The sequence below is a fragment of the Microbacterium sp. 71-23 genome (genome assembly GCF_001897265.1).
Taxonomy (GTDB): Bacteria; Actinomycetota; Actinomycetes; order Actinomycetales; family Microbacteriaceae; genus Microbacterium; species Microbacterium ginsengisoli.
Genome location: NZ_MKSL01000008.1, coordinates 57,672 through 171,122 on the forward strand (window position 1 = coordinate 57,672; position 113,451 = coordinate 171,122).

Genomic DNA, 113,451 nt, shown 5'->3' on the forward strand with positions numbered 1-113,451 from the left:
CGGAGACGCAGCCTCCTCGCGTGCGGCGACGAGCGCGTCGAGCAGACGATGGGTGTCGGCGAGCTGGTCGTTCCAGACGGCGCGCACGATGTCGATGCGGTCGTCGGCCTCCTGCAAGCGGCCGAGGTAGTCGGCGACGGGCGCGAAGCCTTCGGCGGATGCCTCGTGCAGCCCGATGATGCGCAGCACGACCTTCGACTGCACGCCGTAGACCGGAAGCTGCGGCCCCCGCGGAGCGGAGAGCCCGACGTAATACAGCTTCTCGAGCCCCTGCGGCACGATGCCCGCGGCGAAGCGCAGCGGGGTGCCGGACCGGCGGGGCACGAGTGCGTCGTCGAGGAACGGCAGGGAGGCGTGGAAGCCCGTCGCCCACAGGATCGTCTCGTACTCCCGCGAGGTGCCGTCGGTGAACGTCACCGACGTGCCCTCGATGTCCGCGATGCCGGGGACCACGCGCACACGACCGTGGTGGATCCAGTACAGCAGCAGGTCGTTGACGACCGTGCGGCCCTCGGCGAGCGTGCGGTAGGCGGGCTCCGGCAGACCCGGGTAGTCCTTCCACTCGCCGATCGACACCCGTGCGAGCAGGCGTGCGATGAGGTCCTGCTCGTCGGCGGAGAACTGCGCCATCCACGTCACCTCCTGCCGCGGCACCCCGAAATAGCTCTTCGGCTGGAAGTACATGCCCTCGCGCACGACGATGTCGGCGTCGATGCGGTGCTGCGCGGCGTCCACTGCGAGGTCGCAGCCCGAGTTGCCCGCACCGACGACGAGCACGCGGTCGCCGACGATGTCGTCGGTGTTGTGGTAGCGACCCGAGTGCAGCTGCGTGCCGGTGAAGCGTGCGGCGATCGCGGGCACCTTCGGGTCCCAGAGGTGACCGTTCGCGACCACGACCCCGTCATAGTCGCGCTTCTCGCCGCCCGTGAGCGTCACGGTCCAGCCGGCGGACCCGACCGGGCCGTCGGTCGCGACCGGCACGACCGATTCGACCTCGACGCTGAACGTGACGCCGTCCCGCAGCTCGGCCTCGTCGGCGTAGGCGTTGAGGTAGTCGCGGATCTGCGTGCGCCGCGGGAAGTGCGGGTAGTCACTCGGCATCGGGAAGCCCTCGAAGCCGGTCATGTCACGGGACGTGATCAGGTGCAGGGCGTCGTAATCGGTGTTCCAGTGCCCGCCGACGCGGTCGGTCTTCTCGAAGCAGTCGACGTCGTACCCGGCGTCGCGCAGCTGGCGGAGGGCGGACATGCCGGCGGCACCGGCACCGATGACGCAGTAGCGGGTCATGCGTGTGTTCCTTCGATCGTGAGGGTGGAGAGGTCGGGGGATGTCTCGGGGCCCCGCAGGCGGCCGCCGGTCGCGGCGAGCGCCGCGGCCCGGGCGCCGCGCGCGCGCGGGTAGCCGCGACCGGTCGGCGAGATGCCGGCCGCCTCCAGCGCGAGGAGTGCGAACACGTGCTCCACGGCGAGGCGGTTGCAGTCGAGCACGGGCACGTCGGGGTGGCCCGACACGTGCGTGTAGCCGTGCCAGGTGAACAGCGGGGCGAGGTAGCCGCAGCCGACGACGATCGCGTCGGCGCCGTCGGCAACCGCCGCTTTCGCCACCGCGTCGAATCTCGCGATCAACGCCCGCGGATCGTCGATCGCGGCCACGACGTCATCGAGCGTCGACTCGGGGTCGTAGGCACGCACGGGCCGCTCCGGCAGGAATCCCGTGGCACCGAGGCGCACCAGGTCGTCGGCGAAGATCGGCACCAGCGTCGGTGACACGGTGATGAGCACGGCCCGACGGGCGAGGGAGCCGACCGCGCGAACGCTGCCGTCGGGCAGGCTCGACACGGGCCGGGCGACGCCGGAGCGCACGATCTCGGTCGGCGCACCCCAGCATCCGATCACGACCGCGTCGGTCTGCGTGCGGGCATCGATCTCGAGCGCGGTCGCGAGGATCGCGGCATCCGACATCATGCGGTTGGCGGGTGTGCGGATGCCGCCCGCATCGACGCCGACATGGGTCAGGGCGACCTCGGCGCGACCCGCGACGAGGGCACGCACCTGTCGGTCGAGGAACTCCCACAGGGGCCGGTACCGCTCGTCGCCGTGCGTGGCCTCGAGCCAGGTGAGGTGGGTCATCTCTCTCCTCAGGCCTGTCCACGGGCGAGGCGGTGCTCGACGTAGACAGACGCCCACGTCGACGGCACCGCGATGATCACGTAGATCAGACCCGTGATCGCGTAGACCTGCAGGTATTGGAACGTCACCGCGCTGATCTGATACGCCTGGCTCATCAACTCGTTGACCGAGATCGAGTAGGCGAGCGAGGTTCCCTGGAACGACTGGATGGCGAGCCCCATGAGCGGCGGGATCGCCGAGCGCAGCCCCTGCGGCAGCACCACTCGGCCGAACACCGACCGGCGCGAGAGCCCGAGAGCGAGGGCGGCCTCGGTCTGCCCCTTGGGCACCGAGCGGATTCCCGCACGGAACATCTCCGACGAGTACGCCGCGACGGTGAAGGTGAGACCGGCGGCCGCGGCCGGGAACGAGTCGAGCAGGATGCCCACCGACGGCAGGCCGTAGTAGACGATGTACAGCACGACGAGGGCGGGAATGCTGCGGCCCACCTCGACGAGCACGAGAGCCGGCCAGCGCAGCCAGGGATTGCGCGAGGCGACGCCGAGCGCGAACGCGAGGCCTATCGCATACCCCGCGACCACCGAGATCACGGTGAGCTGGAGGCTGACGAGCAGGCCCTGGCCGAGCTGGGGGAGGTAGTCGGCGAGGTTCATGCGTGACTCCTCGACAGGCGGGCGTCGAGGCGCCGGGTCGCGATGGCGAGCGGGACGCTGATCACGACGTAGACCGCCGCGGCCGCGAGGAACGGCGTGAGACCCGCCGTGCCGGGGTTCTGGCGTGAGTAGGCGGTCGCCGCGGCGACCATCTCGATCACGCCGACCGTCGACGCGATCGACGAATCCTTGATGAGGGCCATCAGGTATGTCGCCGCCGACGGCAGCGCGGTGCGCAGGGCCTGCGGTGCGAGCACCCGTACGAACGTCGTGCGCCGGCCGAGCCCGAGCGCCTGCGCCGCTTCGAGCTGCCCCTTCGGAAGGGTCGCGAACCCGCCGCGGTACATCTCGGCCAGGTACGCGCTCGAGATGACGCCGAGCCCGACGATCGCGGCGCCCAGCGAGCTGAAGCGGAACACCCCGATCGCGAACCCGAAGTACAGCAGGAACAGCCAGACGATCGTCGGCACGCCGCGGATCACGTCGACCACCAGGCGCACAGCGAGCCGCACGACGCGGTGACGCGAGCGCAGCCCGAGCATCAGCGGGATGCCGCCGATCGCCCCGAAGGCGAAAGATGCCGCGGTGACGAGAAGCGTCATCGGCAGCCCCAGCAGGACGATTCCGATCACCTCCACGTCAACGCTCCAGCACCGCGTTGAGGAACCGGCGGGTGCGCTCCTCCTGCGGGTCGGCCATGATGCCGGCCGGGTCGCCCTCCTCGACGATGTGGCCGTCGGCCATCACGACGAGGTGGTCGGAGACCTCGCGGGCGAACTGCATCTCGTGGGTGACGACGATCATCGTCATGCCCGCGTCGGCGAGCTCGCGCATCACGGCGAGCACCTCGACGCCCACCTCCGGGTCGAGGGCGCTGGTGGGCTCGTCGAACAGCATCACCCGGGGGGAGAGCGCGAGCGCGCGCACGATGGCGATGCGCTGCTGCTGACCACCCGAGCACTGTGCGGGGTGGTGGTGCGCCTTGTCCTTGAGACCGACGCGCTCGAGCAGGGTCAGCGCCCGCTCTTCGGCCTCGGCCCGGCTGCGCCCGAGGATGCGCTCCTGCGGGAAGGCGACGTTGCGCAGCACGGAGAAGTGCGGGAACAGGTTGAAGGACTGGAACACCATGCCGACCTGGCGGCGCAGCGCGAGAAGCTCCCGCTCGGGGATCCGGCGTCCCGCGGTCACGACCTGGGAGCCGACGGTGACGGTGCCGGCATCCGGGGTCTCGAGCAGGTTGATGCAGCGCAGCAGCGTGCTCTTGCCCGAGCCCGACGGGCCGATGAGGGCGGTCACGCTGCCGGGCTTGACGATGATGGAGATGTCGTCGAGGACGCGGTTCGAGCCGAAGCTCTTCGACAGATGCTCGATCACGACCCCCGCGTGAGCGATCTCGTTCGATTCGGTGATGAGGTTCTGGTTCATGTCGGCTTCTCGCTCGGGAGTGGGGCGCCGGGGTCGCCGGCGCCCCACTCGATGTCAACGCAGGGCGGTCGCGGCCTTGTCGGCCGGCACCACCAGCGAGGCGGACAGGCCATCGGCCTCGACGATCGAGGCGAGCGTGCCGTCGGTGCGGTACTGGTCGATCAGGGCGCTGAAGGCGTTGGACAACGCGGTGTTGTCCTTGTCGATCGGGAAGGCGATGATCGGCATGTTGGTCGTGATGGCGACGCGCGAGTCCGCCTGCGCGGGCTTCACCTCGAAGCCGCTGCCCTTGTAGGCCGCCGCGGCGACCGCGTAGCCGTCGAGCGCCGCCTGGATGCGGCCGGCTTCGAGGTCCTGCTTCATCTCCGCCGTGCCGGGGTAGAGCTTCAGGTTGTCGCCGAGGATCTTGGTGACGTCGTCCTGCCACGAGAAGCCCGTGCCGGTGCCGACCGCGCCGATGGTCTCCAGGCCCGACACCGTGTCGATGCCGGACTTCGAGATGATCGCCATCTGGTCGTAGTACGTCGGGGTGGTGAAGCCGACCTGCGCCGCGCGGGCGGCGGTGACGTACCAGCCGCCGGTGATGATGTCGGTGCGCTTCTGGCTCGTGATCATCGCGATGCCGTTGGCGTAGGTGATCGGCACATAGGCGACCGAGAGGCACTCGGCGGCGGCCAGCTTCTCGATGATCTGGATCTCCTCACCCGACGCGGTCGTGCCGTCGAGCTTCGTGTACGGCGGGTTCTCCGGTACGCCGACGGTCAGGGTGCCGGGAGTGAAGGTGGTGAGACCGGCGTCCTTGGGCGTGCAGTTCGCCGAGGGGGTGTTCGACGAGGCGGTGGTGGCGCATCCGGTGAGCAGGATGGCCGCGGCGACGACCGCGGCGGCCGTGCGCAGGACACGGGCGGAGGGCTGGGGGCGGTTCATGACGTGCTGTTCCTTCGGGGTCGGGTGATGCGGGGTGGGGGTGGTGGGGCTTCCAGGGGGTCAGTGGGCGGTGAGTCCGCCGTCGATGGCGTAGACCGCACCGGTCACGAACGAGGCGTCGTCCGAGAGCAGGTAGTCCACGAGGGGGGAGATCTCCTCCGGGCGCGCGCGACGGCCGAGCGGGGTCGCGTCGCTCGTGCCGCCGGCAGGTTCGTCGTCGTTCATCGCGGTGGCGACGCCGCCGGGGCAGATGACGTTGACGCGCACCTCGGGGGCGAGCTCGATCGCGGTGGCCCGAGTGAGTCCGATGAGCGCGGCCTTCGTGGTCGCGTAGGCGGCGTAGCCCGCCGAGCCGACGAGCGCGGCCGTCGACGACACGTTGACGATCGCGCCGCGGGACTCGCGCAGCAGCGGCGCGAACGCGCGCGTGCCGAGCAGGGGGCCGAGCACGTTGACCCGCTGCTGCAGATCCCAGTCGGCGACGGTGACGTCGGCGAGCGCCGCGTACCGCAGCACGCCCGCGTTGTTGACGAGACCGACGACGGATGCCGCGGCCCCCAGCTCGTCTGCGAGCTGCTGCCAGGACGTCTCGCTGGTGACATCCAGATGGCGGTACTCGGCGTCGAGGCCGTCGGCGCGCAGCTCGGCGGCGGCCGCCTCGCCGGCCTCATCGAGCACGTCGGCGAGGATGACCCGCACCCCGCGCCGCGCAAGGCGGGCCGCGTGGGCGGCGCCCTGGCCGCGCGCGGCGCCGGTGATCACGACCGTCCCGGCGGAGCTCATCGGATCACGTCTCCACCCGAGAGCACCACGGTCTCGCCGGTCATGAACGCGACCGATGCCGGGTCGACGAGGATGCGCACCCACGCGGAGATCTCCTCCGGGCGGGCGACGCGACCCAGCGGGATCGACGCGGCCGCGGCATCCATTCGTCCGGTTGCGGCGTTGCCGGGGGTGGCCACCCAGCCGGGGGCGATGCCGTTGACCCGAATGCCGGCGCCGGCGAGCTCGAGGGCGAGCGACTTGGTGAGCATCGTGACGGCCGCCTTCGAGGCCCCGTACAGCAGCTGGCCGCGGGAGACCTCGTAGGCATCGACCGAGGCGAAGTTCACGATCGCCGAGCCGTCACCGAGGTAGGGCCGAGCGGCGGCGATCACGTTGAGCACACCGAGCACGTTGATGTCGAAGATGCGACGGTAGGTCGCCTCATCGTAGGTGTCGAGGGTCGTGGGCGGGTAGATGCCGGCGATGTTCGCGATCGCGTCGATGCGGGAGCCGGGGGCGAGGGCTGCGGCGAGCGCCGCCTCGAGGGCGTCGCGGTCGCGCACATCGGCGACGAGTGGCACGAGCGCATCGGCGGGTCCGGTTGCAGGCGCGGTGATGTCGACAGCGAGCACGTGCCATCCGTCGGCGAGGAACGCCTCCACGGTGGTCAGCCCCATCCCGCTCGAGGAGCCGGTGATGAGGATGGTGCGGGGCGAGGCGGACATCGGCGGGGGACCTTTCGTCGGGGGTGTGAAGACAGTGCACCAGCAGACGAAAGACAGGGCAAGCCTGACTATCTTTTGATAGATATAGGCAGAGCCTTGAGAAGGAGATCCCATGGGACTGCCCACCGTGCGCCAGCTGGAGTACTTCGTGACCGCCGCGCGCCTCGGCACGTTCGCGGCCGCGGCCGCCGCGCATCACGTCGCACAGCCGAGCCTGTCTGAGCAGATCACCGTGCTCGAAAAGTCGCTTGACCTGGCACTCTTCACCCGAACCTCACGTCGCCTGCTGCTCACCGACGCCGGCAAACAACTGCTGCCTCTCGCCGAACGCGCGGTCGCGAACGTGACCGAGGTCGCCGACATGAGCCGCCGGGTGAAATCGGTCGACCAGGGCACCGTGTCCTTCGGCACCTTCAACAGCGCACATCTCTATCTGCTGACCGACCTCATCAGGGAGTTCCGCACCCGGTTCCCCGGCGTGCGCATCCGGGTGACCGGTCTCAATTCCGCCGAGGTCGCCGACGCCGTTCGCGACGGCCACCTCGAAGCGGGGCTCGTGCAGCTGCCGATCGACGACCGCGAGCTGACCGTCACCCCGAGCGTCTTCGTCGACCAGGCCGTGTACGTCACCGTCGACCCCGACAACGCCCGCGGGCCGATCGACATCACGACGCTCGCCCAGCGCCGCCTCATCCTCTCTGAAGCACGGTGGTCGAACGACGATCCGCTGCGCGTCTCTCTGCTCGAGCGGGCGCAGAGCGCTGGCGTGACGGTCGAGCCGATCGTCGAGGTCGAGTTCCAGACGCACGCGCTCGAGCTCGCCGCCCAGGGCGTCGGCGACTCGCTGGTGTCGTTCCACGTCGGCCGATCGATGATCGCTCGGCGCGGGATGTTCTGGGCGCCACTCGACCCGCCCGTGGTCGAGCACTACGCGTTCGTGACGCGCCGGTCGGGGGCGATCTCCCCCGCGACCCGGGAGTTCATGCGGCTCGCGCAGCGCATCCTCGCCCGCGTCGAGCAGACGGCGCCATCGGTCGACCCACCCGCCTGAGCGGTGCCCCGGCACGGTCATGCCGCCCGAGACGCGGCCGCCTCGCGCGCGGCGACGAGCGCGTCAGGCGACAGGCGCGCCCGCTGCGGCGGCCTCGTCCTCGGCGGTCGCGACAAGCTGCCCGCAGGCGCCGTCGATCTCCTTGCCTCGGGTGTCGCGCAGGGTCGTCGGCACCCCGGCGTCGTTGAGGCGGCGCACGAACTCGTCCTGCACGTCGCGCTCCGACGAGGTCCACACCGAACCGGGGGTGGGATTCAGCGGGATCGGGTTGACGTGCACCCAGCCGCGCCCGCGCTGGTTGAGCTTCTCCGCCAGCAGGTCGGCCCGCCACGCGTGGTCGTTCATGTCCTTGATGAGGGCGTACTCGATCGACACCCGCCGACCGGTCTTCTCGTAGTAGGCGTAGGCGGCGTCGAGCGCCTCGTCGACCTTCCACCGCGAGTTCACCGGGATGAGCTCGTCGCGCAAGTGGTCGTCGGGCGCGTGCAGCGACAGCGCGAACGTGACCGGGATGTTCTCGTCGGCGAGCTTGCGGATCGCGGGGACGAGACCCACCGTCGAGACGGTGATGCCGCGGGCGCTCATACCGAGACCGTGGTCCTTGTCGACCATCACCCGCACCGCCTGCATGAGGCGCGCGTAGTTGGCGAGGGGCTCCCCCATGCCCATGAACACGATGTTCGTCACGCGCTCATCGGGGTGGGCGGCCGTGCCGAAGCCGCCGTCGCGGATGAGCCGGTTCGCCCGCACGACCTGTTCGATGATCTCGGCGGCCGACATGTTGCGGGTGAGGCCCGCCTGCCCGGTCGCGCAGAACGGGCAGTTCATGCCGCATCCGGCCTGACTCGACACGCACAGGGTGATGCGGCCCGGATACCGCATCAGCACCGACTCGACGAGAGCACCGTCGTGCAGCTTCCACAGGAACTTGATCGTGTCGCCGCGGTCGGTCTCGAGGCGTCGCACCTCGGTCAGCAGGGGCGGGAGGAGTCCGGCGACGAGCTCGTCGCGGCCGGTCGCCGGCAGGTCGGTCATCGCCGCGGCATCCGAGGTGTAATGCCCGAAGTAGTGCTTCTCGAGCTGCTTCGCCCGGAACCCCGGAAGACCCAGCTCCACCGCCTTCGCGACGCGCTCGGCCGGGGTGAGGTCGGCGAGGTGCACCGGCGGCTTGCCCCGCTTGGGGCTGGCGAACTGCAGCAGGGGGCGACCGGTGGCATCCTTCTTCTGCTGCCAGCCCTCGGTGCGCGGCCGCACCTGGCGCACGCCCGACGTCGCGGCGGGCTCGTCTGCGGCTGCGGGGGTCATGGTTCCAGGGTAGGGCGTCGGGCGGATGCCGCGGCCATTACGCTGTGCGGGTGGTTCCCGCCGACAGCCTCGTGGCGTTCGTCATCGCGGCGGCCGTCATCATCGTGGTGCCGGGCCCCGGGGTGCTGTTCATCATCGGACGCTCGCTCGCGCTCGGTCGCCTCGGCGGCCTCGTGAGCGTGCTCGGCGGCGCGCTCGGCCAGGTTCCTCTCGTCTTCCTCGTCTCGTTCGGCGTGGGAACGATCGTGGCCTCGTCGCCGCCGCTGTTCCTCGCGGTGCGCATCGCGGGCTCCGCCTACCTCGTCTACCTCGGCGTGCAGGCGATCCGTCATCGGCGGCGGCAGGCGTCGACGGATGCCGCGACCCTCCCGCCCGCGTCGCGGTGGCGGCAGCTCGGCGAGGGCTTCGTCGTCGGCGTCACGAACCCCAAGACCATCGCCTTCTTCGTCGCCGTACTGCCGCAGTTCGTCGCGCCGGCGGCGGGATCGGTGCAGCTGCAGCTGCTCGAGCTCGGTCTCGTGTTCGTCGCGATGGCGGTGCTCTCGGACGCCGTCTGGGCGCTGGTGGCCGCCGGAGCGCGCGCCTGGTTCGGACGCTCGCCCCGCCGCATCCAGACGTTGACGGCGACCGGCGGCGCCATCATCATCGTGCTCGGCGTCGCCCTGCTGTTCGTCGGAGGTCACTGACCGCGCCCGTAGGCTGGGAGCACGACCCCCTGGAGCCCCACCGTGACCGCATCGCGCCTCGTCTTCCTCGACATCGACGGGACCATCCTCGATCACGACCAGCGGTTCTCGCCGCGCGTGGCGGAGGCCGTGCACACGGCCCGCGGAAACGGCCACGTCGTGCTCATCTGCTCGGGCCGTTCGCCGGTCGAGATCTCGCACCGCATCCACGCGATCGGCTTCGACGGGGTCATCTCCGCCGGCGGCGGGTTCACCGAGTTCCAGGGTGAGCTGGTGGCCTCCCACACCCTCCCCGAGGACGCCGTGCAGCAGCTCATCGAGTTCTACTCGCGGCACGAGGTCGAGTTCACGCTGCAGGCGTTCGAGAACGTGTACCCGAGCGCGGGGCTGTTCGACCGCATGCGCCCGATCCTGCACGCGCGGGCGGGCGGCGACACCGAGGCCGAGCGCGCCGACCTCGCCCGTCTTGCCGACCGCTTCTCCCGCAGCGGCGCCGCACCCCTCACCGGCATCGCGAAGTCGACGTTCTTCGGCGTCGAGGCGACGACGTACGCGACCGTGCGCGACGGACTCGGTGACCGCTTCCACGTGATCACCGGCACCGTGCCCTACCTCGGCGAGGCCGGCGGCGAGGTCACCTACCCCGGCATCGACAAGGGCGCGAGCATCGTCGAGCTCGCCGAGCGCCTCGGTGTGCCGCTCGAGCGCACGATCGCGATCGGCGACGGGTCGAACGACATCGAGATGCTGGGTGTCGCCGGCGTCGGCGTCGCGATGGGCAACGCGGATGCCGCGGTCAAGGCCGCCGCCGACGAGATCACCGCGAGCGTCGACGACGGCGGCGTGTACGCCGCGTTCGCCCGCCACGGGCTCGTCTGAGTCCGCCGGTCAGGCGGCATCCCGTCGCCGGCGGCCGCCCCGCGCAGGGACGACCGTCGGCGGCGATCAGTCGAGGAAGATGTCGGGGAACAGGTCGCTGTCGGGGGTTCCGGGCACCGCAGCGTAGGCCGAGAAGTCGGTGATGCCGGCGTCCTCGAGCACGTCCTCGACGATGAGGGTCTGCCCGGTGTACTTGCGCGAGGGCTGCAGCAGCACCTCGTAGGCGGCGTCGGCGTAGATCTCCGGGGTGCGGCTGACCTTCATCATGCGGTCACCGCCGAGCGCGAACTGCACCGCGGCGGTCGCGATCGTCGTGCGGGGCCACAGCGTGTTCGCCGCGATGCCCGACGAGGCGAACTCCGCGGCGAGCCCGAGGGTGACCATCGTCATCCCGTACTTCGCGAGCGTGTACCCGGTGTGCGCGCCGAGCCACTTCGACGAGAGGTTCAGCGGCGGCGACAGCGACAGGATGTGCGGGTTCGGCGCGTCCTTGAGCACGGGAAGCGCGGCCCGCGACAGCAGGAACGTGCCGCGCACGTTCACCCCCTGCATCAGGTCGTACTTCTTGGTCGCGAGGTCGAGCGAGCCCGACAGGTCGATCACGCTCGCATTGTTGACGACGATGTCGATGCCGCCGAACTCACCCTGGGTCTTCAGCACCGCCTCGGTGATGTCGTCCTCGTTGCGCACGTCGCCGACGATCGGCAGGGCGCGTCCGCCCGCCGCCTCGATCGCGGCGGCCGCAGTGTGCACAGTGCCCGCGAGCTTCGGGTGCGGGGTGTCGGTCTTTGCGATCAGCGCGATGTTCGCGCCGTCGCGCGCCGCGCGCAGGGCGATCGCCAGGCCGATGCCGCGGCTTCCGCCGGACATCAGGATGGTCTTGCCGGCAAGGGATGCCTCGGTCATGTCTCTCCTCGTCGAGTGATGGGGCGTCAGCGCCGGGTTGCCGCCGCGGCGAACGCGGCGATGCGCGCCTGCGCCTCGGGGGTGTCGAAGGCGGCGCCGATCGACGCGGCCTCGTCGGCGACGGCATCGGCGAACGGCCGCCGCGTGCCCGCACGCACGAGACGCTTGGCCTGGCCATACGCGCCGGCGGCTCCCGCGATCCACTCGCGAGCCACCTCGACCGCGCGCGCCTGCACGCGGTCGGGCTCGACGACTTCGGCGACGAGCCCCCAGTCGAGGGCTTCCTCGGCGGGCAGCAGCCGCTCCTGCAGCACGAGCTGCAGCGCGCGACGCTCCCCCACAGCGCGGGCGAGCTGCGCCGTGACCGACAGATCGGGGGTGAGGCCCATGCTGGCGTAGCGGCTGCCGATCTTCGAGTTCTGGCCGACGATCGCGTAGTCGCTGGCGAGCAGGATGCCGAGCCCGCCGCCCGCCGTCGTGCCGTGCGCCGCGGCGACCACGGGCACGCTCGACTCGGTGAGCGAGAGGATGCCGCGCGAGATCACGTGCGCGAGTTCATCGAGCGCGCGGGCCGAGCCGATGCCCGAGGCCATGGCGAGCACGTCTCCGCCCGCGCAGAAGGCGGGGCCGGCGGCATCCACCACGATCGCCTTCACATCGGGGCGCGCCGTCGCGTCGGCGGTCGCGTCGGCCCAGGCGTAGGCGAGCGCGTCGTCGAACGCGTTGAGCCGCTCGGGGCGGTTGAGGGTGAGCCGGGCGAGGCCGTCCTCGACGGAGTAGAGCAGCGGGTCGCTCATCGCGGCGCCATCCGGATCGCCCCGTCGAGACGGATCGTCTCGCCGTTGAGGTAGCCGTTGCGCACGATCTCGGCGACGAGCGACGCGTACTCCGCGGGCTTGCCGAGGCGCTGCGGATAGGGCACTTGCTGACCGAGGGAGTCCTGCGCGGGCTGCGGGAGACCCGCGAGCATCGGCGTCTCCATGATGCCGGGAGCGATCGTCGTCACCCGGATGGCGTAGCGGGCGAGCTCGCGCGAGATCGGCAGGGTCATGGCGTGCACGCCGCCCTTCGACGCCGAGTACGCGGGCTGGCCGATCTGGCCGTCGAACGCCGCGACGCTCGCGGTGTTGACGATCACGCCGCGGTCGCCCGAGGCGGTCGGCTCGCTCACCGCGATCGCGGCCGAGGCCTGCGCGATGACGTTGTAGGTGCCGATGAGGTTCACGCGGACGATGCGCTCGAACGCCGCCAGCGGGCTCGGCGTGCCGTCGCGCTCGAGCACCTTCGCGGGCGGGGCGATGCCCGCGCAGTTGACGACGACCCGCAGCGGACCGGCCGCGACGGCGAGCTGCACGGCGGCCGCGACCGCTTCCGGGTCGGTGACGTCGGCGGGGGCGAACAACCCGCCGAGCTCCGCGGCGCGCTCCGCACCGGGAGACGACGGCAGGTCGACGATGGTGACGGTGGCGCCGAGCTCGGTCAGGCGCTGCGCGGTGGCGAAGCCCAGCCCGCTCGCGCCGCCGGTGACGAGCGCGCTCGCTCCGGTGATGTCCATGTGTTCTCCTTCGAACCGCCCGGGCGAGGGCCCGCGGCATCCGTCGTCAGCCTAGTCGCGGAATCGAGTCTCGACCAGCGTGGGACTCAGTATCACGCTGGATGCCGCGGCAACGACGAGGGCGCGGGCGGCCGAAGCCGCCCGCGCCCCGCGGTGACGTGTGCGCTCAGCGCACGTCGGCGTCGACCCAGTCCATCGACTTGGTGACGGCCTTCTTCCACAGACGCAGCTGACGGTCGCGCTCGTCGGCGTCGAGCTTCGGCTCCCAGCGACGGTCCTCCTGCCAATTGGCACGCAGGTCGTCGAGGTTCGACCAGAAGCCGACCGCGAGACCGGCCGCGTAGGCGGCACCGAGCGCGGTGGTCTCGGCCACGACCGGGCGCACCACCGGCACACCGAGGATGTCGGCCTGGAACTGCATGAGCGTGTTGTTCGCGATCATGCCGCCGTCGACCTTCAGCTCGGTCAGGTCCACACCGGAGTCGGCGTTGACCGCGTCGAGCACCTCGCGGGTCTGGAAGGCCGTGGCCTCCAGCGCCGCGCGGGCGATGTGACCCTTGTTGACATAGCGGGTCAGACCCACCAGCGCACCGCGGGCGTCCGGACGCCAGTACGGCGCGAACAGACCCGAGAACGCCGGCACGAAGTAGACGCCGCCGTTGTCCTCGACCGACTTCGCCAGCTCCTCCACCTCGGGAGCGCTGGAGATGAGGCCCAGGTTGTCGCGCAGCCACTGGATGAGCGACCCGGTGACCGCGATCGATCCCTCGAGCGCGTAGTGCGCGGGCTGGTCGCCGAGCTTGTAGCCGAGGGTCGTGAGCAGGCCGTTCTTCGAGTGGACGATCTCCTCGCCCGTCTGGAAGATGAGGAAGTTGCCCGTGCCGTAGGTGTTCTTGCTCTCACCCGGATCGAACGCCGCCTGGCCGAAGGTCGCGGCCTGCTGGTCGCCGAGGATGCCCGAGACCGGAGTCTCGCGCAGCAGCGACGAGTCCTCGACCGTGCCGTACACCTCGGAGGACGAACGGATCTCCGGCAGCATCGACAGCGGCACGCCGAAGTCCGCGAGGATGTCCTCGCGCCACGACAGCGTCTTCAGGTCCATGAACAGCGTGCGGCTGGCGTTGGTGACGTCGGTCGCGTGCACGCCACCCTCCGGGCCGCCGGTGATGTTCCAGAGCACCCAGGTGTCGGTCGTGCCGAAGAGGAGGTCGCCCGCCTCGGCGCGCTCTCGTGCACCCTCGACGTTGTCGAGGATCCACTTGATCTTCGTGCCCGAGAAGTAGGTCGCCAGCGGCAGGCCGACGATCTCCTTGTAGCGCTCGGTGTCGCCCTTCGCCAGCTCGTCGACGATCGACTGCGTGCGAGTGTCCTGCCACACGATCGCGTTGTAGACGGGCTCACCGGTGTTCTTGTCCCACACGACGGCGGTCTCGCGCTGGTTGGTGATGCCGACGGCGGCGATGTCGTGACGGGTCAGGTCGGCCTTCGCGAGCGCGATTCCGATGACCTCCTGCACGTTCTGCCAGATCTCGACGGGGTTGTGCTCGACCCATCCCGCCCTGGGGAAGATCTGCTCGTGCTCCTTCTGACCGGTGGCGATGATACTGCCGGCCTTGTCGAAGATGATCGCGCGCGAGGAGGTGGTCCCCTGGTCGATCGCGATGACGTAGGTGCTCATGTTGTGGTGACTTCCTTGTCTGTTCGAAGGATGGTGTCGGGTCAGTGGCCGAGGTGCAGGAGCACGGGGGCCGCGACGGCGGCGATGGCACCACCGATGAGCGGTCCGACGACCGGGACCCACGAGTAGGCCCAGTCGCTCGAGCCCTTGCCCTTGATCGGCAGCAGCGCGTGCGCGATGCGGGGGCCGAGGTCACGGGCGGGGTTGATGGCGTAACCGGTCGGGCCGCCGAGCGAGGCGCCGATGCCGACCACGAGGAGGGCGACCGGAACGGCCGTCAGCGGGCCGAGGCCACCGGGGACACCGATCTGGATGTCGCCGTAGTCGGCGAAGGCGAAGATCACGAAGACCAGCACGAAGGTAGCGATGATCTCGGTGACCAGGTTCCAGAAGTACGAGCGGATCGCGGGGCCGGTCGAGAAGACTCCGAGCTTCGCCGCCGGGTCGGGCTCGGCATCGAAGTGGTCGCGGTAGGCGAGCCAGGTGAGCACCGCACCGATGAACGCACCGAGGAACTGGCCGCCGACGGCGGTGCCGAACTCTGCACCGTCGATCTTGCCGGCGATGAGCAGACCGAACGAGACGGCCGGGTTCAGCTGCGCACCGGAGTACGCCGAGACGAGCACACCCGCGAACACCGCGAGGCCCCAGCCCCAGTTGATCATGAGCGTGCCGCCACCGAAGCCCTTGTTCTTCGCCAGGATGACGTTGGCGACGACACCGCAACCGAGCAGGATGAGCATCCCCGTGCCCACCACCTCGGAGAGGAAGTACAACCCCAGGTTGACTGATGACATGTCGACGTTGACCTTTCGTTTTCTCCGGTACGACGCCTCTGCCTCGACGGCGCCGGCCCGGCTCTATGAGTGACCTGAGTGATGTGTCCGCCGGTGTCAGGTCGCACCGGAGCTGGTGTCAGGCGGCGTGGAAGGCGACGCCTGATCGGGTGACGTCGATGCGGTGGGCCTCGGAGAGCGTGCGCACGGTCTCGGCGACCTGCGACTGCACCTCCTCGTCGCTCCAGTGCATCGACTCCTGGATGCTGCGGCCGATCTCTTCGAGCGCGGCGAGGGTGAGACCCCCGACGAACGCGATCGAGGTGCGGCGCAGCAGCAGATCGAGAAGGCTGACCACGTCTTCGGATGCCGCGAGGTGCGCGAGCTCGGAAGCGGTGTAGCCGGGAACCTGACCCAGGTCGGCCTCGCCGACCGGAAGTGCCGCGAGCAGCGGCGCGGCCTTGGTGCCGTAGCGCTCGAGCATGCGGTCGACGAAGGCCGCGTCGTGCCCTGCCGCGTGGTCGATGACCCACGAGCGGCGCTCTCCGTCGGATCGGGGATAGCCCTTGCCGCCGCCGATCTGCAGGGTGGCGGTGGAGGCGGTGCGCGTGACGCCGAGGATGGTGGTGACATCCGTGCTCACGTGCTCGGACAGCGCACGGAAGGTCGTCCACTTGCCGCCGACGAGGCTGAGCACCGGGGTGCCGCCCAGGGCGCCCTTCTCGATGCGGTAGTCACGGGAGACGAAGCCGGGGGCGAGGTCGTCGTGACGCGGGAGCGGGCGGATGCCGGAGAACGTGTAGACGATCTGCGAGCGGTCGACCGCGATGCCGGGGAAGACGTGACCGACGAGGTCGAAGAAGTAGTCCACCTCGTCGTCGGTGCACACCACGGGCTTGCTCGGGTCTGCGTTGATGTCGGTGGTGCCGACCATCACGCGGTCCTTGAGCGGGTAGATCAGCACGATGCGACCGTCGGAGTGCTCGAAGAAGATCTCGTTGCCCCGGGTGGCCGCGAGCAGCTCGGGGTTGTCGAGCACGATGTGCGAGCCCTTCGTCCCTCCCATGAAGCGGGTCGGGGTGCCGAGGGCGTCGTTGGTGAGGTCGGTCCAGGGGCCGCTCGTGTTGACGATGACCTTGGCGGTGAAGGAGAAGCGCTCGCCCGAGACGGTGTCGCGCAGCACGACCGACGAGCCGTCGGAGGCGGCGGCTTCGAGATAGTTCGCCGCCCGTGCACGGTCGCCGCCGACCTCACGGCCGTCCTGCAACACGTCGTACGCCAGACGCTCGGGGTCGTGCATCGAGGCGTCGTAGTAGGTCGCGGTGTAGGCGACGTCGGGGTTCATGTCGGGGAACTCGCGCAGCGACGACGCGCGGCGGGCGAAGCGGTGACGTGGCACCGTACCGCCGTCGCGGGAGAAGGTGTCGTAGATCATGAGCCCGACCTTGATCAGCAGGGCGCCGCGCTCGCTGGGCTTGCCGGTGCCGTGCGTGACGAGCAGACGGAAGGGGGCGGAGAGGATGCCCGCGAAGGTGCGGAAGATCGGGATGGTGGTCTGCAGCGGCCGCACGTAGTGGGGCGCCGTCTTCAGCAGGCGGTTGCGCTCGGTGACGGCCTCCTTCACGAGGCGGAACTCGCCGTTCTCGAGGTAGCGCACGCCACCGTGCACCATGTGGCTCGATGCGGACGAGGCACCCGAGACGAAGTCGCCACGCTCGACGAGCGCGACATCCACGCCCTGCAGGGCCAGGTCGCGGAACGTGGCGAGACCGTTGATCCCGCCACCGATGATGAGCACGTCTGCCGTCGGGCGCTCGCGAAGGGCGGCGACGGACGAACGTAGGGGGGTCGGCTCTGACACGCTCACGGTGAAACTCCTCATTGACAGACACCCTCAGAGTGGACCCGTTCGCACGTTCGTGCAACCAAAGTGCAAGAATGTGCATCCCGGGGAATCGACTGCACATTCGTGCGAAGAGGATGGTCGCAATGTCAGAGGATGCGAACGCCACGCGCTCGCGCGACGCCCTGCGGGCCGCACAGCTCTATTACCTGCAGGACCGCAACATGGACGCGATCGCGAACGAGATGAAGATCTCGCGCTCCTCCATCTCGCGCCTGCTCGCGTACGCGCGCGAGAGCGGACTCGTCGAGATCACCGTGCACTCCCCACAGGAGGCTGCGAGCCACCTGACCCAGCGGCTCGGCGAGCGCTATGGCGTCACCGTGCACGTCGTGCCCACCCGGCCACGGGTGACCGAGGCCGAGCGGCTCGAACGCACCGCGATGTCGGCGGCGCGGATCCTCGCGATGATGGCCGACTCGAACATGGTCATCGGCGCCGCCTGGGGCGCCACCCTCTCAGCCATCGCCCGCAACCTGCCGCGCAAGGCGCTGCACAACAGCCACGTCGTGCAGATGAACGGGGCGGCGAACGTCGAGACATCCGGCATCGGCTACGCCGGGGAGATCCTGGACCGCTTCGGGCGCGCGTTCGATGCGCGGGTGCACTACTTCCCCGTTCCCGCCCTCTTCGACGACCCCATGACCAAGCAGGCGATGTGGCGGGAGCGCTCGGTGCGCTCCGTGCTCGACGTGCAGGCGCGGGTCGGGCTGTTCGTGTTCGGCCTCGGCTCCCCCAAGGCCGACGTCCCCTCCCACGTCTACGCCGGCGGCTACTTCACCGCCGACGACATGCACACCCTCGCGCGCTACGACGTGGTGGGCGACTGCGCGACGGTGTTCTACCGCGGCGACGGCACCCCCGACGGCATCCCTCTGAACGGTCGCTCGAGCGGCCCCGACTTCGAAGCCGTCAAGCGCATCCCGCATCGCCTGTGCGTCGTGTCGAGCGAGTCGAAGCTCGATGCACTGCGCGGCGCACTGCGCGCCGGGATCATCACCGATCTCGTCGTGGAGGAGACCGTCGCGCGGCGGCTCTCGGCGACCGTCGACGCCCCCTGACGGCTCAGAGGGTCAGCACGAACCGCCACGATCCGGTGACGAGGGCGATGCCGACGGATGCCGCGGCCACCGCGAGCCCCAGCAGCACCAGCACCGCGTCGCCCGCCGTCAGCCGCGACGTGCGCGCCCACGTGCGGGTGACGGGCGCGTCGAAGCCGCGCGCCTCCATCGCCGTCGCGAGATCGGAACCCCGCCGGATCGCCAGCACGAACACCGCGAACGCCTGACCGAGGAAGCGGCGCACCCGCCCGTTGTCGGCGATCCCTCGCGCGCGACGTGCACGGGCGAGCTCGTTCCAGTCGTCGATGAGCAGGCCCACGAGCCGCATGCCCGCGAGCGCGCCGATGACGAACCGGGCCGGAAGCTTCGCGAGCTGGGCGAGTGCGTCGGCGAGATCGGTGGGGTCGGTGGTCGCGAACAGCACGACACTCGGCACCGCGATCGCGAGCACGCGCAGTGCGATGGCGGCCGCCAGCAGCAGCGACCCGTCGGAGACGTGCACGAGTCCCCACTGCAGGTAGGTCTCGCCGCCGGCGCGACCGTACAGCACCGTGGCGGCCGCGGCCATCAGGGCCGACACCACGATCGGCCACAGCCGCAGCCACAGGCCGCGCGCCGACAGCCGGGCGAACGGCAGCAGCACGAGCACGGCGGCGAGCGCCACCGCGGCCGACACCGGATCGATCGACAGCAGCAGCGGCACCCCGACGACGGTCGCGGCGACGAGCTTCGCGAGGGCGTTGCGACGGCCGAGCACCCCGGTGCGCTCGTCGAGGGTGGCGAGGCTCATCCGACACCTCCGGGGGCGGATGCCGCGGCCCCGAGCGCCACCACATCGTCGGCGAGCTGCGCGACGAGGGCCTCGTCGTGGGTGACGGTGACGATCGCGGTGCCCGCGGCACGCAGGTCGCCGAGCAGCCGCACGAGCTGCTCCCAGGTGCGGGCGTCCTGCCCGAAGGTCGGCTCGTCGAGGACGAGCACGCGGGGGCGGGTCGCGAGGGCGGCGGCGACCGTGAGCCGCCGCTTCTCGCCGCCGGAGAGGGTGAACGGGTTCACGGCGGCGAGACGCGACATCCCCATCTCCTCCAGCAGCGGGTCCACGCGGGCGGCGACCTCTGCCGGGGGCAGCCGCAGGGCGCGCGGGCCGATCTCGAGCTCACCGCGCACGGTGCGGGCGGCGAGCTGGTGGTCGGGGCTCTGGAAGACGGTGCCGATACGGGTGAGCAGCTCCCGCGAGCGCCAACGCAGCGGATCGGGGCCGATCGTCGCCCGGCCCGCGGCGCGCAGCTCGTCGGAGGCCACCACGGCACCGGCCGCGGGGGCGAGCAGCCCCGCGACGGTCAGCGCCAGCGTCGACTTGCCGACGCCGTTCGGGCCCGTCACGGCCAGCACGCGTCCGGCCCGGGCGGCGAGCGCGATGCCCGACGCCGCCACGACCGCCTCGCGCGCCCCGAACGGACGCCGACCCACGGCGAGGCCGTGCGTCGACAGCAGCGCGGGGGACGCGGCATCCGCCGCCGCGGTCAGCGCCGGATGGGGATGCCGCCCCGGAACCCACACCCCTGTCTCGGCGAGCACGTCGCCATGGGTGCGGAACACCGTGTCGGGCGCGCCGTCGGCGAGCACGCCACCGCCGGCCGCCAGCACGACGACCCGGTCGACGTGCGCCGCCCACACGTCGACGCGATGCTCGACGACGACCAGGGTCGCCCCCGTCGCGGCGACCGCGGCGATCACCGCGTCGCGCACCTCGACGACGCCGGCGGGATCGAGGTTCGCGGTCGGCTCATCGAGGAGCAGCAACCCCGGGCGCATCGCGAGCGCCCCCGCCAGCGCGAGACGCTGCTTCTGGCCACCCGAGAGAGCGGATGTCGCGTGCTCGAGCCCCACGCGCAGCCCGACCGCGTCGAGCGCGTCGCCGACGCGCGGCCAGATCTCGTCGGCAGCGACCCCCAGGTTCTCGCAGCCGAACGCGACGTCGTCGCCCACCCGGGCGAGCACGACCTGACTGTCGGGGTCCTGCAGCACGAGACCGGCGACGCCGCGGGCGCGTGATGCCGGCCGGTCGCCGACGGTCAGTTCGCCGCGCTCCTCGCCGTCCTCGTCGCCGCCGAGGACACCCGCGAGGCCGCGCAGCAGCGTGCTCTTGCCGGCGCCGCTCGCGCCCAGCAGCAGCACCCGTTCGCCGGGGGCGATGTCGAGGTCGAGCCCGTCGACGGCGAACCGTCCGCGTCCGGCGTGGCGCCAGCCCCACCCCCGGGCGCGGACGGCCGCAGCGCTCACGCGTCGGAGGCGGTGCCGCGCACCTCGCGTCCGGCGGCGAACCGGTCGAGGGCACCGGTCGCGGCGAGGCCGCGCACGATCAGCCACGACACGAGTCCGGCGAGCACGATGCCCGAGATCACCGCCGAGACGGCGTAGATCGTGCGGGGGCCCAGGTCGTAGGCGGCGACCGACGAGAACGTCGTGTCCATGAACGCGACCGCGACTCCCGCGAGCGCGCCGGAGAAGAGGGCGACCGGCAGGTTCCAGCGGCGGTAGCGCACGATCGCGAACGCGAGCTCCGCTCCGATGCCCTGCACGATGCCCCAGATCAGGACGGTGTAGCCCCACTGGGTGCCGACCGCCATCGAGACGACGGCGGCGACGACCTCGGCATAGAGCGCGGCGCCGGGCTTGCGGATCACGAGACCGCCCAGCACGCCGGCGAACAGCCAGCCGCCGGCGAGAAGTCCCTCGAGACCCGGCAGGAACGCCAGTGCGGTGCTCAGCGGGGTCCACGCCTGTCCCCAGGCCCAGAAGACGACGCCCGCCGCGACGCCGATGACGCTGGCCACGACGATGTCGACGACCCGCCAACGCAGACGCACACCGGTGGTGGATGCAATGGTGGAATGCACGAAATACTCCCTTCCTGCGCTGGCATGACCCAGATCAGGTTCGACGGTCGAAGCGCGATCCGCTTCCTCTCAGCCCGGCACACCGGACTCCCGTGGTTGACATCGCGAGTATAGCCACGCAGACGCGCTATTTTCGTGGGATGACCTCGACTCCGCCGCCCGGTTCTCGGCGCGCTCGACGCCAGCAGGGCTCCACCGGCGAGATCGAGGTCGCGACCGCCGAGACCGGCGACATCCCGATCCTTCTCGACGGGCCGCTCGCCCCCGAGGCCACCGCGCTGCCCACCGTCCCGCGCGACGGGCTCGCCGTTCCCAGCATCGTGCCGGTCATCGTCGAGGAACCGCACATCGAGGCGCTCACCTGGGTCTCGCCGGCGCAGGTGGCTGCACGTACCCGCGGGCGAGAGCTCACCATCGGCTCCGCGCCGGTCACCGAGGCGCCCGTGGGTGACGTCGATCTCATCGCGGCACCCCGCCGACGCCGCCGCCGGCCGAAGGTCGCCGTCATCGCGCCGATCGTGACGGCCGTGGCCGCCGTGGCGGCGTATGTGATCGCCGCGCTCGTCTGGCCTCTCAGCGCGATCCCCCCGACCGTCACTCCGGCGACGCTCACGGGAGCGGCGGCCCCGGCCGCGGCGGTCCCGTGGCCCGCGGTCGGCGCCGGAGCGGTGGGCGTGCAGGGCATCGGCTCCGGGCTCGCGTCGACCTCGACCCCGCAGGAGATCGCGAGCATCTCGAAGGTCGTCACCTCGCTCATGATCCTGGAGAAGAGCCCGGTCTCCAGCTCCGACCAGGGCCCCTCCTACACGTTCACGTCAGCCGACCGCCGCACGTATCAGTCGTACCTCGCGAGCGGCGAGTCGGCGCTCGCGGTGCCGGTGGGGAGCTCCCTCACCCAGTACCAGCTCCTGCAGGGCATCCTCATCGGGTCGGCCGGCAACTACGTCGCCAAGCTCGCCTCGCAGTACTGGCCGTCGAACGACGCGTTCGCGACCGCCGCCACGGCGTTCCTCACCGCGCACAGCATCTCCGGCATCACGCTGAAGGAGCCCACCGGCATCAACCCGGCGAACACGGCGACCCCGAGCGCGCTGATCCAGCTCGGCGAGCTGGCGATGGCCAACCCGACCATCGCGGACATCGTGCGCCAGACGTCGGTCACGCTGCCGGGCGCCGGCGTGGTCGAGAACACGAACGACCTCCTCGCCGACGCCGGGGTGGTGGGTATCAAGACCGGCTCGTTGAGCGCGTACAGCCTGCTGGTCGCGAAGGACGTCACGATCGACGGGGTGACGGTGCGCCTGTACGCCGCGGCCCTCGAGCAGACTTCCCACGCGAATCGGGATGCCGCGGCCCGCGCCCTGCTCACAGAGCTCCAGGCCGACGTGGTCGCCTCCCCCGCGCTGACGTCCGGCACGACCGTCGCAACGGTCACCACCGTGTGGGGCGCCACGACCTCGCTCGTCACGTCCGGCGATCTGTCGGTGCTCGGCTGGAACGGCTCGATCCCGTCGGTCGCGGCGCAGTTCGACCTCGGTGCGGCGCGCGATGCCGGTGACACCGTGGGAACGGTGACGGCGAACGGACCGCTGAACACCTCGACGGCGAAAGTCACGCTCAGCGCGCCCCTCGTCGACCCGTCGCCGTGGTGGCGACTCACGCACCCCCTGCAGCTGCTCGGCGCCCGCTGAGCCGGCGCGTCGTCAGACGAACTCGACGCGCTGCTGCAGGCGCGAGCGCACGTCGAACACCTCGGTGCCGCCGATCGGACGGGCACCGGTCGCCCCACGGCGCAGCACCGTCGCGAGCGCGCTGCGGGTCGTGACCACCACGAGCAGTCCGCGCACCTTGCCGAGCTCGGTGATCGCCTGCGCGACCTGATCGTCGGGGACGACCACGATCGCGCCGGTGAAGCGCACCCCCGCCTGCCGCGCGACCGTGCGGATGCGGCCTATCAGCTCGGTGATGGGAGCACCCGCGATGTGCGCCCCGACGATCTCCCCGCGCCGCAGCCCGATCGGGTCGCCGAAGTCCTCGGAGAGCAGCCCGTACAGCCCGCTCGGACCCAGCACGATGTGGTCGAGCTTCGCGTCGGGGTCGACGCCGCGCTTGTCGGCGGCCACGTCGTGCCACACGGTGTAGCCCATGCCGAGGTCGGCGACGATACGTGCGGTGGCCTCCTCGGCGAGCGCGTCGGCCAGCAGGTGCCGGATGTCGCGGGGCGCCGCCCGCACGAGGTCGGCGGCGTAGGGGTCGGCGATCTCCGCCCCGCGCCCGACCCACTCCCGGATGAGCGTGAGGTACCGCTCCCGTCGCCACCCGCCCGGCTGGCCGAACGCTCGGGCGCGGGGACGCGTGTCGGGGCGCGTCTGCGTGGAACGCGAGGCGGTGGCATCCGTCTCATCGTCGGAGGAGAACGAGCGGCCGCGGTCGAAGACGGCGCGCGCCTCGGGGGTGCCGATCAGCTCCCAGGCGCGCTGCACCCGGATGAACACGGCGGCGTCGCCGCCCGTGTCGGGATGGGTCTCGCGCATCCGGGCGCGGTAGGCGCGCCGCAGCTCGTCGTCGGTGGCGGATGCCGCGACGCCGAGCACCTCGTAGGGGGATGCCCCCAGGGGGCCGGCGAAGGGATCGGTCATCGGCGCTCCGTCCGGCGGGCGTAGGCGGCCGCCGCGCGGGACGACAGGGCGAGCAGGACGAGGATGTCGAGGGCGAGCGTCGTGAGCGAGCCGTCGAGGGTCAGCTGCTGTCCCTGGGCCCACCACGACACGAACGCGGACACGATGGAGATCGTCGAGACGATGAGCACGAGCACCCGCGCCCAGTTGCGCCCGAGATAGATGAACAGGGCGAGCACGAGGTCGACGACGACGAAGAAGCCGCCGCTGACGAGAGCGACCGTCAGAAGCACGCCGCTCTCGGCGGCGAGGCTGCCCGCATCCGACGCGCCTTCGAGGGTGGCGAGCACCTCGGGCCAGTCGAGCACGAGCGACACGAGCACCACAATGCCGCCGATGGCGCGCAGCAGCACGAGCAGGGCGCCGGCGACCGTCGCGCCGGGCCGCGGCATCCCGGGGTCGTACGGCGTCGGTTGCGCGAGGCGGGCGGGGGCCTCGAAGGCGGCGCGCTTGTGGGGCGTCTCGCTCATGCCGCCACCCGCGTGACGTCGATGATCGGCAGGTTCCCGTCGGTGCGGATGGTGTCGCCGCCGCCGTTGCGTGAGTGGTAGCCCGTCGAGAAGTCGGCGAGCACATCGACGCGTATCTCGGGATGCGCCCGGGTGAGGGTGGCGACGATGTGATCGCGTTCGATGTCGGTGTCGGCGTCGATCCGGTGGGTGATCTGCAGCGTGAACAGCGAGAGCCCGACGGAGGTGTCGAAGGTGCCCGCGGCGAGCCAGTCGACCCGCGCACCGCCGGGCAGCAGCCAGCCGTCGGGGCAGCGCCAGAACCGCACGTGGTGGCGCTGGGCGGGGTTGCCGTCGACCTCCTGCTGGTAGGCGAAGTCCTGCTGGCGACCGAAGAGGAACAGGGGACTGACCGGCGCCTCACCGTAGCTGCGTCGCGTGAGGGTCGACGCGACGATGCGCCACGAGGAGCGAAGCGTCACCGGGTCGGCCTTCGTCCATCCGGCCGCGGTCAGCGCTCGTTCGATCGCGTCGCCGTCCCCGCGCAGCGCGAGGTTGACCGGGTCTCCGAGCAGGCCGTCGCTCGTGCGGGTGCGTCCGATGAAGTAGTCGGGCACGTAGATCGTGGTGAGGATGCGGTGCAGCCGCGGCAGCACGAGGTAGGCCAGCAGCGCCCAGAACACGATGCCGCCGGCGATGCCCCACCAGCCGAGTCGCAGCGACTCCTCGGCGCTCAGCACGGCGAGCCACACGGCCGCGACCCCCGCGAAGACGAAGAAGAACCAGTCGAACGCGATGCCGATCGAGTAGGCGCGACGGTGCGGGCGCGTGCTCATGACCAGAGCGGCACGGCCGGTTCGTACGAGAATGCGGCGGCGATCGTGTCGGGCGTGACGCCGTCGTGGGTGGCGGGGTTCCAGTGCGGATCGCGGTCCTTGTCGACCAGCTGGGCACGGATGCCCTCGACCATGTCGGGCTGGGTGTGTGCGAACCAGAGCACGAGGCGGTACTCCTGCTCGAGCACGGCGCGCAGCGTCGGCAGCTCCCGCGCCCGGCGCACCGCCTCGAGCGTGACGGCGAGAGCAGTGGGCGCCGCGTGGGTGAGCCGGTCGGCGAGGGCGGATGCCTCGGGCTCTCCGACGGCGCGCAGCTTCGCGATGATGCCGGGCACCGTGTCGGCGTCGAAGGTCGCGTCGATCCAGGGCTGCTTCGCGGCGAGCTCGGATGCCTCGGGCGTCTCGTCGAATAGCAGCACGAGCTCGGCGGGTCCGGAGGGGTCTGCCCGCGTGACGAGGGCGTCGCGGATCGCGTCGAGGTGCGCGGAGGGGACGAAGTGGTCGGCGAAGCCCGCGTGGATCGCATCGGAGGCGCTCATCGTGTCGCCGGTGAGGGCGAGGTATTCGCCGAGCCGGCCGGGTGCGCGGGACAGCAGGTAGCTGCCGCCGACGTCGGGGGTGAATCCGATGCGGGTCTCGGGCATCGCGAGCCGGGATCGCTCGGTGACGATGCGCACGGCGGCGTGGCCGGCGAGACCGATGCCGCCGCCCATGGTGATGCCGTCGGCGAAGGCGACGATGGGGGCGGGGTATTCGTCGATCGCGGCGTTGAGGGCGTACTCCTCCCGGAAGAACACCCCCACCTCGTCGACCCTGCCCGCGACGATCGAGGCGTAGAGGGCACGAACGTCGCCGCCCGCGCAGAGGCCGCGATCACCGGCGCCGTCGAGCAGCACGGTGTCGATGTCGGCGTCACCCCGCCAGGCGTCGAGTGCCGCCCGGAGGGCACGGATCATGTGCACGTCGAGCGCGTTGATCGCCGCAGGGCGGTCGAGGGTGAGGCGGCCGAGCGAGTGCTCGGTGCGAACCACGACGCCGGCATCGGTGGGGTGCACGTCGGTCACGGGGCAACGTTACCGCCCGATGACGGCGCAAATCCCGGGTCGATCGGCGGTTGTCCGCCAAGATGGAACCACCACGGACCGAGGAGGAGCCGATGCCGGACGGCCAGGTGCTCGAATTCACCGACCTGCGCAAGAGCTTCGGCCGCGTCGATGCGGTCGCGGGCCTGACCGCGCGCGTCGAGCCCGGCGTGGTGACCGGCTTCCTCGGCCCGAACGGGGCGGGCAAGACCACGACGCTGCGCATGCTGCTCGGTCTGGTGCGCCCGACATCGGGCACCGCCCGCATCGGCGGACGCCTCTACGGTGAGCTGACCGATCCGCTGCGCAGCGTCGGCGCGGTGCTCGAGGCATCCTCCTTCCACCCGGGTCGCTCGGGCGCGAACCATCTGAAGGTCTACGCCCAGGCGGCGGGAATCCCCACCTCCCGCGTCGACGAGGTGCTGGCGCTCGTCGGCATGTCGGATGCCGCGGGCCGCAGGGTCGGCGGGTACTCGCTCGGCATGCGGCAGCGCCTCGGCCTCGCCTACGCCCTGCTGGGAGACCCCGGAGTGCTGATCCTCGACGAGCCGACGAACGGCCTCGACCCCGAGGGCATCAAGTGGATGCGCACGCTGCTGCAGCATCTGGCCCGCGAGGGTCGTACGGTGCTCATGTCATCGCACCTGCTCTCCGAGGTGCAGCAGACAGCCGACGCCCTGCTCATCGTCGCCAAGGGGCGACTGGTCTACCAGGGTGCCATCGAGGACATCGTCGGCCCCGACGAGGTGTCGACGGTGGTGGATGCCCCCGACCGCGCCGCCCTCGCGGCAGCCCTCACCGCGGGCGGCTTCACCTACGACCTCCTGCGCACGGGCTTCACGGTTCTCCACGCCGATGCCGTCGAGGTCGGCGCAGCCGCCGCGGCGGCCGGTGTCGCCCTGTCGTCGCTCGTGCGCCGCGGGCCGAACATCGAAGAGGCGTTCCTCGAGCTGGTCTCCGGCGACCGCGTGCATGCGTCCGCCGCCGGCATCCTCGCCCCCGCGGCGGACGCCGCCGCACCCGATGAGCCGGCCACCACCGCGTCGGCCGCACCCGATGTGACATCCGCGGCAGGTGTGCCCGACGGCTCGAGCACGACCGAGCTTGAGGGCGCGACAGAGGGCGTGGAAGAGGTCGAGCGTCCGGCAGAGGTCGTCGAGCTCGCCGACGTCCCGGTCGCCGCCGGGAGCGATGCGACCGAGGAGTACCCGGATGACGCGGAGCCCGCCGCATCCGATACCGACCGCCACGACGAAAGCGAGCAGCGATGAGCCTCGCCCGTGCCACCCGATCCGAGCTGACGAAGCTCTACTCCACCGCGATCTGGTGGATCCTCGCGATCGTGCTCGTCGTCTACGTCGGGTTCGTGTCCACGTTCCTCGGATTCGTCCTGTCCTCATCGAGCACGGGCAGTGCGCTCAGCGAGTCGAGCAGTGAGGTTCCGGCGACGCTGTACAGCCTGGCCTCGTCGATCGGCTACGTCTTTCCGCTGCTGATCGGCACGCTCATCGTCACCGGCGAGTTCCGCCACAAGACGCTCACGCCGACGTTCCTGGCGACCCCCGCGCGCGGCACTGTGCTGTGGGCGAAGCTGCTGGCCTCGACGACCCTCGGACTGCTCTACGGCGTGCTCGCGCTTCTCGTGACCGTCGGACCGATCGCGGGTCTGCTCGCCGCCCACGGTCTGCCTACCGGTCTCGGCTCGTCCGACACCTGGGCGCTGGTCGGACGCATCCTGCTCGTGTTCGTGCTGTGGACCTGGGTGGGCCTGGGCCTCGGCACCCTCATCCGCAACCAGGTCGCCGCGATCGTCGTCGTGCTCGCGTTCACCCAGTTCATCGAGCCGCTGCTGCGCCTCGGCACGATGTTCGTCTCGTGGCTGCAGGATGTCGGGCGCTTCCTGCCCGGCGCGGCATCCGACCAGCTGGTGGGCTCGTCCGTGCTGACGCTCGGTCAGGGCGGAGCGTCTCCCGACCCGCTCACCTGGTACGCGGCGGCCATCGTGCTCGCCGCCTACGCATTCGCGCTGCTCCTGCTCGGCCACATCTTCAGCTGGCGACGCGACGTCGCCTGAGCGGGCGCGTCAGTCGGCGTCGGGCGCGAGCTCGGCGACATCCGTCGGCTCGTCGCCGCCGTCGAGCCGCAGGGCGCGCAGCAGTGCCACGCCGTGCCGCGTGGTGAGGATGATGCGCGAGAACTCCGCCGACTCGTCGAGGTCGATTACCACACCGGGGCGCTTCGCCCGGATGACGGCGAAGTCGTCACCGACGCCGGTGCGCCACGTTCCCGCGGCGGTGACGCCCGGCACGTAGGTCGAGCGCCCGCGGGTGCCCCGCAGCCACGTCCACGGGTCGTCGGTGAGCTGAGCCCGGGTGATCGACGAGCGTTCGACGACGATATTCCGCTTGCGGAATGCCGTGAGCCGCTCGGCGCCCGACAGCACGATCTCGAGCTGAGCCGAGTCGAGCAGCAGGGTCACCATGCGCCTAGTCTGCCAGGGCACCGCGGCGGCCGCGGCGGCGTTTGCTTACATCCCGGCAACGATCCGACAACCCCGACGCCTTCTGCGGGTGGAAGACTGAACCGGTGAGTCTGGCCGATCATCCGGCGCCGGCGTCCGCCGTGCGCATCCCCGAGGCGATCGCCGCCGCCCGCGCGGGCCGCGACCTCGACGCCGCCGACGCCGAAGCGCTGCTGGGTGCCGTTGGCGACGATCTCGAGGCGCTGCTGGCCGCGGCATCCGCTCTGCGCGACGAGGGGCTCACCGCAGCCGGCCGCCCGGGCGTCATCACCTATTCGCGCAAGGTGTTCATCCCGCTCACGACCCTCTGCCGCGACCGCTGTCACTACTGCATCTTCGTCGACACCCCCTCACAGCTGCGACTGCTGCGCAAGCCCGTCTACATGACGCCCGAGCAGGTGCTCACCGTCGCCCGCCAGGGCGCCGCCCTCGGATGCAAAGAGGCCCTGCTCACCCTCGGCGACCGCCCAGAGGACCGCTGGCCCGAGGCGCGCGCCTGGCTCGACGAGCACGGCTACACCTCGACGCTCGACTACGTCGCCGCGATGGCTCGGCTCATCACCGCCGAGACCGGGCTGCTCGCCCACGCGAACCCCGGCGTGATGTCGGCGGACGAGCTGCGGATGCTGCGCCCCACCGCCCCCTCGATGGGGATGATGCTCGAGACGACCTCGCGCCGGCTGTTCGAGGAGCCCGGGCAGGTGCACTACGGCTCGCCCGACAAGGACCCCGACGTGCGACTGGCGGTGATCGAGGACGCCGGCCGAGAGCGGGTGCCGTTCACGACGGGCATCCTCGTCGGCATCGGTGAGACCGTGCACGATCGGGCGGAGTCGCTCATCGCGCTCCGCGATGCGCACCGCCGCCACGGTCACGTGCAGGAGGTGATCGTGCAGAACTTCCGCGCGAAGCCGCGCACCGCGATGCGGGCCGCGCCCGACGCGTCGCTGCTCGAGTACGTCGCGGCGGTCGCGACCGCGCGCCTCGTGCTCGGGCCGCGCATGCGCGTGCAGGTGCCGCCGAACCTGTCGGATGAGACGGAGTTCGAGCTTCTCGTGCGCGCCGGCGCCGACGACTGGGGCGGGGTGTCGCCGCTCACCGCCGACCACGTCAACCCCGAGCGCCCCTGGCCGCACCTCGACGACCTCGCCCGTCGCACCGCCGAGCTCGGCTTCACCCTGCGCGAGCGGCTCACCGCGCACCCCGAGTTCGTGCGCGATCCCGACGGCTGGATCGACCCCGATCTCCGACCCGCGGTCGCGAGGCTCGCCGACCCCGACTCGGGGCTCGCCGGTGACGCGGCGCCCGCACTCCGTCGCTGCGGCGCCCCGGCGGCATCACGGCGCAGCGGCGGCGACCTCGCCCGACTCGCGGAGGCCGCGGCATCCGCCCCCGGAGACCTCGACGACGGCGACTGGGTGCGCCTGCTGACCGCGACCGGGTCCGGCCTCGACACCCTCACCGCGACCGCCGACGACGTGCGGCGCTATACGGTCGGCGAGACGGTCAGCATCGTCGTGAACCGCAATCTCACCTCCACCGGGTTCCGGGCGGTCGCGACCGGCGAGCCCGGCACGTTCACGCTCGACGACGTCGCGGCGATCACCACCGACGCGTGGGACCTCGGCGCGACGGAGATCTGCGTGCAGGGGCGGGTGGCGGCATCCGAAGATCCCCGCGCCTATCTCGACATCGCCCGCACCGTGCACGAGACGGCGCCCCGCCTGCACCTGCACGCCTACCGCCCGCAGGACGTCTGGGATCTCGCCGACCGCGGCGGGCTCGGTCTCGACGGTGCCCTGGCGGCACTCCGGGACGCGGGCGTGCGCAGCGTACCCGGCACCGGCGTCAAGGTGCTGAGCGAGCGGGTGCGACGGGCGGCGTTCGACGGCGACCTCGAGATCGACCGGTGGGAGACGGGCATCCGCGCCGCGCACGCGCACGGCTTCCGCTCGACGTCGGTGCTGTTCTACGGCCACGTCGAGACCGCCGGCGAGCGCGTCGCGCATCTGCGTCGCCTGCGTGAGCTGCAGGCGGATGCCGCGGCCGCCGGCAGCGGCGGCGGCTTCACCGAGTTCGTGCCGATCCCGCTTCCCGCGCCGCTCGGCGGCGTGCCGCTCGTCGCCGGCCGCGCCCCGATCGACGAGCATCGCGCGATGGTCGCGGTCTCGCGCCTGCTGCTGACGGGCAGTATCCCCCACGTACAGGTGCCCTGGACGCGGCTCGGAATCGCGGCGACCGCCGTGCTGCTGCGCTCGGGCGGCGACGACCTCGGCGGCACCCTGCTGGATGGACGCGTGCGCCCCGATGCCAGCGTCGAGCAGGGGCTCGAGCTGCCGATCCCCGAGGCCGCGCGGCTCGCCGCGTCGCTGCTGCGACCGTTCCGGCAGCGAACGACCGACTACCGCGAGCCCGATGCCGAGCGGAAGGCGGCCCGGTGACGGCGACGCGGGTGCTCATCGTCGGCGCGGGCTTCTCGGGGCTCGCCGCCGCGTTCGCGCTGCGCGACGAGGGGCATGACGTCACCGTCATCGAGCGGGCGGCGAGCGCCGGCGGTACGTGGCGGGACAACGTCTATCCCGGCATCGCGTGCGACGTGCCGTCGCGGCTCTACCAGCTGCGCTCGCACCTGAGCGGCGCGTGGACGCGCGAGTTCGCGCCGGGTGAGGAGATCCGCACCTACCTCGAGCAGGTCGCCGCCGAGCTCGGCGACGCCCTGCGCTACGACACCCCGATGACGGCCGCGACCTGGGACGCGGGCGCGTCGCTGTGGCGGGTCTCGACCGGCGGCGCCTCGCCGGCGCAGCTCGAGGCGGACGCCCTCGTGCTCGCGTGCGGCCGGCTGACCGAGCCGCGCATCCCCGAGATCGAGGGACTCGCGAGCTTCCCCGGGCCGATCTTCCACTCGGCCCGCTGGCGCGACGACGTCGACCTCACCGGAGCCCGCGTCGCGGTCATCGGCTCCGGCGCGAGCGCCGTGCAGCTCGCCCCCGAGATCGCGAGACGCGGCGCCCGGGTGACCCTCTTCCAGCGCACGCCCGCGTGGATCGTCCCGCGCGGCGGGCGCACCTACGACGCCGACGAGCGAGCGGCCCTCGATGCCGACCCCGACGCGGTGCAGGCCGCGTACGACGCGCTCTACCGCGAAGGCGAGGAACGCTTCGCGTCGCGGTCGGGGGATGCCGCGGCATCCGCGCGCGCCCACGCGGCCGCCCTCGACCACCTCGCCGCGCAGGTGCCCGACGAGACGCTGCGGGCGGCGCTGACGCCGGCGTACGCGTTCGGCTGCACCCGTGTGCTGCTCTCGGACGACTTCTACCCGTCGATCGCGTCGGGTCTCGTCGACCTCGAGCCGTCGGCGCTCACCGAGGTCTCGGGCACGACGCTGACCGCCGCGAGCGGACGACGCATGGATGCCGACGTCATCGTGCTGGCGACCGGTTTCGCCGCCGCCGAGCAGCCCTATGCCGAGCTCGTCACCGGTGAGCACGGCACCCTTGCGGCTCACTGGGCGACCGGCATGACCTCGTTCGCCTCGACGGTGGTCACCGGCTTCCCGAACCTGTTCGTGCTCAACGGCCCGAACGCCTCGCTCGGGCACAACTCCTCGGTGCTCATGGCCGAGCAGCAGGCCCGGTACGCCGCCCGCGCCCTGCGCGAGCACCCTGCCGTGCGGCGGGTGCGCCCCGAGGCCGAGACCGCCTACACCGCCGCGATCGACGCCGCCGCCGCCGCGACGCCGTGGCTGACCGGCGGATGCCGCAACTGGTACGTCGATCCGCGTTCTGGCCGCCTGACGCTGCTGTGGCCGGCGCCCGTCGACGCGTTCCGGCGCGTGCTCGACGGCGCGACCGGCGCCGAGTTCGAGCCGCCGCACGAGCTCGTCGGCGCCGCCGGCGACGGTGCGGCATCCGTCATCGACTCGACCCCCGACTCCGACACGTCCACGATGGGAGCATCATGACCATTCCCCTGCGCCTCGGCTACAAGGCCTCCGCCGAGCAGTTCGGCCCCGGCCAGCTCGCCGACTTCGCCGTGCTCGCCGAAGAGGTCGGCTTCGACTCGGTGTTCATCAGCGACCACTTCCAGCCGTGGATGCACGAGGGCGGCCACGCACCGGCGGCGATCCCGTGGCTCGGCGCCGTGGGGGCCCGCACCTCGCGGGTGCTGCTGGGCACCTCGGTGCTCACCCCCACGTTCCGCTACCACCCGGCGGTCATCGCGCAGGCATTCGCGACGTTGGGGCTGCTGAACCCTGGCCGCATCGTGCTCGGCGTCGGCACCGGCGAGGCGCTCAACGAGGTGACACTCGGCCTCGACTGGCCCGAGCCGCCCGAGCGCTTCCAGCGCCTCAAGGAGTCGATCACGCTCATCCGCGAGCTGTGGTCGGGCGAGCGCGTCACGTTCGACGGGCAGTTCTACTCGGTGACCGACGCCACCGTCTACGACCGTCCCGACGAGCTCGTGCCGATCTACATCGGCGCCGCCGGTCCCGCCGCCACGAAGCTCGCGGGCCGAATCGCCGACGGCTTCATCACCACGAGCGGCAAGGACCCGGCCCTCTACGTCGACACCCTGCTGCCCGCGCTCGAAGAAGGCATCACGAAGGCCGGCCGCAGCGACGACGACGTCGACACCCTCATCGAGGTGAAGGTGTCGCTCGCCGACGACCGCGAGACCGCGCTCGAGAAGACCCGCTTCTGGGCACCGCTCGCGCTCTCCCCCGAGGAGAAGCGCGACGTGCACGACCCGATCGAGATGCAGCGCCGCGCCGCCGAGCTGCCGATCGAACGGGCCGCCTCGCGCTTCATCGTGTCGACCGACCCCGACGAGCACGTCGAGCAGATCTCCCGCTACGCCGAGCTCGGCTTCCGTCACCTCGTGTTCCACGACCCGGGCTTCGACCAGGAGACCTTCCTGCGCACCTACGGCACCGAGATCCTGCCGCGCCTGCGCGCCCGTTTCGGAGCGTGACCGCCGCCCCGCCGCCGCTGTTCACCGTCGTCGTGCCCGTGAAGCCGACGTCGGTGGGCAAGTCGCGCCTGCGCGTCGCCGACCGCGCCGCCCTCGCCCGCGCGATCGCGCTCGACACGATCGCCGCGGCCGCCGCGGCGCACCGGGTCGCCGAGGTGATCGTGGTGACCGACGACGCGGAGCTTCGCGCGTCGGCGGCGTCCGGCCGCGTGCGCGTGATCGATGAGGGCGAGGCACGGGGGTTGGATGCCGCGATCGCACGCGGCGTGGCGGCCGCCGCCACCGCCCACCGCGCGGCGCTCCTCGGCGACCTGCCGGCGCTGCGCTCAGGCGATCTCGACGCGGCGCTGGCGGCCGCGGCATCCGTCGACCGCGCCGTCGTCGCCGACGCGGAGGGCACCGGATCGACGCTCGTCACCGCGGGCGCGGGGGTGCCGTGGGCGAGTGCGTTCGGCGACGGCTCGTTCGCTCGCCATGTGGCCCTCGGGTGCGCGGTGCTGCCGGTGTCGGATGCCTCGACCCTCCGCCGCGACGTCGACACCGCCGCCCAGCTGGCTGTCGCCGCGACCCTCGGAGTCGGTCCCCGAACACACGCCGTCCTGGTGGCCGCCGGCTGAATCTCATGGCACGACGGCGACGTCGTGCACAAGATGCTTGGCGCCGGCCGACGACGCCCCTACTATGGGCCCACCGAGCACCTCCCGCAACGACGCATGGAGACTTCGATGACCGGACCCGTCATTCGCGCCACCATCCCCTACGCCCTGGGCGCCCTCGTGGTCGTCGCGATCATCGCGATGGTCGCCGCCAACCTCCTGTTCGACGGCACCAGCGCCGCGCGTGTCCTGACCTTCGTCGTCTGGAGCTTCCTCGCGTGCGTCGCCGTGGGCTTCGCGTTCCGCGTCGCGACGGCACGGCACCGCAGCATGACGGCGCGGCCGGTGGCACGGCGCGACGACGCGACGCACTGAGATCCCCGCGCCCATGACCTTCGCGCAGCCCGTCGTCGACACCGTCGACGACGGGCTGCGCGCCTACGTCTGGGGCGCGACCGCGACGGGTATCGGCCGACATCCCGAGCGCATCACCGACCTCGAGCTGCGGCGCCGCACCGTCGCGATCGTGACCGAGCTCGACACCGTCGCCCTCGACTCCCCCACGAGGGACGTCCCGGACTGGGTCGCGAGGGAGGTGGACGACGTCGTGGCGCGGCACCCCGAGATCGGTGCCGACGGGGCCGACGCGCTGCGATCACTGCTCGCCTGGATGGTGCGCTGACAGACGCCGACCCGGCCCCGGGCGGCGCAACGCCCGCCTGTGGACAAGAGCCGTCACCCGCCCGACCCCGGTCGTAACCTGACGCGCGTGAGTGACTTCTTCTCCGCCGATCTCGATGCGGATCTGGCCATCGCGACGGTCGAGCAGCAGATCGCCGACGCGCAGGAGCGTGCCGAGCGGGCGGCGGAGCTGAGGCGGCAGATCGACGCCGTGCGCGGGGTCGCGACGTCACCGCGACGCGAGGTCACCGTCACGGTGGATGCCTCGGGCCGCCTCGCCGCCGTAGAGCTCACCGACGCGGCATCCCATCTGCCGTCGCGCGACCTCGGCCGGCTCATCGTGCACACCGCGAACGAGGCGCAGCGGCGGGCCGGCGAGAAGGCTCTGGAGCTGGCGAGCGAGGCCTTCGGCGCCGATTCACCCACCGTCGCCCACCTGCGGGGCGAGCTCGACCGCCCGGCGCCGTCGGCCGACACGACGATCGCCATCTGAGGGCGGCACGATGGCTGAACGCATCGCGATCGACGCGGACCTCATCTCCTCGCACGCCGCGCGCGTCGATCAGGTGGCCGCCGACGTGCGGGTGGCCGCCGACGCGAGCCGCGCGACGAACATGGGCAGCGGCGCATTCGGAGTGCTCTGCGCCTTCCTCGTGCCACCGGCCACGCTCGCGGCGACCATGGCCGGTTCCGCGATCGCCGCCGCGGAGGGGATGCTGACCCGGAGCGCCCGGGAGGTGCGCGGGGTGGCCACCGACATGGCCGACTTCGAGGACGACGTGGCGCGTGCGGTGCAGTCGATCGAGAAGGCGCTGGGGTGAGGCATCCATGACCGACAACCCGCTGGTCGCGACGAGGGTCGAGACCGCGACCGCGTTCAGCGGCGCGGGCCTGCTCGACTCGGGGTCGCAGCTCGTCTCGGCGATCGAATCGGGCAACTGGGTCGAGGGGGGAATGGCTGCGTTCTCGACGGCGGTCGACACGGTCGCGACGGTGTCGGATCCGCTCGGGTCGCTCATCGCCGCCGGACTCGGCTGGCTCATCGATCACTTCGAGCCGCTGAAGGGCTGGTTCAACGACCTCACCGGCGACGCCGGAGAGGTGCAGGCGTTCGCGGCGACGTGGACGAACATCCAGTCGCAGCTGCAGCAGTCCGGGGACGAGCTGACCCGGGTGCTGGGCGACCTCGACGAGCTGGCGGGCGAGGCGATGGACGCCTACCGGAGGTTCCAGACGGATGCCGCGCAGCACCTGCACGGCGCGGCGACGTGGGCGGGTGCCATGGCGACGGGGCTGCAGGTCGCCGCCACCATCGTTCAGGTCGTGCACGACATCGTGCGGGACGTGCTGTCGCAGCTCGTCGGCTCCGCGATCTCCTGGGCCGCGGAGGCGGTGGTCACCGCGGGGCTGGCGACCCCGTGGATCGTCGAACAGGTCGCGACGCGCGTCGCCTCGTGGACCGCGAAGATCGGCTCGAAGCTCACCGCGCTGCTCCGCTCGATCAAGACCCTCGCGACGCTGCTGGAGAAGCTTCGGTCGCTGCTCTCCCACGCCGACGAGCTGTTCGCCTCGGTGCTGAAGGGCGGCAGGAGCGCCGTGAGCCGGGTGCTGGGTCACGAGGGGGACGCGGTGAGCCTGACATCCGTGCGCCGCTTCGCCGACGACGACGAGGCTGTCGCGTACGGTCGGCAGGCCTGGGCCGGTTTGTCCGACGAGCTGACCCCGGCTCAGCGGGAGGCGGTGTTCGATTACACCCGCGAAGCACCCGGACCGAGCGGGATCACCTACGCCGAGATCAACGGCGCGCTGCGCAAGGGCCCGCCGTATCCGGCTGAGCTCGAGGGTCACATCCGCGCGATCGACGAGACGCTCGCCCGCCGACCGCTGACCGAGACGATCGAAGTGACACGCGGAACGGGCATCTCGCACTGGCCCTTCACACCCAAGGCCGCCGCCGGCAACACGCTGACCGAGGATTCGTTCCTCTCGACCTCCCTCGGCGGACCCGCCCAGAGCTTCGCCGACAAGGACGCGATCCTTCACCTCACCGTGCCCCCGGGCACACCCGCGGGATGGGTCGAGGAGATGTCGCAGTTCGGCGGATCGGAGCGAGAGCTTCTTCTCGGGCGCGGCCTAGAGTGGAGGGCGACCTCATCGGAGCTCGTCAACGGCCAATGGCACGTCTACGCGGAGGTGGTGAAATGAGCTGGAAAGACGACGACGTCCACTTCCGCGTCGTCAGCGGACCACCGACGTACGCGCATCATTCCGACGGCCCGGTGATCGCGGCCCCTGTTCGTCGCGGCGACGACCTTCGCGGCTACCTCGTCACGTCGGCCGATCCGGCCGGCGGCGTACTCGTCCTTCTGGCGGGTTACGACGACGAGGATTACGTCAACATCCACTCCGATCATTGGTGGCGGATCCTCGCTGACGGCGCAGCCAATGGCGTCCCGGCACACGAGCTGTTCGACTCGCTCGTGGGTACCGCCGGTCCGGAGCGCTCCGGGGCAGTCGGCACGGATCTCGTCACGTTCCCGAATACGGCCGCCGTCTCGGGCGCGCTCAACCCCCCTCGGCCCGACCGGAACTCGCGCGGCGGTGCAGCCCGTGGCCGTGCGGCGTCGCCGGAGGTCGCTCGCACCCCCGTCACGCGCGAGCAGATCGACGCCGTGCTGCGCGGCGTCGCCCCGTCGACCCCGGAGATCGACGCCCGTATCGCCGCCCTCGACGGTGCCGTTCGGGTGCGCCCCGCGCCCGAGACGGTCGTGGTCGCCCTTCCGTACGACCCCGACGCACTTCCGGCGGGAGCCGCCCCGGGCACGCGCGTGCACGAGCCCACGTTCCTGGTCGGGACGTTCCTCACCCGGGAGACCGTCCCGACGGGACCCACGATGCTGCACCTCACCATTCCCGCGGGCACCCCAGCTCTCTACACCCCCCCTGCGCCGGCAGAGGCGGGGGCGGGCACGCTCCTCCTCGCGCGCGGCCTCGACTGGGAGATCACGGAACTCGGTGCCGCCACCGTGTCCGGACGGGTCGTGTCCGTGCCTCCAAGCGGCGACGCCGGCTGAGTCACGGCGCCGCGCCGCGGTGACCACGACTCCGGAGAATCCCGCCGGAACCCGGCGTTGGCGTCGCCCCGCGCGCGACTCCGGAGTTGCGGTACGTCGAACCGACCTGAGGCACGGCCGATCGGCTCCGGCGCCTATCCCGCGAGGGCCCGGTTCAGCGGGCGGCCGCGGCCAGCGCGGCGTCGGCGATCGCGGCCGAGGCCGCGACATCGGTCATCCACAGCGGCGCGACGACCGGGGTGATCCCGACCGCGGCGACGGCCGGTGCGAGCGCCGCGTCCTCCTCGGCGAGCAGCCACGCGTCGAGCACGCCGCCGGCGGTGCGACTGCCGTAGTGGGCGGCCACGGCATCGGCCGCGGTGTCGACGCCGATCGCGGTGAGGCACACGTCGGCCATGCCGCGCACGACCGCACCGCCGATGATCGGCGAGACGCCGACGACCCGAGCGGATGTCGCGGCGAGGGCGTCCCGCACCCCGGGAACGGCGAGGATCGGGCCGATCGAGACGACCGGGTTCGACGGCGCGAGCAGCACGACGTCGGCGGCGGCGATCGCCTCGACGACGCCGGGTGCGGGGACGGCGCCGACCAGCCCGGGATTCTCGAATGCGCGGGGGGCGAGGGTCGCGCGGTGCCGGGTCCACCACTCCTGGAAGTGCAGCACCTCGCCCGACTCGAGCCGCACCCACGTGTCGGCCTCGCTGTCGGTCATCGGCAGCAGGGTCACGCCCAGCGGCCAGCGGGCCGACAGACGGGCGACGACCTCGGTGACGGAGAGACCGTCGCGCAGCCATCCGGTGCGCGCGAGGTGGGTGCCGAGATCGAGGTCGCCGAGCGTGAACCACGGCCAGCCGGCGCCCCACGCCTGCAGCTCGGCGTTGACCCGCTCGGTGTCGCCGGCGCGTCCCCACCCGCGGACGGTGTCGTTCTGGCCGCCGAGCGCATAGAGCACCGAGTCGATGTCGGGCTGCAGGCGCACGCCGCTCAGCCACAGGTCGTCGCCGGTGTTCACGACGACGGTCGCCGCGGGATCGCCGCGACGGGCGAGCGCCTCACGCACACCGAGGGTGAACTTCGAGCCGCCGACCCCGCCGGCGAGCACGACGACCCGGGTCACGCGGGGGCCTGCGCCGATGCCGCGGCGCGCGCCGCGCCCGGAAGCGCCGCCGTGATCACAGCGAGCGCGTCGTCGTCGTGCGCCGCGGTGAGGAACCAGGCCTCGTAGACGCTCGGCGGCAGCGCCACCCCGGCGTCGAGCATGGCGTGGAAGAACGCGGGGTAGCGCCACGCCTCCTGGGTGAGGGCCTGGGCGTACGACCGCGGTGCCTTGGGCAGGAACGCGACGCCGAACAGCGATCCCGCGCTCGGCACGGCGTGCACCACGCCCTCGGCGGCGAGCGCGTCGGCGAGGGCGGTCGCGACGACGGATGCCGCGGCATCCACCTTCTCGTAGACGGCGGGCGTCGCAAGGCGCAGGGTCGCGAGCCCCGCAGCCACCGAGAGCGGATTGCCGCTCAGCGTTCCCGCCTGGTAGACGGGGCCGACAGGCGCGAGCGCGTCGAGGACGTCGGCCCGGCCGCCGAGGGCGGCGAGTGGCATGCCGCCGCCGACGACCTTGCCGAACGTGATGATGTCGGGGAGGTAATGCTCGCCGGCGGCCTGCTGCAGGCCCCAGAAGCCGGCGGGGTGCACGCGGAATCCGGTGAGCACCTCGTCGAGGATGAGGAGCGCGCCGTGCGCGTGGGCGATGTCGGCGAGGGCGGCGTTGAATCCGGACAGGGGCGCGACGACGCCCATGTTCGCGGCCGCCGCCTCGACGATCACGGCGGCGATGCGGTCGCCGTGCACGGCGAACACCTCGCGCACGGCGTCGAGGTCGTTGTAGTCGATCACGAGGGTCTGCGCGGCGATCGGTGCCGGCACGCCCGCGCTCCCCGGCAGCGCGAGCGTCGCGACACCGGACCCGGCGGCGGCGAGCAGGCCGTCGGAGTGGCCGTGGTAGTGCCCCGCGAACTTCACCAGCAGGTCGCGGCCGGTGACCCCGCGGGCGAGACGGATCGCCGTCATGGTCGCCTCGGTGCCGGTCGACACCAGTCGCACCCGCTCGACGGGAGCCGCCTCGCCCACCCGCACGCGAGCGGCGATGAGCTCGGCGAGCTCGACCTCGGCCTCCGTCGGCGCGCCGAACGAGAGACCCCGGGTCGCGGCCTCCCGCACCGCCTCGACGACCTCGGGATGCGCGTGGCCGAGCAGCGCCGGACCCCATGACGCGACGAGGTCGACATAGGAGGTGCCCGCGGCATCCGTCACCCGCGGCCCCGCCGCCGACGAGACGAACCGGGGCGCACCGCCCACCGAGCCGTAGGCCCGCACCGGAGAGTTCACCCCGCCGGGGATGACGCCGCGGGCGCGCGTGAACAGATCGTCGTTGCGGTCGGACACCGCACCTCCCGGATGGATCAGAGGGACTCGCGCAGCCAGCCGGCCGCCTCGAGCGCCCAGTACGACAGCACCGCGTCGGCACCGGCGCGCCGGATCGACAGCAGCGACTCGGAGATCGCGCCACGACGGTCGATCCAGCCGTGCGCGGCGGCGGCCTCGATCATCGCGTACTCGCCCGACACCTGGTAGGCCCACACCGGCACATCGACCGAGGCACGCACCTCGGCGAGCACGTCGAGGTAGGGCAGCGCGGGCTTGACCATGACGACGTCGGCGCCCTCCTCGGCGTCGACGATCGCCTCCCGCACACCCTCGCGCGCGTTCGCCGGGTCGAGCTGGTAGGTGCGGCGGTCGCCGGTGAGCTGCGAGTCGACCGCCTCGCGGAACGGTCCGTAGAACGCCCCCGCGTACTTGGCCGAGTAGGCCAGCAGCAGGGTGTCGGTGAAGCCCTCCGCGTCGAGCGCAGCGCGCACGTGCGCGACCTGGCCGTCCATCATGCCCGACAGGCCCAGCATCGCCGACCCCGCCCGCGCCTGCGCAAGACCCATCGCCGCGTAGCGCTCGAGGGTCGCATCGTTGTCGACCGACCCGTCTGCGGCGAGCACGCCGCAGTGGCCGTGGTCGGTGAACTCGTCGAGGCACAGGTCGGTCTGCACGACGAGCGCATCCCCGACCTCCGCGGCGACCGCGGCGGTCGCGACGTTCAGGATGCCGCGCTCGTCGTCCGCACCCGAGCCGATCGCATCGCGCACGGCGGGCACGCCGAACAGCATCACGCCACCGAGACCGGCGGCCGCGGCATCCGTCGCCGCCCGCCGCAGCGAGTCGAGCGAGTGCTGCACCACCCCCGGCATCGAGCCGATCGGCTGCGGATCGGCGATGCCTTCGCGCACGAACAGCGGCAGCACGAGCTGCGACGGCACCAGCGTCGTCTCGCGGGCGAGGCGGCGCACGGCGGGCGACTGGCGCAGGCGGCGCAGTCGGTGGGTGGGGAAGCTCACGGCTGGAACTCGTCGGCTGCGTGCGGCAGCACCAGGTGCGACACCGCCTCGATCAGCGCGTCGACGGTCTGGCGGGGGGCGACGACATCGACGTCGAGGCCCACCTTGCGGGCATCGGTCGCGGTGCGCGGACCGATCGCGGCGATGACGGTCGCATCGGGGATGTGCGGGAACTGCTCGTGCACCTGCTCGGCGACCGAGCCGCTCGTCACCAGGATCGCGTTGATGCGCCCGTTCTCGACGTCGCGCAGGATGCGCTCCGTGACCGGCACGCCGACGGTGCGGTACGCGACGACGCTGCGCACGCGGTGCCCCGCCTCGATGAGCTTCGAGGTGAGCACGGGCTTCGCGATCTCGCTGCGGAGCGTGAGGATGTCGCGGGGCTCCGGCTCGAGCCCGATGAGCTGGGCGGCCATTCCGGCGGCCGAGTTGTCGCGGTCGGGCACGAGGTCGACCCGGTAGCCGACGGCCTGGAGCGCGGCGGCGGTCGTCTCACCGACGGCGGCGACCTTTGTGCGGGCGGGGATCTCTGCGCGATAGGCGACGAGCACATCGACCGTGGTGGCGCTCGTCATCGTGAGCCAGTCGAACGCGCCGTCGGCGAGATCGCGCAGCGCCTGCTCAAGGGTCGCCTGATCGTTGGTGGGCGCGAAGTTGATGAGCGGCGCGACGACGGGAACAGCGCCCTGCGATCGCAGCGTGGCGGCGACGCCGTCGCCCCACGGTCCCCCGCGGGGGACGAGAACGCGCCAGCCCGTCAGGGGCTTGGCGGCTTCTGTCCGCGCGGGATCTTCGTGCATGGGGACGCTTTCAGGTGGCGAGGCCGGCGGCCCCGCGATCGAGGAGGTCTCGCGCGATCACGGTACCGGTGCGCTCGGCGCGCGCCACGGGATCCGCGCGATCGGCAGCATCTGCACCATCGCCGCTGCCCTTCTCGCCAGCATACCCGCTGATCAGGGGAATCGCCCGGTCGTCCCCGATGCGGTCGCCCCCGCCGGGGGCGTAGACCACTGTGCGCACTCGCAGTTCATGGCCGTCGAACTCGGCGTGCACACCGACCGGCGCCTGGCATCCGGAGTCGAGACCGGCGAGCACGGCGCGCTCCGCGGTGATCTCCACCCGGGCCCGACGATCGTCGAGCGCCGCGACGGCATCGGCGAGGTCGGCGGACGCGTCCTCGCGGATCTCGACCGCGAGGACACCCTGCCCGGGCGCGGTCGGCCACTCCGCCAGTCCGAGCGGCTCGAGGTGCAGATCATGGAGCGACCCGCCGAGTCGGGCGAGCCCCGCCGCGGCGAGGATCACGGCATCGAGTTCGCCGAGGCGCACCCGACCGATGCGCGAGTCGATGTTCCCGCGGATGTCGCGAACCTCGACCCGCGGGTTGCGGCGGCGCACCTGGGCGATGCGGCGGGGGGAGCCCGTCCCGACGACCGAACCCGGCGCGAGCTCGTGCAGCGGCACTCCCGTGCGGGTGACGACAACGTCGCGGGGATCCTCGCGCGGCGGTGTGGCGGCGATCACGAGTCCGGGGGCGGGCGCGGTCGGGAGGTCCTTCAGCGAGTGCACGAGAACGTCGCACTCGCCGGCCAGCAGTGCCTCCCGCAGCCGGGTCGCGAAGACGCCGCGACCGCCGAGCTCCGACAGCGAGGCCCGCGAGACATCCCCTTCGGAGGTGATGAGAACGAGCTCGACGGGCCGACCGGATGCCGCGGCGAGCGCGTCGGCGACCTGCTGCGACTGTGCGGTCGCCAGGGCGCTGCGGCGCGTGCCGAGGCGGATCGGAGCGTCGCTCACGCGTGCGCCGACATCACGCGAGCACCTCGGGGATGGCCGAGGTCGGGATGCGCCGGCCGGTGTAGAACGGCACCTCTTCTCGCACATGGCGGCGCGCTTCGGTGTAGCGGAGGTCTCGCATCATGTCGGTGAGGTCGCTGAGCACATCGGACTCCATGGGCAGCAGCCACTCGTAGTCGCCGAGCGCGAAGCTGGCGACCGTGTTCGCGGTGACCCCACGGAACGCGGCGCCCTTGCGGCCGTGCTCGACGAGCATCTCGCGGCGCTCCTCCTCGGGAAGCAGGTACCACTCGTAGCTGCGCACGAAGGGGTAGAGGCACAGCCAGTCCTTCGCGGCGATGCCGCGCAGGAACCCGGGCACGTGGGCCTTGTTGAACTCGGCGTCCCGGTGCACGCCCATCGCGTTCCAGACCGGCACCAGCGGGCGCAGCAGCTCGGAGCGGCGGAGGCGCCGCAGGTCGCGCTGCAGGTCCTCGGCCGAGGGGCCGTGCAGCCAGATCATCAGGTCGGCGTCGGCGCGAAGCCCGCTCACGTCGTAGAAGCCGCGCACGGTCGTGCCGCCGGCCTCGATGTGCGAGACGAGCTCCGCGAGCTCGGTGTCGTCCAGCTCGGTGACGGCGTTGTGCGGGTCGCGGGCGAGGACCGCCCACAGGGTGTACTGCGTGTCGGACGCGACGGCGTCGGACTGGTCGATCGTCATGGCTCCAGTCTCCCCCGCCCGGACGCGAGGTCAAACCACGGCGACCGTGCGAAAGCCCGGAGGTTCAGCGCACGTACGTCCGGACGGCGAGCCAGACGACGCCGCCGATGGCGGCGGCCGCGGCCACGGTCGCGGCGATCGCACCCGCGGGGTTCTTGCGTGCGAAGTCGCGATAGCGCGAGATGCGCGCCTCCGTCGCCTTCTCGAACCTGCGCGGCACGTTCACCTTGTGCTCGATGGCGGCCAGGGCCGCCTTCAACTCGGCTCGGGCGGCCTCGACCGGGTCGTCGATACCGAGCGGCACGGCGGTTCGGGGCACGGGAACCTGCTCAGTCATCGGCGGCCTCCTTCACGGCGCGGACGTCTGCGGCGATGGATGACACGGGGTTGCCCTTGCCGATGCGCCGGAATCTCAGGAACCCGAGCAGCGCGAGCACCGCGGTGATCACGAGCATCGCTCCGAACACCACCAGCGCCGAGAGCCACACGGGCCACCACGACGAGAGTCCCGCGATGACGAAGGCGGCGAACACCGGGATCGACCAGAAGAGCACGAAGAGCGCCGCGATCACCCACACGGCGCCGAACCCGGCGTTCTTGGCGAGCGAGCCGAGCCAGGTCTTGACGGCGTTCAGCTCGGCGACGATCAGGTTGCGGATGAGCTGGGGAAGCTCGCCGACGAGCGTGAACAGGCTCTCGTCGTTCAGGTCGCGGAACCCGCGGGGCGTGGTCATCTCACTCCTCGGTGGCGGGCTTCTTGGCGCGCGACGACGTGCTGCGGGTCGTCGTGCTCTTCGCCGCGGTCGTGCGCTTGGCTGCCGTGGTGGCGGCCTTCGCGGACGTCTCCGCGGCGTCTGCGACATCCTTCGCGGAGTCCTTGGCCGCCTTCACCGCGGCGTCGAGCTTCTGACCGGGGGTCGACGTGGACGACGAGGTGACGGCCTTGCCGACCTTCACGACCCCGTTCCATGCGGCCTTGGGCAGCGCGGCGAGCGCCGACTTGCCGAACGCCTCGGCACGGGCGACCTGCGCCTGCACGGGATCGAGCTCCCACACCTTGAGAGCCTGTGCCTTGATCTGCTCGTAGCGCTCGCGTCCGGCACGGGTGCCGAGCACGTAGCCCGCGGCCAGTCCGATGACGAGTCCAACCTTGCCCCTCATGGGGATCTCCTCACGCTCGATTCACGGTTCTTGCAGTGCTGGGATGACCCCAGGCTATCGCTGTATTCCGTTTCCGGCATCCACTTGACCGCGCGGGCGCCACACGGGGCCGATCGGCTCTCACGGAGTGGCCGGCGGCTCCCCGGTCGGACCCCACAGCACCTGTCGACGCACCCGGTCCGCCTCGGCCTTGGCGTCGGGAACCACCTGCGCGAGCCCGGTTCCGGCAACCCATGCGCCCACCACTCCGAGGCGCGGCACGGCCTGGATCGCCGCCCGGGCCGCGGCCACCCGCTCCGGGCGTCCGAGCACCGAGCCCGGCTGCGCCTGCACGTAGCGCTGCCGGTCCGACCCCCGCAGCGCGTCGGGGGTGAGCGGCACCCCGAGCAGAGCGGATGCCTCGGACAGCGCGAGGGCCGCGGCATCCTCATCGCTGAGGTTCTCGGTCGCGGGTGCCTCGTCCTGCGCGCCGAACGACAGCCGGATCACGTGCACGCCGGGGCCTGCCGCGTCCGCGACCCAGGGCCACTTCGCGGTGGAGTGCGTGAGCGCCTTGGCGGCGTGCGACCCGGGGACGGTGAGCACGCCGGTGCCGCGGGGGGCGGCGTCGAGGGCGGGGGCGTCGACGACGAGGGTGATGACTTCGACCACGGGGGCCGAGCCTGACACCTCGGGCGCGAGGGTCGGGACGAGGGGGGCGGCGAGGCGGCGGGACTCGTGCTCGCCGACCGCGAGGATCACGGCGTCCGCGGCGAGCGTCTCGGCGCCGTCGCCGTCGACGACCACCCGGAAGGTGTCTGCGCTCTCACCGTGCTCGATGCTCGCGACGGTCGCGTCGGTGCGCACCTCGACGCCGAGCTCGCGCAGGCGCGCGACGAGCGCGTCGGCGAGACGGCCCATCCCGCCCACCAGGCCGCCGACCGCTGCCCCGGGCGACGTCGTGCGACCTCCGACGAGCTCCGCGACCGCTCCGCTCAGCGACCCCGTTCGGGTGAGGGCCGTGTTGAGGCCGGGCGCGGCGAGATCCACGTCGATGTCATCGGGATGCGACGAGTAGACGCCGCTCGTCACGGGTGCGACGAGACGGTCGAGCACCTTCGCACCCATACGGGTGCGCACGAGGTGCCCGAGGCTGCGGTCGTGGCCGATCGTGAGCGGCGGCCGCAGGCGGTCGAGGTAGGCGCGCCAGGCGCCGCCCCACCCGATCACGCGGCGCACCGACTCGTCCCACGGGTTCGCGGGGATTCCCAGCAGCCCACCCTTCGGGATCGGCGCCGCACCCACTCCGGGGATCCCGGCGATCCACGCGCCGCCGGGACGAGGGTCGACGACCTCTCCCGACAGCCCGAGGTCGTCGATGAGCTGACGCACGTGACCTCCGCGGGTGGCGAAGCTCTCGGCACCGACGTCGAGGGGCAGGCCGGCGACGTCGCGGGTACGCAGCACTCCGCCCGTGTGCGACGACGCCTCGAGCACCGTCACGGCGATGCCGACCTTGGCGCATTCCATGGCGGCGACGAGGCCGCTCGCGCCGCCGCCGACGACGACCACACGGGAGCGCGCCGCGGCATCCGCGATGCCGGCGACGTGCTCCGTCACTCGATCCCGCCGATCTCGTGCGCGAGCTCGACGATGCGGGTCAGCACGGTCGGGTCGGTCTCGGGGGGAACGCCGTGACCGAGGTTCAGCACGTGGGCGCGCGCCGCTCGGCCGCGGGCGACGACCTCGCGCACGTGCGCCTCGACGACCTCCCACGGTGCCTGGAGCAGGGCCGGGTCGATGTTGCCCTGCACCGAGACATCCGTGCCGAGCACCTCGACGGCCTCGTCGAGCGGGGTACGCCAGTCGACACCCACGGTGTCCGCGATGCCGCCGAGCCGCATGTCGGCGAGAAGGTGGCCGGTGCCGACGCCGAAGTGGATGCGCGGCACGCCCGCCCCCTCGAGCGCCCGGCGCGAATGAGGGGCGATGAACGTCGTGTAGTCGCTGCGGGAGAGCGACCCGGCCCACGAGTCGAACAGCTGCACGGCCGACGCCCCGGCGGCGATCTGCACGCCGAGGAACGCCGCCGAGACCTCGGCGAGCCACCCGGCCAGCCGATGCCACGAGGTCGGGTCGGCGTGCATCATGGCGCGGGCGCGCAGGTGCTCCTTCGACGGGCCGCCCTCGACGAGGTAGGCGGCGAGCGTGAAGGGGGCGCCCGCGAAGCCGATCAGCGGGGTGTCACCGAGCTCCGTGGTGACGATGCGCACCGCCTCGGCGACCGGAGTGGCGGCTGCCGCGACCGCGGCGGGTTCGATGGCCGTGAGCCGGTCGACGTCGGCGGCGGTGCGTACGGGCGAGGCGAACACGGGGCCGCGACCCGGCTCGATCTCGACGTCCACGCCCGCGAGCTTCAGCGGCACCACGATGTCGCTGAAGAAGATGCCGGCATCGACGCCGTGGCGACGCACCGGCTGCAGGGTGATCTCGGCGGCGAGCTCGGGGGTGAGGCAGGCGTCGAGCATGCGGGTGCCGACGCGCAGCTCGCGGTACTCGGGAAGTGAGCGGCCGGCCTGGCGCATGAACCAGACGGGCAGCCGATCGGTGCGCTCTCCGGTGATCGCGCGGACGAGAGCGGATGCCGCGGGCCCCGCGACAGCGGCGGGATCGGTGGCGGCGGCGGGGCGGGTCATCCTGACAGTTTCCCATCACCGCCCATACCCCGCCTGGGAGCGGTCGTAGACTTGCCGGGTGCTGCTGTGCCTGAGCGCGAGTCACAAGACCGCGTCGTTCGACCTCCTGGAGAGGCTCAGCGTCCACACCGACAGCGTCGCCCGGTCGATCGCCGAGCACAGCGAGTGCGTGCAGGGGGCTGTGGTCGTCGCCACCTGCAATCGGTTCGAGGCCTACGTCGACATGGACGAGCCGGTGACCGCGGCATCCGCTCTGGGTGTCGAGGCGGCGCTGCTCGCCGTCGAGGCCGCCACGGGCGTCGCCGCACACGAGCTCGACGGGGCGTATGAGCTCTACACCGGCGACGGCGTCGCCGAGCATCTGTTCTCGGTCGCCTCGGGGCTCGAGTCCGTCGTCGTCGGCGAGGGCGAGATCGCCGGGCAGGTGCGCCGCGCCCTGGCCGACGCGCACCGCGACGGCACCACGTCGACCGAGCTCGAGCGGCTGTTCCAGCGCGCCAGCGAGACACAGCGCGACGTGAAGAACGGCACCGCGATCGGCCGCGCCGGACGCTCCCTCGTGCGGCTCGGACTCGAGCTCGCCGACAGCCGCATCGCCGACTGGTCGGCGCTCGACGTGCTGCTGGTCGGCACGGGCGCCTACGCGGCCGCGACGCTCGCGGCCCTGCGCGATCAGGGCGCCGAGCGCATCACCGTCTTCTCCCCCTCTGGTCGCGCCGAGCGCTTCGCGCTCAAGCACGGCATCGCGCACACGTCCGACCTCGCCGTGCGCGCCCGCCGTGCGGATCTCGTGATCACCTGCACGAGTGCCGAGGGATACGTCGTCACCCCGGCGGTGCTCGGTGCCGAGGTCGTGGATGCCACGGCCCCCGCGTGCCCCGTCGCGCACGAGCGCACCACGCGGCGCATGGTGATCGACCTCGGCCTGCCCCGCAATGTCGACCCGGCCGTCGCGCAGCTGGCCGACACCGATCTGCTCGACCTCGAGACGATCCGGCTGCACGCCCCTCTCGAGGAGCTGCAGGCCACCGACACCGCTCGCGCGCTCGTGCAGGACGCCGCCCGCCGCTTCACGGTGGCCGGCGAACGGCGCAGCGTGACCCCCGCGGTGGTCGCGCTGCGCGCTCACGTGTTCGAGCTGCTCGAGGCCGAGATCGCCCGGGCCCGCGCACGCGGAGACGACGGCCGCGCCGAGCAGTCGTTGCGCCATCTCGTGGGCGTGCTGCTGCACACCCCGACGATCCGCGCCCATGAGCTGGCCGATGCCGGCCACGCCGACGACTACGTCGCCGGACTCGAGGCGCTGTTCGGCATCGTCCCGGCCGCCGAGGCAACCGCGATCGACGACGAGGCGAAGCTCGCGTGAGTCTGCATCTCACCGGCGACGCCGCCGCCGACACCCTCCTCACCGAGCAGCCGCTGGCCCTGCTGATCGGCATGCTCCTCGACCAGCAGATCGCGATGGAGACGGCGTTCGCCGGGCCCCGCAAGATCGTCGACCGGGTCGGCACCCTGGATGCCGCGGCCCTCGCCGGGTACGACCCGGAGGAGTTCCTGGCGGCGTTCCGTCAGACGCCGGCCGTGCACCGCTTCCCCGGTTCGATGGCGGCCCGCGTGCAGGAGCTGTGCGGCATCGTATCCCGCGACTGGGGCGGCGATGCGTCCGCGCTCTGGACCCGTGACGACCCCGACGGCGCCGAGGTGCTGCGGCGCCTGCGCACCCTCCCCGGGTTCGGCGAGCAGAAGGCGAAGATCTTCCTCGCGCTGCTCGGCAAGCAGTACGGGTTCATGGGCGCGGGGTGGCGTGAGGCATCCGCTCCCTACGGCGAGGTGGGGTCGCTGCGCTCCGTCGCCGACATCGTCTCGCCCGAGACGCTCGCGAAGGTGCGCGAGCACAAGAAGGCCATGAAGGCGGCCGCGAAGGGCTGAGCCCCCATGTGAGGCTCGTCTCGCTCGATGCGAACGGCCGACCACCTCCGGCGCCCCGACACGACGAAGGGGGCGGATGCCGCGGCATCCGCCCCCTTCGTGTCGTTCGGTCAGTCGGCGGTCGCCGCGATCTCCGGCGTCGCCGCGATCTCGCCGGCCGCACCCACACCGACCGCAACCTTCTCGCCGCGGGCCTTGTGCTCGAACACGAACTCGCCGTTCGGGGCGTCGACCGTCACGTGATCGCCGGAGACGAGCTCGCCGTGCAGGATCTGCTCGCTGAGGCGGTCCTCGATCTCACGCTGCATCGCACGACGCAGCGGACGGGCGCCCAGCGTCGGGTCGAAGCCGATCTCGATCAGCTTGTCCTTGGCCGCGTCGGTGAGCTCCACCGTCATGTCGCGGTCGAGCAGACGCTCGCCGAGACGCTTGGTGAACAGCCCCACGATCTGGCGCAGCTCGTCCTTGTTGAGCTGCGGGAACACGATGATGTCGTCGACGCGGTTGAGGAACTCGGGCTTGAAGTGCCGCTTGAGCTCCTCGTCGACCTTGCCCTTCATGCGCTCGTAGGTCGTCTGGCTGTTGCCCTCGACCTGGAAGCCCACCGGGCCACCGGCGATCGCCGACGAGCCGAGGTTCGTCGTCATGATGATCACGGTGTTCTTGAAGTCGACCACGCGCCCCTGACCGTCGGTCAGACGACCCTCTTCGAGGATCTGCAGCAGCGAGTTGAAGATGTCGGGGTGCGCCTTCTCGATCTCGTCGAACAGCACCACCGAGAACGGCTTGCGGCGCACCTTCTCGGTGAGCTGGCCGCCCTCCTCGAAGCCGACGAAGCCGGGAGGGGCACCGAACAGCCGAGAGACGGTGTGCTTCTCACCGAACTCGCTCATGTCGAGCGAGATCAGGGCGCCCTCGTCGTCGAACAGGAACTCGGCGAGCGCCTTGGCCAGCTCGGTCTTGCCGACACCGGTGGGTCCGGCGAAGATGAACGATCCCGACGGACGCTTGGGGTCCTTCAGGCCGGCGCGCTGACGACGGATCGTCTTCGCGAGGGCGGCGATCGCCTCCTCCTGGCCGATGATGCGCTGGTGCAGCGCCTTCTCCATGAAGACGAGACGGCTCGACTCCTCCTCGGTCAGCTTGAAGACCGGGATGCCGGTCGCCTGGGCCAGCACCTCGGCGATGAGTCCCTCATCGACGACGGCGGTGGTGGCGACATCCCCGTTCTTCCACTGCTTCTCGAGACGCAGGCGCTCGGCGAGCAGCGACTTCTCCTCGTCGCGGAGGGCCGCGGCGCGCTCGAAGTCCTGGTCTTCGCTGGCCTGCTCCTTGTCCTCACGGACCTTGGCGATCTTGTCGTCGAACTCGCGCAGCTCGGGCGGGCTCGACAGGATCGACAGGCGCAGGCGCGCCCCCGCCTCGTCGATCAGGTCGATCGCCTTGTCGGGCAGGAAGCGGTCGCTGATGTAGCGGTCGGCGAGGTTGGCCGCCGCGACGATCGCGCCGTCGGTGATCTGCACCTTGTGGTGCGCCTCGTAGCGGTCGCGCAGGCCCTTCAGGATGTTGATCGCGTGGGGCAGGCTCGGCTCGGCGACCTGGATCGGCTGGAAGCGGCGCTCGAGCGCGGCATCCTTCTCGAAGTGCTTGCGGTACTCGTCGAGGGTCGTCGCACCGATCGTCTGCAGCTCGCCGCGGGCGAGCAGCGGCTTCAGAATGGATGCCGCGTCGATCGCACCCTCGGCGGCTCCCGCCCCGACCAGCGTGTGGATCTCGTCGATGAAGACGATGATGTCGCCGCGGGTGCGGATCTCCTTGGTGACCTTCTTCAGGCGCTCCTCGAAGTCGCCGCGGTATCGGGACCCGGCGATGAGGGAGCCGAGGTCGAGCGAGTAGACCTGCTTGTCCTTCAGCGTCTCGGGCACGACGCCCTTGACGATCGCCTGGGCGAGGCCCTCGACGACGGCGGTCTTGCCGACGCCGGGCTCACCGATCAGCACGGGGTTGTTCTTGGAGCGGCGCGACAGGATCTGCATGACGCGCTCGATCTCCTTCTCGCGCCCGATGACCGGGTCGAGCTTGTTGTCGCGCGCGGCCTGGGTGAGGTTGCGGCCGAACTGGTCGAGCACGGCCGATCCGCCCTGGGCGGCGGCCTGGGACTCGTTGGCGGCGCCCGAGACGGCCGCGGGCTCCTTGCCCTGGTAGCCGCTGAGCAGCTGGATGACCTGCTGGCGCACCTTGTTCAGGTCGGCGCCGAGCTTGACGAGCACCTGCGCGGCGACACCCTCGCCCTCGCGGATCAGGCCGAGGAGGATGTGCTCGGTGCCGATGTAGTTGTGGCCGAGCTGCAGCGCCTCGCGCAGCGACAACTCGAGCACCTTCTTGGCGCGCGGCGTGAACGGGATGTGCCCCGTCGGCTGCTGCTGACCCTGACCGATGATGTCCTGCACCTGCTCGCGCACGGCGTCGAGCGAGATGCCGAGCGACTCGAGGGCCTTGGCGGCGACGCCCTCGCCCTCGTGGATGAGGCCCAGCAGGATGTGCTCTGTGCCGATGTAGTTGTGGTTGAGCATCTTCGCCTCTTCCTGGGCGAGCACAACCACACGACGGGCTCGGTCGGTGAATCTCTCGAACATCGTTGACTCCTCCGGCGCACTTCTGGCGCTGTACAACGAGGGTAACGACGGGGCGGATGCCGCGGCCGTTTGTTCGCTCGCGGCGGAGAGTGCCCGGGAGCTACTGCAGCGCCGAGGTGAGGCGCGCGAGGTTGTCGAGCACGGTGGAGCGCAGGGGCTGCCGCATCCATTCCTCGAGGGTGAGCTCACGGCTGAGATCGCGGTACATGTCCTCGACCGCGCGGAGGTCGGTGACGAACTCCTCGCCCCGCACGAGCAGGGAGATCTCGAGGTTCAGACCGAACGAGCGCATGTCCATGTTGCTCGATCCGATGACCGCGACCTCGTCGTCGATCGTGAGCGACTTGGAGTGGAGGATGAAGGGTTTGCGGTACATCCAGATCTGCACGCCCGCGCGCAGCAGCGCCTCGTAATAGCTGCGCTGCGCGTGGTACACCATCGCCTGGTCGCCCTCTTCGGAGACGAAGAGCTCCACGTGCACGCCGCGCTGACAGGCGGTGGTGATGGCCAGCAGCAACGACTCGTCGGGCACGAAGTAGGGGCTGACGATGATGATGCGCTCGCGCGCCGCGAACAGCAGTGCGAGGAACATCTTGAGGTTGTTCTGGAACTCGAACCCCGGCCCCGACGGCACCACCTGGCAGTCGAGGGTGCCGGCGTCGCTGAGGGTGAGCCCGTCGAGCTCGAGGTAGTCGGCGAGCACCTCGTCGGTCTCGGAGTACCAGTCGCTGAGGAACACGGCGTCGATGGATGCCACGGCCGGCCCCTCGACCCGCACCATCAGGTCGACCCAGTGGAGGCCCCGACGGATGTTCTTGCGCAGGTTGTAGGTCGAGTCGGTCACGTTCTGCGATCCCGTGTACGCGACCCGCCCGTCGACGACGAGGAGCTTGCGGTGGTTGCGCAGGTCGGGCCGCTGGTACTTGCCCTTCAGCGGCTTGACCTCGAGCATCAGATGCCAGATCGCACCCATCTCGGTGAGGCGGCGCAGGGTGCGGCGGTAGTAGGGCTTGCCGCGGTTGGCCCAGTGGTCCAGCAGCACCCGCACGACCACGCCCCGGGAGCGCGCCTCTTCGAGCGCCGCGAAGAAGTTCTCGGTCGAGGCATCCGACTGGAAGATGTAGAACTCGACGTGCACGAACTTCTCGGCCGTGCGGATCTCCGCCGCCATCTCGTCGAGGCTCGTCTGGTAGTCGGAGGTGAGGCGGGCCGCGTTGCCGCCCGAGATCGGCAGGGCGCCGAGGTTGCGGTTGAGCCGCACGACCGCGCGCATCCACTCGGGCGGGTCGGGTCGGGTGCGGCCGAAGTCGAGACCGGTGCTCTGCTCGCGGATGTAGTCGTTGATCGCCTGCTGCTTGCGGCGGCGCTTGCGCGGCAGGCGCGGGTTGCCGATGAGCAGGAACAGCAGCACGCCGACGATCGGGATGAAGTAGATCGCGAGCAGCCACGCCATGGCCGCGGTGGGGCGGCGGTTGCGCGGGACGACGATGATCGCGGTGACGCGCACGGTGAGGTCGACGAGGAACGTCAGCACGACCCACCATGTCGGGTCGAAGATGAACGTCATCAGGCCCTCCCAGTGGCACCAGCGTAGTGGGCGGCGGCGACAGCTCCGCCGTCATGACGCGGCGGCGAGCCGGCTACCCGGCGGGACGGGAGCTCAGCTGTCGGCGGGGGTGACCGGCGGCAGGCCGCGCTTCGCGCGCTCCTCCGCCTCGATGCGCGCGTAGACCTTGCGCTCGGTGCGGTCCATGCGCACGATCCCCCGCAGGATGACGAAGAAGATGAAGGACACCACGATGGTCGGGCCGATCGACCAGACGATGGCGAGCCAGTAGTTGTCCACGGGGTCATCGTACGCGCGCCGGGTGGGAGAACGCCGCCTCCTCCCGAACCGGGCGGATGCCGCGGCATCCGGCCCGCTCTGCACAATCCGCGCCCGCGGCGCCCGCCCCTCGGCGCACCCCGCGAGGGTCGGGAGATGACCGAGATCGTGCGGGCCGCGGGTGCGGCGCAGTTCCTCTCCTTCGTGCCGCGGCTAGCGGGCATCACGCCCGCGCGGAGCGTGGTCGCGGTGCCGTTCACCGGGCGGCGCACGATGGGTCTGATGCGGCTCGACCTGCCCGGCGCGGGACGCGCCGGTGAACGGGCGTTCGCCGCGACCCTCGTCGGACTGCTGTGCCGCATCGAGGGGGCGACGGCCGCGGCGATCGTGATCTACGCAGACGAGGCGACGCGGGACGCGCCGCGCCGCCCGCTCGTGCGGGCGATCGAGCAGCGCATGGATGCCGCGGGCCTGCCCGTGCACGACGCACTGTGGGTCGGTGCCCGGCGCTGGGGCCGCTACGGCGACCCGTCTGTCGGCGGAGCGCGCGCCGAGGTGATGACGGGTGCGTACGAGGGCGGCCTCGCCGACGACGCAGTTCCGCCCGACCTCGAACGGCCATTCGTCGACGCCGTGCGACACGAGCTCGGCCGACCGATGGCCGTTCCAGCTGCGCTGCGCGACGATCTGCCCGCCTTCTTCGAGCGGATGCTCGCCGACGACGACGACGACCAAGATGCCGCGGCCATCGCAGCGCTCGTGTGGGCGCTGGATCGTCCGGCGCTGCGAGACGTGGGCCTGCTGACCTGGTGCGACGGCGTCGACCGCGGCGACCAGGCCGTGCGCGCGCAGCTCGACTGGGAGGCGGACGTGGCCTATCCGATGTCGCTCGCCCGGCGCATGTGGGGTGAGGGACCGCGTCCCGATCCGCCGCGGCTGCTGCGGGCGCTGGCGGTGGCCCGCCGGGCGGCGGCCGCCGCGCCGCCCACGCACCGCGCCGGCGCGCTCGCGACCTGCGCGTGGCTGTCGTGGGCGCTCGGGCGCTCGAGCCACGCCGACGGCTACGTGCGCGCGGCGCGGGAGCACGAGGCATCCCACGGACTCGCCGACATCGTCGGACGCTTCGTGGCCGCCGGGCACCTGCCCGACTGGGCGTTCCGCGGGCGCGCCGAACGCGCCCTCGCGGCCCGGGAGCCGGTTACTTGACGAGCGGGAAGAGGATCGTCTCGCGGATGCCGAGACCGGTGATCGCCATGAGCAGACGGTCGATGCCCATGCCCATGCCGCCCATCGGGGGCATGCCGTGCTCCATCGCCCGCAGGAACTCCTCGTCGATGCGCATCGCCTCATCGTCGCCGCGGGCGGCGAGCTTCGCCTGCTCGACGAACCGCTCCCGCTGGATGACCGGGTCGATGAGCTCGGAGTATCCCGTCGCGAGCTCGAAGCCGCGCACGTACAGATCCCACTTCTCGACGACCCCGGCGATCGACCGGTGCTCGCGCACGAGGGGGCTGGTGTCGATCGGGAAGTCCATCACGAAGGTCGGCCGGGTGAGCCCGCCCTTCACGAAGTGCTCCCACAGCTCCTCGACCCATTTGCCGTGCGTCTCGTGCGCGGGAGCGTCGACACCGGCGGCGGCACCGATCGCGCGCAACTCGTCGAGCGAGGTCGCGGGGGTGACCTCGCGACCCGCGGCGGCCGACAGCGAGTCGTACATCGAGATGCGGTCCCACTCGCCGCCGAGGTCGTAGACGGTGCCGTCGGCCCACGTGACAGTGGTGGAACCCGCCACGGCGACGGCCGCGTTCTGGATGAGCTCCTGGGTGAGGTCGGCGATACCGTTGTAGTCGGTGTAGGACTGGTAGGCCTCGAGCATCGCGAACTCGGGGCTGTGGGTCGAGTCCGCGCCCTCGTTGCGGAAGTTGCGGTTGATCTCGAACACCCGGTCGAGCCCGCCGACGACGGCGCGCTTGAGGAAGAGCTCGGGCGCGATGCGCAGGTAGAGCTCGGTGTCGAACGCGTTCGAGTGCGTCACGAACGGGCGGGCGCTCGCGCCGCCGTGCTGCACCTGCAGCATCGGGGTCTCGACCTCGATGAACTCGTGCGCCGAGAAGGTCTGCCGCAGGCTGGCGTTCACTGTCGAGCGGGCGCGCACGGTGTGGCGGGCCTGGTCGCGCACGATGAGGTCGAGGAAGCGCGAACGCACGCGGGTCTCCTCGCTCAGCTCGGAGTGCAGGTTCGGCAGCGGCAGCAGCGCCTTCGCGGCGATCGCCCAGTCGGTGACCATGATCGACAGCTCACCGCGGCGGCTGGAGATGACCTCGCCCGAGACGAAGACGTGATCGCCGAGATCGACGAGCTCCTTCCAGCGCTGCAGCGCATCCTCGCCGACCGAGGCCAGCGACACCATCGCCTGGATGCGGCTGCCGTCGCCCGACTGCAGCGACGCGAAGCAGAGCTTGCCGGTGTTGCGGCTGAAGACCACGCGGCCCGCGACACCCGCGACCACGCCCGTCTGCGTGTCGGGCTCGAGCTCGCCGAAGCGGGCGCGCAGCGCGGGGATGGTGTCGGTCACCGGAACCGTGACGGGATAGGCGCCGCCCGCGGCATCCGCTCGTTCGGCGATGAGCCGCTCACGCTTGGCGAGACGCACCGCCTTCTGCTCGAAGACATCGTCGTCGAACTCGTCGGCGGGCGCGGGCTGAGCGTGCTGCTCGGTCATGACGGGGGCTCCTCGGAAAGTCGCCGCCAAGTCTATCGGCGGCGGGAGCGCCCCTCAGGGGCGGGACCCGGACCCCGCGCCGCGCGGAACCCGACATCGTCGAACACCGCGCTCGCGCGGGCGCCGCGACGCACGTCCGCGCGCACGTTCAGCGGCCCGTCGGTGAACCCGCCGCCGCGGAACACGCGCCCCGCGCTCGGGTCCTCCGGGTCGAACGGATCCCAGCACCACTCCCACACGTTGCCGAGGGTGTCGAACAGCCCGTGGAGATTCGGATGCCTCCCGCCGACGTCCGCGGGGGCGCGCAGCCCGTCGGCGGCGGTGTACGCGACCTCGGCGAGCGGGCCGTACTGCGCCGCCGGAGACCCCGCACGGCACGCGAACTCCCACTCGGTCTCGGTCGGAAGCCGGTAGCCGTCGGCGGTGCCGTCCCACCGCACCTCGTCGCCGTCGATCCGGTAGGCGGGGTCGAGCCCCTCCCACTCCGACGCCGCATTGCACCAGCGCACCGCCCGCTGCCAGCTCACCTCGACCGCGGGCCGGCGCGGATGCCGGGAAGGGACCCCGAGAAGCTCGGCGAGCTCCTCCTCGGTGACGGCGAACACCCCGATCTCGAACGGGGCCACCTCGACCGTCTCGCGGGCACGGCCCACCCGGCGTATCAGGGTGCCACCCTCGATCGCGGCGAGCTCGATGTCGCGCACGGGTCAGTCGCGATCGGCGTCGACCGGGGCGTCGTCCTGCTCGTCACCGGCGTCGCCTCGCACCTCGAGGGTCGGGGTGCGGTCGATCAGCGCCTGGTCGATGGTCGAGCGGACGAGTGCCGACAGGTACCGACCCGGGCTCTCGACGCCGACGGCGCTGAGCAGCCCGGTCGCCTGCCGCACGATCGAATCGGAGAACGCGGTCGCGGTGGCGATGGCCTCCGCGTAGGCGGGACGGTCGGCCTCCGCGACGACCACGGGTTCGCAGCCCATCTCGACGGCGAGCGCCTGGGCGATCGGCAGCACAGCCGCCGGCGCCGTCACCGCCGCGTACGCGGCCGCGAGCTGCTTCAGGTCTATCGAGGTGCCGCTGAACGAGATCGCCGGGTGCACAGCCAGCGGGATCGCCCCCGACCGCGCCGCGGGAGTGAGCACCTCGATGCCGTAGGCGGGGTCCGTGTGCAGCACGAGCTGGCCGGGCTGCCAGGCGCCGACCTCGGCGAGTCCCGCGACGAGGCCGGGCAGCTCCTCGTGCGGCACCGCGATCACCACGAGCTCGGCCCGACGCACCACGTCCTGCGTCTCAAGCACGGGAACCCCGGGCAGCACCGCGTCGACCCGGTCGGGGTCGGAGCCCGCCGTGATGCCGATCACCGCGTGACCCGCCCCACCGAGCGCCGCACCGATCACGGGGCCGACCCGGCCCGCGCCGATGATCCCGACGCCCAGGCGTCCGTCCCGTGCCGTGCTCATGCGTGCGACTCCTCCCGCTCTGTCGCGGCCGCCACCGTATCAGGTGCCGCCGCGCGGTCGGCGACGTCACCGGCGAGGGATGCCGCGGCATCCGCGTCGATCGCGCCGAGCCGCGTGCGCACGTGCCCGCGCACCGTCACCACCCGCACCCTCGCGACACCGAACGCGCGGTCGATCGGCCCCTGTGCGAGCTCGACCCCCTGCGCGCGACCGAGCGGGAACAGCGCCGCCGAGCGGGCGAGGAAACCGCGGCGGAAGGTCACCACGCGGGAACCGAGCGCGAACCCGTTGCGCCGCCACGCGAGGGGGCGCAGCAGTCGGGCGCGCCGAGGGGTCGTCGTGAAGCCGCCGGCGGCGCGGGCGTGCGCGGCATCCGTCATCGTGTCGAGCTCGTGCGCGCTCAGCCACGGCAGCAGCAGGGCGACCACGCGCCTCGCGTCGTCGAGGGTGCCGACCGGCATCACCCGCGCGAACTCCTCGGCGCGCTGCTCGCCGTGGCGGGTGCCCGAGATGCGGGTGACGGTGACCGTCCACCAGCCCGTTCCGCGCCACAGCACCGACTGCGAGATCGCGACCGCGTGCACGCGCCCCGGTGGAATCGTCTCGGTCACGGTGGTCAGGACGCCGTACGTCACCCGCACGCCGTGCGGCGTCGGCACGATCGCGTAGCGCATCGCCCGCACCACGTGCCGCGCGGCATATCCGCCGTAGCCGAGGATGAACGGCAGCGCGAGGAACAGCCCCGGCGGGAACCACAGCGCGCCCGCCACGATCACCGCTGTCGACCCGATCAGCCACCACACCGTGTCGTCGCTGAGCACCTGCGCCCCGATGAGGCGCAGCGGTGTGACGTGCACGACCGACTCGCTGCGGTCGGGCGCGGGCTCCGCCCCGAAGACCAGACCCGTCAGACCGTCGCCCACGGCCGCGCGCGCCGAGGCCAGGCGGCCGGCGTGCGGGCCGGGGCCCGCGGCATCCGTCTCGGCCCGCACGCCCGAGGCGAGGCGCAGGATGTCGCGGCGCACCGCCTCGGCCGACCGCGTCGACAGGTACGACAGCTCCACGTTGGAGTCGAGGCCGGCGCCCATCACCTCGAGCTTCGCCATGCCGACCAGGCGCGCGACGAGCGGGCGGGTGAGGTTCACGCCCTGCACGCGGTCGAGCGGGGCACGGCGGTGCGAGCGGAACAGCACGCCCCGGCGCACCTCGACATCGGCGGCCGTGACCCGGAACGTGTGGAAGCGCCACGACAGCGCGAACAGCCCGACGAGCAGCAGCGCGACGACGATCGCGCCGAGCAGCACGAGGAAGACCAGATTGTGGGCGAACACGTAGTCGACGGGATCCCGCGGGTCGTCGGCCGGCGGATGCGGCCCCGGCGCGAACATCGGCACCACGAACGCGAGCAGGCGCTCGCGCAGGTTCGCGATGAGCACGCCCGCGACGACCACGACGACCAGCCCGCCGCGGAAGACGGGCGTCAGCGGGTGCAGCCGGTGCCACGCGCCATCCGTGAGCACCGATCCCGAGAGCGCTGCCGCCGGGTCGGCGCGCGGGTCGCCGTGAGCGCCGGCGGACACCCCCTCGACCGCACCGCCCTGGTCGCCCGCCTCGACGGGATCGCTCACAGCGGTGTCCGGCGCTGCTCGGCGAGCTCGATCAGCGCGTCGCGCAGCAGCTCGGCGGCCTCCTGCCGCAGCCCCGGCAGCACGACGCTGCCGGTCGAGGCGGCGCTGACGAGCTTCACCTGCGCGATGCCGAACGCCCGGTCGAGCGGACCGTGGGCGATGTCGACGAGCTGCAGCCGCCCGTAGGGCACGGCGAGCTCGCGCTGCAGCAGGATGCCCCGCCGCACGACGATGTCATCGGCGCGCAGGCGGTAGCCCCACGACCGCAGGCGTCGCGGCAGGATCGCCGCCCACACGAGCAGCACGACGACGAGCACACCGCCCACGGGATACGGCCACCACGCGCCCGTCCAGATGCCGAGAAGAACGGATGCCCCCATCACCGCAACGGTCCACAGCGCGAGCTCGATCAGCTCGGTCCTGAGGTAGGGCCGCGCAAGCCGATGCCAGGGTGCGGGATCCGCGGCATCCGTGCCTGTCAGCCAGCCGCGGCGCGGCGCACCGACCGGCGCGAAGGTGCCCCGATCGAGCACCTCGGCGTCGAGGCCCGGCTCAATGACGGTGCGGCTCGATCGCGGGAGCGCCGGGTCCGGAGTCGTCGTCATCGTCGTCCTTCCGCAGGGTGCACAGGTGTTCGGCGACGAGGGCGGTGACCACCAGCGCGACGCCCGCCGCCGCGGTGAGGATGATCGGCAGCAGCGCGCCGGAGTCGGGGGTGGCCGGGCGGGTCGACACGAACAGCAGCAGTCCGAGCGCGAACCCGGCGACGACCGCACCGACGAGTGAGGAGGCCTTCGCGAGCACCGCGATGCGCACCGCCCGGAACGGGTCGATGTCGACCTTGACCGTCGCGCGGGTGGCTCGGCGGATCGGGAGTGCCAGCAGGATCTCGGCGAGGCCGAGCAGCACCAGCAGGATCGGCAGTCCGATGGCGGGCGTGAAGGTGGCGCGCCCACCCGCGGTCAGCAGCTGGTCGACGAGGAACCCGGCACCCAGGCCGAGCACAGCCGCGGTGAACAGGGCGAGGGGGCTCGTGCGCTTCACGCGGGGCCCCCGTCGTCGAGCGCGGCGAGCAGCGCGTCGACGCGACCGCGCCCGGGCAGCACCGCGTCGGGGTCGACGGCCAGCCACGGGCGCAGCACGAAGTCGCGCTCGGCAGCGCGCGGGTGAGGCAGCAGCAACGCCGGGTCGTCGGAGTGCACGTCGTCGTACGCGATCAGGTCGAGATCGAGCGTGCGGTCGCCCCAGCGCTCGCGACGCACCCGCCCGTGCCGCGCCTCGATCTCGTGGAGGGCGGCGAGCAGCTCGGCGGGTCGGAGGGTCGTGGTGACGAGTGCGACCGTGTTGAGATACGGCGGGGCCGAGGCATCCGGCCCGTGCAGGGTGAGCGCGACGGTCTCGAGCACGGGAGCGACCTCGAGCGCGCTCGTGCCCGGCAGCGTGCGCAGGTCGGCGACGGCGGCCTCGATCGTGGTGCCGCGGTCGCCGAGGTTCGACCCCAGGGCGACGACGGCGGTGACGGATGCCTCGTCGCCGACGCCCTGCGCGAGCCGCCGGTTCACAGCGCTCCCTCGATGCGCACGCGGGTGACGCTGACGGTCACGTCGTCGAACGGCACGGGGATGGGCGCCTGCGGCTTGTGCACGGTGATGCGCACCATGTGCACCGGCCAGCCCTCGAGCACGGCGGTCGCGATGCGCTCGGCGAGGGTCTCGATGAGGTTGACCGGGTCGCCGCCGATGATCTCGGCGATGCGCACCGCCACCTCGCCGTAGTGCACCGTGTCGGTGACGTCGTCGGTGACCGCGGCGCGCTGCACGACCGCGCCGTCGAGGTAGAGCGCCGCGTCGACGACGAACTCCTGCCCTTCGGCGCGCTCATGGGCGAACACCCCGTGGCGTCCGAATGCGCGGATGCCGGTGATCGCGATCTCGTCGAGCGGGTTCATGCCTTCCCTTCCTGCCAGGCGCGGGCGATGGTGAGCGCGTCGCGGGTGGCGACGACGTCGTGCACGCGCACCGCCCAGGCTCCGGCGTCGGCGGCGAGCACGCTGGTGACCGCGGTGGCGAGGTCGCGGCGGGCCTCGGATGCCTCGCCCCCCAGCGCTGCGGCGAGGAACCCCTTGCGGCTCGCGCCGACCAGGAGCCGCGGGCCGAGCCCGACGAGCTGCGGCAGCGCGCGCAGCACCCGCCAGTTCTGGTCGCCGCGCTTGGCGAAGCCGAGACCCGGGTCGAGGATGACACGGGCCGGGTTGATGCCCGCCGCGGCCGCCGCCTCGACCCGTCCGACGAGCTCTGCGGCGACCTCGCGTTCGATGTCGTCGTACTGGGCCTGCGCGTACATGTCGTCGGAGTGGCCGCGCCAGTGCCCGAGCGCCACGTCGGCGCCGGTGGCGGCGACGGCCGCGAGCAGATCGGGGTCGGCGAGACCGCCCGACACGTCGTTGACGATGCGCGCACCGGCGGCGACGGCCGCGACCGCGGTCGAGGCGTTCATGGTGTCGATGCTCACGACGGCTCCTGCGGCGGCGAGCGCGTGCACGACCGGCAGCACCCGCTCCTGCTCGATCTCGGGGGTGACGCGCACGGCACCGGGCCGTGTCGACTCGCCGCCGATGTCGAGGATGTCGGCGCCGAGCTCGCGCAGCCGCAGCCCGTGGGCGACGGCGAGGTCGGGGTCGAGGTAGCGACCGCCGTCGCTGAACGAGTCGGGGGTCGCGTTCACGATGCCCATGACGAGGCATCCCATCAGCGGTGCGCTCCGATCAGGGCGATGAGCTCGGCGCGGGCGGCGGGCTCGGCGAGCGCTCCGCGTGCGGCGATCGTGACGGTGGACGCGTCGGGCTGCCGTTCGCCGCGGGAGGTGACGCAGCCGTGCACCGCGTCGAGCACGACGAGCACCCCACGGGCGTCGAGCCCGTCGGCGATGGTGTCGGCGATCTGCTCGCCGAGGCGCTCCTGCACCTGCGGTCGGGCCGACAGCACCTCGACCACGCGCGGCAGAGCACCGAGGCCCACGACCTTCTCGGCGGGGAGGTAGGCCAGGTGCGCCCGGCCGCGGAACGGCAGCAGGTGGTGCTCGCAGACCGAACGGAAGTCGATGTCGCGCAGCATGACGGCGCCGCTCGGCAGTGTGTCGGGCGCGGGGCCACGGCTGATCGAGATGGTGCGGGAGAGAGCTGCCGCGGGATCGGCGTCGACCCCGGCGAAGAACTCGCCGTAGGCGTCGGCCACACGTTCAGGCGTCTGCCGGAGTCCGGGTCGGTCGGGGTTCTCGCCGATCGCCTCGAGGAGCTCCCTCACGAGCGCGGCGACACGTGCACGGTCGACGGCCATGCGCCGAGCCTACGCGGTCGCGGGGCGGGCCTGTCCGGTCGGACGCTGGCGCGGAGCCTTCTTCGCTGCAGCCCCCTCGTCGGCGGCCTCGGTCTGGGCGGCGACGCCCTCCTGCTCGCGACGGCGCGGCACGTCGACCGGCGGCAGCGCCGAGACCGGGCGCTTCGTGCTCGAGAGCCACTGGGGGCGCTCGGGCAGCTTGCGCACGTCCTTGAAGATCTCGGCGAGCTCGAGGTGGTCGAGCGTCTCCTTCTCGAGGAGCGCGAGGGCGAGCTTGTCGAGCACGTCGCGGTTGTCGTTGATCACCTGGTAGGCCTCGTTGTGGGCCTGCTCGATGAGGTCGCGCACCTGCACGTCGACGCGCTCGGCGAGCTCGTCGGAGTAGTCGCGGCCGTGACCCATGTCGCGTCCGAGGAACATCTCACCCGAGCTCGAGCCGAGCTTCACGGGACCGACGTCGGTGGTCATGCCGTACTCGGTGACCATCTTGCGGGCGATGCCGGTGGCCTTCTCGATGTCGTTCGAGGCGCCCGTGGTCGGGTCGTGGAACACGATCTCCTCAGCCACGCGACCGCCCATCGCGTAGGTGAGCTGGTCCTGCAGCTCGTTGCGGGTGATCGAGTACTTGTCGTCGAGCGGCAGCACCATCGTGTAGCCGAGCGCCTTGCCGCGCGGGAGGATCGTGACCTTCGTGACGGGGTCGGTGTGGTTCATCGCCGCCGCGGCGAGGGCGTGGCCGCCCTCGTGGTACGCGGTGATGAGCTTCTCCTTGTCCTTCATCACGCGCGTGCGGCGCTGAGGTCCGGCGATCACGCGGTCGATGGCCTCATCGAGGGCGCGCATGTCGATGAGCTGCGCGTTCGAGCGGGCCGTCAGCAGCGCCGCCTCGTTGAGAACGTTGGCGAGGTCGGCACCGGTGAACCCGGGGGTCTTGCGGGCGATGACCTCGAGGTCGACGCTGTCGGAGAGGGGCTTCCCGCGCCCGTGCACCTCGAGGATCTTCTTGCGGCCCTTCAGGTCGGGGGCGTCGACGCCGATCTGGCGGTCGAAGCGGCCGGGTCGCAGCAGGGCCGGGTCGAGGATGTCGGGACGGTTGGTCGCCGCGATGACGATGACGTTGGCCTTCGGGTCGAAGCCGTCCATCTCGACGAGCATCTGGTTGAGCGTCTGCTCGCGCTCGTCGTGCCCGCCGCCCAGTCCGGCGCCGCGATGGCGTCCGACCGCGTCGATCTCATCGATGAAGATGATGGCGGGCGCGCTCTCCTTGGCCTGGTTGAACAGGTCGCGCACGCGGCTCGCGCCGACGCCGACGAACATCTCGACGAAGTCCGAGCCCGAGATCGAGTAGAACGGCACGCCCGCCTCGCCGGCGACGGCGCGGGCGAGCAGGGTCTTGCCGGTTCCGGGAGGGCCGTACAGCAGCACGCCCTTCGGGATGCGGGCACCGAGCGCCTGGAACTTCGTCGGGTCCTTCAGGAAGTCCTTGATCTCCTGCAGCTCCTCGATCGCCTCGTCGGAGCCGGCGACGTCGTCGAAGGTGACCGTCGGGGTCTCCTTGGTGACGAGCTTCGCTCGCGACTTGCCGAACTGCATGATCTTGCTGCCGCCCCCCTGCGACATCGACAGCAGCAGCCAGAACACGAGGCCGAGGAGGAGTAAGGGCACGGCGAGCGAGAGCAGGCTGTCGAGCCAGGTGGTGCGCGGCACGACGTCGTTGTAGCCGCCCGAGGGGTTGGCCGCGTCGATCGCGTTGACCACGTCGGTCGCGCGGGCGTTCACGTAGTAGAACTGCACATCGCTCGAGCCGTTGTAGGGGGTCGAGAGGGTGAGGTCGACGCGCTGGTCGCCGTCGGTGTTGACCACCTTGCTGACGGTTCCGCCCTTGAGGAGGTTGAGACCCTCCTGCGTCGAGATCTGCTTGGCTCCGCCGAGGCTCGAGATGAGGGAGAACCCGATGATGAGCAGCAGACCGATCAGCAGCACGTAGATGATCGGATTGCGGGTGATCTTCTTGAAGTCCATGATTCGAGCCTGCGCCCGAGCGCCTTTCGTCGACGTTCCGCCTCGTGAACGGTTCCCTCAGGTTAGCGCTCGCCCACTATGGCGGGTCTGTGCATTCGCCCACGGCGAACTGGGCGAATCCGGATGCCGCGGCCCGGCCGCCCGACGACGCGTCAGGCGTAGACGTGGGGGGCGAGAACCGCGACGTCACGCAGGTTTCGGTACTTCTCGGCGTAGTCGAGTCCGTAGCCGACGACGAACTCGTTCGGGATCTCGAAGCCGACGTAGCGGCAGTCGACGTGCACCTTCGCGGCATCCGGCTTGCGGAACAGGGCGAAGACCTCGACGGATGCGGCGCCGCGGGCGGCGAAGTTCTCGAGCAGCCAGCTGAGGGTGAGGCCGGAGTCGATGATGTCCTCGACGATCAGCACGTGCTTGTCGTGGATGTCGGTGTCGAGGTCTTTGCGGATCTGCACGACGCCGCTCGACTTGGTGCCGGCGCCGTATGAGGAGACGGCCATCCAGTCCATGGGAACGAGCATCGGCAGCGCCCGGGCGAAGTCGGCCATCACCATGACGGCGCCCTTGAGCACGCCGACGAGCACGAGCTCCTTGCCCTCGTAGTCGACCGCCACCTGAGTGGCGATCTCGTCGAGCTTCGCGCGGATCTCCTCCTCGGTCGCGAGAACGGTCTCGAGGTCGGAGGCGAGGTCGACGGCGCGCATGGGTCGAGTCTAGGAGGGGGGCCCTGCGGCGGTGAACTCGATGCGGGCGCCGACGCGGCGAGCCCGGCAGCCGGGCAGGTCGAGGGGTCCCTGCCCTGCCCAGTCGGTGACGAGGCGGGCGACCGCGAGGGTCTGCGTGCGGGTGAGGCTCTGACCGAACTCGCTCGCCACGACGTGGCGGATGATGCGGTGGCGTAGCGCCGGAGGATTCGCGGCGAGCGCGCCGACCGAGACGGAGATGCCCGCTTCGGCGTGCTCGACGATGTCCTCGATGGTCTCGTCGATCATCTCGTCGAAGGCGGCCGTGTCCTCGCGCAACTGGTCGGCGGTGCGGGCGAGGGCCTCGGCGACGCCCGGGCCGAGCTCGCGCTCGAGCACCGGCAGCACCAGCTCCCTCACTCGCACCCGTGCGAATGCCGGGTCGGCGTTCTGCGGATCGTGCCAGGGCTCGAGGCCCGCCGCCGCGCACGCGGCGAGAGTGGTCGCGCGGCGCACCGCGAGCAGCGGCCGCACCAGCAGAACCCCGGATGCCTCGTCCCGCCGCACGGCGGCCATGCCGGCGAGGCTCGTGGCGCCCGCTCCGCGGGCGAGGCCCAGCAGCACGGTCTCGGCCTGGTCGTCGAGTGTGTGTCCGAGGAGCACGGCCGCCGCGCCGAGGTCGGCCGCGGCCCCGGTGAGCGCGCGGTAGCGCGCGGAGCGCGCGGCCGCCTCCGGCCCGTCACCCGCTGCGGTCACCTCGACCCGCACGATGCGGGCGACGAGCCCGAGCGCACGCGCCTGATCGGCGGCGCGGGAGGCGGCGGCATCCGACCCCGGCTGCAGCGCGTGGTCGACGATCACCGCGGTCGCGGCGATGCCGAGCTTCGGCGCCTCGAACGCGGTCGCGGCGGCGAGGGCGAGGGAGTCGGGTCCGCCCGAGAGCGCCATGACGACCGACGTCGCCTCCACACCCGAGAGTGCCGTGCGCACCGCGAGGCGCACCTCGGCGACGGCGGGATCCAGTGCGGGCATGCCTTTACCGTAGGGCGGCGCGAACGCGGCGCGCGAGCGCACCCGACGGCTCGTGACGCCCGCCCCGATGTCGCCGAGGCCGCCGCACTAGGCTGAGGGGCGGCATCCCAGCCCCTGATCTAAGGAGCACGCACATGGGCGCATACGACGCCGTCATCGAGATCCCGCGCGGCAGCCGCGTGAAGTACGAGGTCGACCACGAGACCGGCCGGGTGTTCCTCGACCGCATCCTCTACACGGTGTTCGGCTACCCGGCGAACTACGGGTTCTTCGAGAACACGCTCGGCGAGGACGGCGACCCGCTCGACGTGCTGCTGCTGCTCGACCAGGAGCTCGCACCCGGCGTCGGCGCCAAGGTGCGCCCGGTCGGCGTGCTGAAGATGAGCGACGAGGCCGGCGGCGACGACAAGGTCGTGGCCGTGCTCGCCAAGGACCCCCGCTGGGCGCACATCCAGGACGTCGCCGACATCCCGGAGTACACGCAGAAGGAGATCACCCACTTCTTCGAGCACTACAAGGACCTCGAGCCCGGCAAGTGGGTCAAGGTCGACGAGTGGGCCGATGCGGCCGAGGCCGAGCGGCTCGTCTCCGAGGCGTTCGCGCGCTTCGAGGCCGAAGGGCACTGAGCGCCCTCACCCCGACATGACGAAGGGGGCGGATGCCGCGGCATCCGCCCCCTTCGCCGTGTCGACTAGATGTTGATGCCGCGCTGCGCCATGAGGGGCTGCGGGTTCTTCGGCGATCCGTTGACGTAGAACTCGAAGTGAAGGTGGCATCCGAACGCGTTGCCGGTCTCGCCGCCGCGCCCGATGACCTGGCCGGCCGAGACCTGCTGGCCGTAGGACACGAGGATGCCGCCGTTCTGCATGTGCGCGTACCCCGTGCCGATGCCGCCGCCGTGGTCGATCTTGACGTAGTTGCCGTAGCCGCCGTTGGGGCCGGCGTGGACGACCGTGCCGGCGCTGGCCGCGAAGATCGGGAAGCCGCACGTGCCGTTGGCGATGTCGAGACCGTAGTGGAAGCTGCTGGCGCAGTACGACGGACCGCACTGGGCGTAGCGGGGGCCGTAGGGCGAGGTCATCGGCCCGTTCGCGGGGCGGGCCCACCCGCTCGACGAGGCGCCGCCGCCTCCGCCACCGCCGCCGCCCTGCGCGGCCTCCTGGGCGGCCTTCGCGGCCGCCGCCGCTGCCGCCGCGGCCGCCGCCTCGGCGGCCTTGCGTGCGGCTTCGACCCCGGCCTGGTAGTCGGCGACGGTCTTGGCGGTCTGATCCTGCAGCGCCTGCAGCTGGGCCTGGAGGTCCTGCAGATGGCTCTGCTGGTTCGCGAGGGCGGCCTGCGCCGCCTGGGCGGCGTTCTGCGCCGCGGTCATCGCGTCATTGGCCTGCTGCTGGAGCTTGTCGCGCTCATCGGCCTGCACCTTGGCCTGGTCGCTGAGCGACTGCGCGAGGTTCTGCGCGGTGACCGCGTTCGTGTAGACGTCGTTGTTGCGCTGCAGCAGGCGGTCCATCGTGCCGAGGCGGGCGAGGAGATCGTTGGCCCCCGCGGCGGATCCGGCGAAGAAGATCTGCAGCGACGCGTTGTCGCCACCGGAGCGGTAGAGCTGCGCTGCCAGGCGACCGGCCTGGTTCGCCGCCTCGAGGGCGGCGGCGGACTGCTTGTCGGCCTGATCCTGGATGTCGGCGGCCTTCTGGCTCGCGTCGAAGAACGCCTGCTGCGCGGTGTAGAAGACCTGCGACGCCTGATCGGCGGCCGCCTGCGTCTGCGTGACCTGCGTGTTCAGCTGCGAGATGAGGCCGTTGATCTTCGTGATCTCGGACTGCTTCGCGGCCTCGTTGTTCTTCGCCGCCTGCACGTCGGCCCAGCTGGGGTAGTCGGCGGCGAAGGCGGGAGTCGAGAACCCGGAAGCGACCGCGCCGACGGCGACGATGCCGAGTGCCCCCGCACCGAAGAGCGCGCGACGGCTCACGTCGGGCCACAGCGCGCGCTGCTCACGCGCGGAGGGCGCGCAATCGCACTCGTCGGTGTGGTCCACCTGAGTGGTGTCGTCGGTCACGAGGCATCCCTTCGGTGCTCGAGTCACATCTGCATCACTAATAACATGCGTCACCTTCACGAAGGAATCAAGCACAGGTTGAAGGTTGACCGCACGCCTTCGTCATTCTGCGGGGTGGAGCAGGAGGCTGCGGGAGCCCACGCGGGGCTGCCACGAATCGCATGATCGCTCGGTTTGGTGCAACGGCGTTCGTTTGCGTATGCTTGAGCGTCGGCAAGCGTGACCGCCGAATCCCTCGGGATGTCGAGTTTCGCCCGGCCCCATCGTTTAGCGGCCTAGGACGCCGCCCTTTCACGGCGGTAGCACGGGTTCGAATCCCGTTGGGGTCACACTCACCGGCACACAACTTAACAAGCATGGCCCTGTAGCGCAGTTGGTTAGCGTGCCGCCCTGTCACGGCGGAGGTCGCGGGTTCAAGTCCCGTCAGGGTCGCTCCGAGCGACGGGCCCTTTCTTAGCAGAGGGCCCTTCGTCTAGGACGCGGCAGATATGCCGCGCGGCTCTGTAGCTCAGTTGGTAGAGCGCACGACTGAAAATCGTGAGGTCACGGGATCGACGCCCGTCGGAGCCACACGGACCGTCGTTACAACGGTCCCAGAAACCCTCGCCTAGCTTCTACATGGCGGGGGTTTTGCTTTGCCCTGCGGCCGCGCCTGCTCGCGTAGCTCTCGAATGGTCGAGAACATCTGCGCAAGCGCCGCATCATATGAGCGACGTGCCACACGGATTCCCGCACGGCCGTCCTTGCGCCGAGGGTGTCCGAGGTGCGCACCGTGACACTCCCCGCACACAAATGCGGCAAGCCCGGCGTCATCCGCGAAATCGACGAAGGCCGCGACCCAGGCCTCGATGAGCGTGTCGTAGCGAACTTTTCCCGTCGTTTCGCACCGGGCAAGCCCATCGACAAGACTGCCGACCATGTGGCGCTCACCCACTGCCAGACGCCAGTGCGCGGCAGACGTCACCTGCACATTGTTCCCGGCAACACCGCCACGCCGCGCGCGACGTTCGTCCTGACCGGCCTTCGCGCACGACGGAGCGCAATAGCGCGGCGTGTCAGCTTCTGCGAGAAGTCGAGTCACGTGCCTCGAACAGAACATGCACCACACGCTCGTCGGACCGAGGGAAGACGTGGACACACACGGATCTTCCCGCCCACATCCGACATCACAAGGTCTACGATCGCCGCATGAGTCGTTGCCCACGCTAGCCCCGCTCGGGGCCAGCGAATCATGAGAGGCAACAACTATGCATAAGGCACTCTGCAACGCGCTCTTCCGTGCGTTCGGTCACCGCGTGTGCTGCGGACGCATCCCGGATTGGACGGCGCATGTCGGCCAGCGCTGGGACACCTTCGACCTCGCGCCGTGGAACCTCTATAACGGCATCTGGCGTGTCCAGCGGTGGGTGCGCACCGGAATGCGCTGACCGCACGCGCAAAGGCCGGCGCCGCGGCATCCGCGAAGCCGGCCCCTGCGCGTCAGGCCGGATCAGTCGTCGTGAGCACCAGACTGCATGCCGGTCTTGATCGCGTCCATGACGCCCGAGTCGGCGAGGGTGGTCACATCACCCACGGGCCGGTTCTCGGCGACGTCACGCAGGAGGCGACGCATGATCTTGCCCGAGCGCGTCTTCGGCAGCTCGGCGACGACCATGATCTGACGGGGCTGGGCGATCTTGCCGATCTCCTTGGCCACGTGCTCTCGCAGCTCACGGGTCACGTGGTCACCTCCGTCTCCGGCCTCCTTGCGCAGGATCACGAATGCAGCGACCGCCTGACCGGTCACGGGGTCGTCGACCCCCACCACCGCCGCCTCGGCGACCTTCGGGTTCGACACGAGTGCCGACTCGATCTCGGTCGTCGAGAGGCGGTGACCCGACACGTTCATCACGTCGTCGACGCGACCCAGCAGCCACAGGTCGCCGTCCTCGTCGCGCTTGGCCCCGTCGCCCGCGAAGTAGCGACCCGGGAACCGCGACCAGTAGGTCTCCTTGAACCGCTCCGGGTCGCCCCAGATCGTGCGCAGCATCGACGGCCACGGCTCGGTCAGCACCAGGTAGCCACCCTGGCCGTTGCCGACCGACTCGCCCTGCTCGTCGACCACGTCGACGCCGATGCCCGGCATCGCGCTCATGGCCGCGCCGGGCTTGCCGGCCGTGATGCCCGGGAGCGGGCTGATCATGATCGAGCCCGTCTCGGTCTGCCACCACGTGTCGATCACGGGCACCCGGTTGCCGCCGATGTGCGCGCGGTACCACATGTACGCCTCGGGGTTGATGGGCTCACCCACCGACCCGATGAGCTTCAGGCTCGACAGGTCGTACCCCTCGGGGATCTGGTGACCCCACTTCATGAACGTGCGGATCGCCGTCGGCGCGCAGTACAGCGTCGTGACGCCGTACTTCTGCACGATCTCCCACCAGCGCCCCTGGTGGGGCGTGTCGGGTGTGCCCTCGTAGAGCACCGAGGTCGTCGCGTTCGACAGGGGACCGTAGACGATGTAGCTGTGGCCGGTCACCCACCCGATGTCGGCCGCCGTCCAGTAGACGTCGGTCTCGGGCTTGAGGTCGAAGGTCTCCCACTGGGTGAACGAGCACCCGGTGAGGTACCCGCCGCTCGTGTGCAGGATGCCCTTCGGCTTGCCGGTCGTGCCCGAGGTGTACATGACATAGAGCGGATGCTCCGCATCGAACGCCTGCGCATCGTGCGACGTGCTGGCGCGGTCGACGCTCTCATGCCACCACAGGTCGCGACCCTCGGTGACGGCCACGTCCTGTCCGGTGCGGCGCACCATCAGCACGGACCTCACGTCGGGGCATCCGGTCAGCGCCTCATCGACCGCCGGCTTCAACGCCACCGCAGAGCCCTTGCGGTAGCCGCCGTCAGCGGTGATCACGACCCGGGCGTCGCAGTCGAGGATGCGCGTGCGCAGCGCCTCGGCCGAGAAGCCGCCGAACACCACGGTGTGCGGTGCCCCGATGCGGGCGCAGGCCAGCATCGCGATGATCGTCTCGGGGATCATCGGCATGTAGATCGCGACCCGGTCGCCCTCCTGCACGCCGAGCGCGGTGAGCGTGTTCGCCGCCTGGCACACCCGCTCGGTGAGCTCGCGGTAGGTGATGGTGCGGGTGTCGCCCGGCTCGCCCTCGAAGTGATACGCGACCCGGTCGCCGAGGCCGGCCGCCACGTGGCGGTCGAGGCAGTTCACCGCCACGTTCAGCCGGCCCCCGACGAACCACTTCGCGAACGGCGGGTCGCTCCAGTCGAGCACCTGGGTCCAGGGCTCGGCCCAGTCCAGCCGCGCCGCCTTGTCCGCCCAGAAGGCGAGCCGGTCGGCATCCGCCTCCCGGTAGATGTCGGCGGTCACGTTGGCGGCCGCCGCGAACTCGGGGCTCGGCGGGAACCGCCGGTTCTCGTGCGCGAGGTTCTCGATCGCGGAGGCGTGCTCGATGGTCGACACGGTCAGCTCGCCTTCGGGGCGCCGATCGGGAGGACGGTGCGTCCCCAGGTCGAGTTGATGACGGATGCCGCGGAGCCGTACCAGGCGAGCACGGCGGTCACGAGACCGACGACGCCGCCGATGTTGGTCGCGGTCGCGCTGCCGCTGAACGCGCCGATCGTGAGGAGCACGAACGTGATCAGCAGGGCGATGAACACCAGCAGCACGATGCGGCTCGCCTTGATGGCGCCGATGGTCATGTAGAAGGTGAAGATCGTCCACGCCAGGAAGAAGACGGCGAGTCCGTCGGCGCCGGCCGCCTTGGCGAGCGCGTCGTTCGTCAGCAGGAACCACACGGCCAGCCAGAACGAGCCGTACGAGGTGAACGCGACGGCGCCGAACGTGTTGCCCTTCACGAACTCCCACATGCCGGCGAGCAGCTGGGCGATGCCGCCGTAGAACAGGGCGAGGGCCAGCGCGCCGGCCCCGGCGTCGGGGATCCACCCCGCGTTGGCGACGCTCAGCACGAACGTCGTGAGGGCGAACGCGGCGAGGCCGAGAGCGCCCGGGTCGGCGACACCGGCGACGAACGTCGGGCGCGAGATGATGTCGGTCTGGTTGCTCACGATGAACACTCCTTTGTGTTGTGGATAGACCCGCAGGACCGGGGCCACGGGGCATCCGTTCACATCGGCGTGAGCGGATACTCATAGCGAAACCCGGGGTTCGGCCCTGCTAGCTTCAACGCTACGAACGCACCGACGCGCTCGACTACCGTCCAAAGGAGGTAGTGATGTGGAGACGATGACGTCGCCGCTCGCCCCCCGCGATGCCCTGCTCGCGACGCTGCGCACCCTGCGCCGCGACACGGGCGCCAGCATCACCTTCGGTGCGTACGCCACCCCCGGCGGCGCCCGTCTCGACGCGTTCGTCGGCGCGCACAGCCACACCCTCGCGGGAGTGCTCATCGAACCCGCCCACGGGGTCGGCGGCAAGGCCATGGTCGACCGACGGCCGGTCGCGGCGACCCAGTACGAGCGCTCGACGGCGATCACCCACCATTACGACCGCGAGGTCAGCGGCGAGGCGATCGTGTCGCTGCTGGCCGTGCCGGCGATCGTCGGCGACCGGGTGCGGGCCGTGCTCTACGTCGGCGAGCGCGTCGCCACACAGTTCGGCGGCGACATCGTGCGCCGCACCGTGTCGGCCGCGCAGAACCTCGCGTGGGAGTTCACGGTCGCCGCGGAGGTGGAGCGCCGGGTGAGCGAGCTGCGGCAGGCGGCAGCACTCTCGGCCGCCGCCGATGCCCCGTCGCGGGAACGCCAGGAAGTGCGGGAGGCGGCCGCCGAACTGCGAGAGCTCAGCCGCGTCGTGCAGGACCCCGAGCTGCTGGCGCGCATCGACGCGATCGGCCGACTGCTGCTGCCCGCCCCGACCGAGCTCGTCGCCCCGCGGCTCTCGCCCCGCGAGGTCGACATGGTCACCCAGCTCGCGCTCGGCCGCCGCAACAGCCAGATCGCCGAGGCCCTCGGCCTCACCGAGGCGACGGTGAAGGCCTACGTGTCATCCGCGATGCACAAGCTCGACGCGAGCAGCCGCTTCGAGGCGGTCGCGGCCGCGCGTCGCGCCGGCATCGTCGCGTGAGGATGCCGCGGGCATAGCCTGGCGGTATGAGCACCCTCACCGGAACCGTCGCCCTCGTCACCGGAGCCTCCAGCGGAATCGGGGAGGCCACCGCCCGCACCCTCGCCGCCGACGGCTCCGCCGTGGCCCTCGTCGCCCGCCGCGCCGACCGTCTCGCGTCGCTCGCGGAAGAGATCGCCGCGGCCGGGGGCACGGCCGTCGCGATCGAGGCCGACATCACCGACCGCGAGCAGGCCCGCGCCGCGGTGGCCCGCACGGTCGCCGAGCTCGGGCGCCTCGACATCCTCGTGAACAACGCCGGCGTGATGCTGCTGGGGCCGGTCGAGCACGCGCCGATCGACGAGTGGGATCGCATGATCGACCTCAACCTCACCGCACTGCTGTCGGTGACCGAGGCGGCCCTCCCCCACCTGCTCGCGGCCGCCGAGAGCGAACCGCGCCGGGTCGCCGACCTCGTGAACATCTCGTCGACAGCGGGCCGCCAGGTCAAGCGCGGCTCCGGCGTCTACAACCTCACCAAGCACGGCGTGGGCGCCTTCAGCGAGTCGTTCCGGCAGGAGTTCAGCCGCCGCCACCTGCGGGTCGGCGTCGTCGAGCCTGGTGCCGTCGCGACCGAGCTGCGCGACCACCTGCGTCCCGAGATCCGCGAGGTGCAGCAGCAGCGCCTGTCGGCGATGCAGCCGCTGCAGGCGCAGGATGTCGCGGACGCGATCTCGTACATCGTGACGCGTCCGCGCCACCAGACGATCAACGAGTTGCTGCTGCGCCCGACCGAGCAGGACGACTGAGCTCAGCGCACGAGTCGGGCCGCCGGGGTCGTGTACACGTGCTCGGGCCGCCCGGTGCTGCCGTAGCGGAGGGTGAGCACGATGTGGCCGGACTGCTCGAGTTGCGAGAGGTAGCGCTGGGCCGTCGCGCGTGAGATGCCCGCCTCGGCGGCGACCTGCGCGGCGGATGCCCCGTCGACGCCGCTGTGCGCGATGCGGTCGAACACGAGCTTCACGGTCGGAGCCATCGAGGGCACCCGCGGCCTGACGGCCGGCTCGGGCGGTCGCAGCGCCCCGAACAGCCGATCGATGTCGTCCTGCGTCGACTCCTCGGGAAGCGCCGCGATCTCCCCCAGCGTGCGCTGGAAGGCGATGAGTCGCTCGACGAGCGCTGCGAACCCGAAGGGCTTGCTGATGTAGTGCACCGCCCCCAGTCGCAGAGCCGTGCGGATCGACTCGACGTCCTTCGCCGCCGACACGACGATCACCGACGGCGCGTGAGCCTCGGCGGCGAGGTCGCGCACCACGTCGAGGCCGTCGCCGTCGGGCAGGTAGATGTCCATCAGCACGAGATGCGGACGCTTCTCGTCGATCACGCGCCGCGCCTCGGCCGCGCTGTGGGCCATGCCGACCACGCGGAACCCGGGGACGCGATCGACGAACCCCGCGTGCACCGTCGCGACGCGGTAGTCGTCGTCGACGACCACGACCTCGATCACCGCCTCGCTCATCCGCCCACCTCCGCAGCCACTGCGGTCGGCAGGGTCACGGTGAAGCGCGTTCCGCCGTCGACCTCGACCTCGACCGTGCCCCCGATGCGGGTGACTGCGTTCATCACGAGCGCGAGCCCGAGCCCGCCGTGCGTGGAGTGCGCCGAGCGTTTCGTGGTGAACCCGCGGTCGAACACCTGCGGACGCTCCGACTCGGGGATGCCGATGCCGTTGTCGGCCACCGAGACCTCGATCGCGACCGGCGACTCGACGATGCGCACCTCCACGAACCGCGGCGCCGCGACGGGCATCAGCGCGTCGAAGGCGTTGTCGATCATGTTGCCTAGCACGGTCGTCAGGGCCTGCACGTGTCGGGCGTCGGCGTCGAGGTGCGAGTCGGGGGCGATGACGAGCTCGACGCCGCGCTCGCTCGCCTCGGCGGCCTTGCCGAGCAGCAGTCCGACGATCTGCGGCACCGCGATGCGCGACCTCACGGATTCGTCGAAATCGGCCGACGTGCCCCGTAGCTCGTTGAGGTACGACAGCGCATCCACGGGACGACCGAGCTCGAGCAGGCCCGCGATCGCGTGCAGACGATTGGTGAACTCGTGCTGCTGGGCACGCAGCGACTCCGTCAGACTGCGCTGCCCGTCGAGCTCGCGCGCGAGCCCCTCGAGGTCGGTGCGGTCCCGCAGGGTGATGACCGTGCCATGCGGCTTGCCGCGCAGCACCACGGGCATGCGGTTCACGACCAGGCACAGCTCGCTGGTCACGAACAGTTCATCGACCCCGACCGACGGATCGATGAGGATGTCGCGCAGCTCCCCCGCAGCGACCACCTCGACAAGCGGCCGGCCGGCCGCGGCATCCGGAAGATTCAACAGCCGGCGCGCGGCGTCGTTCACGACGCTGATGCGGCCCGCCGGGTCGAGCGCGAGCACCCCCTCGCGGATGCCGTGCAGCGTCGCCTCGCGCTCCTGCAGCAGCCGGGCGATCTCATCGAGCTCGAGTCCGAAGGTTCGCTTCTTCATGCGGCGCGCGACAAACCACGACGCCACCGCACCGAACAGCAGCGCCACGGCGAACCACAGCCCGTAGGACGGCAGCTCCCGCACGAGCTCGCTCGACACGGAGCTCTCCTGGATGCCCACCGACACCTCGCCGATGACGACGTCGGCCGGGCTGAACAGCGGCACCCGCGCGTTCGCGGTGAGACCCTGCGATCCCGAGTTGATGCCCAGATGAACCTGACCGTCCGCAGCCATCACCGACTCGCTCACCCGCTGCCCCACCAGTGACGGGTCGGGGTGGGAGTGTCGGATTCCCTGCATGTCGATCAGCACCACGTACGACGCGCCCGTCGAGGACATCGTCGCTGTCGCGTACTCCTGCAGCTGGCCGGCGCACGCCGCAGCCGCCCCGGGCACCATGCACTGCTGCACCATCGGCACGCTCGCGACCGTCTGCGCGATCGCGGCCGCCCGCGCCTCGAAATCGCGATCGAGGTTGGCGCGCACCGTCTGCGTGAGCAGCAAGAACCCGAACGCCATCGAGGCGGTGAGGATCACCACCTGGGCCAACAGGATCTGGCTCGAGATCTTCCGCATGCGCCGTCGCACCCAGTGATTGTGAGTCCTCGACGCACCGATGGCAAGGCGCACCGGTGCGCGAAACGCGCAGAAGCCGCGCAACGGGCACAAGGAGACGAACCCGCAGAACCGCGACGACGCGGCGTCCGCTCTCGCACGATGGGTCCACTCCTCCCCGGAGGTTCCCGCTCACCAAGACAGAGAGGTCTTGCCATGGACGACACCCCCTCGCGCGGCCCCGGCCATCGCGACGACGGCGCGCGCATCGACATCGTCGGACTCACCAAGCGCTTCCTCACCCCGAAGGGCGAGGCGTTCACCGCGATCCGCGACGTGTCGCTCACCGTCGAACCCGGCCAGTTCTGCGCCATCGTCGGACCGACAGGATGCGGCAAGTCGACGACCCTCGGACAGGTGTCCGGTCTCGACAAACCGAGCGCCGGGCACGTGTCGGTCGGCGGCACGCGGGTCGACGGCATCACCGACGGCGTCAGCTTCATGTTCCAGGCCGACTCGCTCTTCCCCTGGAAGACCGTGCTCGACAACGTGAAGATCGGGCCCGTGCTCAAGGGCATGCCGCGGGCACAGGCGACGGTGCTCGCGCGCGACTGGATCCGACGTGTCGGCCTCGCCGGCTTCGAGGACCGCTACCCGCACCAGCTCTCCGGCGGCATGCGCAAGCGCGTCGCGATGGCGGCCGCCCTGATCAACAACCCGCGCATCCTCCTGATGGACGAGCCGTTCGGCGCCCTCGACGTGCAGACCAAGGCGATCATGCAGACCGAGCTGCTGGCGCTGTGGGAGGAGTACCGGCCCTCGGTGCTGTTCATCACACACGACCTCGATGAGGCCGTCGCCCTGGCGGACCGCGTGGTGATCATGACCACGAGTCCCGGCACCGTCAAGGACGTGTTCGACATCGACCTGCCCCGACCCCGCGGCGACGTACAGGAGATCCGCCACGAGGCGCGGTTCCTCGAGCTGCAGGGCCAGATCTGGCAGTCGCTGCGCGACGAGGTCACTCGCGCGTACGCACGGACGGCGGATGCGGCATGACCGCCGTGAGCCTGCCGGGCGCCGCCGCCGCATCCGAGACGAGCATCCAGTCCGCCGCGCGCGCCAGCCGGCGCCGCCGCATCGCCTGGGTGTGGATCGGACGCATCCTGCTCGCCGTCGTGGTCATCGGCGGCTGGCAGCTGTTCACCGAGCTCGGCTGGGTCGATCCGTTCTTCTTCGGCCAGCCGAGCGGCATCTGGGACAGCCTGGTGCGGCTGTTCACCGTCGGAACGGCGTTCGGCTCGATCTGGGAGAACCTCTGGGTCACGGTGCAGGAAGCCCTCTACGGCTTCGCGCTGGGCACCGTCGTGGGCGTCATCCTCGGCATCCTGCTGGGGACGAACCGCTACCTGTCGGCGGTGTTCGGCCCGTACATCAAGGTGCTCAACTCGATCCCCCGCATCGTGCTCGGCTCGATCTTCATCGTCGCGTTCGGCCTCGGGATCTTCCCGAAGGTGCTGCTGGCGGCGGTGCTCGTCTTCTTCGCGGTGTTCTTCAATGCGTTCCAGGGCGTGCGCGAGGTCGACCAGAACCTCGTCTCCAACGTGCGCGTGCTCGGGGCGACCCCGCTGCAGGTCGCGCGGCACGTCACCATCCCGTCGGCGATGACCTGGATCATCGCGAGCCTGCACACCGCGTTCGGGTTCGCCATCATCGGCGCCCTCGTCGCGGAGGTGCTCGGGGCGCAGAAGGGCATCGGCCTGATCATCAGCCAGGCCCAGGGCAACTTCGACCCGAACACCGTGTTCGCCTGCATGGCGATCATCGCCGTGTTCACCCTCGTCGCCGAGTACCTCATCACGCTGCTCGAGCATGCGGTGCTCAAGTGGCGTCCCCCTGTGCGGTCCGAGGCGCAGAGCATCTGACCGCGGCATCCGCCCCCTGATCGTCGACCCCGTCGACACCCTGCGGCGTGCTCCCGGGCCCGCCCTGCATCACATCCACAGAAAGGCATTTCAATGAAGAAACGCGCACTCCTCGCCATGGCCGCCGTCGGCCTCGCGACCCTCTCGCTCGCCGGCTGCGCCGGCAGCGGATCAACCACCGCGAGCGCCGGATCGACCGACCTCCCGACCGTGACGATCATGGTCGGCGGCATCGACAAGCAGATCTACCTCCCCTACCAGCTCGCCCAGAGCCTCGGCTTCTACCAGAAGTACGGCGTCAACGTGCAGCTGTCGACCGAGCAGAACGGCGGTGTCGGCGCCGAGGACGCCATGGCCTCCGGCCAGGTCGACTTCGCCGGCGCGTGGTACATCCACACCGTCGACTTCCAGTCGAAGGGCAAGAACGTCATCAACGTGGTGCAGCTGTCGGGCGCCCCCGGTGAGCGTGAGATGTGCAGTTCGAAGAGCGGCGTCACCTCCGCGGCCGACTTCAAGGGCAAGACCCTCGGCGTCACCGACCTCGGGTCGGGCACCGACGAGCTCACCCAGTTCATCGCCGCCCAGGCCGGCGTCGCCCACAACGACTACACGACCCTCGCGGTCGGCGCAGGCTCCACGGCCATCGCGGCGATCCAGCGAGGCTCGGCGGACTGCGTGATGACGACCCAGCCGACCGTCGGCGCACTCGAGTCGAAGAACCTCGCCTCGACCGCGATCGACCTCGCGACGACGGCCGGCGCCCAGAAGGCGCTCGGCGGTGCGTGGCCGGCGGCGGGCCTGCTCGGCCGCGCCGATTGGGTCGCCGCCCACCAGGACGAGACGCAGAAGGTCGTCGACGCGCTCGTCGCGACGATGCACTGGATCGACACCCACACCGCGACGGACATCGCCAACGCGCTGCCTGCCGACTTCGTGCAGAACAGCACCATCACGAAGGACCAGTACATCGCCGGCCTCACGACCGACAAGGGGCAATTCCTTCCCGACGGGATCATGCCCGCGGGTGGCCCGAAGACGATCTTCGCGATGGAGAAGCTGATCGGCGTCGACACGTCGAAGGTCACGATCTCCGACACGTTCACCAACAGCTACGCCGAAGCGGCGAACAAGCTCGAGGGAACCGCGGTGACCACGACGCCGGCGGGAGCCGACGGCTGAGCACGGTCAGGACGGCGGGGGTCCCGGTCTCGGGGCCCCCGCCGTCGTGAGGTCACCGGTCAGCCGACCCCGCGGGCCGCGAGCGCCTCGCCGAGCCGGTCGGCGTGCTGCAGCGCGAGCACCACGTACGGCACGGTGAAGGCGCGGGGCGTCGCCCGAGCACCGCGGGCGCGCAGCGTCTCGCGCACCTCGCCGGCGAGGGAGGCCAGCACGGGGATGGTCGCGAAGGTGACGACGAGCAGCAGCGCCGTCCGCTCGGGATCGATCCGCACGAACCGCAGTGGCGCGAGCCCCACCTCGAGCGCGCCGAGCAGCGCCGTCACGCGGGTCGTGAGTGCGAGTACGGATGCCGCCGCCACCGCCGCGAGCACGCGCACGGTGTTGATGACCGCGGGCTCGATGCCGAGGAAGATGACCTGTCCGATCAGGCTCACGACCGCGAGCCACCGCAGCGCCCAGAGCTGGCGTCCGAGCTGCGGCATCCCGAGTCCGCCGAGGAGGAACAGGGCGACCGGCGCCAGCACCGCGGGCGCGAGCGCCCACCACGCCGTCGGAAGCAGCGAGATCGCCAGCACCACCACGAGCACCAGCACGATCTTGACGCCCGGCCGGGCGCGGTGCAGCAGGCCGTCACCGTCGACGTAGAGGCTCAGCACGGGGCATCCGCCACGATCGCGTCGTACCGGGCGATGACCTCGGCGGGAGGCCCGACCTCGATCAGGCGCCCTCCGTCAAAGAGCACGGCCGTCTCGCAGCGCGCGGCGAGCGCGAGGTCGTGCGTGACGAGCAGCAGCCGATGCCCGGCCGCCTCGAACAGGTGGTCGGCGACGCGACGCGCGTTGCGGGCGTCGAGCATTCCCGTCGGCTCGTCGGCGATCACGAGGTCGGGCCGCCGCACGAACGCGCCGCACACGGCGAGCAGCTGCTTCTGACCGCTCGAGAGCTCGTGCGCCGCGCGGTCGGCGAGCGGCGCCAGCCCGAACCGGTCGAGTGCCGCATCGACCCGTTCCGCAGCCTCGGCGCGCGGGAGACGCAGCGAACGCAGCGAGAACTCGACGTCCTCGCGCACGGTGGGCATGACGATCTGCGCGTCCGGGTTCGAGAACACGAACGCCACCCGGCGCCGAAGCTCGGCGGCGTCGCGCCGGGGATCGAGTCCGAGCACGCCGAGTGAGCCGGATGTCGCGGCCCCGAGGCCTCCCACGAGCCGGGCGAACGTCGACTTGCCCGAGCCGTTCGCCCCGATGACGGCGACCGTGCGGGCGTCGAGGTGCAGCGAGACATCCACCAGCACCTCGACGGCGCCCGCGACGACGCCGACGTTCTCGAGTCGGATGCCGGTCATGCTCCGATCATGCCTGGCCGTCGGCGATCACGGGCACCGCCGTGGTCGCAGGCGCCGGGCGCGGCGCGAGCCGGAAGGCGCGCGGGTACGCACGCCAGAGGGTGAGCACCACGACCGTCGCGATGGCGACCTTGATGAGGTCACCGGGGATGAACGCGATCGATGAGATGGCCGCGGCATCCAGCGGAATGCGCACGATCAGGGCGACGAACGGGACGCCCACCGCGTAGATCGCGACGATGCCGCCGAGCAGCAGTCCCGCGATCGTGGTGGTCCAGTGGATGCGGCCACCGATGCGCACGACGAGTCCGATGACGATCGCCCCGAGGATCCAGCCGAGCATGTAGCCGACGGTCGGGCCCACGAAGACGGCGAAGCCGCCGCGGCCACCGGCGAGGAGCGGGAGGCCCACGGCGACGAGCGCGAGCAGCACGGTCACCGAGAGCGCGCCGAGCCACGGCCCGAGGATCGCGCCCGCGAGCATGACGCCGAGCGTCTGCGGGGTGATCGGCACGGGACCGATGTTGATGCTGCCCGGCAGGCCGAGCACGGCGATGAGGGCGGCGAAGACGGCGACGCGGGCGAGGTCTGTCGCGTCGATGCGACGGGTGGCGGCCATGGGGATCCTTCGGGACGGGTTACCTGAACACTGTTCACCTGAACGGCGTTCAGTATAGTGACATCGTGCCCGCCGACTCCGCCCCGAGACGTCACACCCGTGACGGCGTCGCCCTGGCCGCCCTCGCGATCCTCGACGAGTGGGGCCTCGCCGACCTCACCATGCGCCGGCTCGCCACCTCCCTCGACGTGCAGCCGAGCGCCCTCTACTGGCACTTCCCCAACAAGCAGAGCCTGCTCGCCGACCTCGCCGACCGCATCGTCGCGCGCGTGCGACCGGTCGCGGTGACGGATGCCGCGTGGCCCGAGCCCGTGCGCGCCGAAGCCGCCGCGCTCCGCGACGCCCTGCTCGCCTACCGCGACGGCGCGGAGCTCGTCGCCTCGACCCTCGCGCTCGGGCTCGGGGGCGAGGCATCCGTCACCCGGCTCGCCGACGCGATCGCCGGCGGCGGGTTCGACGCCGCGACCTCCCGGCGCGCCGCGGTCGCCCTGCTGCACTTCGTGCTCGGGCAGGTCGGATACGAGCAGCAGCGCCTGCAGTTCGACAGTCTCGGGGTCGTGCCCGCCGGCAGCGCCCTCGACGACACCCCGCCGCACGAGGCGTTCGCATTCGGGGTCGACCTGTTCGTCACGGGCCTCGGCGCGCCCCACCTCGGCACGCGCAACGCCCCGCCCGCGCCGACCGGGCGCGGAATGGATGCCGCGGGCCGCCGGCCGCGCGCCTGACTTAGTCCTTCAGACCCGGGAAGTCCTGCTCGCGGAACTCCGTCGTGATGCGCGTTCCCTCGTGCTCCTGCTCGCGCTCGCGCAGCTCGACGCGGCGGATCTTGCCGGAGATCGTCTTCGGCATCTCGAAGAACTCCACCCGGCGCACGCGCATGAACGGCGGCATGTGCGTGCGCGCGTGCGCGAGGATGCTCCGCGCCGTCTCAGCGTCGGGCTCGGCGCCCTTCGCGAGGGCCACGTAGGCCTTCACGACGTTGAGACGAAGCGCGTCGGGCGCGCCCACGACACCGGCCTCGGCGACCGCCGGGTGCTCGAGCAGGATGCTCTCCACCTCGAACGGCGACACCTTGAAGTCGCTCGCCTTGAACACGTCGTCGGTGCGGCCGACGAAGGTCAGGAACCCGTCGGCGTCCCGGGTCGCGACATCGCTCGTGTGGTAGTAGCCGTCGTGCTCGACCTTCGCCGTGCGGTCGGGCTCGCCGACGTAGCCGGTCATGAGGTTCAGCGGCCGGCGGGGCTCGAGCGGCAGGCAGATCTCGCCCTCGTCGGCGACCTCGCCCGTGATCGGGTCGACCAGCACGATGTCGACGCCCGGCAGCGGATGCCCCATCGAGCCGGGCTTGAGCGGCACGCCCGGGGTGTTGCCGATCACCGCGGTCAGCTCGGTCTGACCGTAGCCGTCGCGGATCTGGATGCCCCACCACCGCTCGATCGTCTGGATGACCTCGGGGTTGAGCGGCTCGCCCGCCGACAGCAGCTCGCGCAGACCCGCGGGACGCTTCTCGAGGTCGGCCTGGATGAGCATGCGCCACACCGTCGGCGGGGCGCAGAAGGTGTTCACCCCGTGCCGGTCGAGCTGGTCGACGAGGGCCGCCGCATCGAACCGCTTGTAGTTGAAGACGAAGATGGATGCCTCGGCGATCCACGGCGCGAAGAACAGGCTCCACGCGTGCTTGCCCCAACCGGGGGCGCTGATGGTCATGTGCACGTCGCCCGGGCGCACGCCGATCCAGTACGTCGTGCTGAGGTGGCCGACCGGGTACGACACGTGGGTGTGCTCGACGATCTTCGGCCGCGAGGTCGTGCCGCTCGTGAAATAGACGATGGCAGGGTCGGTCGAGTCGGTGACGACGCCCGGCGGGGTGGGGGCGGCATCCGTCGACGCGGCGAAATCGAGCCAGCCGTCACGGTGCTCGCCCACGTTCACCCGCACGAGGTCGAGGTCGAACTCGTCGAACTTCGCCGCGTCGACGTGGTCGGCGATGACGACCCGCACGTTCGCGCGCTCGAGGCGCTCAGCAAGATCGGCGGAGCCGAGCACGACCGACGTCGGCAGGATCACGGCGCCGAGCTTCAGGATCGCGAGCATCGCCTCCCACAGCTCCACCCGGTTGTCGAGCATGAGCATGACGGCGTCGCCGCGGCGCACGCCCGCGGCCGTCAGCCAGTTCGCCACCTGGTTCGATCGCACGCGCAACTGCTCGAACGTGCGGGTCGCCTCGGTGCCGTCCTCCTCGACCACGCGCAGGGCGACGCGGTCGTTGCCCTCGGCGATGCCGTCGAACCAGTCGACCGCGAAGTTGAAGTGCTCGCCGACGTCGGGCCAGCGGAACTCGGCGTGGGCGGCGACCGGGTCGGATCCGCGGGCGAGCAGAAAGTCACGGGCGTCGCGGAATGCGGCACCGGCGGGCGAGAGGGTCATGGTTCCCCTTCGGGCTGGAACTCGGATGCCGCGCCGACGCGGCCCTCCCGCGGCGCCGCGGGCGCGGCTCAGTCTAGGCCGCGGCCCTATGCCCACCCGGGAACCCGGCGCGCCCGCGCATAGACTGCGGTAGACGTCTGGGGATGACGTCGCTGGGGGAATCATGGCGTCACTGCCGCTGCGCGTTCGCGCGCACAGACATCGATACGCCGTCGCCGCGCTCGCGGCCGTCACGGCCCTGCTGCTGTCCGGGTGCGTCGCTGAGGGTGACGCGCCCGCGGGCCCGACCGGGAGCGCGGAGGTCCCGACCCCCACGGTCGTGCCGACGCCGCTCACCGCCGCCGAACGGCTGCTCGCCGCACACCCCGACCCGGCGACCTGTGCGCTCACCTTCGCCGGCGACAGTGTCACCGCCGAGCCCGCCCTCGTGACCAGCGGCGCGCTCTACCCGACCCTCCCCGTTCCGGCCGCCGCGGGCCGCGTGTTCGCCGGCTGGTACGCGACGGCGGCCGCGGCATCCGCTCTCGACCGCACCCAGCGCATCAACGGCGCCCAGCTCGCCACGTGCGACAACCGGCAGCGCACGCTGCACGCCGGATGGCTCTCGGATGCCGCGGCCACCGCGTCGCGCACCACGGTGCCGATCCTCATGTACCACCAGTTCACGACGAAGCCCGGCGGCGAGCACAACCCGCTGCGCGGCAACTACACGTACATCGGCGACTTCGAGAAGCAGCTCGCCTATCTCGCCGACGGCGGCTTCTACCTGCCGACCTGGGACGAACTGAGCGCCTTCATCGACGGCACGCTGTGGCTGCCCGAGCGGTCGGTGATCATCACCGACGACGACGCGGACAAGACCTGGTACGAGCTCGCCGTGCCGGTGGTCACGAAGTACCGACTGCTGACGACGTCGTTCGCGATCACACGGTGGACCTCACCGCCCTCGCCGTCGCCCTGGGTGATCCTCCGCTCGCACACGCACGACATGCACGAAGCCGGCGCGAACGGGAAGGGCAAGATGGTGAACCTCACCGAGGCGCAGATCGCGGCGGACATGACCGAGTCGGCGCGGATCCTCGGTGTGGCGGAGGTGATGGCCTACCCGTTCGGGCACTACAACGCGACAGCCGAAGCGGGTCTGCGAGACGCCGGGTTCATCCTGGCCCGCACGACGAAGGCCGGGCGCGTGCGGGTCGGCACGCCGAAACTCGAGCTGCCGTGCGTGCGCATCGACTACGGCATGTCGATGGCGGCGTTCGCGCGGGCGGTCGACTGACACCGACCGGAGGATCAGACCTCGCTGGTCGCGACGGGCTTGGTGTCGAGCTCGTCGATGACGCCGGTGCGCGGCGCGACGGCCGTCGCGGGCGCGGCGGCGACGCGGCGCGGCGCGTAGACCACGAACTTGTGGAATGCGAAGCGCACGAAGAACGCGACGACGAGGGTGATCGCGGTGGCTATGACACTCGAGATGTGCAGCGCCTCGACCATGATCGGCAGGATCGCGATGCGCACCGCGGCCTCGGCGTTGTTGAAGCCGAACGACTTCACGAAGCGCGACCAGATGGCCGACGCCTGCTCCTTCATGTCGTGGAAGACGAACCGCTCCTGCAGCACGAAGTTGCCGATGATCGTCACCTCGGCCGAGATGATCGCGGCGACCATGTAGTTCACGCCGGTGTGCACCAGCATCCACATGATGACGACGTTCGCGACCGCGCCGAGCGCACCGATCACGGCGAACAGCGACATGCGGCCGAACCGCAGCGCGAACAGCTGGGTGAGGAAGCTCAGTCCCTGCGCGAGGGACGCCTTCGACTCGCCGGCGTGACGCGACTGGAACGAGAAGGGGATCTCCGCGACCCGCAGCGACTCGCGCGCCAGGATCTCGAGCAGGATCTTGAAGCCGCGCGGCTTCAGGTCGTTGACGTCGAACGCAGTGCGGTCGACGAGGAAGAAGCCGGTCATCGGGTCGGTGACGTTCTTGAGCTTCTTCGGGAACAGCGCCTTGGTGAGGTTGGTCGAGGCCTGCGACACGAACACGCGGAGGGCGTTCGACAGGCCGCCGTTCTCGCCGTTCTCCGTGTAGCGCGAGGCCACCACGACATCGACGTCGCCGCGGGCGTGGCGGGCGACCAGGTTCACGATGTCCTCGGGCGGATGCTGCAGGTCACCGTCCATCACGATGCAGACGTCGGCGTGCGCGGCCTGAAGGCCCGCCACGACCGCGCCGGAGAGTCCGCCCACCGAGTCCTCGCGGTGCAGCATGCGCACCGGGATCGGGGCGGTCTCGGCGACCTGCTCGATGACGCGCGGAGTGTCGTCGGTGGAATCGTCGACGAAGAGGATCTCGAGGTCGAGAGAAGGGGTCGCGGCAGCGACCCGGCGAACGAGCTCGGCGACGTTGGGAGCCTCGTTGTAGGTCGGGACGACGACAGTCACCTGCATGGCATTCGCCTCCGTGTAGCGAGGAAGTGACGTCGACCAGCGACGCCGACCACCATGCTGGCATGCCGCACCCTATGATTTGCCCGGAATGTGGAGAACCATGGGGGTCGGATAGCCAAATCGTAATCAAGCCGAGACCTATAATCCGCCCTACGCTGGAGTCATGACCATCGACTCCACCACCATCACCATGTACGGCGCGGAGTGGTGCCGCGACTGCCGGCGCACGAAGTCCCAGCTCGATGAGCTCGGCGTCGCGTACGACTACGTCGACCTCGAGGCCGAGCCCGCCGCGGCGGACATCGCGCGCGAGATCTCGGGCCGCACGAACATCCCCGTCGTCGTCTACCCCGACGCGACCTTCCACGTCGAGCCGAGCAACGCCGACGTCGAGGCGAAGCTCACCGAGCTCGCCCTCATCTGAGTGATCGGATGCCGCGGCACCGAGTCGCGGCATCCCTGACACTCGATGCCATGGTGCTCCGGGCGCGACATCCCTATGCTGAGGGCGTCCGCACGCGAAGGAGAGTGCCATGACATCGACCCCCGCGTCACCCCCCAGCGCGATCGATGAGATCGTCCGGACCGAGATCGATCATGCGATCGCGGCCCTGCACGCGGGATCCCGCGTCTGGACCCAGTTCTCGCTCGCGCAGCGCGCGACCCTGCTGAGGCGCGTGCGCGCCGCGGTCGGCGCCGTCGCCCAGGAGTGGGCCGAGACCGCCGCGCGCTCGAAGGGCCTGCACGTCGGGCATCCGCTGGTCGGCGAGGAGTGGCTCTCGGGCCCCTACGCCGTGCTGACCGGGCTCGACGGCTACATCGAGAGCCTCGAGGCACTCGCCGCCGGCCGCAGCCCCATCGAGAAACTGTTCGTCGACGACGGCCCGGGCGGGCGCACCCGCGTGCACACGTTCCCCTCGCACGCCGTCGACCACGTGCTGCTCTCCGGCTTCACCGGCGAGGTCTGGCTCGAACCGTGCGTCACCCCCCAGGACGCCGCCGCCACCGCGGGCCTCGCGCAGCGGCATCCGACCGAGCCCGGCGGCGTGGGACTCGTGCTCGGCGCCGGCAACATCACCTCGATCCCGGTGCTCGACGTGCTCTACGAGCTGCTCGCGTTCTCACGGGTGTCGATCCTCAAGGTGAACCCCACGCAGGACGCCCTCGTGCCGATCTTCGAGCGCGCGCTCGCGGCGCTCATCGAGCCGGGATTCCTGCGCATCGTGCGGGGCGCGGGTGACGTCGGCGCCTACCTCACCGCCCACGAGGGCGTCGACCACGTGCACATCACCGGGTCCGCGGTGACCTTCGACGCGATCGTGTGGGGGCAGGGCGAGGATGCCGCGTCCCGCCGCCGCGCCGACGACCCGCGCCTGGCCCACCCCATCACCGCCGAGCTCGGCGGGGTCTCCCCGATCATCGTCGTTCCCGGCGAATGGTCGGACGCCGACCTGCGCTACCAGGCGGAGCACGTCGTCACGATGCGCCTCCACAACAGCGGCCACAACTGCATCGCGGGGCAGGTGGTGCTGCTCGCGGCATCCTGGCCCCAGAAGGACGCCTTCCTGCAGGCGCTGCGCGAGGCATACGGCCGAGCGCCCGCGCGGCCGGTCTGGTACCCGAACTCGGCGGCGAAGCTGTCGGCCGCCGAGAGCGACTACCCCGACGCGCAGCACTGCGGCGACGAGCGCCTGCTGATCGAGGCCGGCGATGCGGATGCCGCCACCGCCCTCGAGACGACGGAGTACTTCTCCCCCGTGCTCGGCGTCGTCGAGCTGCCCGGCGAGGGGCGGGAGTTCCTGCGGGCGGCGGTCGCCCACGCGAACGACCGGCTCGCGGGCACGCTCGGCGCGAACGTGCTCGTCGACCCGGTCACCGAGTCGACGCTCGGTGCGGCCTTCGACGAGGAGATCGCGGCGCTGCGCTACGGCGGCATCGCGATCAACGCGTGGACGGGCGTGCTCTTCGCCACGCCGGCCCTCTCGTGGGGCGCGTTCCCCGGCCACACCGTCGCCGACGTCGGCAGCGGTCTCGGTGTCGTGCACAACACCTTCCTGCTCGACCGCATCGAGCGCTCGGTGCTGCGGGGGCCGTTCCGCCCCGCGCCGCGATCGCTCGGGCGCAGCCGGTTCACGATCCTGCCGAAGCCGCCCTGGTTCGTGACCTCGCGCACGGGCACGGCCGTGAGCGAGGGCCTCACCCGCTACCGCGCAACCGGCAGCCCGATCACCCTCGTGACGACCCTGACGAAGGCGCTCGGATCATGAGCGCGCGCCTGCCGGAGGCCGCCGACTACATCGTCGTCGGGGCCGGGTCGGCGGGCGCGGCCGTCGCCGCCCGCCTCAGCGAGGATCCGTCGGTCTCGGTGCTGCTGCTCGAGGCGGGCTCGGTGGATCGGCACCTCTACATCCACGTGCCCGCCGCATTCTCGAAGCTGTTCCGCGGACGGTACGACTGGAACTACGACACCGTGCCGCAGCCCGAGCTCGAGGGGCGCACCGTGTTCTGGCCGCGCGGCAAGACGCTCGGCGGCTCGTCGTCGCTGAACGCGATGATGTGGATCCGCGGGTTCGCCGCCGACTACGACGAATGGGCCGAGAGCGCCGGCGACCGCTGGTCGTGGGAGCACCTCGCCCCCTACTTCCGCCGCGTCGAGCGCACCGACCTCGCCCACGACCCGTCGCTCGGCACCATCGGACCGCAGTGGGTCGAGCGTCAGAGCAGCCCGCAGCCCCACACCGCCGCGTTCCTCGACGCCGCACGGGAGCTCGGCTACCCGGTGACCCTCGCGAACGACCCGCACGACCAGGGCTTCTCCGAGACGATGCTCACCACGCACCGCGGGCGACGCGCCTCCACGGCCGACACCTACCTGCGGCCCGCCGCCCGGCGCCGCAACCTGCGGGTGGTCACCGGCGCGCACGCGCGGCGCGTGATCGTGCGGGACGGACGTGCGGTCGGTGTCGAGCTGTCGGTGCGGGGCAGCATCCGTCGTGTCATCGCCCGCCGCGAGGTCGTGCTGTCGGGCGGATCGGTCAACACCCCGCAGCTGCTCATGCTCTCGGGCATCGGGCCCGCCGACCACCTGCGCGACCACGGTATCGACACCGTCGTCGACGCACCCGAGGTCGGCGCCAACCTGCAGGACCACCTCGTCGCCGGCCTCGCGCCAGAGGCGACCGGACGCACTCTGTTCCACGGCGAGGAGCTCGCCCCGACTCTGCAGTGGCTCACCCGCCACCGCGGCATGCTGACCTCCAACGTCGCCGAGGGCTACGGCTTCGTGCGCACCGGCGTCGCCGACCGCACGCAGGCGCCCGCGGGCCTCCCCGACATCGAGATCATCTTCGCCGCCGCGCCCTACGTCGGGGAGGGCCTCGTTCCACTCCCGGGCGACGGCATCACGGTCGGCGCGATCCTGCTGCGACCCCGCAGTCGCGGCACGGTGACCCTCGCCTCCGCCGACCCGCTCGCCAAAGCCGTCATCGACCCGCGCTACCTCAGCGACCCCGACGGCCTCGACGCCGACACCCTCTCGGCGGGCCTGCGCGTCTGCGATGCGCTCGTCGGCACCCAGGCGCTCGGCGCCGTGACCACCGGGCGCTGGATCCAGCCCGAGAACGGCGAGAACCTCACCGTCGAGCAGCGGGTGGCCGGCTCCCTGCGCGCGTACTCCCACACGCTGTACCACCCGGTGGGCACTGCGCGCATGGGCGCGGATGCGGCATCCGTCGTGGATCCCGAGCTGCGCGTGCGCGGCGTCGACGGCCTGCGAGTCGCGGATGCCTCGGTGATGCCCGTCATCATCCGCGGCCACACCAACGCCCCGACGATCGTGATCGGCGAGGTCGCCGCCGACCTCATCGCCGGGCGCTGAGCTCAGTCCGCCGCGAAGGCGTCGGTCGCCTCGCGCAGCGCCCGGGCGATGCCCGGCTCGCTCGCGGCATGTCCCGCGTCGTCCACGACGATGAAGCGCGCCTCGGGCAGCGCCTGCGACAGGTCCCACGCGGTCATCAACGGCGTGCAGACGTCGTAGCGGCCCTGCACGATGACGGTCGGGATGTCGCGCAGCCGCCCGGCGTCCTCGATGAGCTGCCCCTCGCGGAACCAGCCCTCGTGCACGAAGTAGTGGTTCTCGATGCGCGCGAACGCGACGGCGTGCTCCTGCCGGGACATCCCGGTCACCGTGTCGGCGTCGGGCCGGAGGGTGATCGTCGAGGCCTCCCACGTCGTCCACGCCAGCGCTGCCGGCACGTGCACCGCCGGATCGGGGTCGAACAGCCGCCGGTGGTACGCCTCGATCAGCCGGGACCGCTCGAGCACCGGGATCGGCGCGAGGAACCCTTGCCAGAGGTCGGGGAAGAGCGCGCTCGCCCCGCCCTCGTAGAACCACTCCAGCTCGTGGCGGCGGAGGGTGAAGATCCCGCGCAGCACGAGCTCGCTGACAGCCTCCGGATGCGCCTCGGCGTACGCCAGGGCGAGCGCGCTGCCCCACGAGCCGCCGAAGACCTGCCACCGGTCGATGCCGAGGTTGCGGCGCAGCAGCTCGATGTCGGCCACCAGGTGCCACGTCGTGTTGTAGGCGAGGTCGGCACCCGGCTCGCTCGCGTGCGGGGTGCTGCGGCCGCATCCGCGCTGGTCGAGCAGCACGATGCGGTAGCGCTCGGGGTCGAAGAAGCGGCGGTGCCAGGCGGACGTGCCGCCGCCGGGGCCGCCGTGAAGGAAGACGACCGGTTTGCCCCCGGGATTGCCGCTCTGCTCCCAGAAGACCCGGTTGCCGTCGCCCACGAGCAGCATGCCGGTCTCGTACGGCTCGATCGGCGGATAGAGCACGTCGTCGAGTTGGCTGACCGTCATCCCCTCACGGTACTCGCGGGTCTGCCGCAGGCCGAGGAGGCCGCCCGACACGCCTCCACGGTGGGCCGGGCGGAGCGATAGGGTCCGGGTGTGGAAGGACTGTGGTTCGTCGTCGCTGGAGTCATCGTCGTCGCGGTCGTGACTGCGTTCGGCCGCCGTCACAACGTCGCCGGGCCCATCATCCTCGTCGCGATCGGACTGCTCTGCTCACTGCTGCCGTTCATCCCCGACCTGCCACGGGTCGACCCCGAATGGATCCTCGTCGGCGTGCTTCCGCCCCTGCTCTACTCCTCGGCGGTGGCCCTGCCGGCGATCGAGTTCCGCCGCGACATCCGCCCCATCGCGGGACTGTCGGTGCTGCTCGTCGTGCTCAGCTCCGTCGCCCTCGGGGTCGTGTTCACCTGGGTGATCCCGGGGCTCAGCCTGCCGCTGGGCATCGCGCTCGGCGCGATCCTCAGTCCTACCGACGCCGTCGCCACCTCGGTCGTCAAGCGGCTCGGCATCGCCCCCCGCGTGACCACGATCCTCGCGGGCGAGAGCCTGCTCAACGACGCCACCGCGCTCGTGATCCTGCGCACGGCGATCGCGGCGATCGCGGGCGGCTTCTCCCTCGGCGAGGCGATGATCTCCTTCGTGTGGGCGGTGCTCGGCGCCGTCATCGTGGGTGTCATCGTCGGTTGGGTGAACCTTCGGGTGCGGGCGCGCATCGGGAGCTCGGCAGCCAACACCGCCATCGGCTTCGTCGTCCCCTTCGTCGCCTACCTTCCCGCCGAGGCCGTCGGCGCCTCGGGTCTCGTCGCTGCGGTCGTGACCGGCATCATCACCAGCCAAGGCGCGGCGAAGTGGTTCACGCCCGAGCAGCGCATGTCGGACGAACTGAACTGGCGCACGATCGAGCTCGTGCTCGAGGGCGGCGTCTTCCTCGTGATGGGGCTCGAACTCAGCGACGTCGTCAACCGCAACTTCGAGGAGTACGAGGGCCTCTGGCACGGCGCCTGGCTGGCGCTCTCGGCGCTCGGCATCATGCTGGGGCTGCGCGCGGCCTATGTGGCGTTCCTGCTCTGGCGCATGCGCTCCCGCGCCCGTCGATACGCACGGCTCGACCTGTCGACCTACAGCGCGAAGCTGAAGGGCATCGCCGACGGCACCATTCCCGAGGAGCACCGCGGCCAGGCCGATCGGCTCCGCCGTGACGAGGAGCGCGTGCGGCGCCGCTTCGCCGGCCTGAGCGCCGATGCCGACTACTACGCATCGTCACCGCTCGGCTGGAAGCAGGGCACGATCATCACCTGGGCGGGCATGCGCGGCGTCGTCACGCTGGCCGCCGCCCAGACGCTTCCGACCACCGGCATCGACCACCGCTCGCTGCTGATCTTCGTGGCGTTCCTCGTGGCCGTCTTCAGCCTCTTCGGTCAGGGGTTCACCCTCGCGAGCGTCGTGCGCGCCCTCCGCATCCCGCCCGCGAGCGACGACGACGCGGCGAGCGACGAGCACCTGCGCCTCGACGCGGAACTGGGCGCCGCCGCCGCGACCGCTCTCGCCGACCCCACGCTCACCCGCGCCGACGGCACCGCCTTCAGCGAGGGCATGGCGGCGAACGTCGGCACCCGCATGACCGAACCGCGCGACGCGGTGCTCACCGGCCGCATGCGCGAGATCCTCGAGCTGCGCATCGTCATCATCGAGGCGATGCGCGACCGACTCGTCGAGATCTCCACCCACGGCGGCTACTCGACCTCGACCCTCCGACGCGCCCTCGCCGAACTCGACGCCGACCAGATCAGCCTCGAACTACGGCTCGACGACGGCGACGACTGAGCCGCGCACATCCGCGCCGACTAGAGTTCGAGCGGAGGTGAGGCCATGAGCGAGACGGATGCCCCGTCCCCCCGTGCGACCACGGGCGGCGATGCCCTGACGAGCCCGGTGCACCTTCCCCACGCCGCCGCCGACTGCCCGAAGTGCTTCACCGAGCTGCAGGCCGACCGGGACTGGTGGCGGGCCCGTCCCGCCGGGTCGCGGCTCGTCGGACTCGTCGTCGCCCGCGACGACATGCCGTCGGTCGTGCAGCAGCGGGACGACCTCACGCGCTTCGGCGTGCCGATCGACGGCTTCCGCCACCCCGCCCCCGAGACGCTGGAGTCGTGGGAGCAGCGGCTCGTACGCCTGTTCGGCACCCTGTCGGCGGGCGACGTGGTCGTCGTCGCCAGCATCCACGCCCTCGGCCGCAGCATCGACGAGGAGACCCGCACGGTCGCCGAACTGCGCCGTCGCGGTGTGGTCATCAAGGTGCTCAGCCACGAGGGACGCCACCTGTTCGACGCCGGACGCTGAGTCGCGGCATCCGCCCGTCACGCGGCGCGCCAGCAGCCCTCGACGTGATCATCGACCAGCCCCGCCGACTGCATCAGCGCGTACATCGTCGTCGGTCCCACGAACCGGAACCCGCGTCGGCGCAGCTCACGGCTGAGCGCCGTGGACTCCGCCGTCGACGCGGGCAGGTCGCCGTAGGACGCGGCCCGCGGCGCACCGCTCGGCGTCGGGGCGAACGACCAGATCAGCGTGTCGAGCTCGCCGTCGGCGAGCGCCGCCACGAGGGCGGCGTTGCCGATCGTCGCCTCGATCTTCGCGCGGTTGCGCACGATGCCGGCGTCAGCCATGAGCCGTTCGATGTCGGCGTCGCCGAACGCCGCGACCGTCTCGGGCTCGAAGCCGGCGAACGCCTCGCGAAACCGCGGGCGCTTGCGCAGGATCGTGATCCACGACAGCCCCGCCTGGAAGCCCTCGAGGCTCAGCTTCTCGAACAGGGCACGGTCGCCGTGCAGCGGCACGCCCCACTCCTCGTCGTGGTAGCGGCGGTATTCCGCATCGCTGCCCGCCCACGCGCAGCGCGCGAGGCCGTCGTCACCGAGTTGGATGCCGCTGCTCCCCCCGCCACGCTAGCGGCGGGATGAGACATCCGGGTCAGCGCTTCTTCTTCTTGCCGAGCGACTTCTCGGTGACCGGGGCGGCGCCGGACGCGGCGAGGTCGCGGTAGTACGCGCGGGCCTCGTCCTGGCGAGCCCGCTCGGCGCCCGACGCGATGGGCGCACGCACGTGCTCGGGCTCGAAGCCCCATGCGTCGACGAGGTCCTGCGCGTGGTGGCGCAACCGCGCGCACAGGCGGTCGATGTACTTGCTCACCGACGCGGCACGGTGGGTCGAGAGGCGCCCATGGATCAGGTACCAGGCGAGGTTCTTCTCGATGAGCTGCAGGCCGAACAGGTCGCGCAGCCAGGTGAGCACCTGACGCGAGTCCTCGTCATCGATGAGCGCGAGGCCGTCGGTGAAGGCCTCCCACTGCAGCAGCTCCGCGTGTGCGCGGGCGGCGGCGATGAGGTCGGCCTGGTTGTCGCTGAACAGCTCGGCGGCGGCCGTCGCATCGAGCTTCGCGGCGGGACGCAGGCGGGTGGCGACATCCGTCACCATCTGCTGCACGCGGCCCGCGAGCAGCTCATGCTGACGCTCGCCGCGAAGGCCGTACTCGACCGACCGGGCGGTGGAGCCTGCGTCGACGAACGCCTGGCCGATCTGCCGCAGACCCGCACCGTGGAACGCGCGCCCGGCCACCTGGCCCACCGCGTACCGGGCGAGCTTGGCGGCATCCGCGCCCTTGAACTGCGTCGCGAAGTCGGTGAGCAGGCGCTTGCCGACCAGCTGCAGCAGGATGTTGTTGTCGCCCTCGAAGGTGACGTAGACGTCGAGGTCGGCGTGGAGTCCGACGAGCCGGTTCTCGGCGAGGAAGCCGGCGCCCCCGCAGGCCTCTCGCGCCTCCTGGATCGTCTCGAGGGCGTTCCAGGTGGACAGCGGCTTCAGCGCCGCCGCGAGGGTCTCGAGGTCCTCCCGCTCCTGCGGGGTGTCGGTGCGGCCGCTGAAGACGCCGTCGAACTTCTTGAGGAACTCGTCGTGCGCGAACGCCTGCGCGTACACCGTCGCGATGCGGGGGATCAGGCGACGGCGGTGCTTGCCGTAGTCGAAGAGAGTCAGCTCGCCCTCGGGCGTGCCGCCGTCGAACTGGCGTCGCTGGTTCGCGTAGGTGACGGCGATCTTCAGCGCGAGCGCCGTGCCGGTGGTCGCGGCGCCGTCGAGCGAGATGCGGCCCTGCACCAGCGCGCCGAGCATCGTGAAGAAGCGGCGACCGGGGCTCGGGATGTCGCTGGAGTACGTACCGTCGGCAGCGACGTCGCCGTACCGGTTCAGCAGGTTCTCGCGCGGCACCCGCACCTGGTCGAAGTGGAGGCGACCGTTGTCGATGCCGTTGAGACCGCCCTTGACGCCGTCGTCCTCTCCGCCGACGCCGGGGAGGAACGCGCCCGCCTCGTCGCGGATGGGTACGAAGAAGCAGTGCACCCCGTAGTTCACGCCGCCCGTGATGAGCTGCGCGAACACGGTCGCCGCCCGCCCGTGCACCGCGGCGTTCCCGAGGTAGTCCTTCCACGCCCCACGGAACGGCGTGTGGATCACGAACTCCGCCGTCTCGACGTCATAGGTCGCGGTCGTGCCGATGGCCGCGACATCCGACCCGTGACCGGTCTCGGTCATCGCGAACGCACCCGGCAGCTTCAGTTCGCGCACGTCGTCGAGCCACAGGTCGTGGTGCTTCTTGGTGCCGAGCTGCTGGATGGCTGCCCCGAACAGGCCCCACTGCACGCCCGCCTTGATCTGCAGGCTGGGGTCGGCGAGCACGAGCTCCTCGAAGCCGGCGATGTTCGCGCCGTTGTCGGCACGGCCGCCGTACTCGGTCGGGTAGGCGACCCCCGACACGCCGGCATCGACGAGCAGCTGCAGCTGCCCGAACACGCGCTCACGGTGATCGTGGATGGTGAGCCCGTCGACCTTCCAGAAGGCGGAGTCCTTGATCATCTGACGCGCCTGCCGGCGCACGTCGGCCCAGGTGCCGAGCAGGGCGGCGCCGACGGCGGCCTGATCGATGCGGGGCTCGGCGGCGTGCGATGCGCGCTCGGGCTCAGGGGTGGAGACGGGACGGACGGCAGTGTCGACCATGACGTACCTCTCGACGAGGGGATCGGGGATTCGATCCGACGGTAGAAGCCGCACAACTCATGCCCAAGTCGATGGTGGGATTCCTACAGTCGCACCGGGCACCGTCGGCGCGCCGGGTTGTGCGGCGCCGACAGCGGGGCATGACTGTCGCGAGGCAGTGGTCCGGCGCTGCAGTCGAGCCAGTGCTCCGGCGCTGCAGTCGAGCCAGGGGTCCGGCGCCGCGCGTCAGCCGCCGTGCGCGGCGACGACCGCGAGCACGGCGTCGCCGTAGGCCTCGCGCTTCTTCGCCCCGATGCCCGTGATGCCGTCGAGCTCGTCAGCGGCGGCCGGCCGGTGCTCGGCGAGGGCACGCAGGGTCGCGTCGCCGAACACGACGTACGCGGGCACCCCCTGCTCGCGCGCGGTCTGGGCACGCCACTCCCTCAGCGCCTCGAACAGCGGCCGATCGGATGCGTCGAGGGCGTCGGATGCCGCGGCCTTCCGCACCCGCGTCGACCCGCCCGCGCGGCCGAGCACATCCCGCCGCAGCGGCACGGGAGTCTCGCCGCGCAGCACACCGCCGGCGGCCTCGCCGAGCCCGAGCGTGCCGTACTCGCCCTGGGTGACCAGCACCTCGCGGGCGAGCAGCTGCCGTACGACGCTGCGCCAGTCCTGGTCGGAGAGATCGCTGCCGATGCCGAACGTCGCGAGCTCGTCGTGCCGCAGCTGGGTGATGCGCGCGGTGCGGGCGCCGCGCAGGATGTCGATCAGCTGCCCCGCGCCGTACGCCTGCCCGCGCTCGCGCTGCAGCCGCACGATGGTCGACAGCAGCTTCTGTGCGGGCACGAGGCCGTCGAACGTGTCGGGGGGTGTGAGGCAGGTGTCGCAGTTTCCGCACGGCGCCGCGGTCTCGCCGAAGTAGCCGAGCAGGTTCTGGCGGCGGCATCCGACCGTCTCGCACAGGGCCAGCATGGCGTCGAGATGCTGCTGCAGGCGACGTCGATGTGCCAGGTCGCCCTCGGACTGCTCGATCAGCCGCCGCTGCTGCACGACGTCGGCGAGCCCGTAGGCCATCCAGGCGACGGATGCCTCGCCGTCACGGCCCGCGCGACCGGTCTCCTGGTAGTAGCCCTCGACCGATTTGGGCAGGTCGACGTGGGCGACGAACCGCACGTCGGGCTTGTCGATTCCCATGCCGAACGCGATCGTCGCGACCATCACGACGCCCTCGTCGCGCAGGAACCGGGACTGGTTCGCCGCCCGCACCGAGACGTCGAGACCCGCGTGATAGGGGAGCGCATCGAGACCCTGACCGCGCAGGTACTCGGCGGTCTGCTCGACGCTCTTTCGACTGAGCGCGTAGACGATGCCGGCCGAACCCTCGGGCTGCGAGCGGATGAAGCCGAGCAGCTGACGACGCGCGTCGGTCTTCGGCTCGATGCGGTACTGGATGTTCGGCCGGTCGAAGCTGGCCACGAAGTGACGCGCGTCGTCGAGACGCAGGCGACGCCCGATCTCGGCGTGCGTCTCGCGGGTCGCGGTGGCCGTGAGCGCCATGCGCGGCACTCCGGGGAAGTCGTCGACGAGGTCGCCGAGCACCAGGTAGTCGGGACGGAAGTCGTGACCCCACTGCGAGACGCAGTGGGCCTCGTCGATCGCGATCACGCTCAGCGAGCCGCGCCGCAGGAGCGCGCGCGTGTCGGGCACGTTCAGCCGCTCGGGCGCGACGTAGAGCAGGTCGAGCTCGCCCGCGAGGTACTCGCGCTCGACACGGGCGCGCTCGGGGCCGCTGAGGGTGGAGTTGAGGTACTCGGCTCGCACGCCGTTGGCACGCAGCGCCTCGACCTGGTCGTGCATGAGGGCGATGAGCGGGCTCACGACGAGCCCCGTGCCCGGACGCACGAGCGCCGGCACCTGGTAGGTCACGCTCTTGCCGCCGCCGGTCGGCATGAGCACGATCGCGTCGCCGCCCGCGACGACATGGGCGACGATGTCGGCCTGGTCGCCGCGGAACGCACCGTAGCCGTAAACCTCGTGCAGCACCGTGAGCGGGTCGGCGCCGTCGAAGCTGCGCCGGGGCGCGGATGCCGCGGCATCCGTCACGTCGCCGACGGGTGCCGATGCCGGTGCATCGAGCACGTCGGGCGGCGGCGCCCAGTCCTCCGGCGGCGGCGCCCAGTCATCGAGCGGCTCGAGCCCGTCGTACTCGTCGAAGGCGGGGGCGGGCGTGCTCACCCCTCCAGGGTAACGAGGACACCGGACGCCCGGAGGCCGGCCCCGCCCTGCGGGGACGACCGGCTACTCCCCCGCGCCGTGGAGGAGTCCGCGCTCGGCGTCCCCGGCGGGGATCGGGGTCATGACGGTCACGACCACCGGCGCCGCGAGGTGCTCGGCGATGTCGGCGTTCAGACGCGCGATCGCCGCACCGGTCGCATGGGCCTCGAGGTCGGCCGCGCTCGCCCACTTCTCGAGCATGGTGATCGTGCCGTCCGCCGCGTCGTGGATGGCGTAGAGGAGGCATCCGCTCTCGGCGTGGGTGAGGGCGATGCCCGCGGCCATGGCCTCCACGAGCTGCTGCGTCGCGCCCTCACGGGGGTGGAAGACGGCGGTGACGACGACCGGAGCGCTCATCGCACGACCTCCGTCTCGGGGGCGCCGACGGCACGCAGCACGTCGACGAGGGTCTCCGGCCCGCCGACGTTGCCCGGCACGACGACGTAAAGGCGGTCGCGGCCGTCGCGGCCCGTCACCTGCCACACCGAGACCCCGGGGAGCACCTGGCCGAGAACGAGAGCGGATGTCGCGCCGATGCCGCTCGAGGCGACCTCGGCAGAGGTGATGCCGCCCTTCGCGACGACGACGTCGGCATCGCCGAGCAGCTCGGCGACGGCCGTCGTCAGCGCGGTCATGACGCTCTCGCCGTGCGCGAGCGTGCCGTGGGAGGTCGAGCGCTCGCGCGCCGTGGTGACGTAACCGAACCCCGCTCCGGCCAGCCGCTCGCGTTCGACGGATGCCGCGCGATGCCCCTCGGCGACCGGGTCGGCAAGGGCCGCCGCCGTGTCGAGCACCGTCGGGTCGCCCCAACGCTCCTCGACGAGGGCGAGCTGTCGGGTCGCGCCGTGGGTGTGGGAGCCGCACGCGAGCAGCACGCGGCGCGGATCTGCGACGAGCGGCACGGGGAGGAGGCCGACGCTGGACACATCGGCGATCGCCGCGGCGAGGGGCGAGGCGGAGCGCACGACGACGCCCGCACCCGCCGCCCACGCGGCGTCCAGGGCCGCCGCGATCGCCGCGATGTCCGCGGCATCCACTGCGTCGGGAACGATGACCGTGCCCGGCGCGGCATCCAGGATCACCTGCACCAGGCCTCCGGAGCGCACCGACTCGAGGGGCACCGACACCGCGCGACGGCCCGAGGCCTCCCGCACGTAGTCGACCATCACCGCGGTGCGGAACGGGAACACCGGGTCATCGGCGTACTCGGTCTCGTGCGCGGGCACGTCGACCCCGTCGATGCGCACGTAGTGCACGCCCCCGCGCGTCGTGCGGCCCCCCTCGGGGAACGCAGGCGCGAACACGATCACATCGTCGTCCGCCAGCAGCTCGGCCGTCTCGGCGAACACGTGGCCGCGCAAGGTCGAGTCGCCGCGCAGCACGAAGCGCACCTCGTCGCCGAGCTCTGCCGCCACGTCGAGCGCGAGGCCGCGGATGCGCTGCACGAGCGCGACCGCGGCCGCCTCGTCGAGCGCGCGCGAGTTGGTCTGCACGTACACGCTGTCGCGCTCGGCCAGCGCACGGCCGAGGGCCTCGCGGTCGAGCTGGAGCAGCACGAGCGCCCCGGTCGCCGACTGCGTGCCGGTGGGATCGTCGTCGAGGATGATCGTCTTCACTGTGACTCCTGGAAGAGGGAAGCGGGCGGCGGCAGGCCGCCGCCGCCCGCGAGGGGGTTACTCCGCGGCCGCGATGATGCGGTCGACCTCGGCGCGCTCGCGGCGGCCCCAGGTCTCACGGGTGAGCAGCGCACCGACCAGACCGATGACGCCGACGGCGACGTAGATCCACGCGACACCGCCCCAGCCGAGGCCCACGGCGACCGCCGCCGCGATGAACGGGATGAAGCCCGAGATCGCCGCCGAGAACTGGTAGCCGAGCGAGGCGCCCGAGGTGCGCGTGCCGGTCTTGAACAGCTCGCTGAAGTAGGCGCCCTGCACGCCGGCCAGCATGTCGTGGATGATCGGCAGACCGATGATGTACACCAGCACGATGAGCGCCGGGATTCCGGTGTTCGCGAGCAGGAACATCGGGAAGCCGAACGCGATCGTCAGCACCGATCCCACGATGTAGAGGGAGCGCCGGCCGGTGCGGTCGCTCAAGGCGCCCCACAGCACGGTCGAGACCGCACCGATCGCTGTCGCGATGATGAGGCCCGTCAGCGCGGTGCCACGGTCGGCGTGGTGCGAGGTCGTGAGGTACGAGATCAGGTAGGTCACGACGACGTAGAAGCCGCCGGTCTCGGCCAGGCGCAGCGCGATCACGCGCAGCACCGTGCGCCAGTCGTCGCGGATGACCGTCCACAGGGGGTTCTTCTCGAGCTGTCCGGTCGCCTTCGCCTCTTCGAACTCGGGCGACTCGGCGACCTTGAAGCGGATGATGAGGCCCGCGATGATCAGGATCGCGCTGAAGAGGAACGGCAGGCGCCACGACCACTCGTCACCCAGGTTGCCGGTGAGAAGGAACGCGACGTTGGCGAGGAACACACCCAGCGGCACACCGAGCTGCGGAATCGCCGCCCACTTGCCACGGCTCTTCCACGGCGCGTGCTCGAACGTCATGAGCACCGCGCCGCCCCACTCGGCGCCGAAGGCGAGGCCCTGAACGATGCGGATGAGGGTGAGCAGGAGCGGGGCCAGCAGACCCACCTGCTGATAGACGGGCAGGATGCCGATGGCCACCGTGGCGACACCCATGATCATGAGGGCGCCCACGAGCACGGGCTTGCGGCCGTACTTGTCACCCAGGTACCCGCCGATGATGCCGCCCAGCGGGCGCATCGCGAAGCCGATGCCGAAGGTGAGGAAGCCGAGGAGCACCCCGACCACCGGGTCCTCGCCGGGGAAGAACAGCGGCCCGAAGTACAGCGCGGCCGCGGTGCCGTAGGCGAGGAAGTCGTAGTTCTCGATGGTGGTTCCGACGGTGGAACCGATGGCGGTCTTGAGCTTGTCCGGTGACCCGTACTTCGCCTGAGAGGCGACGGGTCGGTCGGTCGTGACGGTCATTGTGACGATCTCCTTTGATGTCGAGATGGTCGCCGCGGCCATCCTGAGGGTCCGCCCGAGACGAGCGGACTGCATCGTCAGGTGGTGATCCCCCCGAGGTTGCCTTTGGCATAGAACGAGGTGATGTGGTCGCGCACACGCTGTGCGGCGAGCGCGGCATCCTTCTTCTCGATCGCGTCGAGGATGTCGCGGTGCTCGTGTCGCACGGTCTTGGCGGTCTCACGCCAGTCGTCGAGCGCCGCGTAGGCGTCGATCATCTGGCGGTTGATGGCCGTTCGCAGGGAACCCATCAGATGCGCGATGAGGGCGTTCCCTGTCGACTCGGCGATCCGGACGTGGAAGGCCGCGTCGAGTCTGTTGAATTCACGGGTGCTGATCGAGGGGTCCTCCATCTCGTCGAGAAGGGCGGACAGCTCGATGTGGTCGGCGTCGTCGGACCTATAGGCGGCCTCCGAACAGGACCACTGCTCGAGGGCGATGCGCCCTTCGAGGACGTCGTTGGCATGGAAGTGACCGAGCGCCAGCTGCAGTTTCAGCAGATTGACGAAGCCCGGACCCGGCGTGCCCACGAGCACCGCTCCACCCTCCGGGCCGCCGCCCGGCCGGATGTCCACGATGCCCAGTGCCTCCAGCACGCGCAGCGCTTCGCGCAGCGACGGGCGGGAGACGCCGAGCGAGGCGGCCAGATCGCGCTCGCTCGGCAGTCTGTCCCCGGCTTTCAAGCGGCCGTCGAGGATGCGTTCCTCGATCTGCTGCATCACCTGTTCGTAGGTGCGCACCCGCTGAACCGGTTGCCACGCATCGGCGCTCGCCACGGAGAGACTCCTTCTGGTCGCGGCGCCCGACGATTCTCGGGGCGCGTGGCCCCAGCGTAGCCGTCATGGTCGGATGGTCAGACGTTCGCTCAGACGACCTGTGGGGCGTGCTCGGCGCGGAATTCCGCCTCGAGCTCCCGGCGGATGCGGACGGCGAACTGCGACTCGTCGAGCTCGACGTCGTCCCACGAGACCGTCTGGTCCTTCGGCACGTCGCGGATGAGCTTCGCCCCGTGCGCGAGGCCGAGCGGCAGCGCGTTCTTGGCGAGCGACGTGGCCGCCGGCGCGAGCTTGCCGAAGACGGTGAAGCCACCCTCGCCGTCGAGACGGTCGCCGGCGCGGAGGTCCTTCTTGGCGGTCGTGACGACGTCGCCGCGGAAGCCGGTCGGCGAGCCGGTGGCCTCGCCGCGCACGACGGCCGACGCGATGCTGACACCGAGCTCGAGACCGATCATGTGGTACGGCCGGTAGAGCGAGGCGTAGCGACCGGTCGCGTCGGTGTGCACACCGTACTCGGCGAAGCACTGCACGCCGTAGTCGCTGATGGCCTCGAAGGTGACGTAGACGCCCCAGCGCAGGTTGTCGGGCACCTCGGTGCCGTCGCGGTACATGCTCGAGGCGATCTCGACGGTGCCGCGGCGGGTCAGGCTGCCCCCCGGGTACGTGTTCTCGCGGAACACGGTGGGCAGGTCGTCCTTGGAGGCCGCGGGGAAGAGGAGGCCCTCCTCCTGGGGCAGCAGTCCCGTGCCGTTGGCGACGGCGGCCATCTCGATCGCGGACTTGGTGCCGTCGAGGAAGGAGTTGAACATCTGCGGGTTGTAGTCGCCCGAAGCGAGCTGCTCGTCGGTGAAGCCGTAGTAGTTCCACACCGTGTCGGGCGTCGAGTAGTTGTACTCGGGCAGGTACTTCGTGCCCTTGCCCGCCGCGACGACGTCGAAGCCGACGGTGCGGCACCAGTCGACGAGCTCGCAGATGAGGGCCGGCTGGTCGCCGTAGGCCATCGAGTACACGACGCCCGCGGCCTGTGCGCGACGCTGCAGGAGCGGCCCGACCATGCAGTCCGCCTCGACGTTGACCATGATCACGTGCTTGCCGTTGTCGATGGCGGTGACCGCGTGGTAGGTGCCGTAGAGCGGGTTGCCGGTGATCTCGAGGATGACCTCGACGGCCGGGTGGGTGATGAGCGTGTCGGCGCTGTCGATGACGGCGGTGCCGCCGGTGCGCACGGCCTCATCCAGCGTCGCCGCCGAGTAGCGCTCGGGCGCCCAGCCGGTGCGTGCGAGCGCGGCCTTGGCCTTGGGCACGTTGATGTCGGCGACACCGACCACGTGGATGTTGGCCGCCTTGTTCGCCTGCGTGAGGAACATCGACGAGAACTTGCCGGCACCGATCACGCCGACCCGGATGGGGCCGAAGGCGGCGGTGCGCGCCTGCATCAGCGAGTAGAGGTTCACGGAACCCACTTCCTTGTCTCCGTGGAGTGCGACGCATCCACCTTTGGTTTGTTGGTCAGTTGGTCTGACCATTGTCGCGAGAGCAATATTCACCGACACCGGGCATCGATGTCAAGCCGGACTTTCCGAGCGACGGGATGCCGCGGCTCGACGGTCGAGCAGTGCTCCCGCCGCGGGCCCCGGCGTGCGGAGTGCGCGCGACGTCACGGAGTCAGCGCGTCGTCGCCCGGTCGCGTCAGCGCGTCGCGGCCTTCGCCTCGACCACACGCCGCGCCGCGGCATCCACCACCTGGGCGAAGCCCGGGTCGGCCTGCGCCTTCGCGGTCACGGCCTGCACCATCGCGGGAAGCACCGACGGATTGCTCGAGACGAGCACGACGTCGACGCCCGCGGCGATCGCGAGCACGGCGCGATCCCCCGGGCTCCACGCCTGCACCTGTGCGGCGGCCGAGAGGTCGTCGGTGATGACGACTCCATCGAACCCCACCTGGGTGCGCAGGAGGGAGAGCACGGCCGGTGAGAACGCCGCCGGCGCCGATGGGTCGATGCGCTGGTAGATCGCCGTCGACACCATCACGAGGGACGGGCCGGCGGCGGTCAGGCCGCGATAGACGTCGACGTCCGGCGAGGTGGGCCCGACGACCGTGTCGGTCACCCCCGAGGAGGTGTCCGTGTTCGGCGCCACGTGGCCCAGGCCGGGGAAGTGCTTGGACGTGGGCAGCACGCCCGCCGCCCGCATACCCGCGGCGAACGCACCCGCCCCCGCGGCGACCGCCGACTCGCTGTAGCCGTACTGACGCGACATGGCGCCGATCGGCGAGTTCGAGGGCGCCGTCTGCGGGCTCGTCACGATGTCGGCGACCGGAGCGAGGTTGACATTCACGCCGGCGGCCGCGAGTTCCCTGCCCCAGTCCGTGGCCGATGCCCGCAGCTGAGCACCCTGCTGGGCCTGGGTCAGTGCCGTCGGGATGCGGTCGAACCCGGGACCGGAGAGCACCTGGACGTCACCGCCCTCCTGGTCGGTCGCGACCCACAGACGTGGCGAGCCGGCGGGAAGGCGCGAGGTGAATGCCGCGACGACCGTCGCGGTGGCCTGCACACCCGCGGATGACCGGCCGTGCAGGAAGATCCCGCCGAGCTCGCCTCGCTCGACATCGGCGACCAGGGCGGGGTCGGCCGCTGTCGCCGCGGTTCCCGCCATGAAGAGCTGGCCGACCTTCTGCGCCAGCGTCATCCCCGCGATCGGATCGACGGTCGGGGTCGGCGTGGGGGTCGGCGCCGCCGCGGTGCGCGTCGGCGTGGGTGACGCGGACTCGCCGCCCTTCTCGTGCAGCCCGCCGCATCCGGCCAGCGCGAGCACGCCGATCAGCGCGATGGCGACCGTGGTCATCCTTCTCGTCCCCATGCCTCCATCGTCCCGCGCGCGCCGTGCGCGCGGAAGCCCCGGGGCGGCATCGCCGGCGTGCTAGAGCCGCAGCAGCTCGGTGACCCTCACGACGGCAGCACCCTCGTCGACGGATGCCGCGAGGTCGACCTCCCCACGGATGCGCCAATCGTGGTCGCCGGCGGGGTCGTCGATCGTCTGCTCGACCCGCCATATTCCGTTCGCGGAATCCGACTCGTCGATCGCGCAGTAGACGGGTGCGCGGGCGGCACCACCGGTCGAGATGTCGTCGTGCTCGGCGAAGTACCGGTCGAGGAAGGCGGGCCAGTCGACATCCGGATCGAGCTCCGCGAGCTCGTCGTCGCGCTCGAGCGCGGCCAGCTGCACCCGACGGAACAGCTCGTTGCGCACCAGCACGGTGAACGCGCGCCTGTTGGCGACGACCGACGGGGGCGCGGGCGGCACCACCGGGGCATCCGGATCGCCCGTCGGGTTCACGAGCTGCTCCCACTCGTCGACGAGGCTCGAGTCGATCTGTCGCACGAGCTCGCCGAGCCAGGCGATCACGTCGAGCAGCTGCTCGGTGCGCGCGTCGGCCGGAACCGTCTGGCGGATCGCCCGGTACGCGTCGCTGAGGTAGCGCAGCACGAGTCCCTCGCTGCGGCCGAGCTGGTACCACGACACGAACTCGGCGAACGAGAACGCCCGCTCGTACATGTCGCGCACGACGGCCTTCGGACGCAGCTCGAAGTCACGCACCCACGGCTGGCTCGACGCGAAGACCTCGAACGACTGGGCGAGCAGCCCGGCGAGCGGCTTCGGGTAGGTGATCTCCTCGAGCGCCGCCACGCGCTCGTCGTAGTCGAGACCGTCGCGCTTCATCGCCGCGACCGCCTCGCCGCGCGCCCGGAACTCCTGCTGGCCGAGGACCGCACGCGGGTCGTCGAGCGTCGCCTCGATCACGCTCACGACGTCGAGCGCGTAGTGCCCGGTGCCGGCGCCGCCGGGGGCGTCCGACGGGTCGAGCAGATCGATGGCGGCGAGGGCGAAAGGCGAGAGCGGCTGGTTCAGGGCGAAGTTCGGCTGCAGGTCGACCGTGAGCCGGATGTCCCCCTCCCCCGTCACCTCGACGATGCCGGCCTGCCGCAGCGTGCGGAAGATCGCGAGGGCACGGCGGGCGAGTTCGTACCGGCGCGGCTGGGGCTCATGGTTGTCGAAGACGAGCGAGCGCACGTCGGCGAACACGTCGCCACCCCTCGCGATCACGTTGATGAGCATCGCCGCCGTCAGCTGCAGCTGCGGCACGAGCGCCTCGGGCGCGGCATCCCGGATGCGCTCGAAGGAGGTCTCGCTCCACGAGACGAAGCCCGCCGCGGGCTTCTTGCGCACGATCTTGCGCAGCTTCGCCGGGTCGTCACCCGCCTTGCGGGCCGCCTCGGTGTTCTCGATCTCGTGCTCGGGTGCCATCACGACGACGTTGCCGTACGGGTCGAAGCCGGCCCGGCCCGCGCGCCCGGCGACCTGGTGGAACTCCCGGGCGGTGAGCTGCCGCATCCGCGTGCCGTCGTACTTCGAGAGCGCGGTGATCAGCACCGTGCGGATGGGCACGTTGATACCCACGCCCAGGGTGTCGGTGCCGCAGATCACCCGCAGGAGTCCCCGCTGGGCGAGGGTCTCGACGAGCCGCCGATACCGCGGCAGCATGCCGGCGTGGTGCACGCCGATACCCGCGCGGACGAGACGCGACAGGGTGCGCCCGAAGGCCGTCGTGAACCGGAAGCCGCCGATCGCCTCCGCGATGCGGTCGCGGTGCTCGCGGCTCGCGACCTTGATGCTCGCGAGCGCCTGCGCGCGCTCCATCGCCTGCGCCTGCGAGAAGTGCACGATGTACACCGGCGTCTCGGCCTCGTCGAGAAGCCCCTGCACGACCTCCTGCACGGGCGTGCGGGCGTACGAGAAGTGCAGCGGCACGGGACGGGTGATCCCGGTCACCTCTGTCGTCACCCGGCCGGTGCGTCGGGTGAGGTCGTCGGCGATCGCCGTCACGTCGCCGAGGGTGGCCGACATCAGCAGGAACTGCGCGCGAGGAAGCAGCAGCAGCGGCACCTGCCACGCCCACCCGCGGTCGGGGTCGCCGTAGAAGTGGAACTCGTCCATCACGACCTGGCCGACATCGGCGGCCGCCCCCTCGCGCAGGGCGAGGTTCGCGAGGATCTCGGCTGTGCAGCAGACGATCGGCGCATCCGGGTTCACCGACGAGTCGCCCGTGACCATGCCGACGTTCTCGGCCCCGAAGATCTCGACGAGTGCGAAGAACTTCTCGCTCACGAGGGCCTTGATGGGCGCCGTGTAGTAGGTGCGCTCCCCGCGGGAGAGGGATGCCGCGTGTGCGGCGACCGCGACGAGCGACTTGCCCGTGCCGGTCGGAGTCGCGAGCACGACGTTCGCGCCGGAGACGAGCTCGATCACGGCCTCGTCCTGGGCGGGGTAGAGCGCGAACCCGCGCTCGGAGGCCCACGCGACGAACGCGTCGTAGAGGCGATCGGGGTCGCCCGCGGCCGCGCGGGCGGCATCGACGAGCGGGGTGGTCACCCCTCGAGTCTGCCGCAGTCGCGCGCCGCGGCGGCCCGGTGCACGGTCAGCCGGTCGCCACCGCCGCGCGTGCGGACTCCTGCGCGAGCAGCCCGCCGAGGAAGCGCGCCAGCTGCCGTGGGGCGGATGCCGGGGCGACGGCCTCGACATCGGCGTTGTAGTTCGTGTTCGTGTTGACGTCGTAGGCGACGCGGCGCCCGTCGACCGTCTCGATGAACTCGATGCCCGCCACCTCGATGCCCTGCGCCCGGGTGAACGCGACGAACGCGTCGACCAGATCGGCCGGCGGGTCGGTGCGCAGCGAGAACAGGCCGACTCCCGGCACGGGCGCCTCGACCGCGCCGGGCGGCACGATGAACCGGCCGGTCTCGGGGTCGACCGCGCACGCGTCGGCGGGGCACAGCTGGAATCCGCCGTGATACGTATCGGCGTTGATCGCGTACACGAACTCGCCGCCCACGATCTCGACGCGGGTGATGCGGGGCGTCTCGGCGACGAGCAGCTCTTGCACGAGGGTGATGCCGTCCTGGGGCGGATCATCGGATGCCGCGGCCTCCCACTGCACGACCTCGTCGGCGTCGGCGAAGCGCTGCACGCTGAGCCCCTTCCCGCCCTGGTTGTGCTTCACGATCACGGGGCCGCCGATGCGGCGGGCGGCGTCGGCGATGCCGTCTCCGACGACGGCGATCGTGCGGGGCACGTCGATCCCGGCGGCCCGCAGCGCGGCGAGCTGGGCCACCTTGCTCACTTCGAGCTCGAGCACGCGCCGACCGTTGACGGTGCGCCGGCCGGCGGCCTCGAGCCACGACAGCACCGCGCGGGCGTAGTCCTTGGAGTGGGTGTGCCCGCGAGTGTGGCTCGAGGCGCTGATGCGCGACCAGAACACCCCGGGCGGCGGATCCTCGGTGAGGTCGATCGAGCCGGTGACGAGCTCCCACTCGACGAACGGCACCCCTTCGGCGTCGAGCGCGGCGCGGAACGGCTGCAGCCACGCGGCGTTCTCGTGCAGGACGTGGACGACGGGCTCGGTCATGGTGCTCCTCGGTCAGTCGAAGTAGCGGGCGACGTCGAGCACACCGCCCGCGCGGTGGAAGTCGTCGTGCACGGCGGCACGCAGGTCGGGGTCGGCGACGAAGTCGAGCGCCGTGAGCGCCAGCGAGTGCGCTCCGTCGGAGACCGCGCGGTCGCCCGCGGCACCCCGCGCGAACTCGCCGAACTCGGCCGTGTGCAGTCCGACGTCGGGCGGTGAGACGGCGATCACGGGGTGGATCCCGGGCACGCGCACGCTCACGTTGCCGAAGTCGGTCGACGCGGCCAGCTCGAGCGGAGCGATCCCCGCGGGATGCGCGACGCGGCCACGAGCCCGTTGATGCACCGCCCACCGCTCACCGAGCGAGGCGTTGGATCGGATCGGCAGGGTGAACGGCTGCGGGTCCCACTCCAGCTCGACGCCCGTGCCCGTCGCGAGCGCGGCGCCGCGCGCGATGTCCGCGACGCGGGCGCTCAGGTCCTTGAGCGTCTCGGGGTGGTGCGAGCGCAGGTAGAACTCGATGCTCGCCCGGCCGGGCACGATGCTCGGCCGGTCGCCGCCCTCCCGCACGATGCCGTGCAGCCGGTCGCCCTGCGGCAGGTGCTGCCGCAGGAGCCCCACCGCCTGGTAGGTGAGCACGACGGCGTCGAGGGCGTTGCGCCCGAGGAAGGGAGAGGCCGAGGCGTGCGCGCTGACGCCGGTGAAGCGGGCCTGCAGGATGCGTCGCCCGATGAACGGGTGGTCGATGGCCTCGTACCCGAAGGGGTGCACCATGATCGCCGCGTCGACGCCGTCGAACGCCCCTTCCCGGGCGAGGAGCTCCTTGCCGCTGTTGCCCTCCTCGGCGGGCGTGCCGAGGAGCACGACGCGACCGGGCAGGTCGTCGGCGATGCGGGCGAGCGCGAGGAACGCACCGGCCGCGGCCCCGGCGATGACGTTGTGTCCGCACCCGTGACCGATCACCGGAAGTGCGTCGTATTCGGCGAGGAGGGCGATGACCGGTCCCGGCCGGCCGATCTCGGCACGCAGCGCCGTCGGCTGGCCGAACACGCCGACCGTGACCGGCACCCCCGCGCGCTCGACCAGGGCCGCGACCGCGGCGGCCGCGTGCACCTCCGAGAACGCCTCCTCGGGGTGGTCGTAGATGTCGTGCGAGAGGGCGATCGCCGCGGGCGCGACCTCGAGAGCGGCCTGCGCGACGCGGGCGGCGAGCTCGGCGGGCGCTCCGTCGTACGGCGACGTCACGGGTGCGGCGACGCGCGCCCGGCGGTCGGCGGCGCGCTGCAGCTCGTCGGCGTAGAACCGGTCGGGCACGACGGGCTGGCCGGGGGCACGGTCGCTCCACGTCGCCGTCATCGCACCCCTCCGTCGCCCGCGCCGCTGCGGCGCGCGTGTTCCACGGTAGGCGGGGGCCGTGCGGGGGCGGGTGGGACGCGTCATCCGTCGTCACCTGTCCGGCTCGCGGAACACGAGCCCGGCGGCCTACGTTGGACCTGTCGACGAGAGGATGCCGCATGCCCCCGCAGGACGAGCAGATCACCGTGACGCGCAACGATGAGGCCGGGCGGTACGAGGTCACCGTCGACGGCGCGATCGCGGGGTTCACGGTGTTCGAGATCGACGACGACGGCCGCGCGGTCTATCCGCACACGGTGGTCGACCCGGCGTTCGGCGGTCGGGGACTCGGCTCGGTGCTCGTGAGCGCGGCCCTGGCCGACGAGGCCGCCCGCGGCACCACGATCGTGCCGCTGTGCCCGTTCGTGGTGCGCTACCTCGAGCAGACGGAGGTCGCCGGTCTCGTGATCGCATGGCCCGAGGTGCGGTCATGACCGACGACGAGACGGATGTCGCGGCATCCGTCCGACGCGTCGGACCCCGCGCGCTGGTGCTCGGCTCGCGCGATGTTCCGCTCGGCGGTGTGCGCGGCATGACCGTCACGCGAGCGCTGCCGCAGCGTGATCTGCCGATGGTCGGCGCATGGTGCTTCCTCGACCGATTCGGCCCGCAGACGACCACGATGCGCGTCGAACCCCATCCGCACATCGGGCTGCAGACCGTGACGTGGCCGTTCGAGGGCCGCGTGCGGCACCGCGACTCGGTCTCGAGCGACGTGGTCATCACGCGCGGACAGCTCAACCTCATGACCGCGGGCGCCGGCGTCGCGCATTCGGAGTACTCGGTGGGCGACGGCCCGATCCCGCTCGACGCACTCCAGCTGTGGGTGGCGCTTCCCGAGGCGCGGCGGCACGGCGAGGCCGCGTTCGAACGTCACGAACGACTACCCGAAGTGACGCTCGCGGCGACCGTGGGGGAGCCCGCCGTCGGCTTGGTCGTGATGGGGTCCTTCGCCGGAGTGACCTCGCCGGCCACCGCCTACAGCCCGCTCGTGGGCGCCGAGGTGCATCTTGCGCCGGGCTCGCGGGTCGTGTTGCCGGTGGATGCCGCGTGGGAGCACGCTGTGCTCGCCGTCGACGGCGATCTCGCCGTGCAGACCGACACGACGCCGGCGACCCCCGCGTCGCTCGGGGTGGGCGACCTGATCTACCTCGGCACCGACCGGGACGAGATCGAGGTGAGCACCGACGGCGGCGCGACGCTGTTCCTGCTCGGTGGCGAGCCGTTCGAGGACGACATCGTGATGTGGTGGAACTTCGTCGCGCGCACGCACGAGGAGATCGTCGCCGCCCGGGACTCCTGGGAGGCGGGGGCCGAGCGCTTCGGCCGCGTCGTCGACCACGGCGATGAGCGGATCCCGGCCCCGCCGCTGCCGGGTGTTCGGCTCACCACCCGGCGCCGCCGGGTCTGACGAGCGCCGAGGGCGCCCCGGCCGGAGCCGAGACGCCCTCGTCCACCTGGTCGGGTGTCAGAACACCAGGAACCCGGATGCCCCGAACGACCCGTCGAGCACCGCACTGCCGCCGTATTGGGCGACGATCAAGTGCACACCGCGGGACTGCTTCGGCAGGGTGATCGACGCCTTCCCGTCGGCGAGGTCGGCCGTGTACTTCCGGCCGTCGACCCACACCGTGACGGCGCCGGTCGCCGCGGGACCGTGGGACGGCTTCACCGCGAGGTTCACCACGAAGGTGGTCGACGTGCGCCCGAGGTACGGGTTCACGGTGACGCTCAGCGACGAGGACGCCTTCACGACGACGCCGGCGCTGTCCGCCGTGCCGGCGTTGGGCGAGGAGGCGGCAGTCGCGGTCACCCTGACCGACAGCGTCGTGCCCGCGTCGGCCTTGGTGACCTTGTACGTCGTGCCGGTCGCGCCGTCGATCGGTGAGCCGTCGCGCAGCCACTGATAGGCGAGCGTCACGTCCGCGGGATTCCAGGTGCCGCCCGTCGCGGTGAGAGTGCTGCCCACCTTCGGCGTGCCCGTGACGGTCGGCGGGGCGGTGGCGACCGGAGCGGCCGCACCGCTGTCGACCGTGAGCACCGTCGTCGCCGCCGAATCGCCGTAGCGCACGATCCCGAAGTAGCGGGTGGACGCGTCGAGCCCCGACCAGCTGAGCGTGTAGGTCGCGGGCTGCCCGCTCGTCGTCGGCAGCGGGTCCGGCGAGGCGGTCAGCGAGCCGACACCCGCGCCGTCGCCGACGACCGCAGCCGTCGCATCCCA

Annotated in this window: 111 protein-coding genes, 3 tRNA genes and 1 riboswitch (2 of these 115 running past the window's edge); of the genes, 39 read left to right on the forward strand and 75 right to left on the reverse strand. The window is 71.4% G+C overall.

The annotated features are described in order from the left end of the window. The 8 genes in view from BGO15_RS00340 to BGO15_RS00375 are tightly spaced (at most 60 nt apart) and all read right to left on the reverse strand, a layout consistent with a single transcriptional unit that may run on beyond the window. On the reverse strand, positions 1-1,287 hold the 5' portion of the coding sequence (locus BGO15_RS00340; protein WP_056209787.1) for a flavin-containing monooxygenase. Its footprint begins 9 nt before the window's first position; the window shows 1,287 of its 1,296 coding nt (coding positions 1-1,287); its start codon is at positions 1,285-1,287; its stop codon lies off the left edge, out of view. Beyond that, on the reverse strand, positions 1,284-2,129 hold the full coding sequence (locus tag BGO15_RS00345) for an aspartate/glutamate racemase family protein (RefSeq protein ID WP_056209784.1): 846 nt from the start codon (positions 2,127-2,129) through the stop codon (positions 1,284-1,286). Before BGO15_RS00345 ends, BGO15_RS00340 begins: the two co-directional genes overlap by 4 nt. 8 nt (positions 2,130-2,137) lie before the next feature. Beyond that, on the reverse strand, positions 2,138-2,782 hold the full coding sequence (locus tag BGO15_RS00350) for an amino acid ABC transporter permease (RefSeq protein WP_056209781.1): 645 nt from the start codon (positions 2,780-2,782) through the stop codon (positions 2,138-2,140). Beyond that, positions 2,779-3,414 (reverse strand): amino acid ABC transporter permease, encoded by a 636-nt coding sequence (locus BGO15_RS00355; RefSeq protein ID WP_235557468.1) that lies wholly within the window; start codon positions 3,412-3,414, stop codon positions 2,779-2,781. Before BGO15_RS00355 ends, BGO15_RS00350 begins: the two co-directional genes overlap by 4 nt. Positions 3,415-3,421: 7 nt before the next feature. Next, positions 3,422-4,207 carry an amino acid ABC transporter ATP-binding protein gene (locus BGO15_RS00360; RefSeq protein ID WP_056209777.1) on the reverse strand — a complete coding sequence of 262 codons (786 nt, stop codon included), beginning with the start codon at positions 4,205-4,207 and terminating at the stop codon, positions 3,422-3,424. Between the two features lie 54 nt (positions 4,208-4,261). Beyond that, on the reverse strand, positions 4,262-5,134 hold the full coding sequence (locus BGO15_RS00365) for a substrate-binding periplasmic protein (RefSeq protein ID WP_048809438.1): 873 nt from the start codon (positions 5,132-5,134) through the stop codon (positions 4,262-4,264). Between the two features lie 60 nt (positions 5,135-5,194). Next, positions 5,195-5,917, reverse strand: coding sequence for an SDR family NAD(P)-dependent oxidoreductase (locus tag BGO15_RS00370; protein WP_056209774.1), 723 nt, complete (start codon positions 5,915-5,917; stop codon positions 5,195-5,197). Further along, positions 5,914-6,624: an SDR family NAD(P)-dependent oxidoreductase gene (locus BGO15_RS00375; protein WP_045247451.1), complete on the reverse strand. Its 711-nt coding sequence runs from the start codon at positions 6,622-6,624 to the stop codon at positions 5,914-5,916. Before BGO15_RS00375 ends, BGO15_RS00370 begins: the two co-directional genes overlap by 4 nt. A gap of 112 nt (positions 6,625-6,736) precedes the next feature. Between BGO15_RS00375 and BGO15_RS00380 the strand changes: the two genes are divergently transcribed. Continuing rightward, a complete protein-coding gene (locus tag BGO15_RS00380) occupies positions 6,737-7,675 on the forward strand; it encodes a LysR family transcriptional regulator (RefSeq protein ID WP_045247452.1) in 939 nt (312 codons plus the stop codon). A gap of 63 nt (positions 7,676-7,738) precedes the next feature. On the opposite strand, the gene rlmN is transcribed toward BGO15_RS00380, so the two are convergent. Further along, positions 7,739-8,980, reverse strand: a complete 1,242-nt coding sequence (gene rlmN / locus BGO15_RS00385; RefSeq protein WP_056519763.1) for a dual-specificity RNA methyltransferase RlmN — start codon at positions 8,978-8,980, stop codon at positions 7,739-7,741. Positions 8,981-9,030: 50 nt separating this feature from the next. Here rlmN and BGO15_RS00390 point away from each other — a divergent pair, with 50 nt between their 5' ends. Beyond that, positions 9,031-9,666, forward strand: coding sequence for a LysE family translocator (locus tag BGO15_RS00390; protein ID WP_056209773.1), 636 nt, complete (start codon positions 9,031-9,033; stop codon positions 9,664-9,666). A gap of 42 nt (positions 9,667-9,708) precedes the next feature. Then, positions 9,709-10,545, forward strand: a complete 837-nt coding sequence (locus BGO15_RS00395) for a Cof-type HAD-IIB family hydrolase (protein WP_056209770.1) — start codon at positions 9,709-9,711, stop codon at positions 10,543-10,545. A gap of 66 nt (positions 10,546-10,611) precedes the next feature. Here BGO15_RS00395 and BGO15_RS00400 read toward each other — a convergent pair whose 3' ends face one another. The 6 genes from BGO15_RS00400 to BGO15_RS00425 form a co-directional block, all read right to left on the reverse strand. Then, complete coding sequence (locus BGO15_RS00400) at positions 10,612-11,451, reverse strand: SDR family oxidoreductase (RefSeq protein ID WP_056209766.1); 840 nt, start codon at positions 11,449-11,451, stop codon at positions 10,612-10,614. Between the two features lie 26 nt (positions 11,452-11,477). Then, complete coding sequence (locus BGO15_RS00405) at positions 11,478-12,248, reverse strand: enoyl-CoA hydratase/isomerase family protein (protein ID WP_056209763.1); 771 nt, start codon at positions 12,246-12,248, stop codon at positions 11,478-11,480. Continuing rightward, the gene (locus BGO15_RS00410) at positions 12,245-13,006 is read right to left on the reverse strand and encodes an SDR family NAD(P)-dependent oxidoreductase (protein ID WP_056209760.1); all 762 of its coding nucleotides are present in this window, start codon (positions 13,004-13,006) and stop codon (positions 12,245-12,247) included. Before BGO15_RS00410 ends, BGO15_RS00405 begins: the two co-directional genes overlap by 4 nt. A gap of 166 nt (positions 13,007-13,172) precedes the next feature. After that, entirely contained in the window at positions 13,173-14,684 is a 1,512-nt protein-coding gene (glpK, locus tag BGO15_RS00415; protein WP_056209758.1) for a glycerol kinase GlpK, read from the reverse strand. 41 nt (positions 14,685-14,725) lie between these two features. Next, complete coding sequence (locus tag BGO15_RS00420) at positions 14,726-15,481, reverse strand: MIP/aquaporin family protein (RefSeq protein ID WP_056209756.1); 756 nt, start codon at positions 15,479-15,481, stop codon at positions 14,726-14,728. Between the two features lie 118 nt (positions 15,482-15,599). Beyond that, positions 15,600-17,321 (reverse strand): glycerol-3-phosphate dehydrogenase/oxidase, encoded by a 1,722-nt coding sequence (locus tag BGO15_RS00425; protein WP_416361459.1) that lies wholly within the window; start codon positions 17,319-17,321, stop codon positions 15,600-15,602. A 128-nt stretch (positions 17,322-17,449) separates the two neighbouring features. Here BGO15_RS00425 and BGO15_RS00430 point away from each other — a divergent pair, with 128 nt between their 5' ends. Then, positions 17,450-18,424 carry a sugar-binding transcriptional regulator gene (locus tag BGO15_RS00430; RefSeq protein ID WP_048809066.1) on the forward strand — a complete coding sequence of 325 codons (975 nt, stop codon included), beginning with the start codon at positions 17,450-17,452 and terminating at the stop codon, positions 18,422-18,424. A 4-nt stretch (positions 18,425-18,428) separates the two neighbouring features. Here the strand turns inward: BGO15_RS00430 and BGO15_RS00435 are convergent, their stop codons facing one another. The 3 genes from BGO15_RS00435 to BGO15_RS00445 all read right to left on the reverse strand — a co-directional run bounded on the left by BGO15_RS00435 (position 18,429) and on the right by BGO15_RS00445 (position 21,324). Beyond that, positions 18,429-19,214, reverse strand: coding sequence for an energy-coupling factor transporter transmembrane component T family protein (locus tag BGO15_RS00435; protein WP_056209751.1), 786 nt, complete (start codon positions 19,212-19,214; stop codon positions 18,429-18,431). Beyond that, positions 19,211-20,707, reverse strand: coding sequence for an ABC transporter ATP-binding protein (locus tag BGO15_RS00440; RefSeq protein ID WP_156454805.1), 1,497 nt, complete (start codon positions 20,705-20,707; stop codon positions 19,211-19,213). Before BGO15_RS00440 ends, BGO15_RS00435 begins: the two co-directional genes overlap by 4 nt. Continuing rightward, a complete protein-coding gene (locus BGO15_RS00445; RefSeq protein WP_056209746.1) occupies positions 20,704-21,324 on the reverse strand; it encodes an ECF transporter S component in 621 nt (206 codons plus the stop codon). The genes BGO15_RS00440 and BGO15_RS00445 overlap by 4 nt, the downstream gene beginning before the upstream one ends. Then, positions 21,319-21,428: riboswitch (TPP riboswitch) on the reverse strand. Its footprint overlaps the gene before it by 6 nt. A gap of 36 nt (positions 21,429-21,464) precedes the next feature. Between BGO15_RS00445 and BGO15_RS00450 the strand changes: the two genes are divergently transcribed. Then, positions 21,465-23,015 carry a hypothetical protein gene (locus tag BGO15_RS00450; RefSeq protein WP_056519775.1) on the forward strand — a complete coding sequence of 517 codons (1,551 nt, stop codon included), beginning with the start codon at positions 21,465-21,467 and terminating at the stop codon, positions 23,013-23,015. A gap of 12 nt (positions 23,016-23,027) precedes the next feature. On the opposite strand, the gene BGO15_RS00455 is transcribed toward BGO15_RS00450, so the two are convergent. Genes BGO15_RS00455 through BGO15_RS00470 form a run of 4 tightly spaced genes read right to left on the reverse strand, consistent with a single transcriptional unit; the run spans position 23,028 to position 26,351 of the window. Further along, entirely contained in the window at positions 23,028-23,963 is a 936-nt protein-coding gene (locus BGO15_RS00455; protein WP_056209734.1) for a J domain-containing protein, read from the reverse strand. Then, the gene (locus BGO15_RS00460; protein ID WP_056209731.1) at positions 23,960-24,472 is read right to left on the reverse strand and encodes a hypothetical protein; all 513 of its coding nucleotides are present in this window, start codon (positions 24,470-24,472) and stop codon (positions 23,960-23,962) included. Before BGO15_RS00460 ends, BGO15_RS00455 begins: the two co-directional genes overlap by 4 nt. Further along, positions 24,469-25,287, reverse strand: a complete 819-nt coding sequence (locus tag BGO15_RS00465; RefSeq protein ID WP_056209729.1) for an LssY C-terminal domain-containing protein — start codon at positions 25,285-25,287, stop codon at positions 24,469-24,471. The genes BGO15_RS00460 and BGO15_RS00465 overlap by 4 nt, the downstream gene beginning before the upstream one ends. Beyond that, positions 25,284-26,351, reverse strand: coding sequence for an enoyl-CoA hydratase/isomerase family protein (locus BGO15_RS00470; RefSeq protein WP_082486401.1), 1,068 nt, complete (start codon positions 26,349-26,351; stop codon positions 25,284-25,286). Before BGO15_RS00470 ends, BGO15_RS00465 begins: the two co-directional genes overlap by 4 nt. A 92-nt stretch (positions 26,352-26,443) precedes the next feature. Between BGO15_RS00470 and BGO15_RS00475 the strand changes: the two genes are divergently transcribed. After that, positions 26,444-27,640 (forward strand): ABC transporter ATP-binding protein, encoded by a 1,197-nt coding sequence (locus tag BGO15_RS00475; RefSeq protein WP_082483226.1) that lies wholly within the window; start codon positions 26,444-26,446, stop codon positions 27,638-27,640. Continuing rightward, positions 27,637-28,443: an ABC transporter permease gene (locus tag BGO15_RS00480; protein WP_056209726.1), complete on the forward strand. Its 807-nt coding sequence runs from the start codon at positions 27,637-27,639 to the stop codon at positions 28,441-28,443. The genes BGO15_RS00475 and BGO15_RS00480 overlap by 4 nt, the downstream gene beginning before the upstream one ends. 9 nt (positions 28,444-28,452) lie before the next feature. Here BGO15_RS00480 and BGO15_RS00485 read toward each other — a convergent pair whose 3' ends face one another. Next, positions 28,453-28,851 (reverse strand): hypothetical protein, encoded by a 399-nt coding sequence (locus BGO15_RS00485; protein ID WP_056209723.1) that lies wholly within the window; start codon positions 28,849-28,851, stop codon positions 28,453-28,455. 110 nt (positions 28,852-28,961) lie between these two features. Here BGO15_RS00485 and cofG point away from each other — a divergent pair, with 110 nt between their 5' ends. The 10 genes from cofG (at position 28,962) to BGO15_RS00535 (ending at position 38,215) form a co-directional block, all read left to right on the forward strand. After that, positions 28,962-31,331, forward strand: a complete 2,370-nt coding sequence (gene cofG / locus BGO15_RS00490; protein WP_056519837.1) for a 7,8-didemethyl-8-hydroxy-5-deazariboflavin synthase CofG — start codon at positions 28,962-28,964, stop codon at positions 31,329-31,331. Then, positions 31,328-32,854, forward strand: coding sequence for a flavin-containing monooxygenase (locus tag BGO15_RS00495; RefSeq protein WP_235557470.1), 1,527 nt, complete (start codon positions 31,328-31,330; stop codon positions 32,852-32,854). Before cofG ends, BGO15_RS00495 begins: the two co-directional genes overlap by 4 nt. After that, the gene (gene fgd, locus BGO15_RS00500) at positions 32,851-33,864 is read left to right on the forward strand and encodes a glucose-6-phosphate dehydrogenase (coenzyme-F420) (protein ID WP_056519778.1); all 1,014 of its coding nucleotides are present in this window, start codon (positions 32,851-32,853) and stop codon (positions 33,862-33,864) included. The genes BGO15_RS00495 and fgd overlap by 4 nt, the downstream gene beginning before the upstream one ends. Next, positions 33,861-34,481, forward strand: a complete 621-nt coding sequence (gene cofC, locus BGO15_RS00505; protein ID WP_056209720.1) for a 2-phospho-L-lactate guanylyltransferase — start codon at positions 33,861-33,863, stop codon at positions 34,479-34,481. Before fgd ends, cofC begins: the two co-directional genes overlap by 4 nt. A 108-nt stretch (positions 34,482-34,589) precedes the next feature. Further along, positions 34,590-34,835, forward strand: coding sequence for a hypothetical protein (locus tag BGO15_RS00510; protein ID WP_056209717.1), 246 nt, complete (start codon positions 34,590-34,592; stop codon positions 34,833-34,835). Between the two features lie 13 nt (positions 34,836-34,848). Further along, positions 34,849-35,142, forward strand: a complete 294-nt coding sequence (locus BGO15_RS00515) for a hypothetical protein (RefSeq protein ID WP_045247472.1) — start codon at positions 34,849-34,851, stop codon at positions 35,140-35,142. 87 nt (positions 35,143-35,229) lie between these two features. Further along, positions 35,230-35,634 (forward strand): YbaB/EbfC family nucleoid-associated protein, encoded by a 405-nt coding sequence (locus BGO15_RS00520; RefSeq protein ID WP_162237865.1) that lies wholly within the window; start codon positions 35,230-35,232, stop codon positions 35,632-35,634. A gap of 10 nt (positions 35,635-35,644) precedes the next feature. Continuing rightward, a complete protein-coding gene (locus tag BGO15_RS00525; RefSeq protein WP_056209710.1) occupies positions 35,645-35,962 on the forward strand; it encodes a hypothetical protein in 318 nt (105 codons plus the stop codon). A 7-nt stretch (positions 35,963-35,969) separates the two neighbouring features. Further along, complete coding sequence (locus BGO15_RS00530; RefSeq protein ID WP_056519780.1) at positions 35,970-37,346, forward strand: ADP-ribosyltransferase; 1,377 nt, start codon at positions 35,970-35,972, stop codon at positions 37,344-37,346. Continuing rightward, complete coding sequence (locus BGO15_RS00535) at positions 37,343-38,215, forward strand: ADP-ribosyltransferase family protein (RefSeq protein ID WP_056209707.1); 873 nt, start codon at positions 37,343-37,345, stop codon at positions 38,213-38,215. The genes BGO15_RS00530 and BGO15_RS00535 overlap by 4 nt, the downstream gene beginning before the upstream one ends. Positions 38,216-38,369: 154 nt before the next feature. Here the strand turns inward: BGO15_RS00535 and cofD are convergent, their stop codons facing one another. From cofD to hemE, 11 genes are all read right to left on the reverse strand, one after another. Then, positions 38,370-39,332, reverse strand: a complete 963-nt coding sequence (gene cofD / locus BGO15_RS00540) for a 2-phospho-L-lactate transferase (protein WP_045247476.1) — start codon at positions 39,330-39,332, stop codon at positions 38,370-38,372. Continuing rightward, positions 39,329-40,657, reverse strand: coding sequence for a glutamate-1-semialdehyde 2,1-aminomutase (locus BGO15_RS00545; protein WP_056519783.1), 1,329 nt, complete (start codon positions 40,655-40,657; stop codon positions 39,329-39,331). Before BGO15_RS00545 ends, cofD begins: the two co-directional genes overlap by 4 nt. A gap of 17 nt (positions 40,658-40,674) precedes the next feature. Next, positions 40,675-41,658 carry a porphobilinogen synthase gene (hemB, locus tag BGO15_RS00550; RefSeq protein ID WP_056209704.1) on the reverse strand — a complete coding sequence of 328 codons (984 nt, stop codon included), beginning with the start codon at positions 41,656-41,658 and terminating at the stop codon, positions 40,675-40,677. Beyond that, on the reverse strand, positions 41,655-42,458 hold the full coding sequence (locus BGO15_RS00555; RefSeq protein ID WP_056209701.1) for a uroporphyrinogen-III synthase: 804 nt from the start codon (positions 42,456-42,458) through the stop codon (positions 41,655-41,657). The genes hemB and BGO15_RS00555 overlap by 4 nt, the downstream gene beginning before the upstream one ends. Before the next feature lie 10 nt (positions 42,459-42,468). After that, on the reverse strand, positions 42,469-43,455 hold the full coding sequence (hemC, locus tag BGO15_RS00560) for a hydroxymethylbilane synthase (RefSeq protein ID WP_273188850.1): 987 nt from the start codon (positions 43,453-43,455) through the stop codon (positions 42,469-42,471). Positions 43,456-43,468: 13 nt separating this feature from the next. After that, a complete protein-coding gene (gene hemQ, locus BGO15_RS00565; protein WP_045247481.1) occupies positions 43,469-44,155 on the reverse strand; it encodes a hydrogen peroxide-dependent heme synthase in 687 nt (228 codons plus the stop codon). 64 nt (positions 44,156-44,219) lie between these two features. Then, positions 44,220-44,492, reverse strand: a complete 273-nt coding sequence (locus BGO15_RS00570; RefSeq protein ID WP_045247482.1) for a hypothetical protein — start codon at positions 44,490-44,492, stop codon at positions 44,220-44,222. Next, positions 44,485-44,889: a phage holin family protein gene (locus BGO15_RS00575; protein ID WP_045247483.1), complete on the reverse strand. Its 405-nt coding sequence runs from the start codon at positions 44,887-44,889 to the stop codon at positions 44,485-44,487. Before BGO15_RS00575 ends, BGO15_RS00570 begins: the two co-directional genes overlap by 8 nt. A gap of 1 nt (position 44,890) precedes the next feature. Next, positions 44,891-45,316, reverse strand: coding sequence for a hypothetical protein (locus BGO15_RS00580; RefSeq protein ID WP_045247484.1), 426 nt, complete (start codon positions 45,314-45,316; stop codon positions 44,891-44,893). Between the two features lie 120 nt (positions 45,317-45,436). Continuing rightward, entirely contained in the window at positions 45,437-46,915 is a 1,479-nt protein-coding gene (gene hemG / locus BGO15_RS00585) for a protoporphyrinogen oxidase (protein WP_056519786.1), read from the reverse strand. Continuing rightward, positions 46,912-47,991 carry a uroporphyrinogen decarboxylase gene (gene hemE, locus BGO15_RS00590; protein ID WP_056209686.1) on the reverse strand — a complete coding sequence of 360 codons (1,080 nt, stop codon included), beginning with the start codon at positions 47,989-47,991 and terminating at the stop codon, positions 46,912-46,914. The genes hemG and hemE overlap by 4 nt, the downstream gene beginning before the upstream one ends. Before the next feature lie 58 nt (positions 47,992-48,049). Between hemE and BGO15_RS00595 the strand changes: the two genes are divergently transcribed. Together BGO15_RS00595 and BGO15_RS00600 are read left to right on the forward strand one after the other, a co-directional pair. Beyond that, entirely contained in the window at positions 48,050-49,357 is a 1,308-nt protein-coding gene (locus tag BGO15_RS00595; RefSeq protein WP_056209683.1) for a glutamyl-tRNA reductase, read from the forward strand. Then, on the forward strand, positions 49,354-49,920 hold the full coding sequence (locus BGO15_RS00600) for an HhH-GPD-type base excision DNA repair protein (RefSeq protein WP_056209680.1): 567 nt from the start codon (positions 49,354-49,356) through the stop codon (positions 49,918-49,920). Before BGO15_RS00595 ends, BGO15_RS00600 begins: the two co-directional genes overlap by 4 nt. A 110-nt stretch (positions 49,921-50,030) precedes the next feature. Here BGO15_RS00600 and BGO15_RS00605 read toward each other — a convergent pair whose 3' ends face one another. The 3 genes from BGO15_RS00605 to BGO15_RS00615 all read right to left on the reverse strand — a co-directional run bounded on the left by BGO15_RS00605 (position 50,031) and on the right by BGO15_RS00615 (position 54,402). Then, the gene (locus BGO15_RS00605; protein WP_056519790.1) at positions 50,031-52,556 is read right to left on the reverse strand and encodes an ATP-dependent Clp protease ATP-binding subunit; all 2,526 of its coding nucleotides are present in this window, start codon (positions 52,554-52,556) and stop codon (positions 50,031-50,033) included. 100 nt (positions 52,557-52,656) lie between these two features. After that, positions 52,657-54,123 (reverse strand): cardiolipin synthase, encoded by a 1,467-nt coding sequence (gene cls, locus BGO15_RS00610; RefSeq protein ID WP_045247490.1) that lies wholly within the window; start codon positions 54,121-54,123, stop codon positions 52,657-52,659. Between the two features lie 93 nt (positions 54,124-54,216). After that, positions 54,217-54,402: a hypothetical protein gene (locus BGO15_RS00615; RefSeq protein ID WP_045247491.1), complete on the reverse strand. Its 186-nt coding sequence runs from the start codon at positions 54,400-54,402 to the stop codon at positions 54,217-54,219. 135 nt (positions 54,403-54,537) lie between these two features. On the opposite strand from BGO15_RS00615, the gene BGO15_RS00620 reads away from it, so the two are divergent. Next, positions 54,538-55,587 (forward strand): DUF4192 family protein, encoded by a 1,050-nt coding sequence (locus tag BGO15_RS00620; RefSeq protein WP_056209679.1) that lies wholly within the window; start codon positions 54,538-54,540, stop codon positions 55,585-55,587. On the opposite strand, the gene lysS is transcribed toward BGO15_RS00620, so the two are convergent. The 13 genes from lysS to tilS form a co-directional block, all read right to left on the reverse strand. Beyond that, on the reverse strand, positions 55,580-57,103 hold the full coding sequence (gene lysS, locus BGO15_RS00625; protein ID WP_056209678.1) for a lysine--tRNA ligase: 1,524 nt from the start codon (positions 57,101-57,103) through the stop codon (positions 55,580-55,582). The genes BGO15_RS00620 and lysS overlap by 8 nt on opposite strands. Positions 57,104-57,135: 32 nt before the next feature. Next, on the reverse strand, positions 57,136-57,807 hold the full coding sequence (locus BGO15_RS00630) for a formylglycine-generating enzyme family protein (protein WP_056519795.1): 672 nt from the start codon (positions 57,805-57,807) through the stop codon (positions 57,136-57,138). Between the two features lie 3 nt (positions 57,808-57,810). After that, positions 57,811-58,560: a DUF2520 domain-containing protein gene (locus BGO15_RS00635; protein ID WP_056209675.1), complete on the reverse strand. Its 750-nt coding sequence runs from the start codon at positions 58,558-58,560 to the stop codon at positions 57,811-57,813. After that, positions 58,557-60,188: a PH domain-containing protein gene (locus BGO15_RS00640; protein WP_235557471.1), complete on the reverse strand. Its 1,632-nt coding sequence runs from the start codon at positions 60,186-60,188 to the stop codon at positions 58,557-58,559. Before BGO15_RS00640 ends, BGO15_RS00635 begins: the two co-directional genes overlap by 4 nt. Beyond that, complete coding sequence (locus tag BGO15_RS00645; protein WP_056209673.1) at positions 60,185-60,793, reverse strand: PH domain-containing protein; 609 nt, start codon at positions 60,791-60,793, stop codon at positions 60,185-60,187. The genes BGO15_RS00640 and BGO15_RS00645 overlap by 4 nt, the downstream gene beginning before the upstream one ends. After that, positions 60,741-61,232 carry a DUF3180 domain-containing protein gene (locus tag BGO15_RS00650; RefSeq protein WP_045247497.1) on the reverse strand — a complete coding sequence of 164 codons (492 nt, stop codon included), beginning with the start codon at positions 61,230-61,232 and terminating at the stop codon, positions 60,741-60,743. The genes BGO15_RS00645 and BGO15_RS00650 overlap by 53 nt, the downstream gene beginning before the upstream one ends. Then, positions 61,229-61,750 carry a 2-amino-4-hydroxy-6-hydroxymethyldihydropteridine diphosphokinase gene (gene folK / locus BGO15_RS00655; RefSeq protein WP_056209668.1) on the reverse strand — a complete coding sequence of 174 codons (522 nt, stop codon included), beginning with the start codon at positions 61,748-61,750 and terminating at the stop codon, positions 61,229-61,231. Before folK ends, BGO15_RS00650 begins: the two co-directional genes overlap by 4 nt. After that, complete coding sequence (folB, locus tag BGO15_RS00660) at positions 61,747-62,136, reverse strand: dihydroneopterin aldolase (RefSeq protein ID WP_045247499.1); 390 nt, start codon at positions 62,134-62,136, stop codon at positions 61,747-61,749. The genes folK and folB overlap by 4 nt, the downstream gene beginning before the upstream one ends. Continuing rightward, positions 62,133-62,921: a dihydropteroate synthase gene (gene folP, locus BGO15_RS00665; protein ID WP_235557472.1), complete on the reverse strand. Its 789-nt coding sequence runs from the start codon at positions 62,919-62,921 to the stop codon at positions 62,133-62,135. Before folP ends, folB begins: the two co-directional genes overlap by 4 nt. 14 nt (positions 62,922-62,935) lie before the next feature. After that, the gene (gene folE / locus BGO15_RS00670) at positions 62,936-63,523 is read right to left on the reverse strand and encodes a GTP cyclohydrolase I (RefSeq protein ID WP_056209666.1); all 588 of its coding nucleotides are present in this window, start codon (positions 63,521-63,523) and stop codon (positions 62,936-62,938) included. Between the two features lie 9 nt (positions 63,524-63,532). Continuing rightward, positions 63,533-65,545 carry an ATP-dependent zinc metalloprotease FtsH gene (gene ftsH, locus BGO15_RS00675; protein WP_056209663.1) on the reverse strand — a complete coding sequence of 671 codons (2,013 nt, stop codon included), beginning with the start codon at positions 65,543-65,545 and terminating at the stop codon, positions 63,533-63,535. A 152-nt stretch (positions 65,546-65,697) separates the two neighbouring features. Next, the gene (hpt, locus tag BGO15_RS00680) at positions 65,698-66,249 is read right to left on the reverse strand and encodes a hypoxanthine phosphoribosyltransferase (RefSeq protein ID WP_056209660.1); all 552 of its coding nucleotides are present in this window, start codon (positions 66,247-66,249) and stop codon (positions 65,698-65,700) included. Positions 66,250-66,258: 9 nt separating this feature from the next. Beyond that, positions 66,259-67,260, reverse strand: a complete 1,002-nt coding sequence (gene tilS / locus BGO15_RS00685; protein ID WP_056209862.1) for a tRNA lysidine(34) synthetase TilS — start codon at positions 67,258-67,260, stop codon at positions 66,259-66,261. A gap of 134 nt (positions 67,261-67,394) precedes the next feature. Between tilS and BGO15_RS00690 the strand changes: the two genes are divergently transcribed. Then, positions 67,395-67,886, forward strand: coding sequence for an inorganic diphosphatase (locus BGO15_RS00690; protein ID WP_045247504.1), 492 nt, complete (start codon positions 67,395-67,397; stop codon positions 67,884-67,886). 65 nt (positions 67,887-67,951) lie between these two features. Here BGO15_RS00690 and BGO15_RS00695 read toward each other — a convergent pair whose 3' ends face one another. Beyond that, positions 67,952-69,313: a M23 family metallopeptidase gene (locus BGO15_RS00695; protein WP_056209657.1), complete on the reverse strand. Its 1,362-nt coding sequence runs from the start codon at positions 69,311-69,313 to the stop codon at positions 67,952-67,954. A 256-nt stretch (positions 69,314-69,569) separates the two neighbouring features. Between BGO15_RS00695 and BGO15_RS00700 the strand changes: the two genes are divergently transcribed. The 3 genes from BGO15_RS00700 (at position 69,570) to BGO15_RS00710 (ending at position 69,883) form a co-directional block, all read left to right on the forward strand. After that, positions 69,570-69,642: transfer RNA gene (locus BGO15_RS00700), tRNA-Glu, on the forward strand. A gap of 29 nt (positions 69,643-69,671) precedes the next feature. Next, a tRNA-Asp gene (locus BGO15_RS00705) sits at positions 69,672-69,745 on the forward strand. Positions 69,746-69,810: 65 nt separating this feature from the next. Continuing rightward, positions 69,811-69,883, forward strand: a tRNA-Phe gene (locus BGO15_RS00710). 37 nt (positions 69,884-69,920) lie between these two features. Here the strand turns inward: BGO15_RS00710 and BGO15_RS00715 are convergent. Further along, positions 69,921-70,277: a hypothetical protein gene (locus BGO15_RS00715; protein ID WP_156454806.1), complete on the reverse strand. Its 357-nt coding sequence runs from the start codon at positions 70,275-70,277 to the stop codon at positions 69,921-69,923. 283 nt (positions 70,278-70,560) lie between these two features. On the opposite strand from BGO15_RS00715, the gene BGO15_RS00720 reads away from it, so the two are divergent. Next, complete coding sequence (locus BGO15_RS00720; protein ID WP_056209654.1) at positions 70,561-70,740, forward strand: hypothetical protein; 180 nt, start codon at positions 70,561-70,563, stop codon at positions 70,738-70,740. A gap of 62 nt (positions 70,741-70,802) precedes the next feature. Here the strand turns inward: BGO15_RS00720 and acs are convergent, their stop codons facing one another. Both acs and BGO15_RS00730 read right to left on the reverse strand, forming a co-directional pair. After that, positions 70,803-72,773: an acetate--CoA ligase gene (acs, locus tag BGO15_RS00725; RefSeq protein WP_056519801.1), complete on the reverse strand. Its 1,971-nt coding sequence runs from the start codon at positions 72,771-72,773 to the stop codon at positions 70,803-70,805. 2 nt (positions 72,774-72,775) lie between these two features. Beyond that, entirely contained in the window at positions 72,776-73,378 is a 603-nt protein-coding gene (locus tag BGO15_RS00730) for an acetate uptake transporter (RefSeq protein ID WP_048809080.1), read from the reverse strand. Between the two features lie 178 nt (positions 73,379-73,556). Here BGO15_RS00730 and BGO15_RS00735 point away from each other — a divergent pair, with 178 nt between their 5' ends. Together BGO15_RS00735 and BGO15_RS00740 are read left to right on the forward strand one after the other, a co-directional pair. Beyond that, the gene (locus BGO15_RS00735; RefSeq protein ID WP_273188951.1) at positions 73,557-74,396 is read left to right on the forward strand and encodes a LuxR C-terminal-related transcriptional regulator; all 840 of its coding nucleotides are present in this window, start codon (positions 73,557-73,559) and stop codon (positions 74,394-74,396) included. Between the two features lie 26 nt (positions 74,397-74,422). Then, complete coding sequence (locus tag BGO15_RS00740; RefSeq protein ID WP_056209650.1) at positions 74,423-75,184, forward strand: SDR family NAD(P)-dependent oxidoreductase; 762 nt, start codon at positions 74,423-74,425, stop codon at positions 75,182-75,184. A 2-nt stretch (positions 75,185-75,186) separates the two neighbouring features. Here the strand turns inward: BGO15_RS00740 and BGO15_RS00745 are convergent, their stop codons facing one another. Continuing rightward, positions 75,187-75,894 carry a response regulator gene (locus BGO15_RS00745; RefSeq protein ID WP_048809082.1) on the reverse strand — a complete coding sequence of 236 codons (708 nt, stop codon included), beginning with the start codon at positions 75,892-75,894 and terminating at the stop codon, positions 75,187-75,189. Further along, a complete protein-coding gene (locus BGO15_RS00750; RefSeq protein WP_156454807.1) occupies positions 75,891-77,492 on the reverse strand; it encodes an ATP-binding protein in 1,602 nt (533 codons plus the stop codon). The genes BGO15_RS00745 and BGO15_RS00750 overlap by 4 nt, the downstream gene beginning before the upstream one ends. A gap of 183 nt (positions 77,493-77,675) precedes the next feature. Between BGO15_RS00750 and BGO15_RS00755 the strand changes: the two genes are divergently transcribed. From BGO15_RS00755 to BGO15_RS00765, 3 genes are all read left to right on the forward strand, one after another. Then, the gene (locus tag BGO15_RS00755) at positions 77,676-78,518 is read left to right on the forward strand and encodes an ABC transporter ATP-binding protein (protein ID WP_045247509.1); all 843 of its coding nucleotides are present in this window, start codon (positions 77,676-77,678) and stop codon (positions 78,516-78,518) included. Further along, the gene (locus BGO15_RS00760; RefSeq protein ID WP_045247510.1) at positions 78,515-79,384 is read left to right on the forward strand and encodes an ABC transporter permease; all 870 of its coding nucleotides are present in this window, start codon (positions 78,515-78,517) and stop codon (positions 79,382-79,384) included. The genes BGO15_RS00755 and BGO15_RS00760 overlap by 4 nt, the downstream gene beginning before the upstream one ends. Positions 79,385-79,477: 93 nt before the next feature. Continuing rightward, complete coding sequence (locus BGO15_RS00765; RefSeq protein ID WP_056209647.1) at positions 79,478-80,563, forward strand: ABC transporter substrate-binding protein; 1,086 nt, start codon at positions 79,478-79,480, stop codon at positions 80,561-80,563. 59 nt (positions 80,564-80,622) lie between these two features. Here the strand turns inward: BGO15_RS00765 and BGO15_RS00770 are convergent, their stop codons facing one another. Genes BGO15_RS00770 through BGO15_RS00780 form a run of 3 tightly spaced genes read right to left on the reverse strand, consistent with a single transcriptional unit; the run spans position 80,623 to position 82,527 of the window. Next, a complete protein-coding gene (locus BGO15_RS00770) occupies positions 80,623-81,219 on the reverse strand; it encodes an energy-coupling factor transporter transmembrane component T family protein (RefSeq protein WP_056209644.1) in 597 nt (198 codons plus the stop codon). Continuing rightward, a complete protein-coding gene (locus BGO15_RS00775) occupies positions 81,213-81,908 on the reverse strand; it encodes an energy-coupling factor ABC transporter ATP-binding protein (RefSeq protein ID WP_056209641.1) in 696 nt (231 codons plus the stop codon). The genes BGO15_RS00770 and BGO15_RS00775 overlap by 7 nt, the downstream gene beginning before the upstream one ends. A gap of 7 nt (positions 81,909-81,915) precedes the next feature. Then, positions 81,916-82,527, reverse strand: a complete 612-nt coding sequence (locus BGO15_RS00780; protein ID WP_045247514.1) for a biotin transporter BioY — start codon at positions 82,525-82,527, stop codon at positions 81,916-81,918. Between the two features lie 65 nt (positions 82,528-82,592). On the opposite strand from BGO15_RS00780, the gene BGO15_RS00785 reads away from it, so the two are divergent. Next, positions 82,593-83,252 (forward strand): TetR family transcriptional regulator, encoded by a 660-nt coding sequence (locus BGO15_RS00785; RefSeq protein ID WP_268768791.1) that lies wholly within the window; start codon positions 82,593-82,595, stop codon positions 83,250-83,252. Between the two features lies 1 nt (position 83,253). Here the strand turns inward: BGO15_RS00785 and BGO15_RS00790 are convergent, their stop codons facing one another. Next, positions 83,254-84,954, reverse strand: coding sequence for an AMP-binding protein (locus BGO15_RS00790; protein ID WP_056209638.1), 1,701 nt, complete (start codon positions 84,952-84,954; stop codon positions 83,254-83,256). A 163-nt stretch (positions 84,955-85,117) separates the two neighbouring features. Between BGO15_RS00790 and BGO15_RS00795 the strand changes: the two genes are divergently transcribed. Next, the gene (locus tag BGO15_RS00795) at positions 85,118-86,233 is read left to right on the forward strand and encodes a polysaccharide deacetylase family protein (RefSeq protein WP_056209635.1); all 1,116 of its coding nucleotides are present in this window, start codon (positions 85,118-85,120) and stop codon (positions 86,231-86,233) included. Between the two features lie 14 nt (positions 86,234-86,247). Here the strand turns inward: BGO15_RS00795 and BGO15_RS00800 are convergent, their stop codons facing one another. Next, positions 86,248-87,405, reverse strand: a complete 1,158-nt coding sequence (locus BGO15_RS00800; protein WP_273188747.1) for a glycosyltransferase — start codon at positions 87,403-87,405, stop codon at positions 86,248-86,250. Between the two features lie 163 nt (positions 87,406-87,568). Here BGO15_RS00800 and BGO15_RS00805 point away from each other — a divergent pair, with 163 nt between their 5' ends. From BGO15_RS00805 to BGO15_RS00815, 3 genes are all read left to right on the forward strand, one after another. Further along, positions 87,569-87,829, forward strand: a complete 261-nt coding sequence (locus BGO15_RS00805; RefSeq protein WP_056209632.1) for a glutaredoxin domain-containing protein — start codon at positions 87,569-87,571, stop codon at positions 87,827-87,829. Positions 87,830-87,938: 109 nt separating this feature from the next. Further along, positions 87,939-89,672 (forward strand): aldehyde dehydrogenase family protein, encoded by a 1,734-nt coding sequence (locus BGO15_RS00810; protein ID WP_056209630.1) that lies wholly within the window; start codon positions 87,939-87,941, stop codon positions 89,670-89,672. Further along, positions 89,669-91,282 (forward strand): GMC family oxidoreductase, encoded by a 1,614-nt coding sequence (locus tag BGO15_RS00815; protein WP_286746631.1) that lies wholly within the window; start codon positions 89,669-89,671, stop codon positions 91,280-91,282. Before BGO15_RS00810 ends, BGO15_RS00815 begins: the two co-directional genes overlap by 4 nt. A 2-nt stretch (positions 91,283-91,284) precedes the next feature. On the opposite strand, the gene pip is transcribed toward BGO15_RS00815, so the two are convergent. Beyond that, entirely contained in the window at positions 91,285-92,262 is a 978-nt protein-coding gene (gene pip, locus BGO15_RS00820) for a prolyl aminopeptidase (protein WP_056209860.1), read from the reverse strand. Positions 92,263-92,352: 90 nt separating this feature from the next. Here pip and BGO15_RS00825 point away from each other — a divergent pair, with 90 nt between their 5' ends. Both BGO15_RS00825 and BGO15_RS00830 read left to right on the forward strand, forming a co-directional pair. Then, positions 92,353-94,080 carry a cation:proton antiporter gene (locus BGO15_RS00825; RefSeq protein ID WP_056519810.1) on the forward strand — a complete coding sequence of 576 codons (1,728 nt, stop codon included), beginning with the start codon at positions 92,353-92,355 and terminating at the stop codon, positions 94,078-94,080. Between the two features lie 45 nt (positions 94,081-94,125). Next, positions 94,126-94,596: a recombinase family protein gene (locus BGO15_RS00830; RefSeq protein WP_156454808.1), complete on the forward strand. Its 471-nt coding sequence runs from the start codon at positions 94,126-94,128 to the stop codon at positions 94,594-94,596. 17 nt (positions 94,597-94,613) lie between these two features. Here BGO15_RS00830 and BGO15_RS00835 read toward each other — a convergent pair whose 3' ends face one another. The 12 genes from BGO15_RS00835 to BGO15_RS00890 form a co-directional block, all read right to left on the reverse strand. Further along, a complete protein-coding gene (locus BGO15_RS00835; protein ID WP_056519840.1) occupies positions 94,614-95,180 on the reverse strand; it encodes a DNA-3-methyladenine glycosylase I in 567 nt (188 codons plus the stop codon). A 46-nt stretch (positions 95,181-95,226) separates the two neighbouring features. Then, the gene (locus BGO15_RS00840; protein ID WP_056209619.1) at positions 95,227-97,305 is read right to left on the reverse strand and encodes an acyl-CoA dehydrogenase family protein; all 2,079 of its coding nucleotides are present in this window, start codon (positions 97,303-97,305) and stop codon (positions 95,227-95,229) included. 225 nt (positions 97,306-97,530) lie between these two features. Then, a complete protein-coding gene (gene recQ, locus BGO15_RS00845) occupies positions 97,531-99,519 on the reverse strand; it encodes a DNA helicase RecQ (protein WP_056209618.1) in 1,989 nt (662 codons plus the stop codon). Positions 99,520-99,582: 63 nt separating this feature from the next. Then, entirely contained in the window at positions 99,583-99,915 is a 333-nt protein-coding gene (locus BGO15_RS00850; protein ID WP_056209617.1) for a putative quinol monooxygenase, read from the reverse strand. Next, a complete protein-coding gene (locus BGO15_RS00855; RefSeq protein WP_056209616.1) occupies positions 99,912-101,174 on the reverse strand; it encodes a four-carbon acid sugar kinase family protein in 1,263 nt (420 codons plus the stop codon). Before BGO15_RS00855 ends, BGO15_RS00850 begins: the two co-directional genes overlap by 4 nt. Positions 101,175-101,231: 57 nt before the next feature. Further along, entirely contained in the window at positions 101,232-102,560 is a 1,329-nt protein-coding gene (locus BGO15_RS00860; protein ID WP_045247576.1) for an MFS transporter, read from the reverse strand. Between the two features lie 77 nt (positions 102,561-102,637). Then, complete coding sequence (locus BGO15_RS00865) at positions 102,638-103,375, reverse strand: FadR/GntR family transcriptional regulator (protein WP_056519813.1); 738 nt, start codon at positions 103,373-103,375, stop codon at positions 102,638-102,640. Between the two features lie 89 nt (positions 103,376-103,464). After that, positions 103,465-104,829, reverse strand: coding sequence for an NAD(P)H-dependent oxidoreductase (locus tag BGO15_RS00870; RefSeq protein WP_056209858.1), 1,365 nt, complete (start codon positions 104,827-104,829; stop codon positions 103,465-103,467). Between the two features lie 235 nt (positions 104,830-105,064). Continuing rightward, entirely contained in the window at positions 105,065-106,219 is a 1,155-nt protein-coding gene (locus tag BGO15_RS00875) for a glycoside hydrolase family 3 N-terminal domain-containing protein (RefSeq protein WP_156454809.1), read from the reverse strand. A gap of 75 nt (positions 106,220-106,294) precedes the next feature. Then, a complete protein-coding gene (locus BGO15_RS00880; protein WP_056519815.1) occupies positions 106,295-108,805 on the reverse strand; it encodes a DEAD/DEAH box helicase in 2,511 nt (836 codons plus the stop codon). Positions 108,806-108,851: 46 nt separating this feature from the next. After that, on the reverse strand, positions 108,852-109,838 hold the full coding sequence (locus tag BGO15_RS00885; RefSeq protein WP_056209614.1) for an ATP-grasp domain-containing protein: 987 nt from the start codon (positions 109,836-109,838) through the stop codon (positions 108,852-108,854). Positions 109,839-109,850: 12 nt separating this feature from the next. Beyond that, positions 109,851-111,191 carry an amidohydrolase gene (locus tag BGO15_RS00890; protein ID WP_056209612.1) on the reverse strand — a complete coding sequence of 447 codons (1,341 nt, stop codon included), beginning with the start codon at positions 111,189-111,191 and terminating at the stop codon, positions 109,851-109,853. Positions 111,192-111,349: 158 nt separating this feature from the next. On the opposite strand from BGO15_RS00890, the gene BGO15_RS00895 reads away from it, so the two are divergent. Both BGO15_RS00895 and BGO15_RS00900 read left to right on the forward strand, forming a co-directional pair. Further along, the gene (locus BGO15_RS00895; RefSeq protein ID WP_056519819.1) at positions 111,350-111,664 is read left to right on the forward strand and encodes a GNAT family N-acetyltransferase; all 315 of its coding nucleotides are present in this window, start codon (positions 111,350-111,352) and stop codon (positions 111,662-111,664) included. Then, positions 111,661-112,641, forward strand: coding sequence for a pirin family protein (locus BGO15_RS00900; RefSeq protein ID WP_056519843.1), 981 nt, complete (start codon positions 111,661-111,663; stop codon positions 112,639-112,641). Before BGO15_RS00895 ends, BGO15_RS00900 begins: the two co-directional genes overlap by 4 nt. A gap of 57 nt (positions 112,642-112,698) precedes the next feature. On the opposite strand, the gene BGO15_RS00905 is transcribed toward BGO15_RS00900, so the two are convergent. Continuing rightward, on the reverse strand, positions 112,699-113,451 hold the 3' portion of the coding sequence (locus BGO15_RS00905; RefSeq protein WP_056519822.1) for a S8 family serine peptidase. Its footprint extends 2,865 nt past the window's final position; 753 of the gene's 3,618 nt are visible here — the last part of the coding sequence; its start codon lies beyond the right edge, outside the window; it ends in the stop codon at positions 112,699-112,701.

Bases quoted from the DNA above. Each gene is read 5' to 3' on its own strand.
- pip (WP_056209860.1), bottom strand. From the start codon at position 92,262: ATGACGGTCAGCCAACTCGACGACGTGCTCTATCCGCCGATCGAGCCG.
- BGO15_RS00760 (WP_045247510.1), top strand. From the start codon at position 78,515: ATGACCGCCGTGAGCCTGCCGGGCGCCGCCGCCGCATCCGAGACGAGC.
- BGO15_RS00690 (WP_045247504.1), top strand. From the start codon at position 67,395: ATGGGCGCATACGACGCCGTCATCGAGATCCCGCGCGGCAGCCGCGTG.
- BGO15_RS00735 (WP_273188951.1), top strand. From the start codon at position 73,557: ATGACGTCGCCGCTCGCCCCCCGCGATGCCCTGCTCGCGACGCTGCGC.
- BGO15_RS00775 (WP_056209641.1), bottom strand. From the start codon at position 81,908: ATGACCGGCATCCGACTCGAGAACGTCGGCGTCGTCGCGGGCGCCGTC.
- BGO15_RS00350 (WP_056209781.1), bottom strand. From the start codon at position 2,782: ATGAACCTCGCCGACTACCTCCCCCAGCTCGGCCAGGGCCTGCTCGTC.
- BGO15_RS00790 (WP_056209638.1), bottom strand. From the start codon at position 84,954: ATGACCCTCTCGCCCGCCGGTGCCGCATTCCGCGACGCCCGTGACTTT.
- BGO15_RS00720 (WP_056209654.1), top strand. From the start codon at position 70,561: ATGCATAAGGCACTCTGCAACGCGCTCTTCCGTGCGTTCGGTCACCGC.
- BGO15_RS00570 (WP_045247482.1), bottom strand. From the start codon at position 44,492: ATGACTGAGCAGGTTCCCGTGCCCCGAACCGCCGTGCCGCTCGGTATC.
- BGO15_RS00740 (WP_056209650.1), top strand. From the start codon at position 74,423: ATGAGCACCCTCACCGGAACCGTCGCCCTCGTCACCGGAGCCTCCAGC.
- lysS (WP_056209678.1), bottom strand. From the start codon at position 57,103: ATGACCGAGCAGCACGCTCAGCCCGCGCCCGCCGACGAGTTCGACGAC.
- BGO15_RS00410 (WP_056209760.1), bottom strand. From the start codon at position 13,006: ATGGACATCACCGGAGCGAGCGCGCTCGTCACCGGCGGCGCGAGCGGG.
- BGO15_RS00745 (WP_048809082.1), bottom strand. From the start codon at position 75,894: ATGAGCGAGGCGGTGATCGAGGTCGTGGTCGTCGACGACGACTACCGC.
- tilS (WP_056209862.1), bottom strand. From the start codon at position 67,260: ATGCCCGCACTGGATCCCGCCGTCGCCGAGGTGCGCCTCGCGGTGCGC.
- BGO15_RS00580 (WP_045247484.1), bottom strand. From the start codon at position 45,316: ATGAGGGGCAAGGTTGGACTCGTCATCGGACTGGCCGCGGGCTACGTG.
- BGO15_RS00840 (WP_056209619.1), bottom strand. From the start codon at position 97,305: ATGGTCGACACTGCCGTCCGTCCCGTCTCCACCCCTGAGCCCGAGCGC.
- BGO15_RS00830 (WP_156454808.1), top strand. From the start codon at position 94,126: ATGAGCGAGACGGATGCCCCGTCCCCCCGTGCGACCACGGGCGGCGAT.
- glpK (WP_056209758.1), bottom strand. From the start codon at position 14,684: ATGAGCACCTACGTCATCGCGATCGACCAGGGGACCACCTCCTCGCGC.
- BGO15_RS00420 (WP_056209756.1), bottom strand. From the start codon at position 15,481: ATGTCATCAGTCAACCTGGGGTTGTACTTCCTCTCCGAGGTGGTGGGC.
- BGO15_RS00510 (WP_056209717.1), top strand. From the start codon at position 34,590: ATGACCGGACCCGTCATTCGCGCCACCATCCCCTACGCCCTGGGCGCC.
- BGO15_RS00450 (WP_056519775.1), top strand. From the start codon at position 21,465: ATGACCTCGACTCCGCCGCCCGGTTCTCGGCGCGCTCGACGCCAGCAG.
- BGO15_RS00890 (WP_056209612.1), bottom strand. From the start codon at position 111,191: ATGACGGCGACGTGGAGCGACCGTGCCCCCGGCCAGCCCGTCGTGCCC.
- BGO15_RS00620 (WP_056209679.1), top strand. From the start codon at position 54,538: ATGACCGAGATCGTGCGGGCCGCGGGTGCGGCGCAGTTCCTCTCCTTC.
- BGO15_RS00515 (WP_045247472.1), top strand. From the start codon at position 34,849: ATGACCTTCGCGCAGCCCGTCGTCGACACCGTCGACGACGGGCTGCGC.
- BGO15_RS00360 (WP_056209777.1), bottom strand. From the start codon at position 4,207: ATGAACCAGAACCTCATCACCGAATCGAACGAGATCGCTCACGCGGGG.
- BGO15_RS00850 (WP_056209617.1), bottom strand. From the start codon at position 99,915: ATGAGCGCTCCGGTCGTCGTCACCGCCGTCTTCCACCCCCGTGAGGGC.
- BGO15_RS00530 (WP_056519780.1), top strand. From the start codon at position 35,970: ATGACCGACAACCCGCTGGTCGCGACGAGGGTCGAGACCGCGACCGCG.
- BGO15_RS00860 (WP_045247576.1), bottom strand. From the start codon at position 102,560: ATGACCGTCACGACCGACCGACCCGTCGCCTCTCAGGCGAAGTACGGG.
- folP (WP_235557472.1), bottom strand. From the start codon at position 62,921: ATGGGCATCGTGAACGCGACCCCCGACTCGTTCAGCGACGGCGGTCGC.
- folE (WP_056209666.1), bottom strand. From the start codon at position 63,523: ATGGCCGTCGACCGTGCACGTGTCGCCGCGCTCGTGAGGGAGCTCCTC.
- BGO15_RS00645 (WP_056209673.1), bottom strand. From the start codon at position 60,793: ATGACGACGACTCCGGACCCGGCGCTCCCGCGATCGAGCCGCACCGTC.
- BGO15_RS00895 (WP_056519819.1), top strand. From the start codon at position 111,350: ATGCCCCCGCAGGACGAGCAGATCACCGTGACGCGCAACGATGAGGCC.
- BGO15_RS00405 (WP_056209763.1), bottom strand. From the start codon at position 12,248: ATGAGCGACCCGCTGCTCTACTCCGTCGAGGACGGCCTCGCCCGGCTC.
- BGO15_RS00575 (WP_045247483.1), bottom strand. From the start codon at position 44,889: ATGACCACGCCCCGCGGGTTCCGCGACCTGAACGACGAGAGCCTGTTC.
- BGO15_RS00635 (WP_056209675.1), bottom strand. From the start codon at position 58,560: ATGAGCACGGCACGGGACGGACGCCTGGGCGTCGGGATCATCGGCGCG.
- BGO15_RS00810 (WP_056209630.1), top strand. From the start codon at position 87,939: ATGACATCGACCCCCGCGTCACCCCCCAGCGCGATCGATGAGATCGTC.
- ftsH (WP_056209663.1), bottom strand. From the start codon at position 65,545: ATGGACTTCAAGAAGATCACCCGCAATCCGATCATCTACGTGCTGCTG.
- BGO15_RS00435 (WP_056209751.1), bottom strand. From the start codon at position 19,214: ATGAGCCTCGCCACCCTCGACGAGCGCACCGGGGTGCTCGGCCGTCGC.
- BGO15_RS00765 (WP_056209647.1), top strand. From the start codon at position 79,478: ATGAAGAAACGCGCACTCCTCGCCATGGCCGCCGTCGGCCTCGCGACC.
- BGO15_RS00485 (WP_056209723.1), bottom strand. From the start codon at position 28,851: ATGGTGACCCTGCTGCTCGACTCGGCTCAGCTCGAGATCGTGCTGTCG.
- BGO15_RS00780 (WP_045247514.1), bottom strand. From the start codon at position 82,527: ATGGCCGCCACCCGTCGCATCGACGCGACAGACCTCGCCCGCGTCGCC.
- BGO15_RS00475 (WP_082483226.1), top strand. From the start codon at position 26,444: ATGCCGGACGGCCAGGTGCTCGAATTCACCGACCTGCGCAAGAGCTTC.
- BGO15_RS00525 (WP_056209710.1), top strand. From the start codon at position 35,645: ATGGCTGAACGCATCGCGATCGACGCGGACCTCATCTCCTCGCACGCC.
- BGO15_RS00375 (WP_045247451.1), bottom strand. From the start codon at position 6,624: ATGTCCGCCTCGCCCCGCACCATCCTCATCACCGGCTCCTCGAGCGGG.
- BGO15_RS00465 (WP_056209729.1), bottom strand. From the start codon at position 25,287: ATGAGCACGCGCCCGCACCGTCGCGCCTACTCGATCGGCATCGCGTTC.
- BGO15_RS00400 (WP_056209766.1), bottom strand. From the start codon at position 11,451: ATGACCGAGGCATCCCTTGCCGGCAAGACCATCCTGATGTCCGGCGGA.
- BGO15_RS00555 (WP_056209701.1), bottom strand. From the start codon at position 42,458: ATGCACGAAGATCCCGCGCGGACAGAAGCCGCCAAGCCCCTGACGGGC.
- cls (WP_045247490.1), bottom strand. From the start codon at position 54,123: ATGACGTTCATCTTCGACCCGACATGGTGGGTCGTGCTGACGTTCCTC.
- BGO15_RS00755 (WP_045247509.1), top strand. From the start codon at position 77,676: ATGGACGACACCCCCTCGCGCGGCCCCGGCCATCGCGACGACGGCGCG.
- BGO15_RS00365 (WP_048809438.1), bottom strand. From the start codon at position 5,134: ATGAACCGCCCCCAGCCCTCCGCCCGTGTCCTGCGCACGGCCGCCGCG.
- BGO15_RS00345 (WP_056209784.1), bottom strand. From the start codon at position 2,129: ATGACCCACCTCACCTGGCTCGAGGCCACGCACGGCGACGAGCGGTAC.
- BGO15_RS00370 (WP_056209774.1), bottom strand. From the start codon at position 5,917: ATGAGCTCCGCCGGGACGGTCGTGATCACCGGCGCCGCGCGCGGCCAG.
- BGO15_RS00380 (WP_045247452.1), top strand. From the start codon at position 6,737: ATGGGACTGCCCACCGTGCGCCAGCTGGAGTACTTCGTGACCGCCGCG.
- BGO15_RS00430 (WP_048809066.1), top strand. From the start codon at position 17,450: ATGTCAGAGGATGCGAACGCCACGCGCTCGCGCGACGCCCTGCGGGCC.
- hemE (WP_056209686.1), bottom strand. From the start codon at position 47,991: ATGACCCGCCCCGCCGCCGCCACCGATCCCGCCGCTGTCGCGGGGCCC.
- BGO15_RS00815 (WP_286746631.1), top strand. From the start codon at position 89,669: ATGAGCGCGCGCCTGCCGGAGGCCGCCGACTACATCGTCGTCGGGGCC.
- BGO15_RS00480 (WP_056209726.1), top strand. From the start codon at position 27,637: ATGAGCCTCGCCCGTGCCACCCGATCCGAGCTGACGAAGCTCTACTCC.
- BGO15_RS00535 (WP_056209707.1), top strand. From the start codon at position 37,343: ATGAGCTGGAAAGACGACGACGTCCACTTCCGCGTCGTCAGCGGACCA.
- BGO15_RS00795 (WP_056209635.1), top strand. From the start codon at position 85,118: ATGGCGTCACTGCCGCTGCGCGTTCGCGCGCACAGACATCGATACGCC.
- hemQ (WP_045247481.1), bottom strand. From the start codon at position 44,155: ATGACGATCGACCAGTCCGACGCCGTCGCGTCCGACACGCAGTACACC.
- BGO15_RS00900 (WP_056519843.1), top strand. From the start codon at position 111,661: ATGACCGACGACGAGACGGATGTCGCGGCATCCGTCCGACGCGTCGGA.
- BGO15_RS00605 (WP_056519790.1), bottom strand. From the start codon at position 52,556: ATGTTCGAGAGATTCACCGACCGAGCCCGTCGTGTGGTTGTGCTCGCC.
- BGO15_RS00800 (WP_273188747.1), bottom strand. From the start codon at position 87,405: ATGCAGGTGACTGTCGTCGTCCCGACCTACAACGAGGCTCCCAACGTC.
- rlmN (WP_056519763.1), bottom strand. From the start codon at position 8,980: ATGACCCCCGCAGCCGCAGACGAGCCCGCCGCGACGTCGGGCGTGCGC.
- BGO15_RS00460 (WP_056209731.1), bottom strand. From the start codon at position 24,472: ATGAGCGAGACGCCCCACAAGCGCGCCGCCTTCGAGGCCCCCGCCCGC.
- folB (WP_045247499.1), bottom strand. From the start codon at position 62,136: ATGAACCCGCTCGACGAGATCGCGATCACCGGCATCCGCGCATTCGGA.
- fgd (WP_056519778.1), top strand. From the start codon at position 32,851: ATGACCATTCCCCTGCGCCTCGGCTACAAGGCCTCCGCCGAGCAGTTC.
- hpt (WP_056209660.1), bottom strand. From the start codon at position 66,249: ATGCGCGCCGTCGACCTCGCCTCCGACCTCGAGACCGTTCTCGCGACC.
- BGO15_RS00875 (WP_156454809.1), bottom strand. From the start codon at position 106,219: ATGACCACGGTCGCCATCGCGCTGATCGGCGTGCTCGCGCTGGCCGGA.
- BGO15_RS00805 (WP_056209632.1), top strand. From the start codon at position 87,569: ATGACCATCGACTCCACCACCATCACCATGTACGGCGCGGAGTGGTGC.
- BGO15_RS00885 (WP_056209614.1), bottom strand. From the start codon at position 109,838: ATGACCGAGCCCGTCGTCCACGTCCTGCACGAGAACGCCGCGTGGCTG.
- BGO15_RS00455 (WP_056209734.1), bottom strand. From the start codon at position 23,963: ATGACCGATCCCTTCGCCGGCCCCCTGGGGGCATCCCCCTACGAGGTG.